At 63.3% G+C, this 102,151-nt stretch carries 93 protein-coding genes, 1 tRNA gene, 1 other RNA gene and 3 pseudogenes; 43 read left to right on the top strand and 55 right to left on the bottom strand.

Features of this window, described 5'->3' with window-relative positions; all coding sequences use genetic code 11:
* The 10 genes and pseudogenes from NKI49_RS20720 to rimP form a co-directional block, all read right to left on the bottom strand.
* Positions 1-143 (bottom strand): annotated as a pseudogene (locus NKI49_RS20720) (methyltransferase); the annotation flags it as partial.
* Between the two features lie 69 nt (positions 144-212).
* Complete coding sequence (gene pnp, locus NKI49_RS20715) at positions 213-2,360, bottom strand: polyribonucleotide nucleotidyltransferase (RefSeq protein WP_027026605.1); 2,148 nt, start codon at positions 2,358-2,360, stop codon at positions 213-215.
* Positions 2,361-2,766: 406 nt separating this feature from the next.
* Positions 2,767-3,108 carry a 30S ribosomal protein S15 gene (rpsO, locus tag NKI49_RS20710; protein ID WP_318013458.1) on the bottom strand — a complete coding sequence of 114 codons (342 nt, stop codon included), beginning with the start codon at positions 3,106-3,108 and terminating at the stop codon, positions 2,767-2,769.
* A 109-nt stretch (positions 3,109-3,217) separates the two neighbouring features.
* Positions 3,218-4,312, bottom strand: coding sequence for a magnesium/cobalt transporter CorA (corA, locus tag NKI49_RS20705; protein ID WP_352604768.1), 1,095 nt, complete (start codon positions 4,310-4,312; stop codon positions 3,218-3,220).
* A 44-nt stretch (positions 4,313-4,356) separates the two neighbouring features.
* Positions 4,357-5,376 (bottom strand): tRNA pseudouridine(55) synthase TruB, encoded by a 1,020-nt coding sequence (truB, locus tag NKI49_RS20700; RefSeq protein ID WP_352695745.1) that lies wholly within the window; start codon positions 5,374-5,376, stop codon positions 4,357-4,359.
* On the bottom strand, positions 5,348-5,758 hold the full coding sequence (rbfA, locus tag NKI49_RS20695) for a 30S ribosome-binding factor RbfA (protein ID WP_352604772.1): 411 nt from the start codon (positions 5,756-5,758) through the stop codon (positions 5,348-5,350). Before rbfA ends, truB begins: the two co-directional genes overlap by 29 nt.
* A gap of 125 nt (positions 5,759-5,883) precedes the next feature.
* On the bottom strand, positions 5,884-8,454 hold the full coding sequence (infB, locus tag NKI49_RS20690; protein ID WP_352604774.1) for a translation initiation factor IF-2: 2,571 nt from the start codon (positions 8,452-8,454) through the stop codon (positions 5,884-5,886).
* Entirely contained in the window at positions 8,451-9,101 is a 651-nt protein-coding gene (locus NKI49_RS20685) for an RNA-binding protein (protein ID WP_027026610.1), read from the bottom strand. The genes infB and NKI49_RS20685 overlap by 4 nt, the downstream gene beginning before the upstream one ends.
* Positions 9,102-9,139: 38 nt before the next feature.
* A complete protein-coding gene (nusA, locus tag NKI49_RS20680; protein ID WP_027026611.1) occupies positions 9,140-10,735 on the bottom strand; it encodes a transcription termination factor NusA in 1,596 nt (531 codons plus the stop codon).
* 48 nt (positions 10,736-10,783) lie between these two features.
* Positions 10,784-11,419 (bottom strand): ribosome maturation factor RimP, encoded by a 636-nt coding sequence (rimP, locus tag NKI49_RS20675; protein WP_352604777.1) that lies wholly within the window; start codon positions 11,417-11,419, stop codon positions 10,784-10,786.
* Between the two features lie 288 nt (positions 11,420-11,707).
* Here rimP and NKI49_RS20670 point away from each other — a divergent pair, with 288 nt between their 5' ends.
* Positions 11,708-11,872, top strand: a complete 165-nt coding sequence (locus NKI49_RS20670) for a hypothetical protein (RefSeq protein ID WP_352604779.1) — start codon at positions 11,708-11,710, stop codon at positions 11,870-11,872.
* A 63-nt stretch (positions 11,873-11,935) separates the two neighbouring features.
* Here the strand turns inward: NKI49_RS20670 and trmB are convergent, their stop codons facing one another.
* The 18 genes from trmB to NKI49_RS20580 form a co-directional block, all read right to left on the bottom strand.
* Positions 11,936-12,637 carry a tRNA (guanine(46)-N(7))-methyltransferase TrmB gene (gene trmB / locus NKI49_RS20665; RefSeq protein WP_352604781.1) on the bottom strand — a complete coding sequence of 234 codons (702 nt, stop codon included), beginning with the start codon at positions 12,635-12,637 and terminating at the stop codon, positions 11,936-11,938.
* Positions 12,638-12,664: 27 nt separating this feature from the next.
* Complete coding sequence (gene metK, locus NKI49_RS20660) at positions 12,665-13,930, bottom strand: methionine adenosyltransferase (protein WP_352604783.1); 1,266 nt, start codon at positions 13,928-13,930, stop codon at positions 12,665-12,667.
* A 169-nt stretch (positions 13,931-14,099) separates the two neighbouring features.
* Positions 14,100-14,519: a helix-turn-helix domain-containing protein gene (locus NKI49_RS20655; protein ID WP_352604785.1), complete on the bottom strand. Its 420-nt coding sequence runs from the start codon at positions 14,517-14,519 to the stop codon at positions 14,100-14,102.
* Between the two features lie 138 nt (positions 14,520-14,657).
* Entirely contained in the window at positions 14,658-16,250 is a 1,593-nt protein-coding gene (lnt, locus tag NKI49_RS20650) for an apolipoprotein N-acyltransferase (protein WP_352604787.1), read from the bottom strand.
* A 93-nt stretch (positions 16,251-16,343) separates the two neighbouring features.
* A complete protein-coding gene (locus NKI49_RS20645) occupies positions 16,344-16,814 on the bottom strand; it encodes a VOC family protein (RefSeq protein WP_352604789.1) in 471 nt (156 codons plus the stop codon).
* A 16-nt stretch (positions 16,815-16,830) separates the two neighbouring features.
* Entirely contained in the window at positions 16,831-17,907 is a 1,077-nt protein-coding gene (locus tag NKI49_RS20640; protein ID WP_352604791.1) for a hemolysin family protein, read from the bottom strand.
* A gap of 28 nt (positions 17,908-17,935) precedes the next feature.
* Positions 17,936-18,442 carry an rRNA maturation RNase YbeY gene (gene ybeY / locus NKI49_RS20635; RefSeq protein WP_352604793.1) on the bottom strand — a complete coding sequence of 169 codons (507 nt, stop codon included), beginning with the start codon at positions 18,440-18,442 and terminating at the stop codon, positions 17,936-17,938.
* A gap of 18 nt (positions 18,443-18,460) precedes the next feature.
* Entirely contained in the window at positions 18,461-19,453 is a 993-nt protein-coding gene (locus NKI49_RS20630; protein WP_027026620.1) for a PhoH family protein, read from the bottom strand.
* 83 nt (positions 19,454-19,536) lie between these two features.
* Positions 19,537-20,946 (bottom strand): tRNA (N6-isopentenyl adenosine(37)-C2)-methylthiotransferase MiaB, encoded by a 1,410-nt coding sequence (gene miaB, locus NKI49_RS20625; RefSeq protein WP_352604795.1) that lies wholly within the window; start codon positions 20,944-20,946, stop codon positions 19,537-19,539.
* An 85-nt stretch (positions 20,947-21,031) separates the two neighbouring features.
* Positions 21,032-21,832 carry a lyso-ornithine lipid O-acyltransferase gene (gene olsA, locus NKI49_RS20620; protein ID WP_352604797.1) on the bottom strand — a complete coding sequence of 267 codons (801 nt, stop codon included), beginning with the start codon at positions 21,830-21,832 and terminating at the stop codon, positions 21,032-21,034.
* 26 nt (positions 21,833-21,858) lie between these two features.
* Positions 21,859-22,353, bottom strand: a complete 495-nt coding sequence (rimI, locus tag NKI49_RS20615; RefSeq protein WP_352604799.1) for a ribosomal protein S18-alanine N-acetyltransferase — start codon at positions 22,351-22,353, stop codon at positions 21,859-21,861.
* 58 nt (positions 22,354-22,411) lie between these two features.
* On the bottom strand, positions 22,412-23,089 hold the full coding sequence (tsaB, locus tag NKI49_RS20610; protein WP_352604801.1) for a tRNA (adenosine(37)-N6)-threonylcarbamoyltransferase complex dimerization subunit type 1 TsaB: 678 nt from the start codon (positions 23,087-23,089) through the stop codon (positions 22,412-22,414).
* A 101-nt stretch (positions 23,090-23,190) separates the two neighbouring features.
* Positions 23,191-24,297, bottom strand: a complete 1,107-nt coding sequence (locus tag NKI49_RS20605) for a DUF1513 domain-containing protein (RefSeq protein ID WP_352604803.1) — start codon at positions 24,295-24,297, stop codon at positions 23,191-23,193.
* Positions 24,298-24,556: 259 nt separating this feature from the next.
* A complete protein-coding gene (locus tag NKI49_RS20600) occupies positions 24,557-25,636 on the bottom strand; it encodes an imelysin family protein (protein WP_352695743.1) in 1,080 nt (359 codons plus the stop codon).
* Positions 25,636-27,231, bottom strand: coding sequence for a di-heme oxidoreductase family protein (locus NKI49_RS20595; protein WP_352604807.1), 1,596 nt, complete (start codon positions 27,229-27,231; stop codon positions 25,636-25,638). The genes NKI49_RS20600 and NKI49_RS20595 overlap by 1 nt, the downstream gene beginning before the upstream one ends.
* A gap of 12 nt (positions 27,232-27,243) precedes the next feature.
* Entirely contained in the window at positions 27,244-27,729 is a 486-nt protein-coding gene (bfr, locus tag NKI49_RS20590; RefSeq protein WP_352604809.1) for a bacterioferritin, read from the bottom strand.
* On the bottom strand, positions 27,695-28,006 hold the full coding sequence (locus tag NKI49_RS20585) for a (2Fe-2S)-binding protein (protein ID WP_352604811.1): 312 nt from the start codon (positions 28,004-28,006) through the stop codon (positions 27,695-27,697). The genes bfr and NKI49_RS20585 overlap by 35 nt, the downstream gene beginning before the upstream one ends.
* A 112-nt stretch (positions 28,007-28,118) precedes the next feature.
* A complete protein-coding gene (locus NKI49_RS20580) occupies positions 28,119-29,408 on the bottom strand; it encodes an imelysin family protein (RefSeq protein WP_352604813.1) in 1,290 nt (429 codons plus the stop codon).
* A gap of 435 nt (positions 29,409-29,843) precedes the next feature.
* Between NKI49_RS20580 and NKI49_RS20575 the strand changes: the two genes are divergently transcribed.
* The 3 genes from NKI49_RS20575 to NKI49_RS20565 are packed head-to-tail and all read left to right on the top strand — an operon-like array spanning position 29,844 to position 31,697.
* On the top strand, positions 29,844-31,097 hold the full coding sequence (locus tag NKI49_RS20575) for an NAD(P)/FAD-dependent oxidoreductase (RefSeq protein WP_352604815.1): 1,254 nt from the start codon (positions 29,844-29,846) through the stop codon (positions 31,095-31,097).
* Between the two features lie 37 nt (positions 31,098-31,134).
* Positions 31,135-31,365 (top strand): type II toxin-antitoxin system ParD family antitoxin, encoded by a 231-nt coding sequence (locus NKI49_RS20570; protein WP_027026631.1) that lies wholly within the window; start codon positions 31,135-31,137, stop codon positions 31,363-31,365.
* An 11-nt stretch (positions 31,366-31,376) separates the two neighbouring features.
* Complete coding sequence (locus NKI49_RS20565) at positions 31,377-31,697, top strand: type II toxin-antitoxin system RelE/ParE family toxin (RefSeq protein ID WP_352604894.1); 321 nt, start codon at positions 31,377-31,379, stop codon at positions 31,695-31,697.
* A 54-nt stretch (positions 31,698-31,751) separates the two neighbouring features.
* Here NKI49_RS20565 and NKI49_RS20560 read toward each other — a convergent pair whose 3' ends face one another.
* The gene (locus NKI49_RS20560) at positions 31,752-33,029 is read right to left on the bottom strand and encodes a 4-aminobutyrate--2-oxoglutarate transaminase (RefSeq protein ID WP_352604817.1); all 1,278 of its coding nucleotides are present in this window, start codon (positions 33,027-33,029) and stop codon (positions 31,752-31,754) included.
* 451 nt (positions 33,030-33,480) lie between these two features.
* Here NKI49_RS20560 and NKI49_RS20555 point away from each other — a divergent pair, with 451 nt between their 5' ends.
* The 3 genes from NKI49_RS20555 to NKI49_RS20545 are packed head-to-tail and all read left to right on the top strand — an operon-like array spanning position 33,481 to position 38,788.
* Positions 33,481-34,620 carry an efflux RND transporter periplasmic adaptor subunit gene (locus tag NKI49_RS20555; RefSeq protein WP_352604819.1) on the top strand — a complete coding sequence of 380 codons (1,140 nt, stop codon included), beginning with the start codon at positions 33,481-33,483 and terminating at the stop codon, positions 34,618-34,620.
* On the top strand, positions 34,617-35,696 hold the full coding sequence (locus tag NKI49_RS20550; RefSeq protein WP_352604821.1) for an efflux RND transporter periplasmic adaptor subunit: 1,080 nt from the start codon (positions 34,617-34,619) through the stop codon (positions 35,694-35,696). The genes NKI49_RS20555 and NKI49_RS20550 overlap by 4 nt, the downstream gene beginning before the upstream one ends.
* Positions 35,693-38,788: an efflux RND transporter permease subunit gene (locus NKI49_RS20545; protein WP_352695741.1), complete on the top strand. Its 3,096-nt coding sequence runs from the start codon at positions 35,693-35,695 to the stop codon at positions 38,786-38,788. The genes NKI49_RS20550 and NKI49_RS20545 overlap by 4 nt, the downstream gene beginning before the upstream one ends.
* 32 nt (positions 38,789-38,820) lie before the next feature.
* Here NKI49_RS20545 and NKI49_RS20540 read toward each other — a convergent pair whose 3' ends face one another.
* The 12 genes from NKI49_RS20540 to ffs form a co-directional block, all read right to left on the bottom strand.
* Positions 38,821-39,567: an ABC transporter ATP-binding protein gene (locus tag NKI49_RS20540; protein ID WP_352604825.1), complete on the bottom strand. Its 747-nt coding sequence runs from the start codon at positions 39,565-39,567 to the stop codon at positions 38,821-38,823.
* Positions 39,564-40,397: an ABC transporter ATP-binding protein gene (locus NKI49_RS20535; protein WP_352604827.1), complete on the bottom strand. Its 834-nt coding sequence runs from the start codon at positions 40,395-40,397 to the stop codon at positions 39,564-39,566. The genes NKI49_RS20540 and NKI49_RS20535 overlap by 4 nt, the downstream gene beginning before the upstream one ends.
* Positions 40,394-41,320 (bottom strand): nickel transporter permease, encoded by a 927-nt coding sequence (gene nikC, locus NKI49_RS20530; protein WP_352604829.1) that lies wholly within the window; start codon positions 41,318-41,320, stop codon positions 40,394-40,396. The genes NKI49_RS20535 and nikC overlap by 4 nt, the downstream gene beginning before the upstream one ends.
* Before the next feature lie 124 nt (positions 41,321-41,444).
* On the bottom strand, positions 41,445-42,512 hold the full coding sequence (locus NKI49_RS20525; RefSeq protein ID WP_352604831.1) for an ABC transporter permease: 1,068 nt from the start codon (positions 42,510-42,512) through the stop codon (positions 41,445-41,447).
* Positions 42,513-42,530: 18 nt separating this feature from the next.
* Entirely contained in the window at positions 42,531-44,174 is a 1,644-nt protein-coding gene (locus NKI49_RS20520) for an ABC transporter substrate-binding protein (protein WP_352604833.1), read from the bottom strand.
* 227 nt (positions 44,175-44,401) lie between these two features.
* Complete coding sequence (locus NKI49_RS20515; RefSeq protein ID WP_352604835.1) at positions 44,402-45,679, bottom strand: lytic murein transglycosylase; 1,278 nt, start codon at positions 45,677-45,679, stop codon at positions 44,402-44,404.
* A 180-nt stretch (positions 45,680-45,859) separates the two neighbouring features.
* The gene (gene recR / locus NKI49_RS20510; protein ID WP_352604837.1) at positions 45,860-46,465 is read right to left on the bottom strand and encodes a recombination mediator RecR; all 606 of its coding nucleotides are present in this window, start codon (positions 46,463-46,465) and stop codon (positions 45,860-45,862) included.
* Positions 46,466-46,569: 104 nt separating this feature from the next.
* Positions 46,570-47,562, bottom strand: coding sequence for a cell wall hydrolase (locus tag NKI49_RS20505; protein WP_352604839.1), 993 nt, complete (start codon positions 47,560-47,562; stop codon positions 46,570-46,572).
* A gap of 134 nt (positions 47,563-47,696) precedes the next feature.
* Positions 47,697-48,104 (bottom strand): hypothetical protein, encoded by a 408-nt coding sequence (locus NKI49_RS20500; RefSeq protein ID WP_352604841.1) that lies wholly within the window; start codon positions 48,102-48,104, stop codon positions 47,697-47,699.
* 14 nt (positions 48,105-48,118) lie between these two features.
* A complete protein-coding gene (locus tag NKI49_RS20495) occupies positions 48,119-48,442 on the bottom strand; it encodes a YbaB/EbfC family nucleoid-associated protein (protein WP_352604843.1) in 324 nt (107 codons plus the stop codon).
* A 31-nt stretch (positions 48,443-48,473) separates the two neighbouring features.
* On the bottom strand, positions 48,474-50,291 hold the full coding sequence (locus tag NKI49_RS20490; RefSeq protein WP_352604844.1) for a DNA polymerase III subunit gamma/tau: 1,818 nt from the start codon (positions 50,289-50,291) through the stop codon (positions 48,474-48,476).
* A gap of 105 nt (positions 50,292-50,396) precedes the next feature.
* Positions 50,397-50,493, bottom strand: an RNA gene (gene ffs, locus NKI49_RS20485) — signal recognition particle sRNA small type.
* A gap of 145 nt (positions 50,494-50,638) precedes the next feature.
* Here ffs and NKI49_RS20480 point away from each other — a divergent pair.
* The 5 genes and pseudogenes from NKI49_RS20480 (at position 50,639) to NKI49_RS20460 (ending at position 53,180) form a co-directional block, all read left to right on the top strand.
* Positions 50,639-51,058, top strand: a complete 420-nt coding sequence (locus NKI49_RS20480) for an HIT domain-containing protein (protein WP_027026650.1) — start codon at positions 50,639-50,641, stop codon at positions 51,056-51,058.
* A 37-nt stretch (positions 51,059-51,095) separates the two neighbouring features.
* Positions 51,096-52,040 (top strand): NAD(+) diphosphatase, encoded by a 945-nt coding sequence (gene nudC / locus NKI49_RS20475; protein WP_352604846.1) that lies wholly within the window; start codon positions 51,096-51,098, stop codon positions 52,038-52,040.
* Between the two features lie 31 nt (positions 52,041-52,071).
* Positions 52,072-52,377 (top strand): Dabb family protein, encoded by a 306-nt coding sequence (locus NKI49_RS20470; protein ID WP_352604848.1) that lies wholly within the window; start codon positions 52,072-52,074, stop codon positions 52,375-52,377.
* Positions 52,378-52,496: 119 nt separating this feature from the next.
* On the top strand, positions 52,497-52,751 hold the full coding sequence (locus tag NKI49_RS20465) for a type II toxin-antitoxin system Phd/YefM family antitoxin (protein ID WP_352604850.1): 255 nt from the start codon (positions 52,497-52,499) through the stop codon (positions 52,749-52,751).
* Positions 52,751-53,180 (top strand): annotated as a pseudogene (locus NKI49_RS20460) (type II toxin-antitoxin system VapC family toxin). The gene NKI49_RS20465 and the pseudogene NKI49_RS20460 overlap by 1 nt, the downstream one beginning before the upstream one ends.
* A 59-nt stretch (positions 53,181-53,239) precedes the next feature.
* On the opposite strand, the gene NKI49_RS20455 reads toward NKI49_RS20460, so the two are convergent.
* Together NKI49_RS20455 and NKI49_RS20450 are read right to left on the bottom strand one after the other, a co-directional pair.
* Positions 53,240-54,103 carry a prephenate dehydratase gene (locus NKI49_RS20455; RefSeq protein WP_032919796.1) on the bottom strand — a complete coding sequence of 288 codons (864 nt, stop codon included), beginning with the start codon at positions 54,101-54,103 and terminating at the stop codon, positions 53,240-53,242.
* Positions 54,104-54,139: 36 nt separating this feature from the next.
* Positions 54,140-54,868: a 3-deoxy-manno-octulosonate cytidylyltransferase gene (locus NKI49_RS20450; protein WP_352604852.1), complete on the bottom strand. Its 729-nt coding sequence runs from the start codon at positions 54,866-54,868 to the stop codon at positions 54,140-54,142.
* A gap of 193 nt (positions 54,869-55,061) precedes the next feature.
* On the opposite strand from NKI49_RS20450, the gene NKI49_RS20445 reads away from it, so the two are divergent.
* The 10 genes from NKI49_RS20445 to NKI49_RS20400 all read left to right on the top strand — a co-directional run bounded on the left by NKI49_RS20445 (position 55,062) and on the right by NKI49_RS20400 (position 66,758).
* Positions 55,062-55,739 carry a c-type cytochrome gene (locus tag NKI49_RS20445; protein ID WP_352604854.1) on the top strand — a complete coding sequence of 226 codons (678 nt, stop codon included), beginning with the start codon at positions 55,062-55,064 and terminating at the stop codon, positions 55,737-55,739.
* A gap of 204 nt (positions 55,740-55,943) precedes the next feature.
* The gene (locus NKI49_RS20440; protein WP_352604855.1) at positions 55,944-56,975 is read left to right on the top strand and encodes a hypothetical protein; all 1,032 of its coding nucleotides are present in this window, start codon (positions 55,944-55,946) and stop codon (positions 56,973-56,975) included.
* Between the two features lie 277 nt (positions 56,976-57,252).
* On the top strand, positions 57,253-59,130 hold the full coding sequence (locus NKI49_RS20435) for an extracellular solute-binding protein (RefSeq protein ID WP_352604857.1): 1,878 nt from the start codon (positions 57,253-57,255) through the stop codon (positions 59,128-59,130).
* Positions 59,130-60,998: an extracellular solute-binding protein gene (locus tag NKI49_RS20430; protein ID WP_352604859.1), complete on the top strand. Its 1,869-nt coding sequence runs from the start codon at positions 59,130-59,132 to the stop codon at positions 60,996-60,998. The genes NKI49_RS20435 and NKI49_RS20430 overlap by 1 nt, the downstream gene beginning before the upstream one ends.
* Before the next feature lie 30 nt (positions 60,999-61,028).
* Entirely contained in the window at positions 61,029-62,126 is a 1,098-nt protein-coding gene (locus NKI49_RS20425; protein WP_352604861.1) for a microcin C ABC transporter permease YejB, read from the top strand.
* Positions 62,126-63,271, top strand: coding sequence for an ABC transporter permease (locus NKI49_RS20420; RefSeq protein ID WP_352604863.1), 1,146 nt, complete (start codon positions 62,126-62,128; stop codon positions 63,269-63,271). Before NKI49_RS20425 ends, NKI49_RS20420 begins: the two co-directional genes overlap by 1 nt.
* 157 nt (positions 63,272-63,428) lie before the next feature.
* Positions 63,429-63,662, top strand: coding sequence for a hypothetical protein (locus NKI49_RS20415; RefSeq protein WP_352604865.1), 234 nt, complete (start codon positions 63,429-63,431; stop codon positions 63,660-63,662).
* Positions 63,662-64,162 (top strand): type II toxin-antitoxin system VapC family toxin, encoded by a 501-nt coding sequence (locus NKI49_RS20410; protein ID WP_352604867.1) that lies wholly within the window; start codon positions 63,662-63,664, stop codon positions 64,160-64,162. The genes NKI49_RS20415 and NKI49_RS20410 overlap by 1 nt, the downstream gene beginning before the upstream one ends.
* The gene (locus NKI49_RS20405) at positions 64,159-65,787 is read left to right on the top strand and encodes an ABC transporter ATP-binding protein (protein ID WP_352604869.1); all 1,629 of its coding nucleotides are present in this window, start codon (positions 64,159-64,161) and stop codon (positions 65,785-65,787) included. Before NKI49_RS20410 ends, NKI49_RS20405 begins: the two co-directional genes overlap by 4 nt.
* A 29-nt stretch (positions 65,788-65,816) precedes the next feature.
* Positions 65,817-66,758: a 2-hydroxyacid dehydrogenase gene (locus NKI49_RS20400; RefSeq protein WP_352604871.1), complete on the top strand. Its 942-nt coding sequence runs from the start codon at positions 65,817-65,819 to the stop codon at positions 66,756-66,758.
* A gap of 271 nt (positions 66,759-67,029) precedes the next feature.
* Here NKI49_RS20400 and NKI49_RS20395 read toward each other — a convergent pair whose 3' ends face one another.
* On the bottom strand, positions 67,030-67,389 hold the full coding sequence (locus tag NKI49_RS20395; protein WP_352604873.1) for a hypothetical protein: 360 nt from the start codon (positions 67,387-67,389) through the stop codon (positions 67,030-67,032).
* Positions 67,390-67,507: 118 nt separating this feature from the next.
* Positions 67,508-68,425, bottom strand: coding sequence for a class I SAM-dependent DNA methyltransferase (locus tag NKI49_RS20390; protein WP_352695739.1), 918 nt, complete (start codon positions 68,423-68,425; stop codon positions 67,508-67,510).
* Between the two features lie 105 nt (positions 68,426-68,530).
* On the opposite strand from NKI49_RS20390, the gene NKI49_RS20385 reads away from it, so the two are divergent.
* Both NKI49_RS20385 and NKI49_RS20380 read left to right on the top strand, forming a co-directional pair.
* Positions 68,531-69,541, top strand: coding sequence for a ligase-associated DNA damage response exonuclease (locus NKI49_RS20385; protein WP_352604877.1), 1,011 nt, complete (start codon positions 68,531-68,533; stop codon positions 69,539-69,541).
* A 40-nt stretch (positions 69,542-69,581) separates the two neighbouring features.
* Positions 69,582-71,183, top strand: coding sequence for a cisplatin damage response ATP-dependent DNA ligase (locus tag NKI49_RS20380; RefSeq protein ID WP_352604878.1), 1,602 nt, complete (start codon positions 69,582-69,584; stop codon positions 71,181-71,183).
* Between the two features lie 73 nt (positions 71,184-71,256).
* Here the strand turns inward: NKI49_RS20380 and NKI49_RS20375 are convergent, their stop codons facing one another.
* The gene (locus NKI49_RS20375; protein ID WP_352604880.1) at positions 71,257-72,399 is read right to left on the bottom strand and encodes a hypothetical protein; all 1,143 of its coding nucleotides are present in this window, start codon (positions 72,397-72,399) and stop codon (positions 71,257-71,259) included.
* Positions 72,400-72,732: 333 nt separating this feature from the next.
* On the opposite strand from NKI49_RS20375, the gene NKI49_RS20370 reads away from it, so the two are divergent.
* Positions 72,733-72,808, top strand: a tRNA-Thr gene (locus tag NKI49_RS20370).
* A gap of 10 nt (positions 72,809-72,818) precedes the next feature.
* Here NKI49_RS20370 and NKI49_RS20365 read toward each other — a convergent pair.
* Positions 72,819-73,559 carry a hypothetical protein gene (locus NKI49_RS20365; protein ID WP_352604882.1) on the bottom strand — a complete coding sequence of 247 codons (741 nt, stop codon included), beginning with the start codon at positions 73,557-73,559 and terminating at the stop codon, positions 72,819-72,821.
* Complete coding sequence (locus tag NKI49_RS20360; RefSeq protein ID WP_352604884.1) at positions 73,556-74,104, bottom strand: hypothetical protein; 549 nt, start codon at positions 74,102-74,104, stop codon at positions 73,556-73,558. Before NKI49_RS20360 ends, NKI49_RS20365 begins: the two co-directional genes overlap by 4 nt.
* 443 nt (positions 74,105-74,547) lie before the next feature.
* Here NKI49_RS20360 and NKI49_RS20355 point away from each other — a divergent pair, with 443 nt between their 5' ends.
* Entirely contained in the window at positions 74,548-74,736 is a 189-nt protein-coding gene (locus NKI49_RS20355) for a YodC family protein (protein ID WP_352604886.1), read from the top strand.
* Between the two features lie 106 nt (positions 74,737-74,842).
* On the opposite strand, the gene NKI49_RS20350 is transcribed toward NKI49_RS20355, so the two are convergent.
* The 5 genes from NKI49_RS20350 to NKI49_RS20330 form a co-directional block, all read right to left on the bottom strand.
* Entirely contained in the window at positions 74,843-76,423 is a 1,581-nt protein-coding gene (locus tag NKI49_RS20350) for an indolepyruvate oxidoreductase subunit beta family protein (protein ID WP_352604888.1), read from the bottom strand.
* Positions 76,416-78,569, bottom strand: a complete 2,154-nt coding sequence (locus NKI49_RS20345; RefSeq protein ID WP_352604890.1) for a thiamine pyrophosphate-dependent enzyme — start codon at positions 78,567-78,569, stop codon at positions 76,416-76,418. Before NKI49_RS20345 ends, NKI49_RS20350 begins: the two co-directional genes overlap by 8 nt.
* A gap of 60 nt (positions 78,570-78,629) precedes the next feature.
* Positions 78,630-79,112: a MarR family winged helix-turn-helix transcriptional regulator gene (locus tag NKI49_RS20340; protein WP_352604892.1), complete on the bottom strand. Its 483-nt coding sequence runs from the start codon at positions 79,110-79,112 to the stop codon at positions 78,630-78,632.
* Entirely contained in the window at positions 79,112-80,683 is a 1,572-nt protein-coding gene (locus NKI49_RS20335) for a phytoene desaturase family protein (protein WP_352604896.1), read from the bottom strand. The genes NKI49_RS20340 and NKI49_RS20335 overlap by 1 nt, the downstream gene beginning before the upstream one ends.
* 302 nt (positions 80,684-80,985) lie before the next feature.
* Positions 80,986-81,777: a cyclase family protein gene (locus NKI49_RS20330; protein ID WP_352607885.1), complete on the bottom strand. Its 792-nt coding sequence runs from the start codon at positions 81,775-81,777 to the stop codon at positions 80,986-80,988.
* 118 nt (positions 81,778-81,895) lie between these two features.
* Here NKI49_RS20330 and NKI49_RS20325 point away from each other — a divergent pair, with 118 nt between their 5' ends.
* From NKI49_RS20325 to NKI49_RS20265, 13 genes are all read left to right on the top strand, one after another.
* Positions 81,896-83,470: a phytoene desaturase family protein gene (locus tag NKI49_RS20325; RefSeq protein WP_352607883.1), complete on the top strand. Its 1,575-nt coding sequence runs from the start codon at positions 81,896-81,898 to the stop codon at positions 83,468-83,470.
* Positions 83,471-83,581: 111 nt separating this feature from the next.
* Positions 83,582-85,111 carry an ABC transporter substrate-binding protein gene (locus tag NKI49_RS20320; RefSeq protein WP_352607881.1) on the top strand — a complete coding sequence of 510 codons (1,530 nt, stop codon included), beginning with the start codon at positions 83,582-83,584 and terminating at the stop codon, positions 85,109-85,111.
* Positions 85,112-85,200: 89 nt separating this feature from the next.
* Positions 85,201-86,208, top strand: a complete 1,008-nt coding sequence (locus tag NKI49_RS20315) for an ABC transporter permease (RefSeq protein WP_352607879.1) — start codon at positions 85,201-85,203, stop codon at positions 86,206-86,208.
* Positions 86,201-87,043, top strand: a complete 843-nt coding sequence (locus tag NKI49_RS20310) for an ABC transporter permease (RefSeq protein ID WP_352607877.1) — start codon at positions 86,201-86,203, stop codon at positions 87,041-87,043. Before NKI49_RS20315 ends, NKI49_RS20310 begins: the two co-directional genes overlap by 8 nt.
* On the top strand, positions 87,040-87,918 hold the full coding sequence (locus NKI49_RS20305) for an ABC transporter ATP-binding protein (RefSeq protein WP_352607875.1): 879 nt from the start codon (positions 87,040-87,042) through the stop codon (positions 87,916-87,918). The genes NKI49_RS20310 and NKI49_RS20305 overlap by 4 nt, the downstream gene beginning before the upstream one ends.
* Positions 87,911-88,747 (top strand): ATP-binding cassette domain-containing protein, encoded by an 837-nt coding sequence (locus NKI49_RS20300; protein WP_352607872.1) that lies wholly within the window; start codon positions 87,911-87,913, stop codon positions 88,745-88,747. The genes NKI49_RS20305 and NKI49_RS20300 overlap by 8 nt, the downstream gene beginning before the upstream one ends.
* A 78-nt stretch (positions 88,748-88,825) precedes the next feature.
* Positions 88,826-89,425, top strand: a complete 600-nt coding sequence (locus NKI49_RS20295) for a VOC family protein (RefSeq protein WP_352607869.1) — start codon at positions 88,826-88,828, stop codon at positions 89,423-89,425.
* Between the two features lie 144 nt (positions 89,426-89,569).
* Entirely contained in the window at positions 89,570-91,864 is a 2,295-nt protein-coding gene (locus NKI49_RS20290) for a bifunctional salicylyl-CoA 5-hydroxylase/oxidoreductase (RefSeq protein ID WP_352607867.1), read from the top strand.
* On the top strand, positions 91,861-92,634 hold the full coding sequence (locus tag NKI49_RS20285) for an SDR family NAD(P)-dependent oxidoreductase (RefSeq protein WP_352607865.1): 774 nt from the start codon (positions 91,861-91,863) through the stop codon (positions 92,632-92,634). The genes NKI49_RS20290 and NKI49_RS20285 overlap by 4 nt, the downstream gene beginning before the upstream one ends.
* Entirely contained in the window at positions 92,628-93,098 is a 471-nt protein-coding gene (locus NKI49_RS20280) for a MarR family winged helix-turn-helix transcriptional regulator (RefSeq protein WP_352607862.1), read from the top strand. The genes NKI49_RS20285 and NKI49_RS20280 overlap by 7 nt, the downstream gene beginning before the upstream one ends.
* Entirely contained in the window at positions 93,095-93,907 is an 813-nt protein-coding gene (locus tag NKI49_RS20275; protein WP_352607860.1) for an enoyl-CoA hydratase family protein, read from the top strand. Before NKI49_RS20280 ends, NKI49_RS20275 begins: the two co-directional genes overlap by 4 nt.
* Positions 93,908-94,222: 315 nt before the next feature.
* Positions 94,223-95,371, top strand: coding sequence for an acyl-CoA dehydrogenase family protein (locus NKI49_RS20270; protein ID WP_352607857.1), 1,149 nt, complete (start codon positions 94,223-94,225; stop codon positions 95,369-95,371).
* A 60-nt stretch (positions 95,372-95,431) separates the two neighbouring features.
* Complete coding sequence (locus NKI49_RS20265) at positions 95,432-95,827, top strand: RidA family protein (protein WP_352607854.1); 396 nt, start codon at positions 95,432-95,434, stop codon at positions 95,825-95,827.
* Positions 95,828-96,178: 351 nt separating this feature from the next.
* Here NKI49_RS20265 and NKI49_RS20260 read toward each other — a convergent pair whose 3' ends face one another.
* On the bottom strand, positions 96,179-97,270 hold the full coding sequence (locus NKI49_RS20260) for an LLM class flavin-dependent oxidoreductase (protein ID WP_352607852.1): 1,092 nt from the start codon (positions 97,268-97,270) through the stop codon (positions 96,179-96,181).
* 123 nt (positions 97,271-97,393) lie between these two features.
* On the opposite strand from NKI49_RS20260, the gene NKI49_RS20255 reads away from it, so the two are divergent.
* From NKI49_RS20255 to NKI49_RS20240, 4 genes are all read left to right on the top strand, one after another.
* Positions 97,394-98,170 (top strand): HpcH/HpaI aldolase family protein, encoded by a 777-nt coding sequence (locus NKI49_RS20255; protein WP_352607849.1) that lies wholly within the window; start codon positions 97,394-97,396, stop codon positions 98,168-98,170.
* A gap of 433 nt (positions 98,171-98,603) precedes the next feature.
* On the top strand, positions 98,604-99,401 hold the full coding sequence (locus NKI49_RS20250; protein ID WP_352607846.1) for an ABC transporter substrate-binding protein: 798 nt from the start codon (positions 98,604-98,606) through the stop codon (positions 99,399-99,401).
* A 152-nt stretch (positions 99,402-99,553) separates the two neighbouring features.
* On the top strand, positions 99,554-100,228 hold the full coding sequence (locus NKI49_RS20245; RefSeq protein WP_352607843.1) for an amino acid ABC transporter permease: 675 nt from the start codon (positions 99,554-99,556) through the stop codon (positions 100,226-100,228).
* Between the two features lie 41 nt (positions 100,229-100,269).
* Positions 100,270-101,538, top strand: a complete 1,269-nt coding sequence (locus tag NKI49_RS20240; RefSeq protein WP_352607840.1) for a cysteine desulfurase-like protein — start codon at positions 100,270-100,272, stop codon at positions 101,536-101,538.
* A 232-nt stretch (positions 101,539-101,770) separates the two neighbouring features.
* On the opposite strand, the pseudogene NKI49_RS20235 reads toward NKI49_RS20240, so the two are convergent.
* A pseudogene (locus NKI49_RS20235) lies at positions 101,771-102,151 on the bottom strand (IS4 family transposase); the annotation flags it as partial.

Raw genomic sequence — 102,151 nt, 5'->3', positions numbered from 1 at the left:
AGATGCAGCGTCGCCTCGAAATCGTGCGATGAGCGCAGGCCGGGCTCGGCACCGAGGAAAAGGATGCGCTCACCCTTTCGCGGCAGAGGAAGAGCCTCGGCCTCGAATGGATGGAAAAGCGTCTTCATCGCCTCGGCGGACATGCTTGTGCTCCATAAACGAAAGCGGGCGCGACATAAGCCGCGCCCGCTTCGATTTTTCTATCTGGTCGCTCAGGCGGCGTCTTCTTCGCCTTCAGCCTTCTTATCGCGAACGATCTCCTTGCCGGTGGCCTGGTCGACGACCTTCATCGACAGGCGGACCTTGCCGCGCTCGTCGAAGCCCATCAGCTTGACCCAGACCTTGTCGCCTTCCTTGACGACGTCCGAGGTCTTGGCGACCCGGTCGTTGGCAAGCTGCGAGATGTGGACGAGGCCGTCGCGCGGGCCGAAGAAGTTGACGAAAGCGCCGAAGTCGGCGGTCTTGACGACCGTGCCCTCGTAGATCTCGCCGACTTCCGGCTCGGCAACGATGGTGTGGATCCACTTCTTCGCCGCCTCGATCTCCTTGGCGTTCGACGAAGCGATCTTGACCGTGCCGTCGTCCTCGATGTTGATCTTGGCGCCGGTCTTCTCGACGATTTCGCGGATGACCTTGCCGCCAGAACCGATGACGTCGCGAATCTTGTCGGTCGGGATGTGCATGACCTCGATGCGCGGCGCGAATTCGCCGAGCTCGGCACGCGCGCCGGTGAGCGCGTGGGCCATTTCGCCGAGAATATGCTGACGACCGTCCTTGGCCTGGTCGAGAGCGATCTTCATGATCTCCTCGGTGATGCCCTCGATCTTGATGTCCATCTGCAGGGAGGTGATGCCATTGGCGGTGCCGGCGACCTTGAAGTCCATGTCGCCGAGGTGATCCTCGTCGCCAAGGATGTCGGAGAGCACGGCGAAGCGCTCACCTTCCTTGATCAGGCCCATGGCGATGCCGGCCACGGGCTTGGCCAGCGGCACGCCGGCATCCATCAGCGCCAGCGAGGTGCCGCAGACGGTGGCCATCGACGAAGAGCCGTTGGACTCGGTGATCTCCGAGACGACGCGCAGCGTGTAGGGGAACTGGTCAGATGTCGGCAGCATCGGACGGATGGCGCGCCAGGCGAGCTTGCCGTGGCCGATTTCGCGGCGACCCGGCGAACCCATGCGGCCGGTCTCACCGACGGAGTAGGGAGGGAAGTTGTAGTGAAGGAGGAACTTCTCCTTGTACATGCCGGTCAGCGAATCGACATACTGCTCGTCCTCGCCGGTGCCGAGCGTGGCGACGACCAGCGCCTGCGTCTCGCCGCGGGTGAACAGCGCCGAACCGTGGGTGCGCGGCAGGACGCCGACTTCGGAAACGATCTTGCGGACCGTCTTCAGGTCGCGGCCATCGATGCGCGAGCCGGTATCGAGAATGTTCCAGCGCACGACCTTGGCCTGGAGCTCCTTGAACACGCTGCCGATCTGCTCAGACGTATACTTGGCCTCTTCGCCTTCGGCCGGAGCGAATGCGGCCTTGACCTTCGCCTTGACGGCGTCGACGGCACCATAGCGCTTCTGCTTGTCGGTGATCTTGTAGGCTTCGCGAAGTTCGTCGCCGACGATCTTCAGCATCTCGCCTTCGAGCGCCGAATAGTCCGGCGCGGTGAAATCGCGCGGGTCCTTGGCGGCGACCTCGGCCAGCTTGATGATCGCCTCGATCACCGGCTGGAAGCCCCTGTGGCCGAACATGACGGCGCCGAGCATCAGGTCTTCGCCAAGCTCCTTGGCTTCGGACTCGACCATCAGCACGGCGTCGGTGGTGCCGGCGACGATGAGGTCGAGCTTGGATTCCTGCATCTCGTCGACATGCGGGTTGAGCACATATTCGCCGTTGATGTAGCCGACGCGTGCGCCGCCGATCGGGCCCATGAAGGGAACGCCCGACAGCGTCAGGGCAGCCGAAGTGGCGACGATCGACAGGATGTCGGGATCATTCTCGAGATCGTGCTGGACGACGGTGACGACGATCTGCGTGTCATTCTTGTAGCCGTCGGCGAAGAGCGGACGGATCGGGCGGTCGATGAGGCGGGAAACCAGTGTTTCCTTTTCGCTCGGACGGCCCTCACGCTTGAAGTAGCCGCCCGGGATCTTGCCGGCGGCATAGGTCTTTTCCTGATAGTTGACGGTCAGCGGAAAGAAATCGAGGCCGGGCTTGGGCTCCTTCATCGAGACGACGGTGGCGAGAACCTTGGTTTCGCCATAGGTCGCGAGCACCGCGCCGTCGGCCTGGCGCGCGATCTTGCCGGTTTCGAGGATGAGCGGACGACCGCCCCATTCGATTTCCACTTTGTGGTGATTGAACATGTCTTATCCTTTGTATGAGGAAGGGCCGCGCCGTTTCAGCGTGCGCGGGTGCCCTTTCCTCTGGCTTCCTTTCTCGGGCAGCCACGGGCAAGACAACGGGAAGCTCGGGTTCCATCGGCACTGTGGCCTGCGAGCGTCCTGCAATCCTGCCCCATGACCGTCCATGGGTGGCTTCGAGTGGCCCTCTGCACGCTCGAAGCCGGTATGGCCAGTCGATCGACTGGCCTGCGCATGACCCCGAAAACCACGGCTTGCGGAACGCATCATGCGCAAATTCAACTTTTGGAGCGTCCGTCCGGCATCCAGATGGGTGCGCGGCGCTCCAGTCCTGCATTCGAGATCGGGTTAATCCGGTGCTCGAATGCGCGACCGGCGGACTCCCTGAGAGAGCCCGCCGGTCAATTCGTCAACGGCGCAGACCGAGCTTCTCGATCAGTGTCTGATAGCGCGCGTCGTCCTTGCGCTTGAGATAATCAAGCAGGCTGCGGCGCTGGGAGACGAGAGCGAGCAGACCACGGCGGGAATGGTTATCCTTCTTGTGGTCCTTGAAATGGTCGGTCAGGTTCTTGATGCGCTCGGAAAGGATGGCCACCTGGACTTCCGGAGACCCGGTATCGCCCTTGGCGGTTGCGAATTCACCCATCAATTCCTGTTTGCGTTCGGCAGTAATCGACATCGTGTTTTTCCTTATCTGTTCGAGGAAACGGGTCGCCCACAGCCGGGATGTCGTCCAGCAGGGGCCGTGCAAGCAAAGCGTCGTAGCGCTAAGCTGCGGCGCATATAGTGCAATTCCCGACAAAACACCAGCCCAATTCACAAGCCGGCTTTTGAGGCCGAAATGGCAAGTTTTGCCCCTGTCAAAGCCATTTCTTCCATTTGAAGAACGCAATCAACCCGACCGCGACGACACCCATGAACAGGAGCGACAAGGGATAGCCGTAGTAGGCTTTCAACTCGGGCATGTTCCATGGCGACGACCCGGGATCGAAATTCATGCCCCAGACACCGACCAGAAAGGTAAGCGGCATGAAGATGACCGAGACGATGGTGAGATAGCTGATGACGTCGTTGGTGCGCGCCTGGCTCAGCGACAGATGCATTTCGATCAGGCCGGTCAGCATGTCGCGCTGGGTCTCTACGAGCTCGATGAGCCTGAGCGAATGATCGAGTGTGTCGTTGAGGAAGACCTTGGTCTCGGCCCTCACATAGGAGACGTCGTTGCGGATAAGCGTCGCCAGCGCATCGCGCATCGGCCACAGCACCCCCTTGAGCACATTGGCATCACGCCGCAATTCGTGCAGTTGCCGCATCTGGTGCTTGTGCGGCGAATACAGCATCTGGTCCTCGATACTGTCGACCACCTCGCCCGCCGCCTCGATCGGCGGAAAATAGCTGTCGACGATCGCGTCGATCAGCGCGTAGGCGAGATAGTCGGCGCCGCGAGCCCGCAACCGGTTGGGCGCCGAGCTCTCGATGCGCTTGCGCACGGGATCGAATGGATCGCCTTCACGCTCCTGGAAAGTGACGACGAAGTTCTCGCCCAGGAAGAGCGCGATCTGTTCGTAGCGATGCGACGTGACATCGTCGATCATGCGCAGGACGACGAAGGCATGATCCTCGAAGAAATCCACCTTCGGACGCTGACCCGTATTGACGACGTCCTCCAGCGCCAGCGGATGCAGGCTGAAGATGCGGCCGATCTCCTCGATCAGCGAAATGTTGGCGAGGCCGGTGCAATCGAGCCAGATCACCGGCCATTTTCCGCAATTGGCCATGACATCGTCGATGCTTGCATTTTCGACGGTCTTGAATTTCTGCGGCGAGATCAGGGTCAGCCGCAGTTCCGAGCGCCGCGCCGCCGGGTCGGCGATCAACGTGCCGGGCGACGCACCGACCGGCGGCCGCCGCGTTTTCAACGGCGCCCGCTTCTTGATCGTCTCAGCCTTTGCCATGCAGCCCTCTGATGCGACGTCCGACAGACATTAGATGAGAGGCATCATCCGGCAAAGACCCGCTTGGGCTTGAACATACCTTGCTCGATCGCGCCGATGGCCACCAGCTTGCCGCGGGCCGTGGCACAGGCCTCTTCGGCTTCGACAGGCGCATCCCGGCCACGGATGATCACCGGATTGCCGAGGCGGATCTTCGTCGCCGCGTCATCGCTGATGGCGATCTGCGGCAGGCAATCGAGCGCCGCCGATGTATCGACCAGAAGCGCATCGATGGCACCGAAGTCGATCGGCACTTCTATCGCGTCGGCGTCGGCCGTTTCCGGCTTGTCTTCACTTTCCGGCCTATCTTCACCTTGCACGCCGAAGCGGGCGGCTTCCAGTTCGGCGATGGTGACGAAATCTTCGGGCGTGAACGGCTCGACCTCGACCCGGCGCAGGTCGGAAACATGGCCGAAGCACCCGAGGTCGCGGCCCATGTCGCGGGCCAGCGAGCGCACATAGGTGCCCTTGCCGCATTCGACCTCGAAAACGGTGTGGTCGACGCTGTGCTCGACGATATCGAGGCGGCCGATCTCGACCTCGCGCGCCGGAATGTCGACCGTCGCGCCGTCACGGGCGAGATCATAGGCGCGCTCGCCGGCGATTTTGATAGCCGAGAATTGCGGCGGCGTCTGCATGATGACGCCGGTGTATTTCGGCAGCAGCGCCTCGACCTCGGCCTGCGACGGACGCTTGTCGGAGGTCTTCGTCACCGGGCCCTCGAGATCGTCGGTCGAGCGCTCCTGCCCCCAGGCCACGGTGAAGCGATAGATCTTGGCGCCGTCCTGCACATAGGGCACGGTCTTGGTGGCTTCGCCGAGCGCGATTGGCAACATGCCGGAAGCCAGCGGGTCCAGCGTGCCGGCATGCCCCGCCTTTTCCGCCTGGAACAGCCATTTGATCTTGGATACGGCCTCGGTGGAACCCATGCCGACCGGCTTGTCCAGCACCACCCAACCGGAGACCGGCCGGCCCTTCTTCTTGCGCGACGCGCCATTATTCGCTGTCCTTCTCGTCGTCCGCATCGAGGTCACGCGCTACTTCGGGCGACTTCAGGAGATCGTTTATCCTGGCGAAATTGTCGAAGGAGGTATCCAGCCGGAAGCGGAATTCCGGCATATACTTCATCTGCCGCAACGCACCGGAGACGCGCCCGCGGATGAATTTCGCATGCTTGTTCAGAGCCTCCACCACCGCGCCGGCATCACTGGCGCCGAGCGGCGAGACGAAGGCGGTGGCGATCTTCAGGTCGGGCGACATGCGCACTTCCGAGACCGACACGACGGCATTCTCGATCAGCGGATCGATGATCTCGCCGCGCTGCAAGGTCTCGGAGAGCGCATGGCGCACCTGCTCGCCGACGCGCAGCATGCGCTGGGATGGGCTCGATGTCGTGGAACGGGGCATTTTTCTCAATCCTGAAAGCGTGAGGCGCGGGATAGGACCGTGCCGCATGTCTCAACGGGTCATTCTCAATAGCACGGGGGCGGCGGCCTTTCGACCGCCGCCCGATACGGTCGGAATACTCGAACTCAGAGCGTCCGGGTCACCATCTCGACGCGGAAGCACTCGATGACGTCGCCGACGCGCATGTCCTCGTAGTTCTGGAAGGCCATGCCGCACTCCTGGCCGCCCGGGACCTCCGAAACCTCATCCTTGAAGCGCTTCAGCGTCTTCAGCGTGCCTTCGTGGATGACGACGTTGTCGCGGATCAGGCGAACACCGGCGCCGCGCTCGACCTTGCCTTCGGTGACACGGCAGCCGGCGATCTTGCCGACCTTGGTGATGTCGAAGATCTCGAGGATCTGGGCATTGCCGATGAAGGTCTCGCGACGCTCCGGCGAAAGCAGCCCGGAGAGCGCCGCCTTCACGTCATCCACGAGGTTGTAGATGATCGAGTAGTAGCGGATCTCGATGCCCGCGGCCGCGGCCGCGGCACGTGCCTGCACGTTGGCGCGGACGTTGAACCCGATGATCGCCGCGCCGGAAGTTTCCGCCAGCGAGACATCGCTTTCGGTGATGGCGCCGGCGCCGGCATGAACGATGCGCGCACGCACTTCGTCGGTGCCGAGCTTGTCGAGAGCGGCATTGATGGCCTCGATCGAACCTTGCACGTCGCCCTTGATGACCAGCGGGAATTCCTTCAGCCCGCTCGTCTGCAATTGCGACATCATCTGTTCGAGCGAACCGCGCTGGCCGGCATGCCTGGCGACTGCCTTCTCACGCGCCAGACGCTGGCGATACTCGGTGATCTCGCGGGCGCGGGCCTCGTTGTTGACGACGGCGAAGCGGTCGCCGGCCTGCGGCGTGCCCTGAAGGCCGAGCACCTCGACCGGCATGGCCGGCGGCGCTTCCTTGATCTGCTCGCCACGATCATTGACTAGCGCGCGCACCCGGCCCCATTCGTTGCCGGCGACGAGAATGTCGCCCGGCATCAGCGTGCCGGTCTGGACCAGCACGGTGGCGACGGGGCCACGGCCCTTGTCGAGCTGCGCCTCGATGACGACACCCTCGGCGGTACGATCCGGATTTGCCTTGAGGTCGAGGATTTCGGCCTGCAGAAGGATCGCCTCGAGCAGCTTGTCGAGATTGGTGCCCTTGGTCGCCGACACTTCGACGTCCAGCACCTCACCGCCCATGGATTCGACGAAGACCTCATGGCGCAGCAGCTCGGAGCGCACCTTCTGCGGATCGGCATCATGCTTGTCGATCTTGTTGATCGCAACGATGATGGGGACGCCGGCAGCCTTGGCGTGGCTGATCGATTCGATCGTCTGCGGCATGACGCTGTCGTCGGCCGCCACCACCAGAATGGCGATGTCGGTGGCCTGAGCGCCGCGAGCGCGCATCGCCGTGAAGGCGGCGTGGCCGGGCGTATCGATGAAGGTGATCTTCTGACCATTCTTCTCGACCTGGTAGGCACCGATATGCTGGGTGATGCCGCCGGCTTCGCCGGAGACGACATTGGCATTGCGGATCGCATCGAGCAGCGAGGTCTTGCCGTGGTCGACATGGCCCATGATGGTCACCACGGGCGGACGCGACACCAGGTCTTCCGGACGGTCGGCGATGTTGAACAGGCCTTCCTCGATGTCGGACTCGGCGACGCGGCGGACCGTGTGGCCGAATTCGGTGGCCACCAGTTCGGCCGTATCGGCGTCGATGACGTCGCCCGGCTTCAGGATCTGGCCCTGCTTCATGAAGAACTTGACCACATCGACCGCACGCTCGGACATGCGCTGCGCCAGTTCCTGGATGGTGATGGTCTCGGGCAGGATCACTTCACGCATGACCTTCTCGCGCGGCTCATTGTGCATCGCGCGCTTGAATTTCTCCTGGCGGCGACGCATCGACGACAGCGAACGGGCCCGCGCATCCTCGTCGGAAAGCGCGGAATTCAGCGTCAGCTTGCCACGGCGACGATCTTCCTCGCCCTTGGTCGGCTTGGCCGGGCGCGCCACTTCGGGCGTGACCGGACGACGCACCGGCGCACCGGCGCCAGCCCGCTTCGGCTTGGCCTCTTCTTCCTCATCGGCAGTCGCCAGTTCCGCGGCCTGCGGCGCGCGGCGGCGTGCCTCTTCCTCGGCGCGGCGGCGGGATTCGGCCTCGGTCTGCAACCGCGCCTCTTCCTCTGCCTGGCGGCGCGCGGATTCCTCGCGCTCGCGCTTGCGGCGCTCTTCATCCTCGGCGCGGCGCTTGGCCTCTTCGGCGGCGCGCTGGCGGTCCTCGACCTCGCGAACTTTGGAGCCTTCGAGCGCCCTGCGGCGCGCCTCCATTTCGCTGCGCGACAGTTCGTTCAGCACCATGCCGCTGCGCTCGACCGGGGGCGGCGGAGGCGGAGGCGGCGCCTTGGGCGCTTCCTGCACGACGGGTGCCGCGACGACAGCCGGCTTCGGGGTGAATACCGGCGCGGCCGCCGGCTCCGGCTTGTCGCCGGGCAGCGAGAACTTGCGCTTCTTGGTCTCGACCACGACCGACTTGGTACGGCCATGCGAGAAGTTCTGGCGCACGGTGCCCTGTTCCATGCCGGGGCGCTTCAGCGTCAAGGTCTTCTTCGGCGTAACACTCAACGTCTTGTCGTCGCCCGATTTCGTATCGCTCATTCCATATCCTCTGCGGACTCATCTTCGTCAGCAACGGCCGCAAGCATTGCCAAATCGTCCGGGGTACCGCCCCGATACCGGTCGAGCGCAACCATGCGCTTCTGGACCGCCTTACCCGCGTCTCCCGCGAGGACGGCAGCATGTATCACATTTGTACCCCCCAATGCCAAGCTCAACTCGGCCTCGGGGAAAAGTTTGTAGGCAAGGATGGAAGGGCCGCCAATATGGACGGTCGCCCGCCGCGCCTGGCTGATCTTGCGCACACCATCGTCGGACGCTTCTATCGCGTGGAGCACGAAAAGTGCCAGTCCGCCACGCACCGCACTCTCGACCTTGGTGGCACCCAGCGCGATCGCGCCGGCCTTGCGGGCAAGACCCAGCATGCCCAGCGCGGATCGGGAAAGCAGTCCGTCGACCATGCCGCCAAGATCGGGCGGCACGACCACCTGTGCCTTGAAGGCGCGGGCAAAAAGGTTTTTGGCCGCCGCCTTGTCGATATGTAGGCGGTCGGCACTCACCCAGCAACCGCGGCCAGGCAGATTTCTCTTGAGATCGGGAACGACGGCCGAATCCGGACCGACGACGAACCGGATCAGTTCATCCGGTTCGGCCTGTCTGCGGGTGACGATGCAGGTGCGATCGTTCATCTCGTCCAAGGGCGGGTTCTGTGCGATGCGGTTTCACCTCACGCACCAACGGCTTCGTCGGCCGATGCTTCTTCGGCTGCAAGCTCGTCTTCGGTGATCCAGCCAGCTTTGAGGCGGGCAGCCAGAACCATCTGCTCGGCATCGGCGCGCGTCACGCCATGGCTGGCGAGAACACCCGGATACACCTTGGTCTCGCCGTCCTTGCGTTCCTTCCAGCCGGTGAGGTCGTCGGCCGCGTAGCCGGCGAAATCCTCGATCGTCTTGACGCCGTCCTCGCCGAGCGTCACCAGCATGGCGGTGGTGATGCCGGGGATTTCGCGCAATTCGTCCTTGACGCCCAGCGCCTTGCGCTTCTCGTCGTGCTCGGCCTCGATCTTCTCCAGATATTCGCGGGCGCGGGTCTGGATCTCGGAAGCGGTGTCCTCGTCGAAGCCGTCGATCGAGGCGATCTCGCCGGAATCGACGTAAGCGACTTCCTCGACGCTGGTGAAGCCTTCCGAGGCCAGCACCTGGCCGACCATTTCGTCGACGTCGAGAGCTTCCATGAACAGCGACGAGCGCTCGACGAATTCCTTCTGGCGGCGTTCGGATTCCTCGGCCTCGGTCAGGATGTCGATATCCCAGCCGGTGAGCTGCGAGGCAAGCCGCACGTTCTGGCCGCGGCGGCCGATGGCCAGCGACAGCTGATCGTCGGGAACCACCACCTCGATGCGCTCGGCATCCTCGTCGAGCACCACCTTGGCGACTTCGGCCGGCTGCAGCGCGTTGACGATGAAGGATGCGGCCGAGGGCGACCAGGGAATGATATCGATCTTCTCGCCCTGCAACTCTCCTACGACCGCCTGGACGCGGCTGCCGCGCATACCGACGCAGGCGCCGACCGGATCGATCGAACTGTCACGCGAGATGACGGCGATCTTGGCGCGCGAGCCGGGGTCGCGGGCGACCGACTTGATTTCGATGATGCCGTCATAGATTTCCGGCACTTCCATGGTGAAGAGCTTGGCCATGAACTGCGGATGGGTACGCGACAGGAATATCTGCGGGCCGCGCTGCTCGCGGCGCACGTCGTAGACATAGGCACGGACGCGGTCGCCATATTTGTAGTTCTCGCGCGGGATCAGCTCGTCGCGGCGGATGATCGCCTCGCCACGGCCGAGATCGACGATGACGTTGCCATATTCGACGCGCTTGACGGTGCCGTTGACGATCTCGCCGATGCGGTCCTTGTATTCGTCATACTGGCGGTCGCGCTCGGCCTCGCGCACCTTCTGCACGATGACCTGCTTGGCCGACTGGGCGGCGATGCGGCCGAAATCCATCGGCGGCAGCTGTTCGGCGATGAAGTCGCCGAGCTGGGCGTCGGGATTGCGCTCGCGCGCCGAGGAGATGGCGATCTGGGTGGCGTAGTCGTCGACCTTCTCGACCACTTCCATCAGCCGCTGCAGCTTCATCTCACCGGTGTTCGGGTTGATGTCGGCGCGAATGTTGGTCTCCTGGCCGTAACGCGAGCGCGCCGCCTTTTGGATCGCGTCGGCCATGGCGGCGATGACGATCGACTTGTCGATCGACTTTTCGCGCGCGACCGCGTCGGCAATCTGCAGCAGTTCAAGTCTGTTGGCGCTTACAACCATGTTTTTTCTCCCGAGCCTGTTTGCCGGACTTTGCGCCCGGCAGCTCAATCAACTTTCCTGTTCGCGTTCTTCCGTGGCGTCCTCGGACATCTCGTCCTCCGGTTCGCCGCGGCGTTTTTTGGCTTCCTTGCGCGCCCTGTTGTCCTTCGACAACGCGTCGCGGATGAGATCGTCGGTCAGGACCAGGCGCGCCTCGGAGATCGCATCGTAAGGCACGCGCACCGTCGGCTCCTCGCCATAGGCCGCCTTGTCGCGCTCGATCAGCACGTCATTTTCACCGGCTTCGGCGATCTTGCCCTTGAACCGCTTGCGGTCGGCGACGATGATCGACGTTTCGATCTTCACCAGATGACCCGTCCAGGTCACGAAATCCGACTTGCGGACCAGCGGCCGGTCGATGCCGGCCGACGAGACTTCAAGATGATACGCCTTTTCGATCGGATCATCGACATCGAGCGCCGGCGACACGGCACGGCTTACCTCTTCGCAATCCTCGACGGTCATGGTGCCGTCCTCGCGCTCGGCCATGATCTGCAGCGTCAGCCCGTTCTGGCCGGACAGATGCACCCGCACAAGGCGAAAACCGATGCCGCGCAGAACCGGTTGGACGATCAGCGCGATACGCGCATCGATGCCGCTTTCGCGGATGATGCGGTCGTCGCCTTCGCTTGCCGTTGCCGTCATTTAATCCCTGTCGCTCTATCCGAAGCTATCGGCAGGTAATAAAAAAGAGCGGGACCGGGTGGACCCACTCTTCGTCATACCGACCAAGAATTTGAGGCTGATATAGACGAACACGGCCGGTGTTTCAAGCCCGCCGTGTTCAACCGGACAAAAGCGGCGCGCGTCGGGGTTGCGCCGGATGCATGGCGCCCATGCGGCGGCCGCCCTTGTTGGCGCCCGCAGAGCGCGCCATCTATGTTGCGCTGCACAAAGACGATAGCGCGTCACCGCACGCGAAAGGACACGACAATGACCAGCCGCAAGGTTTTTTCCGCCATAGGCGATCTCTTCACCACGTTCGGCAGCGCGGTTGCCGCATCTCGGGCCGTGGAAGCCGGCCGCAAGCCGCGCGCGCACGACCTGCGCAAGCTCGGCATGGATCCGGCTGTCTTCGACAAGATCGGCCGCTTCTAAAACCAGCGGGCGGATGACGCTCGATCCGGCTCCGGCAGCCGCCGGAGACGGAGCAATGGCCGCTTACGTCCTGACGAAGGTAAGATAGGCCGGCCGCCGGCCTTCGCGAATGGCCTTCGCCTCGTAGCGGGTGCCTGGCCAGCCCTCGTAAGGGCGGTGCCAGTCGGCAGCCTCGGTGGCTTGCCACGCAAAGGCGCCATGCGCCCGGCAATGCAGCAAGGTCCAGTTCACATAGGTGTCGATATCGGACGCGAAGCGGAATTTTGACCCCGGCTTCAGGACGCGCGCGAAGCGGTCGAGATTGACCGGGCTGACGAAACGCCGCTTCCAATGCTTCTTTTTCGGCCAGGGGTCCGGATAGAGAAGATCGATGCCATCGAGCGAGGCCGGCGGCAGCCAGTCGAGCAATTGGGTGGCGTCGTCGTCATAGACCCTCAGATTGGGCAGCGGTCTCTGCCGTACCGCCATCATCATCTTGGCCATGCCGTTGACGAAGGGTTCGACGCCGATAAAGCCGACCACTGGCGCCTCGGTGGCGCGATGCAGAAGATGCTCGCCGCCGCCAAAGCCGATCTCGAGGCGAACAGCCGAAACCTCTGTTTCGAACAGGGTGCGCAGATCCGACGGCGCTTCAGCCGACAGGTCGAGCCGGTAGGCGCCGAGACCGCTTTCCAGCGCCGCGGCCTGCTGTGGGCGAACGGGCTTGCCGCGCCGACGGCCGAAGAAGGCTTCGGTCGCACGGCTTGGCCTGTCGGCGGAGCTCATCTGAAGACGCAGGTGCTGTCGCCGCCTTCAGGCCGCGACAGCATCCTTGAGCGCCTTGGCGAGATCGGTCTTTTCCCAGGAGAAAGACCCGTCACGGCCAGCCTTGCGGCCGAAATGGCCGTAGGACGATGTCTTGGCGTAGATCGGCTTGTTGAGATCGAGATGCCGCCGGATGCCGGACGGCGACAAATCCATCACGGTGCGCAACGCGTCCTCGAGCTTTGCTTCATCGACCTTGCCGGTGCCGTGCAGGTCGACATAGACGGACAGCGGCTGGGCGACGCCGATGGCGTAGGAAAGCTGGATGGTGCAACGGTCGGCGAGTTTCGCCGCCACGACGTTCTTGGCCAGATAGCGCGCCGCATAGGCGGCCGAACGATCGACCTTGGTGGTGTCCTTGCCCGAGAAAGCACCGCCACCATGGGGCGCCGCGCCGCCATAGGTGTCGACGATGATCTTGCGGCCGGTCAGCCCGGCGTCGCCATCGGGCCCGCCGATGACGAACTTGCCGGTCGGATTGATGTACCACATGCAGTCGTCTGCGATCTTGAGGTCGCCAAGCGCCTCGCGGATGTAGGGTTCGACGACCTTGCGGACCTTCTTCGAATCCCAGCTCGCATCGAGATGCTGTGTCGACAGCACGATCTGCGTCGCCTCGGCGGCCTTGCCGTCGATGTAGCGAACGGTGACCTGGCTCTTGGCGTCAGGCCCGAGCTTGCTCGCCTCGCCATTGCCTTCGTGGCGGGCGGTAGCCAGGAGTTCGAGGATCTTATGGCTGTAATAGATCGGCGCCGGCATCAGGTCCGGCGTCTCGCGGCAGGCATAGCCGAACATGATGCCCTGGTCGCCGGCACCTTCCTCGCCCTGGCGGTCGGCGGCATTGTCGACGCCCTGGCCGATATCGGGCGACTGGCCGTGCAACAGCACTTCGATCTTGGCCGTCTTCCAGTGGAAGCCCGCCTGTTCGTAGCCGATCTCGCGGATCGCCTTGCGGGCGACGGATTTGAACTTCGCCGGGTTGACGACAGAGTGCCCGGCAGCGTCCTTGAGGACGTTGCCGGCCTTGTCCTTCTTCAGCAAGGTATCGGGCACGCGCACCTCGCCAGCGATGACGACGCGGTTGGTGGTCGCGAGCGTCTCGCAGGCGACACGGACCTTCCACGGGTCCATGCCGGTCTTCTTGGCTTCGCGATAGACCAGATCCACGATCTCGTCGGAAATCCGGTCACAAACTTTGTCGGGATGGCCCTCGGCAACGGATTCCGAGGTAAAGAAGTAGTTCTGCCGCGTCACGGGTGTCCCCTCTTGAAAAACGATCGGCAGGCTGCCGATTTGGCGCGCCACGTGTTAGCGGGGCAAAGCGCCGCTCGTCAAGCGTTGCCGCCATTCTGGCATGAACGTCGATACTGATATCTTGTGCCACCAGCGGCCGGGCACCGCTGGGTTGAAGCGAACCGTGGGATCAGTCCACGTCCTCGGCGGCGAGCGATTTCACCAGGTCGATGATTCGCCGCCGCACTTTGATGTCGGCGATCTTGACAAAGGCCCGGTTGAGCTGAAGGCCTTCGGGACTGCCGCAGAATTCGACGGCAAAAGCCATCGACGCATCCTCCGAGAAGCCACGGTTGGCCGCCATCTCCTGGCCAGGCGCATCCTCGAAAAAGAAGGCGACAGGCACGCCGAGTATGGAAGCTATAGCCTGCAGGCGGCTGGCACCGACGCGATTGGTGCCCTTTTCATATTTCTGGATCTGCTGAAATGTAATACCGAGATTCTCACCAAGCTTTTCCTGGCTCATTCCCAACATGTTGCGGCGAAGCCGGATGCGACTGCCAACATGAATGTCGATCGGATTCGGTTTCTTCTTGTTGTCTTCTGCCATTTTTTCCTCGCCGAATTTTTTCGGCTTTGTGATTTTTTTCCTGCCCAAAACAAGCCGGAGGCGACTGCCCCAACAGAACGATTCACCGGCTTCGAGAAATTTCGGGCGGTACAGTATGAGTTTCTAATGTGTCGACTGTCAATTCACCCGTAGCCTTTGCCTTACGGTAAGCACGGCCGCGGTCAAGGCAAACAGCAACATGATCAGCATTCCGTTAATGCGCCGCTGGGCGGCGGAAACGACCGCCTGCGCGGCGATCGGCACTTTTGCGTCGATGGCTCCGCGTGCATCGATCGCCAGCGCGTCGACGATGCGTCCGCGCGGGTCGACGACGGCCGAGATGCCGTTGTTGGCGGCACGCAACAATGGCAATCCATTCTCCACCGCCCGGATCTGAGCCTGCCTGAAATGCTGATACGGACCCGGCGTATCGCCGAACCACGCATCATTGGTGACGTTCACAATAAGCTGCGCTGACGTTGCGTCAACTGCCACAAGATCGGGAAAGATCACCTCATAACAGATAAATGGCAGGGCGCGGACGCCGCCGGGCAGCGTGATGGCGTGGCGCTCGTTGCCGGCCGTGAAGGTCATGGGTCCAGCGACGAGTTGTTCGATGCCGAAACGGCCGAGCAGATCGGCAAAAGGCAGGTATTCGCCGAACGGCACCAGATGGACCTTGTCGACGGCGTCGGTGATTTCGCCTTTGTCGTCGATCGCCACCACCGAGTTGTAGTAGCGGCTGTCGGCGCCTGCCGCGGACCCGCCCTCCTCGCGAACGACGCCGGCGATCAGCATCTGGCCAGCGCCCAGCATATCGCCCAGCGCCGTCAATGCATCCGGCCGCTCGGCGAAGAGGAACGGCACCGAGGTCTCCGGCCAAAGGATCAGTTGCGGCTTTTCGTGACCGGGCTCCGGCGCCTTGGCGGACAAGCCCAGCAGGACCGCGAAGATGCGGTCGCGCACCGAGGCGTCCCATTTTTCCGTCAGATCCACGGCCGGTTGGACGATGCGGACATTCAGGCTTTGCGCCGCCGTGTTTTCCGGGGCGGTGAGCCTGGCATAACCGAACCCGACATGGGCGGCGGCGAGAACGACAAGCAGTGCTGCGCCCAGGCGAAGATGCCGGCGCGCCGCCAGCAGCGCCGGCAGCGCGAAGACAAACACCGCCAGCGCGTTCATGCCGGCCATGCCGGTCACCGAGACGCTCTGCATCAGAAGGGGCACGGGCATCGCCGCGTAACCGATCGCATTCCAGGGAAAGCCAGTGAACAGCACACCGCGCAGCCACTCGGCCAGGCCGAAGCCGAACGCCAGGGCAGCGATGCGGCCTATGTCGTTGCTCCATAGCGATCGGGCGATTACCGCGGCAAAGCCGTAGAAAAACGCGAGCGCGAAGGGAATGCCGACCACGGCCAAGGGAAGCGCCCAGGCAAAGCTGTCGGCCTCGACCAGCAGCGCCGAGCCAATCCACCACAGGCCGGCGAGGAAATAGCCGAAGCCGAACCACCAACCGACGGCGAAGGCAGGACGCAGGCGACGCAACAGGTTGCCGGAGGCCTCGCCGGTGGCGCCGTCGAGCAACCAGACCAGCAGCGGAAACGAGATGAAGCAGGCGGCGAAGAAATCGTACGGCGCCTGGCCAAGCACCGCCAGCGCCCCGGCCAGGAATGCCACGAGCGCACGTTGCCAACCCCAAAGCAGAATTATCCGGCCGCCAAGGCGCTCCATGCAGACTTCCAAGTCGTGCGAATCAGGATGCAAGATTTATCAGGCTGCGGCTTGCGTTCCAAACGCCGGATGATCAGCATCTCAGGCACGCAGCTACCGGTGCCAACCTTCGATGCGCAGATCGCCCAATTGTTCGGCTTCCTCGCGGGAAACCGAGCGGATGGTCTGCGTGAAGGTCCAGATATGGCCTTCGGGATCGCGCGCCCGATACTGACGTTCGCCGTAGAACTGGTCCGCCGGCTCCTGGATTATGGTGGCACCGGCCGCCCGCGCCCGTTCGCAATGTGCATCCAGGCCGTGCTTCAGCCTGATATAGACCGACTGCGTGTTCTTGCCGGCGACCGAAGCCGGGCTGGCGATGTAGTCCGCCCATTCGGAATCGACGATGATGTAGCTGTCGCCGAACCGCATCTCGGAGTGGACGAGCTTTCCCTCGGCATCGCTGACCACCATGCTACGCTCGAAGCCGAAGGCAGCTTCAAGCCAATCAAGCGCGGCACGAGCATCCCTGTAGAAGACGCCGGAGCCGAGGCTCGAATGCTTGAACGGGTCATCGACCGTCATCGGGCGAGCGGGACGCTCAGGCCTGTTCGGTCCGGGCGGTGGCGCGCCGGCGTCGCTCGCCCTTCTGGCTCTGCACGATGCGCACACGCTTGACGCGGCGCGGATCGGCGTCGAGGACATGGAATTCGAAGCCGGGAATGGCCTGCACCACCTCGCCGCGCGCCGGAACGCGCCCAAGCGTATTGAAGATCATGCCGCCGATCGTGTCGACATATTCGCCATGTTCGCCGGCGGCGAAGTCCCCGCCGATCATCTTGGCGACGTCGTCGATTTCGGCCTTGCCATCGACGACGAAGACACCGTCGCCGGCCTGGGTGATCATCGGCTCGTCGTCGTCGTGCTCGTCCTCGATGTCGCCGACCACCATCTCGACAATGTCCTCGAGCGAGACAAGCCCATCCGTGCCGCCATATTCATCGATGACGAGCGCCATCTGCGTGCGCGTCGTCTGCATGCGCCCCATCAGGTCGGAGGCAAGCATCGACGGCGGCACGAACAGCACCGGGCGAATCAGACTCAGGTCGCCAATCGTGCGCGTCAGATCCACCTGAGCAAGGTCGAGAAGCGTGGCAGCGAGTATCTTCCTGGTCGTGCGGCCCTTCTTGACGCGCGCGATCTTGGTTATGTGGGCCAGCACGTCGCGAATGTGGACCATGCCGCGAGGATCGTCGAGCGTCTCGGAATAGACCGGCATGCGGGAATGGCCGGACTGTTCGAACGTGCCCAGGAGGTCGCCGAGCGTCGTCGTGATCTCGACCGCCTGGACGTCGGCGCGCGGCACCATGACGTCCTCGACGCGCACTTCGCGTAGGCGCAAGATGTTGTTGAGCATGGCGCGTTCGCCAGGCGAGAAGGACTCGGCATCGCTTGCCGTCTCGGCAAGCGCGCCGGCGATTTCCTCGCGCAGGCTGGTTCCGTTGCGTTGCCTGAACAGGCCAAGCACGCGGTCGAACAGGGAAGGGCCGGCAGGCGAAGGCTCGCTGGCAACGCTGCCGGTAACGGTACTGGGACTAGACCCCTCTTCCGACGTATCGGAAGCCTTGGCGGCACTGCCGGCGTCGGGGCGGGCGGCAGTCTCTGGTTTGTCGTTCATCGTCGTCCGGTCAATTGGTCAGAAGTAGTTACGCGTAGGGATCGGGAATGGCAAGCCTTGCGAGCGCTGCGCGCTCGACGGACTCCATCTCCTCCGCATCCGCGTCGGTCTCGTGATCGTAGCCCAGCAAATGCAGCAGGCCATGGATGACGAGATGGGTGATATGGTTGTCCAAGGGCTTTTCTTCCAGTGCCGCTTCGCGCGCCACGGTTTCGGCGGCGAGCACGATGTCGCCGAGCATCGGCGGCAGCGGACCGCCCTTGGGGAAGGGAAAGGCCGGGAAAGACAGGACATTGGTCGGCTTGTCCTTGCCGCGCCAACCGGCATTGAGCGTGCGGATATGGGCGTCGTCGGAAAAAACGATGCTCAGCTCGGAATGCCCCTGCGCAGCCGTCTCGGCAAAAGCAGCAGCGGCGGCCCCCTCGACAAGCCGCGAAAGTGCCGCTTCGTCCGGCCAGGTTCCCGCTTCGACCATGAGGTCGATGTCGACAGGCGGCGGCAAACCCGCCCCGCTCGGCCTTTGCGACTCAGTCATGGGCCCGCACGGTCAAAATCAGCCTTCGGTCCCCAGACCACGCGCAAGCTTGCCGTCACGGTCATAGGCCTTGACGATCTCGGCAACCAGCGGGTGCCTGACGACGTCGCCCTCGTTGAACCGAACGGTCACCATGCCGGTCACGCCGTCGAGGATCCTGAGCGCCTCGACCAGTCCGGACTTGGTGTTCTGCGGCAAGTCGATCTGGGTCGGATCGCCGGTGACGATCATGCGCGAGTTTTCGCCGAGACGGGTCAGGAACATCTTCATCTGCATCGGCGTGGTGTTCTGCGCCTCGTCGAGGATGACCGCGGCATGCGCCAGCGTGCGGCCGCGCATGAAGGCGAGCGGCGCGATCTCGATCACCTCGGCGGCAATCGCACGTTCAACCTTGTCGGCCGGCATCATGTCGTAGAGCGCATCGTAGAGCGGCCGCAGATAGGGATCGACCTTCTCCTTCATGTCGCCGGGCAGGAAGCCCAGCCGCTCGCCGGCCTCGACGGCAGGCCGCGACAGCACGATGCGCTCGACCATGCCGCGTTCGAGCAGCATCGCCGCATGCGCCACCGCCAGATAGGTCTTGCCGGTGCCGGCTGGACCGATGCCGAACACCAACTCCGACCGCTCCAGCGCCCGCATATAGGCGTCCTGGGTGAGCGAGCGGGCATAGATCGTCTTCTTGCGGGTAGCGATCTGCGCGGCTGAGACCTTGCCCTTGCGCTCCAGCGTCGGCAACGTCAGCTGATCATCGGCGGCGACCGCCATGCGCACGGCGCCGTCGACGTCGGACTGGCCGATATCGACGCCTTTCTGGAGAATACCATAGAGGTTGTCCAGCGCCCGGCGTGCTTGTTCGGCGGCCGAAGCGGACCCCTTGATGGTCAGCTGATTGCCGCGCGAACGGATATCGACGCCGAGTTTCTGCTCGAGCCGGGCGAGATTTTCGTCAAACTGGCCATACAGGGCGCTGGCAAGCTTATTGTTGTCGAACGTCAGAACGATATGCGCCATGTCAGAAGCCCCAGATGCCGGTACCGGGGGCAGATTCTTCAGCTCCGCTGCGCTCAACCGTCTCTCCTCATCTGCCGAGACCATCAGGCCAATTCGGCGAACAGGCTATTGTAGCCCGTCTTCGTGATTCGCACCTTGATAATGTCACCGATTTCGCCGGCGTTTTCATCAACAATAACTGGTTGCAGCCAAGGCGAGCGGCCGACCTTCTGGCCGGCCTGGCGGCCGGGCTTCTCGATCAGCGTATCGATGGTGCTGCCGACCAGGCTGGAACCAAAATCCTGCTGCTGCTTCAGGAGCAGCGCCTGCAGCCGCTGGAGGCGTTCGTCCTTGACCGTTTCCGGCACATGGTCGGGCATGTCGGCGCCCGGCGTTCCGGGACGCGGCGAATATTTGAACGAAAAGGCCGAGGCGTAGTTCACCTGGCGCACCAGCTCCATGGTCGCCTCGAAATCCGCTTCGGTCTCCCCGGGGAAGCCGACGATGAAATCGCCGGAAAGCGCGATATCCGGACGCGCAGTGCGGATGCGGCCGAGCAGTTTGAGATAATCCTTCGCGGTGTGCCTGCGGTTCATGGCCTTCAAGATGCGATCGGAGCCGGATTGCACCGGCAGATGCAAATAAGGCATCAGCGACGGCAGGTCGCGATGGGCCGCGATCAGTTCATCATCCATGTCACGCGGGTGGCTGGTGGTGTAGCGCAGCCGCGCCAGGCCGGGAATCTCGGCCAGCCTGAACAGCAGCCGTCCAAGGCCCCACTCCTCGCCATTCTCGCCCTGGCCATGCCAGGCATTGACGTTCTGGCCGAGCAGCGTGACCTCGCGCACGCCTGCTTGCGCCAGACGCTCGGCCTCCGCGACGATCTGCGCCACCGGCCGCGACACTTCCGAGCCCCTGGTGTAGGGCACGACGCAGAAGGTGCAGAACTTGTCGCAACCTTCCTGCACGGTCAGGAACGCGGTGACGCCGCGCTTGATGAGCTCGGCGCGCCTGGGCTGCGGCAAATGCTCGAATTTGTCCTCGACGGCGTAGTCGGTCTCGACGATCTTCTCGCCGCCGCGCACCCTGGCCAGCACGTCGGGCAGGCGGTGATAGGTCTGCGGACCGATGACCAGATCGACGGCCGGCGAACGGCGAATGATCTCGGCGCCTTCGGCCTGGGCGACGCAACCGGCGACGCCGACCAGCATCCCACGGCCGGCTCCGGCGCGTTCTGCCTTCATATCGCGGATGCGGCCGAGTTCGGAATAGACCTTTTCGGCCGCCTTTTCCCTGATGTGGCAGGTGTTGAGCAGCACCAGATCGGCCTCGCCGATGGCATCGGTGGCGGTATAGCCGTCGGCGGCCAGCGCATCGCTCATGCGCTGTGAATCATAGACGTTCATCTGGCAGCCATAGGTCTTGATAAAGACCTTCCTGGTCGCCCCGGCCGGCACGGCCACTCCTTTACCGGCAGCGTCGATGTCGTCGCGTTCTATCGTGTTCAAGTCCATCTGGCGGCTTCTAACGCCTTTCCGTGACAAAAAACAGACGATTCTCCAATGCGGCCATCGTCCGTACGGTTGGCGCTCAGCCCGCTTACCGGCTCGGACGTGGATCGGCGAGCGCCGCCTGCATCATTTCGCGCACCCGGCTTTCCATCAGCTTGGCCGTTTCCTTGCGGCTGGAGCCCCTGGAAAATGCGATCGGCTCGCCGAAATGCACTTCAACATCGAGCCCGCCTTGCGCCATCAGCACCTTGAGATGCGGCATCAGGTCCTCGTCGCCGATCCATGCCGCGATCGGCCGATGTCGGCGGCCCATGGGCACGCCATGCAGACGCGTATAGGCGATCGCCACCGGCTGGATGAACACCTGTTCGGCGGCTCCTTCCGAAATCGCCATCGAGGCAGCGCCGAACAGCGTGCTCTTGAACGGCAGCATGATGTTGCCGTCGCCGGTCGAGCCTTCGGCGAACAGCACCATGGCGTCACCCTTGGCCATGCGGCTGCCGATCTCGCTGGCCTGGTCGCCCGAGGAGCGCTTGCGCTCGCGCTCGATGAAGACGGTGCGCTGCAATTTCGACAGCATGCCGATCAGCGGCCACCCTTCCATATCCGCCCTGGCGATGAATTTCACGTCGACCATCGAGCCGAGCACCATGATGTCGGTCCAGGAGATATGATTGGCCGCCACCAGCAACGGGCGTCCGGTCGACAGCGCGCCCTTGACGTGGATGCGCATGCCGAGCGCCCTGATGATCATCCTGTGCCAGATCTTGAGGATGAAGGTTTCCGGCCACCAACCGGTCTTCATCGACAGGATCTGCAATGGCACCAGCACCAGCGAGCCGGCGACGACGAGGCCCAGCGCCAGGAAAATCCTGATTTTTCCGATCATGCTGTCCTAGCCCTACCCGCCTCTGGCTAGCGAAGATCGCGGCGCATGACAAGCGCGCCGGTCGGCCCGCGATCGGGCGACTTGTAGTAGTCCGGACGCTTGCCGACTTCGCGGAACCCCAGCCGCCGGTAAAGCGCGATCGCGGCGACGTTGGTCTCGTCGACTTCCAGGAACAGCGCTTCGGCGCGTTGCGCGTGCAGTTCGCGCAGCACCGCATCCATCAACTGCCAGCCCAGCCCCTGCCGGCGATGGGATCGCGCCACTGCGACGGTCAGGATCTCGCCCTCGCCGGCCGCCAGCCTGGCCAGGATGAAGCCGACCGGCGGCTTGGCGCCCTGGCCGGTCTCACGCGCGGCGTAGCCGAACACGGTGTCCTGTTCGAGCAAGGCTGCGAACTCACCGTCGGTCCAGGGCCGGACAAAATCCTCGCGGTGCAGCAGCGAGACCGCCGGACTGTCGGTAGTCTTCAGCGGCTCCAGGGCATAGTCCCGGCGGCGTGTTTGGAGAAAAGGTATGCGCATTATTTTTCGTTTTCTTGTTTGACCATATTTTCGGAAAACCGGCTTCCACCTTTCGGGATCATGATCTCAGCCTTGAAAGCATGAACCCGGCCTGCGGCTTGGCGTCGGCGCCGCGCAGATAGAGCGGTTTCGGCCTCTCGCCCTCGCCCTTGGCGGCTGCCAGGCGGGCATAGGTGACGATGTCGGCGGTGGCCGTCTCGGGACCGGTTTCGAAGGCGCGCCCGGCCGAGATGGCGATCTGCGTCGCAGCGGTTCCGGCCAGCACTGAAGAATTTTCCGTCGCCATGGCGACGGCGTCGTTCAATGTAATAACCGCTGGACCGTAAGTCAAAGACGACATTTCATCGTACAGGGCGGCGTGGATTTCCTCGCGCCCGGCATCCAGCGCCGCAAGCACGGCACGGTCGGGAAATGCAGCGGCGGCCTCGGCGGCCAGCGCCTCGAGCGTCGTTACCCCGATCGCTGGAATTTTCAACGCCAGCGCAAGGCCGCGCGCGGTCGAGACACCGACGCGCAGACCGGTGAAGGAACCGGGGCCGACGGAAACGGCGATGGCGCCCAGATCGCCATATTGGATTGCGCTTGCCTTCAGCGCTTCAGCGATGACGGCCATCAGGTGCTCGGCGTGGCCCTTGCCGAGATCGAGCACCTGACGGCCAAGCTCCCGCTTCGCCGCCGCGTCATAGACGCAGGCGGCGCAGAGGTTGGCGGCACAGTCGATGGCAAGCAATCTCATGAAACGACCGGTTCGAAAAACAATTCCCTGTGCCCGCCACGGCGCGCCACCGCAAGGGGATAGTGCGTAATTTGTTAAGCGGCTTCGCTTCGGCCCGTTGTCTACACCGCCGTCTCGATGCGCAGCATGTGGTTGTCCCAGACATAGTCCGGCTCGGATCGTGTCGCACCGCTGCCCTCGACGATTTCGCCGGTGCCCGTGGTGGCCATGAAACCCGCTCCGTCGGGCGCCAGTCCGCAGACCTCGACCAGTGCGTTCGACGAGACGACCCGCCCGCTCGGCGCATCGATCACGACCAGCGAATTGCCTTCCGGCGACGAGACCGCGACGGTGCCGGCAACCGGGTTGGCGGCGACCGAGCCGATATAGTTGCGGAAGCCGGACAAGGTATCCTGCGGCATGTCGAGGAGCTGCAAATCCTTGCCGCGCGCCGCGCGGCCGACGAGCAGCGGGCGATCGGTGCCGGGTCCCCTGTACTGGCAACCGAACCAGACGGTGCCTGTCTGGTCGGCGTCCATGTGGCGGATCGACAGCTGGTGCAGCACCGCCGGTAATTCGTGCTTCTCGATGAGGTCGCCGGTGACGCGGTCGATGAGCACATAGGACGGCTTCATGGTGGCGATGTTGAGTTCGGCGCGGCCATAGTCGGGATGGGTCTCGATGCCGCCATTGGCAACGGCAATCGTCCTGCCATCGCCCAGGAGCAAGAGTTCATGCGGCCCCATGCCGTAGGTCGGGAATTCCCCGACGCGGCTGAATTTCGCCCGCGCGTCATAGACGCCGACGACGCCGGCCGCGTTGTCGAAATCGTTCTCGGTGGCATAGAGCAAGGCGCCGTCGGGTGAGAATACGCCGTGGCCGAAGAAATGCCGGCCGGCGATGCTGGCGATGGTTAGCGGTTCGTCGCGGCCCGAATAGTCGAAAACGACGGCAAAAGTCCCGGGCTGGCGGGCGAAGACCACCGAACGCTTCGATATTGGATCGAAGGTGACGTCGTGGCCGCGATCGGGCAGGTCGATCGCATGCAGCACCTTGCCGGCCTCGGACAGGACGGCGGCGCCATAGCTGCCGTCACGCTTGACGAAGGCGGTGGCGAAGACGGCATCCGCCGCGAGCGTGTCCGCCCAGGCCGGAGGCGCCATTGCGGCAGCAAAACCGAGGCCTGCGGCCTTGAGGAAATCGCGACGGTCGACGAGAGAGGTTTTCATCAGACGCTCCCGGAGAATACAGGCCGAGGCATCTCAGATTTCGTCATCCTTGGGCGGAGCAGGAGCGCAGCTCCGTCGCGGAGACCCAAGGATCCATGCCGTGCCTTTGGCCGAGGAATGCAGCCGAGTAGAATTCTGAACCGTTGCAACGCGTTGCGGTCGCGGCATGGATCCTGGGGTCTGCGCCGCGTCGCTTCGCTCCTTGCTTCGCCCCAGAATGACGAAGCTGTGGGCGTTTCGGCCAATCTCAAGGTCACCCTCAGTCCCCATCCAGCGAGGAGAACCCCGCGGTCAGGCCGAATTCGGCGGTCAGCCTGGTGCCGATCAAGGTCGACAGGCTGGAGGTGATCAGCGCGAAATGATCGAGTTTTTCACGCAGCGCCGGATCGGCGAGAGCCTTGTCGATCGGGCCGTTGATGGCCTTGGCGGTGGCGACACCGTTGACCAGCTGGATATGGATCGATTCGGCCATCCAGCGCGCGTCGGGCGGCAGCGCGTCGCCAAGCTTAGATGCCTGGAACAGCGTATCGATGCCGGAAAGATTGCCGGCAAGCGAATTGGTGGTGTTTTGCGAGCGCCAGTAGATCGCTTGCTTCGGCTTGTCGGCGTCCGGCCTGGCGCCGAAAAACCCTTTCAGGCGCACGTCGCGAACCATTTCCAGCTCGTTGATGAAGACGCCGACCAGCTCGGTCACCGCCTCGTTGCCGTCGCGGTATAACGCGTTCTGCGGCCCCGGATTGGCCCAAAGGGCCGCAAAGCCGTCCGGCCTGTTCCAGGCCGCGCTGACATCGGAAGCCATCGTTTCAATGTTGCCGGCGACAGCCGCGCCATAGGCGCAACGATAGGCATCGCCCTTGCCGGTCAGCGCATCGGCGCCATCGCCGAAAAGCACGAATTCCAGCGCGCCCAGCCCTTGCATGGCAACGCTCTTGCCGGCCAGTTGAGCCGGGTCGGTGGCGGTCGCGTCCTTGGCCGAAAGCGCTGCCTGAACCTGTTTCAGGCCGATGCTCTTGCGATCGGGCCAGAACAGCATGCGCTCCAGCCGGTTGTTCTCCTTGATCGGCCCGAAGCCGCTGATTTCGGCTGACGACCAGGCTTCGACCGTGGCCGAAAACCCGGCGCGCGCCGCATCGAGATGCTTTTGCGAGGGTGCCTGGCAAAGCGCGTGCATCGCCTCGGTCAGACGACCGGCATGGTCATGCAGGCTGGCATAGGCCGGGCGGACAAAGCCGTCGATCGCGCGCTGGATGATTTCGGAGGCTTTCACCGCTGCCGGTGCCGGCGCGGCGCCCAAGAGAACAAACGGAAGAACGAGAAACAGCGCGCAACGCTTCAGCATCAAAGTGACTCCAGGAATTTGACCAGCGCGGCCCGATCGCTTGCGTCTGCCGCGGCAAAGCGGTCGCGCGCCTTTTGCGCCTCGCCGCCATGCCAGAGGATCGCCTCGGTCAGGCTGCATGCACGTCCATCGTGCAGAAAGAACGAGTTGCCGTTGACCGTTTTCGTCAAGCCAATACCCCATAGTGGCGGGGTGCGCCACTCGCCGCCCGTCGCGTCACCCACGGCCTGGCCGTCGGCCAAATCAGGTCCCATGTCGTGCAGCAGGAAGTCGGAATAGGGCCAGACCAGCTGGAAGGCCTGCGCCTTGTTGGGCGCATCGCGGCGGGTGACGAATTTCGGCGTGTGGCAGGAAACGCAGCCGATCTCGTAAAACAGTTTCTTGCCGGCGAGCACAGCCGGCGCATCGAGGTCGCGGCGCGCCGGCACGGCCAGGTTCTGCGAATAGAAGGTGACGAGGTCCATCACCGGGAGCGGCGCCTCGACCGGGCCAAGGCGCTCCTGCACGCCGTTGGGCATGGCGAGGCATTTTGCTTGTGCGGCGGTGCAGTCACCCCAGTGCTTGGGCGTTTCGGGCGTCGAGATGCCGATGTCGCCGGCAAAGGCATCCGCCGCCTGCTGGCGGATCGACGCCGTCTGCGCCTTCCAGCCGAACCGGCCAAGCGTCAGCTCGCCGCTCAGGCCGTCGCGCACGATGTTGGGCTTGCCGGAAATGCCGTCGCCATCGCGATCGCCGGGGTCGGCATGGCGAAGAATATCCGCCGGCGCGATCAGCTCTATCAGGCCGAGGCCGATCATCGGCGGCGTCAGGCGCGGCGACAGCGTGGTGCGCGGATCGAGCGGCCCGTCGCCAAGATCGGTGACCGAATAGCTGGGCTTGCGCAAGGAAATCACGCTGCCGTCCGCCAGCGTCATCTTCCGTTCCTGGTAATCGACATGCATGCTGCCTTCGCCGCGCAGGCCGGCCACGGCCAGCTCCTGCAATTGGCTGCCGTAGACCGGGTCGGGGAAGTTGAGCGCCTTGTGGTCGGCAAGCTGGGCTTTCTCCTCCTCGGTGCTCGCCTCGCGTGCCAGCCGCAGGAACATCGAGGTGGTACCAACATCACCTTGCGGCGGCCGGCCACGGCCATCCTTCAAATGGCAGTTCTGGCAGGCGCGTTCGTTGAACAGCGGGCCGAGCCCGTCCGACGCCTGCGTCGATGACGGCGACGACACCCAGTTCTTGCGGAACAGGGCGTTGCCGAGCTTGAAGCTGCCCTCTTCCTCGAAAGTGATGTTGGCCGAGGACTGCGAAAAAGCATCCCGATTGACGTCCTTTCTGGACGTCCCGGCGCCACCTTGCATCAGTTCGAACTGCTCGGGCCTGGAAAAATCCGACGTCGGCCGGGTGACGGCGGTGACGCGGGCCTGATCCTTCGCATTCAGGTCGGTGCGGCTGGTGGCGAGACCGGAAAGCTCGCCGGCCATCGCCGACGAGGCGAGCGCCACGGCGACGAAGACGCAGCGCCCACGAGCCAGTCCGGCCGGTGTTTTCTGAAGGGGCGGCGAGCCTTGGGCCCGCCGCAAGCGGCGCGAGAACTCTAAGGGGCGCCGCATTCCAGCATGCCCTTACTCCGCCTCGTCCGCCGATGCGGCGTTGAGCTGGCCGTATTTTTCCTCGCCGATCGAGGCAAGCAGATCGAGTTGCGTTTCGAGGAAATCGATGTGGCCTTCCTCGTCGGCAAGCAGTTCCTCGAACAGTTTCATGGACACGTAGTCGCCCGCTTCATTGCAGATCTCGCGCGAGCGCTTGTAGGCGGTACGCGCGTCATATTCGCCGGCGAGATCGGATTCGAGCACTTCCTTGACATTCTGCCCGATGCGCAGCGGCGCCACGGATTGCAGGTTCGGATGGCCCTCCAGGAAGATGATGCGGGCCACGAGCCGGTCGGCATGGTGCATCTCCTCGATGGATTCCGCCCGCTCCTTCTTGGCCAGCTTGGCGTATCCCCAATCTTCCAGCAGGCGGAAATGCACCCAGTACTGATTGACCGCTCCGAGCTCCAGAAAAAGCGCCTCGTTAAGCCGCTCGATGATCCGCGGATCGCCTTTCATGAATTCTGCTCCCGTATTGGACGCGCAGGCCTCTGACGCGATCCAGGTGTGAAACGATGTCCACGCCGCTCGCCTCCGAGCGGGCGTGGTAATTTTCGGTGACCCGAATAATCGTTTCGACCACATTTGGGAAGCAGCCGCAACAGCGACCACGCTTTTGCATGGCGTGGTAAACCTTCGCCGGAACAATGAGCTGCCAGGGATCCTGGTCCAGCAGACCGATGATCGTCTGCTCTATCTCCCTTTCGGTGATGATGTTGCAATGGCAGATCAGCATTGTGGTACTCGGATGGCTGACGGCGCCCTCCGCGCCGTGTGGCTTGATTTCTTACCGGCACCTGTCGCGAAGCCGATTGTCCGGCTCCGGATCAGGTGCCGTTTCTCGCGGCTTACTTGAACACCTTGTCGGGCGCGTCGAGGCTGTCCGAGCCCTCGAAGGCGATGGCATTGAGTTTCAGGGAGCCGACCGCACGTTCGATCGACTTGGTCTGGTCGACCAGCGCGTCGATCGCCGCCTGCACGGTGGCGTTGCCTTCCGCATTGCCCTCGGCGATCTGCTGGTCATAGGCCTCGCCGGCCAGCGCCCGCGCCTTGATCGCCTCCATTTTGGCGACGGTGACATCGAGCTTGTCCGACAATTCCTTGTCAATGGCCGGATCGACAGCCTTCACCATGTCGGCCACCGACGGTCCCGAAACGACGGTGCCGTCGAGCCTGACGTAGCTGGCGTGATAGGCGGCGCGGATGCCGATGGCGTCGTAGAGATGCGAGTTGTAGGTGTTGTCGGAAAAGCAGTCATGCTCTTCTTCCGGATCGTGCAGCAGCAGGCCGAGCTTCATGCGCTCGCCAGCCAGTTCGCCGTAGGACAGCGAACCCATGCCGGTGAAGATCGTCGAGATGGCGGTGTTCGGCTCGCCGTCGACGAGGGCCTTGCGAGCGGCACCATTTTCCTCCCAATTGCCGACCATCTCCTGAAGGTCGGAAACCAGAAGATCGCTGGCCGACTTCAGATACTGGGCACGACGGTCGCAATTGCCGCCGGTGCAATTCTTGAGGTCGTAGTCTGTGTACGGACGCTCGCCGGCGCCCGGGCCGGTGCCGTGCAGATCCTGGCCCCAGAGCAGGAATTCGATGGCGTGATAGCCGGTGGCGACATTGGCCTCGATGCCGCCAGCCCCCTGCAGCGTGCCGGAAAGGAATTCCGGCGAAAGCTTCGAAGCATCGACCTTCTTGCCGTTGATCTCGATCTCCTTATTGGCGATCACATTGGCCGTGTAGAGCGAATTCGCGTCCGATTCGGTGCCGTAGCTCTTGGCTACATAATCGATCAGGCCCTCGTCCAGCGGCCAGGAATTCACCTTGCCTTCCCAGTCGTCGACGATCTTGTTGCCGAAGCGGTAGACTTCGGTCTGCTGATAGGGAGCGCGCGATGCCTTCCAAGCCTCGCGGGCGGCGTTGAGCGTGTCCGCCGACGGCGTGGCAAGCAGGGCGTCGACCGCCTTGTCGAGGGCCTGCGCCGTGGTCAGCGAATCCTCATATTTGGCCAGCGCGATGTCGGAATAGGCCTTGATCACCGCCTTGGGGTCGGTTTCCGCCTTGGCAGGCAGCACGAACACCGCCGCCGTCAGCAGGGCCGTGGCACCGATCGCCGCAAGCCTGCCGCCATATCGTGCTGTCATTATCGTTCTCCAGTTTCTCGGAAATTCCGTAAAAGGCGCGCGCGGCAACCGGCGCAGGGCCATGTGCATGCCACGGGGCACAAAGGATGCCGCACCGTCGCGCGGTTCGCGGAAGAAAGACATCGAAATGCCTCCAATCGAAAGGGTTCAAGGCCCAGACATCAAAGGGGTGCGCTGACGCGCGAGCGTCCATAAAGCTGCGACGCCGCTGGAAGTCAACGAAAATCGACAGGAAAAACCAATCGAAACAACAGTTTAGAATTATTCTAAACTGAGATAGTCAACTTTAGACCCTGCCCTGCACCGACTTCTCCGCCGTACTGTGCGATTGACAGCCGGCCATTCCGGGTGCGACCCGCAAAAGCCGTCTTGCGGCGGCGCCAGACAATCGCCACTTGGCGAAGCGTCCTAAAATCGAATCGGGATCGGAATGCGATGAAGAACGGCGTGGTCATTGTCGGTGCGGGTCATGCGGGCGTGCAGGCGGCCGCCAGTCTGCGCGAGGACGGCTATGATGGGCCGGTAATCCTGCTCGGCGACGAGAACGAGCTGCCCTACCACAAACCGCCGCTGTCGAAGACCTTCATCAAGGATGCCGAGGCAAAGCCGCAACCGCTGCGTGGCGAGGCCTTCTACACCGGCAGCGCCATCGACTACCGGCCGGGCATCCGGATCGACCGCATCGATGCCGGCCGCCGCAGCCTGGAGATATCAGGCGGCGGCGCGCTTGCCTTCGACCACCTGGTCCTGGCGACGGGATCGCGCCCGCGCGTCCTGCCGCTGCCAGGATCGGACCTGTCCGGCGTTTTGTCGCTGCGCTCGCTGGCCGACGCGCGGCTGATCCGGGAATTGAGCGCGCGGAGCGAAGAGGTCGTGATCCTTGGCGGCGGCTTCATTGGGCTGGAGATCGCGGCGACGCTGCGGGCGGCCGGCCGCACGGTGACGGTGGTCGAAGCGGTGGACCGGCTGCTCGGCCGCGCCGTGGCGCCTGTCGTGGCGAGCCATGTCCGCCAAAGGCTGGAAGCGATCGGCGTGCGCATCCTCACCGGCACCTCGATTGCCCGGCTCGAAGGCGAAAACGGTCAGGTCACGGCCGCGGTCACTTCGACCGGCGAAAGGCTGTCGGCGCACATGATCATCGTCGGCATCGGTGCCGTGCCCAATGTCGAACTGGCGCAGGACGCCGGCCTCAGCATCGCCAACGGCATTCGAGTCGATCACCAGATGCGCACTTCAGTGCCGGAAATCCTCGCCATCGGCGACGCCGCTTCGTATCGGCACTGGTTCACCGGCGGCGACGTACGCCTGGAATCGGTGCAGAACGCCACCGACCAGGCGCGCCTTGCCGCGCGTACGATCACCGGCCATGCCAACGTCTATTCGGCGGTGCCATGGTTCTGGTCAGACATCGGCGACATGAAATTGCAGATGGTTGGACTGACCGCCGGCGGCGACAGCCATGTCGTGCTGGGCGACCTGCCCGACAACAAATTCTCGATCTACCATTTTGCCGGCGACCGGCTGCTCGGCATCGAATCCGTCAACCGGCCCGGCGACCACATGCTTGGCCGCAAGATGCTGGGCGCCGGTTTCTCGCCGACGCCGCAGATGGTGGCTACAGGCCCCGAAGGGCTGAAAGCGGCGCTAGCCGCGTTTCAAAACATGGAGTCAGCCGAGGCCGGTGCCTAGGATTGCCAAATTTTGCCATAAGCTATAAAATGCCTGAATGAGCACCATGAACGTCTCCCTGCCGGAAAGCCTGAAGCATTTTGTCGATCAGCAAGTGACGGATCGAGGCTATGGTACGAGCAGCGAGTATGTGCGTGAATTGATCCGCCATGATCAGGATCGTCAACTTCTGCGCGGTTTGCTCCTTGAGGGCGCATCATCCGCCCCGGGCGCTCCCGTTGACGACGGTTATTTCGCCATGCTGCGGAAACGGGCCCAGGGCCAATAGCTTAAGTGCCTATAAAGGCAATCATTCCTCGAAAACTGGCCCTTCGCGATATCGAGGATGCTGTCGATTACCATGCGCGCGAAGTTGGTTCGAATGCGGCATTGGGCTACATCGAGGAGCTTCAAAACGCCTACGAACTGATAGCCAGCCATCCGGCATCGGGCTCTCTGAGATACGGCTACGAACTTGGATTGCCTGGTCTACGCAGCGTGCAAGTCAGGCGCTACCCATACCTGATTTTCTATCTTGAACGAACCGACCATATCGATGTTTGGCGGGTGCTGCACGCCAAGATGAACATTCCAGCTTGGTTGCAGAATCCGAGCTCCTGACGGCACGTTCACCGGGTTCAGTGTAGGCCGTCAGGAGAGATGGGCGCCGCCTGTTCAGGCAGCGCAGACTTCGCGGATCGAGCTTTCCAGAATGTCGAGTGCTTCGTTCATGACGCCGTCCTGGATGGTGATCGGCGCCAGGAAGCGGATGACGTTGCCATGGACGCCGCAGGTCAGGAGGATCAGCCCCTTGTCGAGCGCCTTCAGCCTGATCGCGTTGGCGATCTCGGCCGACGGCAGGCCCTTCTTGACGTCGTTGAACTCGACCGCGTTCATGAAGCCGAGACCTCTGATATCGACGATCTCGGGCACGTCGTCGCGGATCGACTGCAGCCGCTGCTTCAGTCTTGCACCCAGCGTGTTGGCGCGGTCGCACAGCTTCTCCTCGTCGATCACGTCGAGCACGGCATGAGCGGCGGCGACGCCTATCGGGCTGCCGCCATAAGTGCCGCCGAGCCCGCCGGGCCCGGGCGCATCCATGATCTCAGCGCGGCCGGTGACCGCCGACAACGGGAAGCCGCCGGCCAGGCTCTTGGCCATGGTGGTGATGTCGGCCGCCACCTCATGATGATCCATCGCGAACATCTTGCCGGTACGGGCAAAGCCGGTCTGCACCTCGTCGGCGATCAGAAGCATGCCATGCTGATCGCAGAGCTTGCGCAGCGCCGTCAGGAACTCACGCGGCGCCTCATAGAAGCCGCCCTCGCCCTGGACCGGCTCGATGATGATGGCGGCGACACGGGCCGGATCGACATCGGCCTTGAACAGCCGGTCGAGCGCTGCCAGCGAATCGGCCACCGACACGCCGTGCAGCGGCACCGGGAACGGCGCGTGGTAGACGTCGCCCGGCATGGCACCGAAGCCGACCTTGTAGGGAACGACCTTGCCGGTCAGCGCCATGCCCATGAAGGTGCGGCCATGAAAGCCGCCGGCGAAGGCGATGACGGCCGGACGCCCGGTAGCGTTGCGGGCGATCTTGATGGCGTTCTCGACCGCCTCGGCGCCGGTGGTGACGAAGATCGTCTTTTTCTCGAACTTGCCGGGCAGCATGCCGTTCAGCCGTTCGGCCAGCCGCACATAGCTCTCATAAGGCACCACCTGGTGGCAGGTGTGGGTGAAGCGGTCGAGCTGGGCCTTGACCGCCTCGATCACCTTGGGGTGACGGTGGCCGGTGTTGACGACCGCGATGCCCGACGAGAAGTCGATGTAGCGGCGACCTTCCACATCCCAGATTTCCGAGTTCTCGGCCCGGTCGGCGTAAATCTGCGTGGTCATGCCGACGCCGCGCGAGATCGACTGGTTCTTGCGTTCGGAAATGGCTGCGTTTTTCATGATGTCCCTCATCGAGCCGGCGCCCGTTCTTGTTTGATCAGATGTCTTCTGACCTTATTTCAGGTTTTCCTCAAGTCGGCACCGCCGACGGGCAATTGGGCCTGCGGCCGGACGGATCGCCCCTGAGCAGCCGCGTTAACGGGTTCCTTCGGAGTCTTCGCCGGCGCGCTGTCGATGGAGCGTTGAACGGAAAAACCGCCCGTGCGGCGGTCGCTGGCGCAACTCAACACCATGAGTGAATATCTACCATAGCTGCACTCACCTGTCAAGAAAAAATTCCTATCTTGAAAGGCTGCCGGCACAGCGGGACTGTCCGTCGTCGGGTCTTGTCGACCGAGTTCGGAGCCCTGGTATGCATGCGAGGCCGGTTTCCTTTTTCAGGGGATCGACTATCCTGCCGGGGTCCGCGAGGCATACCGATCGGCGAGCGGCCCCGCGACTGAGGGAGCACATGAGCAGGAACGCGACATCGTCCGTCTCGCCGCCATCGGTCAAAACTTCCAATCTTTTGTCTTCTCCAACCGGCGTAGCGCTTTTCGCCTGCACGGCAGCCCTGCTTTTGGCCGGCTGCCAGAAACAGGAGGCGGCAGATAAGAAGCTGCCGGTCATGGTGCGTACCGAGACCGTGGCAATGGCCGACTATGCGCCGAGAACGTCGCTGACCGGGGTGATCGCGGCGCGTACGCTGAACAATCTGTCGTTCCGGGTCGGCGGCCGCGTCGCCGAGCGGCTTGTCGATGTCGGCCAACACGTCGATCAAGGTACCGTGCTTGCCCGCATCGACCCGCAGGAGCAGGAGTCCGATTTGCGCTCGGCCCAGGCCGATCTCAACGCCGCGCAGGCGCAGTTGACGCAGGCCGCCGCCGCCTTCGAGCGGCAGAAGACGCTGCTTGCACAAGGTTTCACTACCAGGCGCGACTATGACCTGGCCGACCAGGCGCTGAAGGTGGCGCAAGGCAGCGTCGATGCCGCGCGGAGCGCACTGGCCAACGCCCAGCAAAACCTGTCCTTCACCGAGCTCAAGGCAGGTGCCGGCGGCGTCATCACCGCCCGCCAGGTCGAAACCGGCCAGGTGGTGCAAGCGGCGCAAACCGTCTTCATCGTTGCCGAAGACGGCGACCGCGACGCGGTGTTCAACGTGCAGGAAACGCTGGTCGCCAGGACGCCGGCCTCTCCGGCGGTGACGATCACGCTGTTGTCCGATCCGCAGGTCAGGACGACAGGCAAGGTGCGTGAAATCTCGCCGGCGGTTGACCCGGCTTCGGGCTCGGTCCGCGTGAAGGTAGGCATTCCCGACACGCCCACCGGCATGCCGTTGGGGGCGGCCGTCATTGGTTCGGTCAGCGCCAAACCGGCCAAGGCGATCCTGCTGCCCTGGGAGGCGCTGACGTCCAGCGCCGGCAAGCCGGCGGTCTGGGTCGTCGACCCCTCGACCAAGGCGGTGACGACGGTGCCGGTCGACGTGCTGGCTTTCAATTCGGGCACGGTCGTGATCGCCAAGGGGCTGGACGAAGGGCAAAGCGTCGTTACATCGGGTGGTCAGCTTCTCAGTCCCGGACAGACGGTCGAGATATCGGGAGCGGGCCAATGAGCCGGCTGCCGCACGTGCTGCTTGGGCTGTTTGCACTTGGCACGCTCGCTGCCTGCTCGAAGTCGGATGAAAAGCCCCCGGAGATCATCCGGCCGGTTTTGTCGGTCATGATCGAACCGCGCACCACGCAGACCTTCGGCTTCGCCGGCTCGGTCGAGCCGCAGTTCAGCGCCGATCTTGCCTTTCGCCTGCTCGGCCGGGTCGTCTCGCGCGACGTCAAGGTCGGCGACATCGTCGGCAAGGGCACGACGATCGCCACGCTCGACCCGACCGCGCTGGAGCTCGCCGTCCAGGCGGCCAAGGCTGAACTCTCCAACGCGGAGGCGCAGTTCGCCAACGCCGCCGCCAGCGAGGAACGCCAGCGCCAGCTGCTCGCCGCCGCCAACACCTCGCAGGCCGTGTTCGATGCCGCGCAGCAGGCAAGAAAGGCGGCTGAAGCCAACGTCGAACGGGCCAGAGCCTCGCTTGCCAAGTCGCAGGAGCAGCTCGGCTATGCCAGGCTGTTCTCCGATTTCGACGGCGTCGTCACCGCCGTTGGGGCCGAGGTCGGACAGACGGTGTCGCCCGGCCAGACGGTCGTTACCGTGGCACGCTCGGACCTGCGCGAAGCCGTGGTCGATATTCCCGACCAACTGACCGGCGATCTCGCGGCCGGCACGCCGTTCCAGGTCATCCTGCAATCGCTGCCGACGATCCAGACCGAGGCCAAGCTGCGCGAGATCGCGCCGCAGGCCGAGGGCTCGACCCGCACCCGCCGCGTCCGGCTGGCGCTGACCGATCCGCCGCAGGCATTCCGGCTCGGTTCGACGGTAACGGCGACCCGCATGACCAAGGTGGCGCCGACGATCGAACTGCCGCTGTCGGCGCTGCTCCAAAAGAATGGTTCCGATAGAGTGTGGATCGTCGATCCGCGGACATCGAGCGTGAGCACGCGCGAAATCAGGATTGCCTCGAAGAGCGGCGGAACCTTCACGGTCACGGAGGGCCTGGAGGCCGGCATGCGCGTCGTCACCGCCGGCGTACATAGCCTGACGGAAGGTCAGAAGGTCAAGCTGCCCGCGGGAGGGGCCTCATGAAGGGCTTCAACCTCTCCGACTGGGCGCTCGGCCACCGCTCGCTGGTGTGGTACTTCATGCTGGTCTTTGTCGTGGCAGGCATTTTCGCCTATCTCAATCTCGGCCGCGAGGAAGACCCCGCCTTCACCATCAAGACCATGGTGATCCAGGCCAATTGGCCGGGCGCATCGGTCAACGAGACGGTGCGGCAGGTTACCGACCGGATCGAAAAGAAGCTCGAGGAGCTGGACAGCCTCGACTTTACGAAATCCGTCACCACCGCCGGCAAGACCGTCATCTTCGTCAACCTGAAGCCGACCACCAAGGCGCGCGACGTCGTGCCGACCTGGCTGCAGGTGCGAAACATGGTCAACGACACCTGGTCGCAATTTCCGCAAGGCGTGGTCGGCCCGTTCTTCAACGACCGCTTCGGCGACGTCTACGGCAACATTTACGCGTTCACGTCGGACGGGCTGACGCCGCGCCAGCTACGCGACTATGTCGAGGATGTCCGCACCAAGATCCTGACCGTGCCCAATGCCGGCAAGGTCGACCTGGTCGGTGCTCAGGACGAAGCGATCTATCTCGAATTCTCGACCCGCCAGATCGCGGCGCTTGGCCTCAACCAACAGGCGATCGTGGCCAGCCTCCAGGCGCAGAACGCGATCACCCCATCGGGCGTCATCCAGTCCGGACCGGAACGCATCAGCGTGCGCGTCGGCGGTCAGTTCACCTCGCAGGAGAGCCTTCGCGCCATCAACCTGCGCGTCAACGACCGCTTCTTCCGCCTGAGCGACGTGGCGACGATCACGCGGGGCTATGCCGATCCCCCGGACGCGTTGTTCCGATTCAACGGCCAGGACGCCATCGGGCTCGCCATCGGCATGAAGCCCAACGCCAATCTGCTGCAATTCGGCGAGGCGCTGCACGAGGCGATGAACAAGGTGCTGGCCGACCTGCCTGTGGGCGTCGGCGTGCACCTTGTCGCCGATCAGCCCGTCATCGTCGAGGAGGCCGTCTCCGGTTTCACGCGCGCCTTGTTCGAGGCCGTCGCCATCGTGCTCGCGGTGTCGTTCATCAGCCTCGGCATGCGCGCTGGCTTCGTGGTGGCGCTGTCGATCCCGCTGGTGCTGGCCATCACCTTCACCGTCATGGCCTATCTCGGCATTTCCTTGCAGCGCATTTCGCTGGGGGCGCTGATCATCGCGCTCGGCCTGCTGGTCGACGATGCGATGATCGCGGTCGAGATGATGGTGGCGCGGCTTGAACTCGGCGACAATCTGCGCAAGGCGGCGACCTATGTCTACACCTCGACCGCCTTCCCGATGCTGACAGGCACGCTGGTGACGGTCGCAGGCTTCATCCCGATCGGCCTCAACAACAGCGCCGCTGGCGAATACACCTTCACGCTGTTCGTCGTCATCGCCGTGTCGCTTCTTGTGTCATGGATCGTGGCGGTGCTGTTCGCGCCGCTGCTTGGCGTCACCATCCTGCCGGCGACGATGAAGACCAAGCATCACGACCAGCCGGGGCGCTTCACCTCACTGTTCCGGCGCGTGCTTGTCGGCTCGGTGCGCCATCACTGGCTGACCATCCTCGCCACGGCGCTGTTGTTTGCGGCTTCGCTGGCCGGCTTCGGCCTTGTCCAGCAACAGTTTTTCCCGCCGTCAGACCGTCCTGAACTGATCGTAGACTGGAACCTGCCGCAGAATTCGTCGATCGCCGAGACCCGGGACCAGATGGAGAGGTTCGAACAGCGGGCGCTGGCCGGCAACCCCGATATCGACCATTTCAGCTCCTATATCGGCCAGGGCGCGGTGCGCTTCGTGCTGACCTTTGACGTGCAGCCGTCCAATCCCTATTTCGGCCAGACCGTCATCGTCACCAAGAGCATCGAGGCGCGCAACAGGGTGAAGCCGGCGCTGGAGAAGCTGTTGCGCGAGGAGTTCGTCGGCACCGACGCCTTCGTCAAGCCGCTCGAGCTTGGACCGCCGGTCGGCCGTCCGGTGCAGTACCGCGTGGGCGGTCCCGATATCCAGACGGTGCGCGAGCTGGCACAGCAATTCGCCGGAATCATTTCCGCCAATGCCATGCTTGCCGCGCCGACCTTCGACTGGAACGAACCGCAGCGCGTGCTGAGGGTCGATGTGCTGCAAGACAAGGCGCGCCAGCTCGGCATCACCTCTTCCGATATCGCCAGCGCGCTGAACAGCACGGTCGGCGGCGCCACCATCACGCAGGTGCGCGACGCCACCTATCTGATCGATGTCGTGGCGCGCTCCCGCGAGGCTGAACGCGGCTCGATCGAGACGCTGCAGAACATGCAGCTGCCGACCGGAACCGGCGAAGCGATCCCGCTCGCGGCGGTGGCCAACTTCCACTACGACCTCGAACAGCCGACGGTTTGGCGGCGCGACCGCATTCCAACCATCACCGTGGGCGCCGGGCTGGTCGGCGACGTATTGCCGGCCACGGTCGTCAACGAGCTGAAGCCATCGGTCGACGCCTTCATCGCCAAGCTGCCGCCCGGCTATTCGGTCGAGACCGCCGGCTCAGTCGAGGAAAGCGCCAAAAGCCAGGGTCCGATCGCAGCCGTGGTGCCGCTGATGCTGTTCGTGATGGCGACGATCCTGATGGTGCAGTTGCAAAGCTTCCAGCGCCTGTTCCTGGTGGTGGCGGTGGCGCCACTCGGGCTGATCGGCGTGGTGGCTGCCCTGGTGCCGAGCGGCGCGCCGCTTGGTTTCGTCGCCATTCTCGGCGTGCTGGCGCTGATCGGCATCCTGATCCGCAACTCGGTCATCCTGATCGTGCAGATCGAGGATCTCGTCACCGAGGGCAGGGATCGCTGGGCCGCCGTCATCGAAGCAACCGAGCACCGCATGCGGCCGATCGCCCTGACGGCGGCAGCTGCCAGCCTGGCGCTGATCCCGATCGCGCGCGAAGTGTTCTGGGGGCCGATGGCCTACGCCATGATGGGCGGCATCATCGCCGGCACGGCCATCACGCTGCTGTTCCTGCCGGCGCTTTACGTGACGTGGTTCCGGATCAAGGAGCCGAAAAGTGCTGAACCGACAGGTGATGCGATTGCCGAAGGCAACGCGGCCCGAAGTTAGGTTCGCGACAGAACTCGACGTGGGAAATTCAGCTACGTCCTCACAAACCCGTCGCTCGCCCTGAGCAGATTGCGCGTGTAATCCTTGGCAACACGGCGCTCGACAAGGTCGCTCGCCGCCAAATTCTCCACCGCCTCGCCGCTTTGCATCACCATCAGCCGCTCGCACATATGGGTGATGATGGCGAGGTCATGGCTGACCATCAGGAAGGTCAGCTTGCGCCGCCGGCGGACCTCCTCAAGCAGGTTGAGCACCTCGGCCTGCACCGAGGCGTCGAGCGCCGAGGTCGGCTCGTCGAGCAGCAGGACCGACGGTTCGAGGATGAGCGCACGCGCGATCGCCACGCGCTGGCGCTGGCCACCCGACAATTGGTGCGCGTAGCGGAAGCGGAAACCATTGCCGAGACCGACTTCGTCGAGCGCCCGCTGGATGCGCTTTTCACCGTCGGCAAAACCATGGATGGCAAGCGGCTCCTGCAGCAGTCGATCGACGGTCTGGCGCGGATGCAGCGAGCCGTACGGATCCTGGAAGACCATCTGCACTTCGCGGTAGAACGCCTTGTCGCGGCGTGCGCCAAGCGCCTTGCCGTTGACGGTGATGCTGCCCGAGGCGACCGGCGCAAGGCCGGCGATCGCGCGCAGCAGCGTCGATTTGCCGGAGCCGCTCTCGCCGACAAGGCCGAAGGATTCGCCAGGCTGCACGTCCAGGCTGACGCCCTTCAGCGCGCGAAAGCGGTCGAAGATCACCTCCAGCCGGTCGACGGCAATCGCGGAAGTCATACTGCCCACTCCGGCTTGCGGTCGAGCACCGGCAGGGGGTGCCGGTCGGCGCCGATCTTGGGCATGCAGTTGAGCAGGCCGCGCGTGTAGGGATGCTGGGCCCGGCCGAGTTCGGAGGCCTTGAGCTGCTCGACCACCTTGCCGGCATACATGACGATGACGCGGTCGCAGAAGGACGAGACCAGGCGCAGGTCGTGCGAGATGAAGATCAGCCCCATGCCGCGCTCGCCGACCAGCCTGTCGAGAATGCCGAGCACGTCGAGCTGCACGGTGACGTCGAGCGCCGAGGTCGGCTCGTCGGCGATCATCATTTCCGGTCCGGCGATGAGCATCATGGCGATCATGGCGCGCTGGCCCATGCCGCCCGACACCTCGTGCGGATGCAGGTCGAAGACGCGCCGGGGATCGCGGATCTGCACCGCCTCCAGCATGGCCAGCGCGCGATCGCGGGCCTCGGCCTTGGAGACCTTCTCATGCGTGCGCAGCGTTTCGACGATCTGCCGGCCGATGCTCATCACCGGGTCGAGCGAGTATTTCGGATCCTGCAGGATCATCGCTATGCGGTTCCCCCGCAACGCCCGGCGTTGGCGTGGCGAGATGCTGAGCAGGTCGAGGCCGTCGAAGGCCAATTTGTTCGCCGATATCCGCGCCTGCGGCGGCGTCAGCCCCATGATGGCGCGGCCGGTCTGCGATTTGCCGGATCCGGATTCGCCGACGATACCCAGTCGTTCGCGGCCAAGCGAGAACGAGACGCCGCGCACTGCCTGGACCAGGCCGGTGCGGGTCGGAAAATCGACGCGCAGGTCGTCGACCTCGAGAAGCGTGCTCATTGATCACCGCTCCTCGGATCGAGCGCGTCGCGCAGGCCGTCGCCAAGCAGGTTGAAACCGAGGCTGACGATCAGGATGGCGAAGCCCGGCGCGCCGGCCACCCACCATTGGTCGAGCACGAAGCGGCGGCCCGAGGCGATCATGGTGCCCCATTCGGGCAGCGGCGGTTGCGCGCCGAGGCCAAGAAAGCCGAGACCGGCGGCGGTCAGGATGATGCCGGCCATGTCGAGCGTCACCCTTACGATCAGCGAGGATATGCACAATGGCATGATGTGGCGCAGCACGATGCGGAAAGGCGAAGCGCCCATCAGCTGCACCGCCTTGATGTAATCGGAATTGCGCACGGTCAGCGTTTCGGCGCGCGCAATTCGGGCATAGGGCGGCCAGGAGGTGATGGCGATGGCCAGCACCGCGTTCTCGATGCCGGGACCGAGAGCGGCGACAAAGGCCAGCGCCAGGATCAGCTTGGGGAAGGCGAGAAAGATGTCGGTGATGCGCATCAGGATGGCGTCGGTCCAGCCACCGGCATAGCCGGCGACGGTGCCGACCAGGAGACCGATGGGTGCTGCGATGATGGCAACCAGAATGACCACGTAAAGGGTCCAGCGTGAGCCGTAGAGGATGCGCGACAGGATATCGCGGCCGAGATCGTCGGCGCCGAACCAGTGCTCGGCGCTTGGCGCCAGCAGCCGCGCGTTCTTCAGGTCGCCGATGGTCGGTGAATAGGGTGCCAGCACGCCGGCAAGGGCAGCGATCACCAGCAGCGCGATGATGATCAGCAGGCCGACAAAAGCCAGCCTGTTGGCCGAAAAGCGCCGCCAGGCGATATAGGCGCGGCCGAGCCTGGCTTGCATACGCGATGCCGGCCGCTCCGACAGCAACCATTCGCGACGGGAGAGGGGGCCGGCGTCGGAGGCGGTCATGTCGATGCCTCTTGAAGCCGTCGACCCCCACTCCGGTTTGCTTCGCGGACCACCTCGCCCCCGTTCGTCGCAGGAGAGTGGGGGTGACTGGCCGCAGCCAAGCCCGAAGGTGCGATACCTCTGTTCATCGAACCTTGGTCCTCGGATCGAGCACCCGATACAGCAGGTCTGACATGAGATTGATGGCGATGAACACCGAGCCGATGACGATGGTGCCGCCGAGCACCGCGTTCATGTCGGCGTTCTGCAACGAATTGGTGATGTAGAGGCCGATGCCCGGCCAGGAAAAGACGGTCTCGGTCAGCACCGAACCCTCGAGCAGCCCGGCATAGGAGAGCGCGATCACCGTCACCATCGGCACGGCCGCGTTGCGCAGCGCGTGGGCCCAGATGATGCGGCGCTCCGACAGACCCTTGGCGCGCGCGGCGACGATATATTCCTGGGCCAGTTCGTTGAGCATGAACGAGCGCGTCATGCGGCTGATATAGGCGAGCGAGAAATAGCCGAGCAGCGAGGCCGGCAGGATGATGTGACGGAAGGCGTCGTAAAAGACATCCCATTGCCCCTGCATGGCAGCGTCGAGAAGATAGAAGCCGGTGATCGGCGTGAAAGTGTATTCGTAGACGACGTCCAGCCGAGCCGGGAACGCCACCCATTGCAGCTTGGCATAGAACAGGACCAGCCCAAGCAGGCCGAGCCAGAAGATCGGCACGGAATAGCCGATCAGGCCGATGACGCGCACGATCTGGTCGATGATGCTGCCGCGCCGGACCGCGGCCAGCACACCAAGCGGAACGCCAAACAGCGCACCGATCAGTGTCCCCAGCGTCGCCAGTTCCGTCGTTGCCGGGAGGGCGCGGCGGATGTCGGTCATGACGGGATTGGTGGTCAGCACGGAAATGCCGAAATCGCCGCTCAGCGCATGCTTCAGATAGATATAGAACTGCTCGATCAGCGGCAGGTCGAGACCCATTTCGCGGCGCGTTCGTTCGACGACATTGGCGGGCGCCCGGTCGCCGAGCACGGCCAGGACCGGGTCGATCGGGATGACGCGGCCGATGAAGAAAGTAACCGCGAGAAGACCAAGATAGGTCGTCACCGCGATGACCAGGAAACGGCCGATCGACGAGAAAATGGCAACGGCGCGGGCGCTGCCGCGCCCGGCCATCATTTGGCTTTCAACCGCGCTCATGCGGCGTGTCCGCGGGCACTATTCCTTGGAAACCGGCCCGACGAAGTTGGTATCGAAGCTCGGGCCGAGCGCGAAGCCCTTGAGGTTCTTGCGCAGGCCGGCCACTTCGAGCTGCTGGTGGATGACGACGAACGGGCTGGTGTCGAGAATCTTCTTCTCGAGGTCCTGATAGGTCGCGGCGCGCTTGGCCGCGTCCTTTTCGAGCAGAGCCGCTTCCGTCTGCTTGGTCAGATCCGGAATGTCCCAGGCATTGCGCCAGGCCAGCGTCTTGGTCTTGCCGTCGTCCGAATTGTCCGGGTTGGAGGCAAAGGTCTGCGCATTGGAGTTGGGATCGAAATAGTCCTGGCCCCATTGGCCGATATAGATGTCGTGATTGCGCGCGCGGTATTTGGTCAGCGTCTGCTTGCCGTCGCCCGGAATGATCTCCAGCTTGATGCCGGCCTGTCCCAGCGTCTGCTGGATCGATTCCGCCATGCCGGTGGTCGGCTGGCCGGTGCGGACGTCCATGGTTACGCTGAAGCCGTCGGCCAAGCCGGCCTTGGCCAGCAGTTCCTTGGCCTTGGCGACGTCGAGCTTGAACGGATTCTCGTCCAGCTCGCCGAGCACGCCCTTGGGCAGGAAGGTCTGGTGGATCTCGCCGATGCCCTTGAGAATGGTCGAGCTCAGCGCGTCGTAGTCGACCAGATACTTGAACGCCTGGCGCACCTCGGGCTTGGCGAGATTCGGGTTCTTCTGGTTGAGGCTGATGTAGTAGACCGTGCCCTTGGGGGCGCTGGTGGACGTCAGATCGGCATTCTTGGCGATGGCGTCGAGGTCGTTCGGCTCGAGGTTGCGGGCAACGTCGATGTCGCCGGCCTCGAGCGCCAGGCGCTGGGCCGAGCTTTCCTTCATGTTGCGGTAGATGACCCGGGCAAGCTTGGCTTTCTCGCCATTGTAGTTGTCGTTGCGCTCGAGCACGACGGCCTCATTGGCGCGCCACTCACGCAGCTTGAAGGCGCCTGAACCGGCGTAACCGGTCTTCAGCCAGGCATTGCCGAAGTCGTTGTCCCATTTGTAGTCGGCGCTCGGCGTTACCGGGGCGACATGTTCCTTGACCAGCTTGGCGTCCACCACCGAAGCGACCGTGGCCGACAGGCAATTCAGCACGAAGCTCGGCGCGTAGGCCTTGTCGACGGTGAACTGGAAGGTGGTGTCGTCGACGGCCTTGGCCTTCTCGGCGGCATTGTCCCCGGTGAGGCCGAACTGATTGATGATGAAAGCCGGCGGCTTGTCGAGCTTGACGGCGCGCTCGAATGAATAGGCGACGTCGGACGCGGTAATCGGGTTGCCGGAGGCGAATTTCAGGCCCGGCTTGAGCTTGAACGTGTAGGTGAGGCCGTCGTCCGAGATCGTCCAGCTTTCGGCGAGATCGGGCTTGACCTTGGACGTGTCGCTGAGGTCGAGACGGACCAGCAGGTCATAGGTGTTGCCGGTGACCTCGGCGGTCGACAATTCGAACGCCTCGCCCGGGTCCATGGAGATGATGTCGTCGATCGCGAAGCCTTCGACCAGCGTGTCCGCCGGCGTGACCGCGAAAGCCGGTGCGATGCCGATGAGCAGCGCGGAGACCGCCGCCCCCGCAAGCAAGCTACGAGAGCGAAGAGCAAGTTTTTCCATCATCATCGTGATCGTTCCCTGTTTTGTTGGTTACCTGAGTTCCCGGCTCAGGGTGGAGCATTCTTTGGGGTCAGCAACATGGACCCGCAACTGCTTACCGTCGTGGTTTTTGTCCAGTTGGTCAACACCCTATCCGGCAGCCTGCCAACCGGCAACGAGCATTTGCACGGCAGCGTATTGGGCCAGAATGAGCCGTGATGCTCGATGCATACGCCGGCTAATTGAATCGCCAGCTACTTGAGCGCGGCGACCAGACCCGCATCGGGGAAGCAGGTAGCGGCCTCGCCATTCTTGGCCTGCCATTTGCCGATCGAGCGGCGCGTCTTGAAGCCGGGCAGGCCATCGGCGCTGCCGACATCGTAGCCCTCGGCCTCAAGGGCCCGCTGCAGGGCGGCTATATCGGAGCGGTGGAGCCCGCCGACCGCGCCCCAACTGCCGGCAAAATTCGAGTCGCCGTGGGCGATGCGATCGGCGCCGTGGCCGATGAACAGCGCGTAAAGGTCGCTGGTGTTGTATTGCTTCAGCACGTAGAAATTGGGCGTGGCGATGAAGGCCGGGCCGCTGCGCCCGGCAGGCATCAGCAGAAACCCTTCGGCTTTCAACTCGCTCGCCGGAAACGCCTTTCCGCCGACGCGCCTGATGCCCATATCGGCCCATTGCGAAATTGACTTGCCCTGGTCCGGGCCTTCAAGCGAACAGGAGACGCTCGCAGGCACGGTGACCTCGAAACCCCAGCCCCGTCCCTTCACCCAGCCATAGTGGACGAGGTAATTGGCGATCGAGGCCAGAACGTCCGGCGTCGAGTTCCAGATGTCGACGCGGCCGTCGCCATCAAAATCCACCGCATGTTTCAGGAACGAGGTCGGCATGAACTGCGGCTGGCCGAGCGCGCCGGCCCAGGACGATTTCATGGCATTGACCGGAGCCAGTCCGCGCTCGGCGATCTCGAGCGCCGCCAGAAGCTCGGTGCGGAAGAAATCCTTCCTGGTCGACATGAATGCCTTGGTGCCGAGCACCTCGAAGGCATCGTAAGGCATCTTCGCCGCGCCGAAGCCGGTCTCGCGGCCCCAGATCGCCAACAGGATCTCGCCCGGCACGCCATAACGCTTTTCTATCGCGGCAATGGTCCTGGCATTGACGGCTTCGCGCGTCCGCCCGCCCGATGTCACCGCACGAATCGTCTTCTCGGCGAAATAGGCGCCGGGCGAGCCGAATTCGGCCTGGTGCTGCTTCTGCGGCGTCGTCGCTTTCTCGCCGGGCATGAGCAGGTCGGGCAGCTTCAAATTGGGGTTGATGCCGTCGAAGGCGGCGGCGAAGGTGTTTTTGGAGATGCCTTTGGCCTTGGCGTCGGGCCAGAGATCGGTTTGGAGCCAGGTGCGGAACTGGTCGTCGATCTTGGCGGCTGAGGCGGGGGTGATGAGGAGGAGAGCGAGAAGTGCCGCCAGGAAGACGACGATGCTCAATCCGAAAGGTTTGCGTTCCTTTGCGCCCCCCTCTGTCCTGCCGGACATCTCCCCCACGAGGGGGGAGATTGAATGTCGCATCGGCCTTCGCCAATCGCCAGCGTCGAAAAGAAAATGCCATCCGCGAAGCTGCCAATCTCCCCCCTCGTGGGGGAGATGTCCGGCAGGACAGAGGGGGGCGCGAAGGAACACAGTCATCTCAGGACCATCTCCCTCCCCCCAACCCCGTCAAAACACCGTCCGCGAGCGCAGTGCCGCGGCCAGCGTGCCTTCGTCGAGATAGTCGAGCTCGCCGCCGACCGGCACGCCATGCGCCAGCCGTGTTATCTTCACCTCGAAACCGGACAGTTGATCGGTGAGGTAATGCGCGGTCGTCTGGCCCTCGACCGTGGCGTTGACGGCAAGGATGATCTCCTTGACCTCGCCGCCGGCGACGCGGTCGACCAGTGAGCGGATGTTGAGCTGGTCGGGACCGATGCCGTCGAGCGGCGACAGCGTGCCGCCGAGCACGTGGTAGCGGACATTCATCGCCGCTGCCCGCTCCAGCGCCCAGAGATCGGACACGTCCTCGACGACGATCAGCGTGGCGGCGTCGCGGCGCGGGTCGGTACAGATCATGCAGGGGTCGGACGTATCGACATTGCCGCAGGTGGAGCAGATACGCACCTTGTCGGCGGCCTCGCCCATGGCGACGGCGAGCGGCGACAGCAACTGCTCCTTCTTTTTGATCAGATGAAGTGCGGCGCGCCTGGCGGAGCGGGGCCCAAGCCCCGGCACCTTGGCCAGGAGCTGGATCAGGCGTTCGATCTCGGGACCGGCGATTCGCTTGGACATCGCTCTGATCTAGGATTTTTCAGAGCGCTTTGGAACATGCCCCGTCCGCACGACCCGTCATATCGGGCCGGCGGAGCATTGGGCGGACCATTAGAGTGCGGAGATCAGTTGGTTTCCAGCGGCCGGCCCTGGCTGACGATCATCGCGCCGATGGCGTCGGTGTTCTCAGGCGTCGACTGGAAACTCATTGACGCCTCTTGCGGCGCGTCTTGGACAGAACTGATGACCCGGCTGTTCAAGATTCCGCCAAAACGGGCGGCATCCGGTTCCTCCATAGGCTCCTGCATCGCGACCATTGTCGGTTTCACCGAGACACGCCCGGACTTCGCCGTCGGCGCCACGGCGGCTGTCACATAGGTCAGTTGGGTAGGGACGATCTTGGATGAGCGCACCGGTTCCGCCGCGGCAGTCACATAGGCCTGTTGTTGTGCCGGAGCAGTGCGGACAAGCTTATTGTCCGAACGCGCCGGCTCCGCCGAAGCAACCATCGTTACTGAAGTGGCCGGCTTCACCGTTTCGGGCGTCGCCGAAGCAATAGCGACCGTCGGCTCATCCGGCAGCGGCTGCCAGTTGCGGCCGCGCTTCTCGTAGAAGGCATTGCCGCCGGCAACCATGGTGTAGTGCATGTTGTTGTAAGGGAAGCGCAGCCCGGCGGTGTGGAAATACATCGTGTTCTTGAGCTTGGCCTTGCGCTCGCCCTTGAGCACGGCGTCGGCGGCTTCCTCGACATCGGGCATCGCCCGCGAATTCATCGGCCTGGTCATGACGCCCGGCGCGAACTGCCCGCGCTCACCCACCACTTCGCAAATGGTGCTGCCGTGATTTCCGGAGCGCAGCCGGTTCATCACCACCGTGCCGACGGCGATCATGCCGTCGCGGCTCGACCGGTTGGACTCGAAGAACATCGCCCTTTCCAGGCACTCCTTGTCCTTCGGCGTGTGGCTGTAAGCTCGCGAGCTGAGGAAACTGGGCGTGATGGCGTCAGTCAGACTGGCGACGGACATGCCGTGCGAAGTGGTCTGACTGCAAGCGGCCAAAAACAAGGGAGACGTAACGACGCCGAGCAACAGCGGCGTCTTCCATCGCGTGGCAATCAACAGGTAACCCTCTCACTTCCAGTGCCCGCCCCCAGGCTGCGGCAAGAATGAGACACTTTCAGGCGAAATGATGGCTAAAACGTTATTAATGGCCCACTGTTGCCGATTTGGCACAGATAGATGGCGTTTTCCGGTTACCGCAAAGCCGCAATCGTGGCCGGCTGACCAGGCTCGACCTCTTCGATCTTCTCCGAAAACAGGCCGCGACCAAGAAACAGCGCCCGCGCCTCCCGGGCCACCGGCGCAATCTTTGCCGGCCAGTCGCTGTCGATGAACTCGGCCCTGGTGAAATCGGGATTTGTTTCGCTGGCCGCCTCCAGCAATTCAGCGATCTCGAGCACGATCGCTCGTTCGCGCCTCGAAAGCGCCGACGTGCCGGCCTCGATGGAGGAGCGATGCACGAAGTCCTCGAACAGATAGAAGTAGCCCTTGATGCCGACGAGATCGACGCCGGCGTCGCAATCGGCGAGGATCTCCAGAATCTCGTAGATCCTGTTGCGGATGCGTTGCTCGATCAGTCTTTCGGACGGCTCCTCGGGCATGGACGCACCGAACGCTAGAAGGGCAATTTCATTCCCGGCGGGATCGGCAGCCCGGCGGTCAGCGCCTTGGTCTTTTCCTGCATGATCTGCTCTACCTTGACCTTGGCGTCATTGTGCGCTGCCAGAAGCAGGTCCTCGAGGACCTCGACATCGTCCTCCTTGAACAGCGACGGGTCGATCTTCAGCGACTTCATCTCGAATTTTCCGGTCAGCGTGACGCTGACAAGGCCGCCGCCGGCCTGGCCGGACGCTTCCAGCGTCGCGATCTCGTCCTGCATGGCCTGGAACTTGGCCTGCATTTCCTTCGCCTTGCCCATCAGGCCGAGAAGATCTTTCATGGTCGGGGTCCTTTGCGGGTTCGTGGCTGGATCAGGTCTCGTCGTCGTCCGCCGGCGGCTCGACCGGCACTTCGGCTTCGTCGGCGTCGGCTTCCGGGGCATCGGGTATGCGAACGTCGATGATCTTGGCGCCGGGAAAGCGGGCCAGGATAGCGGCCACGGTCGGATCGCTTTTGGCATCGAGAAAAGCGTTCTCGCGCTTGGTCGATTCCATCTCGGCCAGCGTTTGGCCGCCCTCCTCCTTCGACAGCGACACCAGCCAGCTGCGCCCGGTCCAGGCGCGCAGTTTCGTCGTCAGATCGTTGAGCAGCAGCTTGGGCGCATCCTCCGTCAGGCTGACGTCGATACGGCCGGGCTCGATGCGCACGAGACGGATGCAGCGCTTGACCAGCACCTTGAAGGCGATGTCGCGCTGGGCGTCGGCAAGGGCAATGATGTCGGCCAGCGATTTCAACGGCACCGGCTGCGCCTCCGGCACCGGTTGCGGGGGAGCAACGAAGGCGACGGGAGCAGGCGTGGCTTCGACCAGCCGCATCGTCTGCGCACCGCCCGATCCGCCGGGCATGCGCGTCTGCGTCACGGCGCTGGCGCCACCGCCATTGCCGGGAGCCGCGGGAGCCCCGTTCGGGCGCGAAGCGCCGTTTTGAACAGGTGCTGTGCCTTCCAATGATCGCAGCGCCTCGTCCAGCGTCGGCAGGTTGGCGGCGTGCGCCAGCCGGATCAGCACCATCTCGGCGGCGCTGACCGGCCGATTGGAGGACTGCACCTCGGGAATGCCCTTGAGCAGCATCTGCCACGTCCGCGACAGCACCCGGACCGACAGCGCCCTGGCGAAATCCGCGCCGCGCTGGCGCTCGTCCTGCGACAGCGCCGCGTCGTCGACGGCGGTCGGCACGAAACGCAACCGGGTAACGAGGTGGTTGAACTCGGCAAGGTCGGTCAGCACGGCGGCCGGGTCGGCGCCGGTGTCGTATTGCGCGCGGAATTCGGCCAGGGCCGCCGCCACGTCGCCCTTCATGACGTGTTCGAATAGGTCGACGATGCGGGCGCGGTCGGCCAGGCCCAGCATCGCCCGGACCGCGTCGGCGCTGACGGAGCCGGCGCCATGCGCGATCGCCTGATCGAGGATGGAGAGCGAATCACGGGCCGAGCCCTCGGCTGCGCGCGCAATCATCGCCAGCGCGTCGTCGTCGACCGAAATGCCTTCCTTGGCCGAGATCGAGGAGAGATGCGCGACCAGTGCGCCGGCGTCGATGCGCCGCAGGTCGAAGCGCTGGCAGCGCGACAGGACGGTGATCGGAACCTTGCGGATTTCGGTGGTGGCGAAGATGAATTTCACATGCGGAGGTGGTTCCTCCAGCGTCTTCAGCAGGCCGTTGAAGGCCTGCGTCGACAGCATGTGCACTTCGTCGATGATATAGACCTTGTAGCGGGCCGAGACCGGCGCGTAACGCACGCGCTCGATGATGTCCCTGATGTCGTCGATGCCGGTGTGGGAGGCGGCGTCCATCTCGATGACGTCGACATGGCGGCCTTCCATGATCGCCTGGCAATGCTCGCCAAGCACGGCAAGGTCGACCGAAGGCTGGTCCGATGTGGCGGTCTTGTAGTTCAGCGCCCGCGCCAGGATGCGCGCGGTCGTGGTCTTGCCGACGCCGCGCACGCCTGTAAGCATCCAGGCCTGGGCGATGCGGCCGGTGGCGAAGGCATTGGTGAGCGTACGCACCATCGGCTCCTGGCCGACCAGCTCGGAGAAGTTCGAAGGACGGTATTTGCGCGCCAGCACGCGATAGGCGCCGGCCTTGCCATTCTCCAGGCTATTCGGCCCCGAATTTCCGGCTTCGCTCATTCGCCCGTAAAGCTCCAAAAGGCCGCGTTCGAAAGCGGCCGATTCCTGCGCATAGTCTCGCCCGCGCTGCGATGCGTCGTCAATGTCGCGAGAGGGTCCGATGAGGTGGGAGGCTGGAACAATGACCCGTTCCGGGCTCGTTAGGGCTGCTTCCTTCCGGACCTGACCCGGTTGGCGAGTGGATCGTCCACCACCAACCTCCCGCTGTCCATATCGGCAATTCGGAGATGAAATGCAAGAGCACAGGCAAATAGGCACCACGGACCACGAGATTCGCTTGCGGCCCCGGTGCAGCCGCTCTAGCGTTCATGAGTTTGAGAAAAACACGATCAGCAAGGGAAACGCCTATGTTGCCGGGCCTGAAGGCCGGATTCACGCTGGACGCCCGGCTGGAGGCGGACAGCGAGCAGTTGATGTGGCTTGGGCTGTGCGAATTGCGGGTCATGAACGATCGCCGCTGGCCATGGCTGCTTTTGGTGCCGCAGCGGCCGGGCGTGGAGGAAATCCACGACATGACCCCGCTCGACCAGACGATGCTGACCTTCGAGACCAATATGGTGGCGCAGGCGCTGAAGAAGGTGACCGGCTGCACCAAGATCAACACCGGCGCGCTCGGCAACATCGTGCGCCAGCTGCATGTCCACGTCGTCGCCCGTTCGGAACACGACGCCGGCTGGCCCGGCCCGGTGTGGGGACACGGGTTGCGCGAGCCCTATGAGCGTTCCGAATTGCGCCGGTTTGCCCAAACGATAAAGGCGGCGCTATAAGCCTTGCTCCTGTCCATCCCAACACATCATGGTCCACATGAGCTTCCACCTGTTTGACGCGCCCTTGCGCGAGCCGAGCCAGTTCGTCGGCTTTGCCGGCAATACGATCGACCGGCAATCGGAGAACCGCGCCGACGATTCGGTCGACAAGGCGCTCGCCGATCCGACGACGCGGCTGCTCCTGATGAGTAGCGGCCGGCTCTATCTGAAGCTCGGCGATGGCGTCGGTCTCGATCCCTGGTTCGGCATCGCCGAGAGTGAGCCGTTCCTGCCCTTCCTCGCCCGAGGCGTCCTGCTCGGCTTTTCCGAACGAGGACCCGTGCTGGCTGTTCCGGCCGGTCTCGACGCCGAACAACTGCCCGAAACCGTCAAGGCTATCGATTACCGCTCGGTGTACATGCAAGGGCTGATCGACGAGGCGGCGGCCGGCGCGATGGCGCAAGGGGCTGCCCTGCTTGCCTGGCATGCAAGCCATGGTTTCTGCAGCAAATGCGGTACAGAATCGCAGATGCGGGCCGGCGGTTACAAACGCCATTGCTCGAATTGCGCCACAGAACATTTTCCGCGCACCGATCCGGTGGCGATCATGCTGACGGCGACGCGGGAGAAATGCCTGCTCGGGCGCGGCCGGCATTTCGCGCCGGGCATGTATTCGGCCCTTGCTGGCTTCATCGAGCCGGGCGAGACGATCGAGGCCGCGGTGCGCCGCGAAACGCTGGAGGAGGCCGGGATCCGGCTCGGTCGCGTCGTCTACCATGCCAGCCAGCCCTGGCCGTTCCCCTATTCGCTGATGATCGGCTGCTTCGGCGAGCCACTCAACGAGGATATCCAGGCCGACCTCGACGAACTGGAAGACTGCCGCTGGTTTGCCCGCGACGAGGTCAGCCTGATGCTGGCCAGGGAACACCCCGGCAATCTGATCACGCCGCCGAAAGGCGCCATCGCGCATCACCTCATCCGCGCCTGGGTCGACAGCGAATAGCCAACACTGAAAGTCATTGCAGGAGAGACAAATGATCCGTCACACCGTCGTCTTCACGCTGAAACATCCGCCGCACTCGCTGGAGGAAAAGCGATTCCTCGTCGACGCCAAGAAAATCCTCACCGGGATCCGGGGCGTCACGCATTTCGAGCAATTGCGGCAGGTCAGCCCCAAGAACGACTATCAGTTCGGCTTCTCGATGGAGTTCGCCGACCAGGCCGCCTATACCAGGTACAACGACCATCCCGATCACGTCGCTTTCGTGCGCGACCGCTGGGTGCCGGAAGTCGAGACCTTCATGGAGATCGACTATGTGCCGCTTGGCGCGGTGATTTAGAAGCGCACGACATCCAGTCCCGGTCGTGGTCGACAGTTGCCACTCGAGGTCCGAACCTTGCAATTCCTGCTCAAGCGGATTGAATGTAGTTACGCAACTACATTTTTTGCGAGGCTGATATGATCGTCACCACGCTTTCGGGCCGCGAGCTCAATCAGGACCTTGGCCGTGCAAAACGCGCCGCCAAGGAAGGACCCGTGATCATCACCGACAGAGGGCGGCCAGTGCATGTCCTCTTATCGTTCGAGGAGTACAAACGGCTCACCGGCAAAACGCGATCGCTCGGCGACATGCTAGCTGCGCCGGAAGCTGGAGGCCTTGATTTGCCGCTCCCGCCCCGCACAGAACATGCCAAGCCAATAGACTTGTCCTGATGCTGTTGCTCGATACCAATGTCGTGTACGAACTGCGAAAGGTAGCGAGCGGCAGGGCGCATCCCAATGTCGTGCTATGGAACGAGACCGTCGATCCTGCCGAACCTTTATCTCCTCCGTGGTCCTGCACGAACTGGAGATTGGTGTACGACTGGTGGAATGGAATATCATGATGCCATTGCGGGCAAAGTGCTGCGCAATTGGTTGGAAAACGCGGTTCTCACAACATTTTCCGGTCGAATCCTGTCTCTGGACGAGGCGGCGGCCGTTCAGGCGGCCCAATGGCATGTGCCCAATCCCAAACCGATCAATGACGCCTATATCGCAGCCATGGCCTTCACCCGGCGCATGACGCTGGTGACGCGCAACATCGGGGATTTCGAGGGAACTGGAGTGGCACTCGTAAACCCGCGGGACTTCCAGGGATAGGTCCAAGTCATTGCATGTCGTCGTCCCCAAAACCGCTGCGCAGTTTTGGGCGACACACCCTAATCCGCCACCTTCCACTGCTCGCGCGACTCGCTGGCCGGATAGACGCCGAGGATGCGCACCTCGCGCGAGAAGAAGCGCAGTTCGTCCAAGGCCAGCTTTACCAGCGGATCGTCGGGATGGCCCTCGATGTCGGCGTAGAACAGCGTCGCGGTGAAAGCGCCCAGCTGGTAGCTCTCCAGCTTGGTCATGTTGATTCCGTTGGTGGCGAAGCCGCCCATCGCCTTGTAGAGCGCGGCCGGCACGTTGCGGACGCGGAAGATGAAGGTGGTCATCATCTTGACGTCCGGCGACGGGCGCTCGGCCCATTGCTTGTTCTTGGTCAGGACGACGAAGCGGGTGACGTTGGAATCTGTGTCCTCGACATTTTCCTCGATGATATCGAGCCCGTAGAGCGCTGCTGCCAGTCTCGGCGACAGCGCGGCCATGGTACGGTCCTTGACCTCGGAAACCATCTTGGCCGCACCCGCCGTGTCGCCGGCGACGATCGCCTTCCAGCCATTCTTGCGGATGTATTTGCGGCACTGGCCAAGCGCGTGGATGTGGCTGTGCACGGTCTTGATCTCGTCGCGCTTGACGCCGGGCAGCACCATCAGCTGGAAATGGATCGGCAGGAAGTATTCGCCGATGATGTGCAGCTTCGATTCCGGCAGCAGATGATGGATGTCGGCGACGCGCCCGGCAATAGTGTTCTCGATCGGGATCATGGCGAGGTCGGCCTTGCCGGTCTCGACGGCGTTGAACGCATCCTCGAAGGTCGGGCACGGCAACGGCTCCATCGAGGGATAGACGTTGCGGCTGGCAGTGTCGGAATTGGCGCCCGGCTCGCCCTGGAAGGATATTCTGTTGGTCTTTTCAGGCATGCCGATACTCGATCCAAAGGCTCTGTTCGAAGAGATTCAGTTTGAAAGGATGGTTCTGGCGCGTTCCAGGTCTTCCGGCGTATCGACGCCGAGCGGCAGCGACTGGACGATTTCGGCGTCGATGCGCATGCCGGCTTCCAGCGCCCGCAGCTGCTCCAGCCGCTCGCGGCGCTCCAGCGGCGACGGCTTCAGCGCGACGAAGCGTTCCAGCGCGGCGCGACGATAGGCATAGAGGCCGACATGGTGGTAGAGCGGCCCCTCGCCCCACGGCGCGGTGGCGCGGGTGAAATAAAGCGCCCTCAGCCTGGTGTCGGACAGCGGCGAACCGACGATCTTGACGACGTTGGGATTGGTCTTTTCCTCGTCGCGGACGATCTCGACCCCGAGCGTAGCGATATCGACCGCCTCGTCCTCGAACGGCCTGAGCGAGGCGGTAATGATCCCGGGATCGATGGTCGGCAGGTCGCCCTGCACGTTGACGATGGTTTCGACCTTGCGCCGCGGGTCGAGCGCGAGCAGCGCCTCGTGGATGCGGTCGGAACCCGATTCATGGTCCATGCGCGTCATCACGGCTTCGAAACCATGCGCGCGCACCGCTTCCGCCACGCCTTGCGTGTCTGTCGCCACCACCACCCGGCCAAGGCCGGCCTCGGCCGCGCGGCGGGCAACATGCACGATCATCGGCGCGCCCGCGATGTCGGCCAGCGGCTTGCCCGGCAGGCGGGTCGAGGCCATGCGGGCCGGGATCAGGATCAAGGTGGACATCGGTATGGCGAGGCGTCCGAAAAGAGGAGGGGGAAAGTGGCAAAAGGTCTCACTGGAAGCGCCCTTATAGGTGTTGCAACGCCCAAGCAAAAGACCTAGTTTCCGCGCGATTTGACCGGCTCTGGAGGGCAGGTCTCGATACCGACGGACGGAGTGGACGGTTCGGTCCGCCGGAAAAGGGAGCAAGGGGCGTATGGATTCCAACGAAGTCAACAAGCTGCTCGCCGGATTGCTCGGAACCGTTTTCGTCGTCTTCTCGGTCGGTATCGTGTCCGACGCGCTGTTTGCCTCGCCCGCTCCGGAAAAGCCCGGCTTCGCCATCGAAGCCGCGGAGCCCGCCGAAGGCGGCCCGGCCGCTCCGGCAGCAGCCGAAAAGCCGATCGCCGATCTTCTGGCCAACGCGAGTGTCGAACAGGGCGCGGCCATCTTCAAGAAATGCCAAGCCTGCCATTCCGGCGAAAAGGGCGGTCCGAACAAGGTCGGCCCCGATCTGTGGGACGTCGTCGACCGTCCGGTCGCCTCTCACGAGGGCTTCGCCTATTCGGCGGGCATGAAGGAATATTCCAAGGGCGGCACCGAGAAGTGGACCTACGATAACCTCAACCACTTCATCACGTCGCCCAAGAAAGACGTGAAAGGCACGGCGATGGGCTTCGCCGGCCTGCCGAAGGAAGAAGACCGCGCCAACGTGATCGCCTATCTGCGCACGCTGTCGGACAATCCCAAGCCGTTGCCGGCGCCGGGGGCGGCGGCCGATGCGACCGCGCCCGCGGATGGCGCCGCCCCGGCGAAACCGCCTGAGGGTGCCGCACCGGCCAAGCCAGCAGAGCCCGCTGCTCCGGCCGCACCGGCTCCGGCGCCCGCCCAATAGGCTGATATCATCGCGATGACCTTGAAAAAGCCGGGTTCAGCCCGGCTTTTTCGTGAGTCGATCAATAGCTGCCCTCGTCGCTATTCTGCCCTGCCACCCGTTGTGTATCGGCGGCGACGTTGGCGCGCGATCTACACAGAAATCGTAGGGCGGAGTAGTCGCCAAGTTGTAGATTAGTGCTCTTCACGAGCCTATTGTGACTCCATGTCGACTCAACCACCATTCTTGCCGCAGGAGATCGCTGACCTAACCGAAATTTGCGGCAATTGCGGAACGGTTGTGCGGCCCGATTTATGGACACGTCACGAGGAGCCTTTTATCCCTATTTATCCGGATGGGACGCAAGGTGAAAAGGGCGCTTGGTTCCAACAAACTACAGAGCAAAAATGTTCCTGTGGCTCAAAGATCAGCTTTAATTTGAATCCAAAACCTTTTGAGCATCGCGTTTTTTTCTACGGCGACGACGCAGAAAGACAGGTCGGGCCATATGATCAACACGCTTATTCATTCATTGGCGCGACCTCTGGCCCGCTGCAGGACATCGATCGTGAATTGGCAGCGCTAAAGGTCAGATATGTTCCCGATCTGGATCCGAAGGAATGGAGAATACACGCGACAGAGATGATGGACCCGAAGAAGAGGATTCTGAAATCTCCTTACAAGCACTTTGGATATTCAGATATCATGGACTTTTTTCACTCCTGCGCCGACATACTTCGCGCAAGAGAACCGTACTTGTGGAATGCTCACATTTTTGGATTTTTTAAAACGCCAAGTGACAGGAAATTCAGAGGTAAGGTTTTGAAAGAGGCAAAAATAACCTCTCACGTTGCGATTCTCTCTAATTTAATTTATGTAACAACCTCCCAATCTCTTCTTCCAGTATTTGCGATGGATGCTAGTAAACCTGTGACACGTTACCCCCACATCGAGGGTTGGTCTCACGATAGTTTTCTCGGGTCGAAGAATTTTTTAGCCCACGCCTTCCTCGCGCATGGTCAAGACATTCCTATCCCCTCGTTTTTACCGCCAGGAAGTCACCCTTGCCTCGAATTGGCTGATGTCCATGCGTTCTTTGCAGCACGAGCCGCTTTCTGCCGGGCTTTAGGGAAAGCGCCCGAATTACCCTTAGAGAAGTTTGGAAAATTCACTTATTTGGCAATGATCGATGGCAATCGAGTCGAGCCGGCTGGTCAGACAGGAATTGCCGATCGTTACATCCCGAAAATATCGTGAGTCACGATGCAGGCGCAACTTAGCGCCTTCTCGAAGGCTGTGTGATCCTAGGCCGCCGCCCCTGCATCTTCAAAGTGCGGCTTTCCGTATTGGATGGTGGCTCAAAAGATGGATAGCAACGGACACTGCTTGACATATTTTCGTCGGGTTCAGCCCGGCTTTTGTCAGGGAAACGCATATGCGGCGACAAAGCCGCGCATGGCGGTTTTCACGGGCGCCAAATCATCTAGATTGCCTTTCTGGATTGATCTGGCACGTATCGCGAAGAGGACAGTGCATGATGGTTGGCCGAACGCTTCTCAAGCCGTTGCTGGCGGCAGCGCTTCTGGTGGCGGGATTGCAGGTGACCAATGCCGACGAATGGCGCACCACCTCATCGCTGATCGGCAAGTCCAAATACGGCGACAATTTCCAGCACTATGATTACGTCAATCCAAACGCGCCCAAGGGCGGCACGCTGAATTCGGTGGTTCTCGGCACGTTCGACAGCTTCAACCCTTACATCGTGCAGGGTTCGCCTGCCGCGGGCCTCGTCGGGTTCGGCGGCGGCCTGCTCTACGACACGCTGATGGAGCAAGCGACCGACGAAGGCAGTACCAGCCACCCGCTGGTCGCAGACGCATACAAATATCCGGCCGACTATTCCTCTGCCACCTACCGGCTCGATCCTCGCGCGAAATGGCATGACGGCCAGCCGATCACCGTCGACGATGTGATCTGGTCCTTCCAGGTGCTGAAGGCGAACAGCCCGATGTACAGCCGCTATTTCGAGAACGTCACGGATGCCGTGGCCGTCTCCAATCGTGAAGTCGAGTTTCATTTCAGCCAGAAAGGCAATCGCGAGCTGCCGAAGATCCTCGGCGACCTCGCCGTGCTGCCGAAACATTGGTGGGAAGGCACCGACGCCAATGGCAAGAAGCGTGACGTCACCCGACCCACGCTGGAGCCGCCGCTGGGCTCCGCCGCCTACAAGATCGCCAGCTTCAAGCCCGGTTCGGAAATCGTCTGGCAGCGCGTGCCGGACTATTGGGGCGCCAAGCTGCCGGTGAAGATCGGCCGCGAGAATTTCGACACAGAGCGTTTCACTTACATCCTTGATGACAATGCCGCCTGGCAGGCCTTCACCAAGGGCGGGCTTGACGACATCAAGCCGGAAAACAGCTCGAAGCGCTGGAAGACATTCTATGATTTCCCGGCAGTGAAGGCCGGCGATGTCATCAAGCAGGAATTCAAGACCACCTCGCCGGAGCCGATGCAGGCTTTCATGCTCAACCAGAGGCGCCCACAGTTCCAGGACCGCCTGGTGCGCGCCGCGCTGCTCTATCCCTTCGACTTCGAGACAATGAACCGGACGCTGTTCTACGGCTTCAACACCCGCACCAGCAGCTATTTCCAAGGCACTGAACTGGCCTCCAGCGGTTTGCCGCAAGGCAAGGAGCTGGAAATTCTGGAACAGTATCGCGACAAGCTGCCGCCCGAGCTGTTCACCCAGGAATTCAAGCTGCCGGTCTACGATTCGCCGCAGGCCGAACGCAAATATTTGAAGCAAGCCGTTGATCTGTTCGCCAAGGCCGGGTGGGTGATCAAGGGCGGCAAGATGGTCAACGCCAAGAACGGCGAGCCGTTCAAACTCGAGATCCTCGGTTGGAACGACACCGACCAGGTCATCTCCAGCCCTTATATCGCCAATCTGCGCAAGATCGGCGTCGACGCCACGTTGCGCATCATCGACCAGACCCAATATGTCAACCGGGTCAACAACTTCGACTACGACGTCATTATCGGGCAGCTCGGCCAGTCGGAATCGCCGGGGAATGAGCAGCGCGACTTCTGGAGCTCCAAGGCCGCCGACAGGCCGGGGTCGCGCAACTACGCCGGCATCAAGAATCCGGTCGTCGATGCCCTGGTCGACCGCATCATCTTCGCAACCGACCGTGAGGATCTGGTTGCCGCCACCCATGCGCTCGACCGGGTGCTGTTGTGGAATTACTACGTCGTGCCACAGTATTATCGAGCCGTGGTCTGGCTGGCTTACTGGAACAAATTCGGCATTCCGGCCAAACAACCGAGCTATATCGGCGCCGACCAGAATTCCTGGTGGATCGATCCGGAAAAGGAAAAGGCGCTCGCCGCGAAGTACAAGGGCAGCAATTGATGGCGGCCCTGCCCCGCCGCGATTTCCTGGCCCTGGGCGCCGCCGCCGCGGCGGCCGCCTTGCTGCCGGGCAAGGCCTTCGCGGAGATCCCAGCCGGCACCAAGTTGCACGGCCTGTCGGCCTTCGGCGATCTCAAATACAGAGCGGACTTCGCGCATTTCGACTATGTCAATGTCGATGCCCCGATTGGCGGGATTTTCAATTTCTCGCCGCCTAACTGGGGCTACAACCAGGATACGCAGACCTTCAACACGCTGAATTCCTTCACCGACAAGGGCGATGCGCCGCCGCGCATGGAGATGTGTTTCGACGCACTGATGGTGCGTGCGCTCGATGAGCCCGACGCCGTCTATGGGCAGATCGCCGATGGCGTAACGTTGTCGGATGACCGCAACAGCTTCACCTTCTCGCTTCGCCCCGAAGCCCGTTTCCATGACGGTTCGCCGCTGACGGCGCAGGACGCGGCCTTCACCTTCAAACTCTACAAGGAGAAGGGTCACCCCGACCTGTCGCTGTCGCTGACGCATCTGGTCGATGCCGTCGCCGAAGACGATCGCACGCTGCGGCTTACCTTCTCCGGCAAGCAATCCGCCCGCACCGTGCTCAATGTCGTGGTGTTCCCGATCCTGTCGAAGGCCTTCTACATGGCCAATCCATTCGACTCTTCGCAGTTGAACCCGCCGCTCGGCTCCGCTGCCTACAAGGTCGGGCGCTTCTCGGCCGGTGCATGGATCGAATATGACCGCGTCGCCGACTATTGGGGCCGTGATCTTCCGGTCAATCGCGGCCAGAACAATTTCGACCGTATCCGCATCGAGTTTTACCAGAACCGCATGGCCGGCTTCGAATCCTTCAAGAAGGGAGAAATCACTTACCGAGAGGAGTTCACTTCGCGCGTCTGGGCAACCGCCTACGACTTTCCCGCTTTTACCACCGGCAAGGTGGTCAAGCACGAATTCCCGGCCGAGAAGCAGCCGACCATGCAGGGAACGGCGGTCAACCAGCGACGCGAGCAGTTTCGCGACGCGCGCGTGCGCCAAGCGATCGCGCTCTGCTTCGACTTCGAATGGACGCGGCGCAATTTCTTCTATGGCTCCTACGAACGTTCGCATTCCTGCTTCGAAAAGTCGGACTTTCTCGCCGAAGGACTGCCGTCGCCGCAAGAACTGGCCCTGCTGGAGCCGCTGCGAAGCCAGCTTCCGGCGGAGGTCTTCGGCGAAGCCGTAACCCAGCCCGCATCGGACGGCTCCGGACGCGACCGCAAGCTGCTTGGCCAGGCGGCGAAGCTTCTCAACGCAGCCGGCTGGAAACGCTCGGGCGATTTTGTCGTCAACGACAAGGGCGGCAGGCTTTCAGCCGAGTTCATGGTCGACGACGACACCTTCGTGCAGGTTTATTCGCCCTGGGTCGCCAACATGAAGGCGATCGGTATCGACGCCACGATCCGGCTGGTCGATCCGGCGCAATACCAGTCCAGGCAGGCGACGTTCGATTTCGATCTGCTGTCGGCCGCTTTCTCGTTCAGCGCGACGCCGACGCGGGACGATCTCGAAGTCTTCTTCCATTCCGGAACCGCCAAGCTCTCCGGCTCGCGCAATTTGCCGGGCATTTCGAGCCCGGCGATCGACGCGCTGATCGACGCCGTGGGTGCCGCAAAGGATCGCGAAACCTTGACCGTGGCGATGCGTGCGCTCGACCGGGTCTTGCGTGCGCGGCGCGATTGGATTCCAAGTTGGTTCCTGGCGAATCACCGAAGCGCCTATTGGGACATGTTCGGCTTCCCCGAACAAAAACCCGATTTCGGCTTTCCGGTCGAGGCGCTGTGGTGGTTCGAGAAGGGCAAGGCGGCAAAAATTGGCAAAGGCTAAGATGTTCGCCCAACGAGGGCAGAAAGCCTGATGGGCGCCTACATCCTGCGCCGCATCCTTCTGATGATCCCGACGCTGTTCGGAATCATGGCGATATCGTTCGCGGTCATCCAGTTCGCGCCGGGCGGCCCGGTCGAGCAGGTCATCGCCAAGCTGACCAACCAGGGCGGCAGCGATCGCCTCGGTGGCGGCGGCGGTGGCGACGCGGGGGGTTCCAATCTCGATGTCGCCGGTGACGTCGGCTCGAAATATCGCGGCGCGCAAGGGCTCGATCCGGAATTCATCAAGAAGCTGGAGAAGCAGTTCGGCTTCGACAAGCCGCCGCTGGAGCGCTTCGGCCTCATGCTGTGGAATTATATCCGGTTCGATTTCGGCGACAGCTATTTCCGCGACATTTCGGTGCTCAACCTGATCCTGGAAAAGATGCCGGTGTCGATCTCGATCGGCCTGTGGATCACGCTTCTGTCATACCTGATCTCGATCCCGCTCGGCATCCGCAAGGCGGTGAAGGACGGCAGCCCCTTCGACATCTGGACCAGCGGCGTCGTCATCGTTGGCTATGCCATTCCGGGTTTCCTGTTCGGCATCATGCTGATGGTGCTGTTTGCCGGCGGCTCGTTCTGGGACTGGTTTCCGCTGCGCGGCATCGTCTCGGACAATTGGGACCAGTTGTCATGGCCGGCCAAGATCGCGGACTATCTCTGGCACATGACCTTGCCGCTGACGGCGCTGGTGCTGTCGGCCTTCGCCACGACGACGCTGCTGACCAAGAATTCCTTCCTAGAGGAAATCCGCAAGCAGTATGTGGTGACGGCGCGCGCCAAGGGCCTCTCGGAACGGCAGGTGCTCTATGGCCATGTCTTCCGCAACGCCATGCTGATCGTCATCGCCGGTTTCCCCGGCGCCTTCATCTCGGCCTTCTTCACGGGTTCGTTGCTGATCGAAAACATTTTCTCGCTCGATGGGCTCGGCCTGCTCGGCTTCCGCTCGGTGGTCGAACGCGACTATCCCGTGGTGTTCGCCAACCTCTACATCTTCTCGCTTCTCGGCCTGTTCGTCGGTTTGCTGTCCGACCTCATCTACACCTGGGTCGATCCGCGCATCGATTTCGAGCGGAGAGACGTCTGATGTCGGAGGCAAGTGTTACCGCCGGGGTTGTGCCGGAGCGGATGCCGCGGCCGTTTCTGTCGCCGCTCAACAAGCGCCGGCTGCAGAACTTCAGAGCGAACCGGCGCGGCTACTGGTCGCTGTGCATCTTCCTTGTGCTGTTCGTGCTGTCGCTGTTCGCCGAATTCATCGCCAACGACAAGCCGATCATCGCCTCCTACAAGGGCGAGATCCTGTTTCCGGTGCTGGTCGCCTACCCTGAGGAAAAGTTCGGCGGCTTCTACGCCGTCACCGAGTATCGCGACCCGGTCATCCAGGACGAGATCAACGCCAATGGCTGGATGATCTGGCCGCCGGTGCGCTACTCCTACCAGACAGTCAACAACGCCATCCCGGAAGCCGCACCCGCCAAGCCGTCATGGCAGTATGACGCCAAGACGCGCTGCAACCAGTATCCGCAAGGGGCTGATGATCCGGCCTGCAATGTCGGCAACTGGAATTGGCTCGGCACCGACGACCAGGCGCGCGACGTGCTCGCGCGCGTCATCTACGGCTTCCGAATTTCGGTGCTGTTCGGCTTGATTCTCACGGCCGGCTCAGCATTGATCGGCGTCGCTGCCGGCGCCGTGCAGGGCTATTTCGGCGGCTGGACCGATCTCCTGTTCCAGCGCTTCATCGAGATCTGGTCGGCGATCCCGGTGCTCTATCTCCTGCTCATCATCGCCGCCATCCTGCCGCCGGGCTTCTTCATCCTGCTCGGCCTGATGCTTCTGTTTTCCTGGGTGGCGCTGGTCGGCGTGGTGCGGGCCGAATTCCTGCGCGCCCGCAACTTCGAATATGTCAACGCGGCCCGGGCGCTCGGCGTGCCCAACCGCACCATCATGTTCCGGCACCTCCTGCCCAACGCCATGGTGGCGACATTGACCTTCATGCCCTTCCTGCTCAGCGGCTCGATCTCGACGCTGACGTCGCTCGACTATCTCGGCTTTGGACTGCCGCCCGGCTCCGCCTCGCTCGGCGAACTGCTCAAGCAGGCGCAGCGCAACCTCAACGCGCCTTGGCTCGGCATTTCCGGCTTCATCGTCATCTCGCTGATGCTGTCGCTGCTGGTCTTCGTCGGCGAGGCGACGCGCGACGCCTTCGACCCGCGCAAGACGTTCAGATGACAACGATGCGGACCGGCATTCAGCATGATATATTCCCAGTGCGGCAGCTTGAGCGAAATGAGCGTGCGAATAAATTGTCGAAACGACTGATGGCCGCGGTCAGTGACGGGTCACAAACGGCAGTTCCGCATGTCGTACCCCACGGAAGGACAGAGTTGTGAATAAGGTCATCCTTGAGCATTACCCTGCATCCAAACTCCCGGATGAACTGCGAGAGGGTATTGCTTTAACTGCCTCGGTTAAGGTGACGGTGGAAGAGGAAGCCAAGCGGCCTCTCGGCCACAAACAATTGCTTGAACTTATGCGGAATGCGCAGGCCAACGCGTCGGGAACAAGTCTCGAAGAGGCTGTTGCGCGTGTTCGTGCCCTCCGCGATGAGTGGGAGGATTGATGGCCGCCTTCCGGCTCTACGTCGATACGAACATTTTCATCTACGCTTTCGAAAACAACGATGCTCTGGCAAAAAAACTGCTTCAGCTCATTTCACTGAACGAGGGCAGAAAGCAGCCTTTCCTCGCGACAAGCGAACTCGTGCTGGCAGAGTTGATGGTTGACCCTCTGAAAAAGAGCAATGAGCCGCTTGTTGAGCTCTATGACAATATCTCGATTGGTAATGCGTTTGTCTCGATTGGAACGGTAACTCGCGAAGTTCTCTGGCACGCAGCACAGCTTCGCTCGCAATTCATTTCTCTTAGGCTGCCGGATGCTATTCATCTTTCGACGGCGATGCATTTCGGATGCACACAATTTCTGACTGCCGATATCAGACTGAAGGATGCCTATTCTGTCACGCCAAATCGGCTTGTCCCTCCCCAACTGACAGCGCAAATTTCGATCATACGACCGGAGATTTCTGCCCTTGATAAAGTCATAGCGGAAGTTGATACATGACTGCTTCTTTGCTCTCCGTTGGCGACCTCAGCGTCGCTTTTGCGCAAGGCGGACAGCAGTCGCTGGCCGTCGATCACATCTCCTTCGACATCGCCAAGGGCGAGACGGTGGCGCTGGTCGGCGAATCCGGCTCCGGCAAATCCGTCTCGGCGCTGTCTGTGCTGAAGCTCCTGCCTTATCCCAGCGCCAGCCACCCCTCGGGAAAGATCCTGTTCCAGGGCGCCGACCTGCTGGCCATGAGCGAGAGGCAATTGCGCCAGGTGCGCGGCAACAAGATCACCATGATCTTCCAGGAGCCGATGACCTCGCTCAATCCGCTGCATACGATCGAGCAGCAGATCGTCGAAATCCTGAAGCTGCATCAAGGCATGGCCGACCGCCCGGCCAAGGCGCGCACTTTGGCCCTGCTCAACGAGGTCGGCATCCGCGATCCGCAGAAGCGCCTCGATGCCTATCCGCATCAGCTCTCCGGCGGTCAGCGCCAGCGGGTCATGATCGCCATGGCGCTGGCCAACGAACCGGAACTCCTGATCGCGGACGAGCCGACGACGGCGCTCGACGTCACGGTGCAAGCGCAGATCCTCGAACTGCTCGCCGGCCTGAAGAGCCGCAAGGGCATGTCGATGCTGTTCATCACCCACGACCTCGGCATCGTGCGCAAGATCGCCGACAGGGTCTGCGTGATGACCAAGGGCCAGATCGTCGAGACCGGACCGACCAAGGACATTTTCGCCAACCCGCAGCACGCCTATACGCGGCACCTGCTGGCCGCCGAACCGAAAGGCAAGCCACCCGCCGCCAACGCCGCGGCCAAGCCGGTCATGACCGGCAAGGACATAAAGGTCTGGTTTCCGATCAAGCAGGGGTTCTTCCGCCGCACCGTCGACAATGTGAAGGCGGTCGACGGCATCGATGTCACCGTGCGCGCCGGCCAGACGCTTGGCGTCGTCGGCGAATCCGGTTCGGGCAAGACGACGCTCGGCCTGGCGCTGGCGCGCATGATTTCGTCGACCGGAGCCATCCAGTTCAACGGGCGCGACATCAACCAGCTGTCCTTCAACGCCATGCGGCCGCTGCGGCGTGAATTGCAGATCGTCTTCCAGGATCCGTTCGGCTCGCTCAGCCCGCGCATGTCGATCGCCGAGATCATCGAGGAGGGCCTGAAGATCCACGAACCGAAGCTGTCGCCCGACCAGCGCGACGACAAGGTGGCCGCCGTGCTGAAGGAGGTCGGCCTCGATCCGGCGACACGCAACCGCTACCCGCACGAGTTTTCCGGCGGTCAGCGCCAGCGCGTCGCCATTGCGCGCGCCATGGTGCTCAATCCGCGCTTCGTCATGCTGGACGAGCCGACATCGGCGCTCGACATGAGCGTGCAGGCGCAGGTCGTCGACCTCCTGCGCAGCTTGCAGGCCAAACACGACCTCGCCTATCTCTTCATCAGCCACGACCTCAAGGTCATCCGGGCGCTTGCCAACGACGTCATCGTCATGCGCAACGGCCAAATCGTCGAATCCGGGCCTTCCCAGCAAATTTTTGAAAATCCGCAAACCGACTATACTCGCGCACTGATCTCGGCCGCCTTCAAGATCGAGACGGCGCCGGTCGGCATCGTCAGCGAGTGACTTGCACCAAGGGACTTGAAAATACCGCGATGGAAAAAGGCCGTATCCTGCTTGCCGTCACCGGCTTTCATCCGCAGCGCTGGCGCGACCTGTTGTCGGTCGAGCGCGAGGTGGTGCTGGAGCCGGACGGCGCCACGGATCCGTCGATCACCTATGCCGTGGTGTGGAAGCAGAAGCCGAACCTGTTGTCGTCGCTGCCAAATCTGCGCGCCATCTTCTCGATCGGCGCCGGCGTCGACCATATCTTCGCCGACCCCGGTCTGCCGGACGTCCCGATCGTCAAGGTCGTCGCCGAAAACCTCACGCAGTACATGACGGAATACGTCGTCTGGCGGGTGCTCGACCACCATCGCCAAGGCATGCTCTACCGGTCGCAACAGGCGAAGAAAACCTGGCACGACCCGCCGCAAAGGCCGGCAGGCGACATCTCGGTCGGCATTATGGGCCTCGGCAATCTCGGCCGCGCCGCCGCCTCGGTGCTTTTGTCGCTCGGCTTCGCCGTCAATGGCTGGTCGCGCAGCGAGCGGCCGATGGACGGGGTTGCGACCTATTCAGGCGAGGCCGGGCTGATCCCGTTCCTCAATGCCACCGATATACTGGTGGTGCTTCTGCCGCTGACGCCGGACACCCGAGGCATCGTCAACTACAGCGTGCTGAAGGAATTGAGGAAGCGCAACGGTCTCGGCGGCTCGGTGCTGATCAATGCCGGCCGCGGCCGGCTGCAGAAGGACGCCGACATCGTGCGGGCGCTGGACGACGGCACGCTGAAGGAAGCGAGCCTCGACGTGTTCGAGGTCGAGCCGCTGCCGAAGACCAGCCGGCTGTGGAGCCATCCAAAAGTGTTCGTGACGCCGCACGCCGCGGCGACCTCCGATCCTGTGCACCTGGCGCCGATCATGCTGCGCCAGATGGACGCTTTCGAGCGCGGCGAAAAGCTCGACAATCTGGTGGACCGGAAGGCGGAATATTAGCTCGGGCAAGTCTCCCTTACGTGCGTTTCGACGCGCGCCGCGTATAGTATAGGACTGCCATTCTGAACCGCTGCATCCTTCGTCTGATGTCGCGGCATGGATCCTAGGGTCTGCGCCGCGACGCCTGCCGGAGAATGCAGCGGATGGTCGGCGCTGCGGTAGGTTGAGGCGTGTCTACATGACCGCGAGCCAGAAACGCGGCACTATCTCATAAAATGCAATGCTCCGAGATGCCACGATCCCTCAGAGTTGATGACGACGCACCCGGTCTTCAGCCAGGCAGCGCCAGTTTTTTCTGCTTGTCCGGCTTGCCGCAATCGCGGCGCTCGATCGACCGGTTCATGGCATCGATCTCGCCGGTTGCCTTGTCGCTGTCGCGCTTGGCCTTGGAACGCAGGTCGGGCGTGAACGGGCCGAAGCCCATCGCGGGATTGGAGAAGGTCGGCTTTGCGGTCGTCGGAAGGCTGTATTGCTGCGCCATCCCGTTGCGTTGCGCCAGCAACTGATCGCATGGCACGCTGTCATATTGCAGGGAGGATTCTATGTTGGCGTCCTGCCGCTCGGACATCGAATTGCCCACGCAGCCGGCGGTTGCCAGGCAAGATGCCAAGATCATCATATTCCAGCGCATCCGATATGCTCCTCCTGATATCCCGCCCTGCCGCGACCAGATCGCAAATATCAGTCGCGCACGCAAATCGGACTTTTTCAAAGCACGGATTTCGGTCGGACCGAAGAAGATCGACGCCTCAAGCCGCCGGCAGCTTGATCGCCACGACGGCCAGCCCTTTGACGGGCTCTCGGCGATCGAGCCGGATTGTCGTCGGCTCCAACGACAGGATCGAAAGGCCATTGACCGCAAGAACGCGCCGGACATAGGACCGCGAATGAGCGTAGCGCCGTGACGGCTGCAACGCGAACTCGCCGCCATCCGCCAGGCTCTCGACGGAGAAGGCAAACAGGCCACCATCGGCTAGCATGCCGGCCACCGTCCCCATCAGGCCTTCGAGCGCGCCGACATAGATGACGACATCGGCGGCGGTCACCAGATCGGCCTTGCCGCCTGAATAGGACAATTCCTGCAAATCCACCTTGGTGAGCGCGTCATAGACGCCTTTTGCCCGCGCTTTCTTCAACATCCCAGTGGAGATATCGAACCCCTCCAGCCGATCGACGATCGGCCGCAACCTCTCGCCCATCAGCCCGGTGCCGCAGCCGAGATCGAGCGCCAGGCCGAAGCGGCCCGGCCTTGCCTTGCGGATGGCCTGTTCAAGAGCTTCGGGCAACCGGTAGTCGAGCTTGCCGACCAGCGCCGCATCGAATGTTTCGGCATAATGGTCGAACAGGGCTTCGACAAAAGCACCGGGTGGCGCCGAGGCGGCCGGTCCCTTGCCGATCAACTGCAACTTGAGTGCGGCGCCCTGACGGTCCGATGGATCGAGCTTCAGCGACATCGTCCAGGCCTGTGCCGCGAGATCGAGCCTGCAGGCCGTTTCCTGCATCTCGCCAAGGCGAAACCAGCCCATGGCCCATTGCGGCGCCAGTTCCAGCGCACCGAGCAACAGTTCGGCCGCTTGCGCATGGTCGCCGGACGCATGAAGCATCTCGGCATAATCGGCGCGCCGATCGGCGTTCAAATCGCCCGCAGAGGTCTGGAGCGGTTTCATGGCGATGGATCCCGCCTGCAACTGAAGCCGGCGCGCGTATATGCTGGAGTCAGCAGTGACTTACAACAGGCTTCCCGCGACGGAATTATATCTTATCTTGGGGCGATGCGCGCCCGCGACCTGCTTCACCCCCGGCCCGAGGGCCTTTACTGCCCGCCGGGCGATTTCTTCATCGATCCAGTGCGGCCGGTGAACCGGGCGCTGATCACGCACGGCCATTCCGACCATGCGCGCTCCGGCCACCGCTCGGTGCTGGCGACGCAGCAGACGCTCGACATCATGGGGCTGCGTTATGGCGAGGGTTTCGCCGATACAACGCAAGCGGCCGGGCTCGGCGAGACGATTGCCCTCGACGGCGTCACCGTCAGCTTCCATCCGGCCGGGCATGTGCTGGGCTCGGCGCAGATCGCCGTCGAGCACCAGGGTACACGGATCGTCGCCTCCGGCGACTACAAGCGGCAGAAGGATGCGACCTGCGCGCCGTTCGAGCCGATTCGCTGCGACGTGTTCATCACCGAAGCGACGTTCGGCCTGCCGGTATTTCGCCACCCACCCGACACGGAAGAGATCGCACGCTTGCTGAAATCGGCGGCGCAGTTTCCCGAACGCTCGCATCTGGTTGGCGCCTATGCGCTGGGCAAGGCGCAACGGGTGATGCGGCTGCTGCGCGACGCCGGCCATGACCGGCCGATCTACATCCATGGCGCTCTGGCCAAGCTCAGCGAGTATTACCAGAGCCAGGGCATCGACCTGGGCATGCTCGAACCGGCGACGGTGGAGGGCGGCGGCAAGGACGATTTCGCAGGCGCCATCGTCATCGGCCCGCCATCGGCCTTCGCGGACCGCTGGGCGCGGCGTTTTCCCGATCCGATCTCGTGCTTCGCGTCAGGCTGGATGCGCATCCGCCAGCGCGCCAAGCAAGGCGGCGTCGAACTGCCGCTGATCATCTCGGACCACGCCGACTGGGACGAACTGACCGCCACCATCAAGGAGACCGGAGCCGAGGAGATCTGGGTAACGCACGGCCGCGAGGAAGCACTGGTGCGCTGGTGCGAACTGGAAGGCATTGCCGCGCGCCCGCTGCATCTGGTGGGGTATGAGGACGAGGGCGATTGATGGCACGCAAACCTCTATTGTTGGCGAGCCGCATCCTATCATGAACCGCTTCGCCGAACTTCTCGACCGCTTGGTGCTGACGCCGTCGCGCAACGGCAAACTGACCTTGCTGACCGACTATTTCCGCAGCGTCGAGGATCCCGATCGCGGGCTGGCGCTGGCGGCCATTACCGGGGATCTCAACATAGCCGCGGTCAAGCCGGCGATGCTGCGCATCCTGGTCACCGAGCGCATGGATCCGGTGCTGTTCGGCTATTCCTACGATTATGTCGGCGATCTCGCCGAGACGGTGTCGCTGGTCTGGCCGCAGGAACCGGGAAATATCCCGAACCGCGAGCCGACGCTGGCCGAGGTGGTGGCGAAGCTGCAGGCGGCGAGCCGCTCCGACGGGCCAAAGGTGCTGGCGCGATTGCTCGACAGCGCCAGCATCTCGGCGCGTTTCGCCATCATCAAGCTGGTGACCGGCGGCTTGCGCATCGGCGTCTCGGCGCGGCTGGCCAAGCAGGCGCTGGCCGATCTCGGCAAGGTGGACGTCACCGAGATCGAGGAACTGTGGCACGGGCTGACGCCGCCCTATACGGCGCTGTTCGCCTGGCTGGAAGGCAAGGCGGGCAAGCCGGAGCGCACGGCGCTGGCGCTGTTCCGGCCGGTTATGCTGTCCAACCCGGTCGGCGACAACGACCTCGAAAAACTCGACCCGGCCGATTATGCGGCCGAATGGAAATGGGACGGCATCCGCGTCCAGGCGGTGTCGGAAGGCGGCGTCCGCCGGCTCTATTCGCGCACCGGCGACGACGTTTCCGGTGCTTTTCCCGATCTCGCCGAGGCGATGGATTTTTCCGCGACGCTGGACGGCGAACTGCTGGTCGGCGATCCCCGCGAGGCCACGGGAACCTTCTCGGACCTGCAGCAGCGTCTGAACCGCAAGACGGTGACACTGAGGATGCAGCAGCAATTCCCGGCCTTCATGCGCTGCTACGATTTGCTGCAGATCGGCAACGAGGATTTGCGCGCGCTGCCGTTTCGCGAGCGGCGCGGCCGTCTCGAAATCTTCGTGCAGACGCTCGACCCGAGCCGCTTCGATCTGTCGCCGTTCGTCGACTTCACGGATTGGCAGGCGCTGGAGGATCTGCGCCGGGCGCCGCCGCACCCGATCATCGAAGGCGTGATGCTGAAGCGCTGGGATTCGCCCTATGTCGCCGGCCGGCCGAAAGGCCCGTGGTTCAAATGGAAACGCGACCCGCACACGGTGGATGCGGTGCTGATGTATGCGCAGCGCGGCCACGGCAAGCGCTCCAGCTTCTACTCGGATTATACGTTCGGCGTCTGGTCCGGCGCGGTGGGCGAGGAGGAGCTGGTGCCGGTCGGCAAGGCCTATTTCGGCTTCACCGACGAGGAGTTGAGGCAGATCGACAAATATGTCCGCGACAACACGATCGAGCGCTTCGGACCGGTGCGCTCGGTGCGCGCCGACCGCGACAACGGCCTGGTGCTGGAAGTCGCCTTCGAGGGGCTCAACCGTTCGACCCGGCACAAATCCGGCGTCGCCATGCGCTTTCCCCGCATCTCGCGGCTGCGCTGGGACAAGCCCGCCAATGAGGCCGACCGCATCGAAACGCTGCAGGCACTGCTCGATCGCTGATCATGTCGCCCGGATTCGTTCCGGAACAACGTCATGCAAGAGACAAGGTCACCTTGCCCCACGCCGGATATTTTTACGGCTCGATCGAGACGCGGATTTCGTAGATGTCGACGGCCTTGCCTTGCTTGTCGAAATCGGAATTGACGGCGATCGTTCCGGCCGAGCCCGGACGCTTGCCGGGAAATTTCACGTCGAACAGATATTCGTTGCGCTGCTGGCCGACCGCGTAGCGCTTGCGGCCGCAGTCGCCAAGCTCGCCGAAATTGCAGTCGACGGAAATCTGCGTGTCCTTGCCGTCCTCGGCGCGGGCGACGATGTCGAACACGGCGTGCTTGCCGGCGAGCTTCTCCAGCACGCCTTGTCCGACGTCGAAACTGATCGCCGAACCGGAAGCGCCCGAGCGAATGCGCAGGAACGGCCCGGTGTCATCCTTCATCGCCTCGGCCTTGGCATCCGACGGAGCGCTGACATGCGTCGGGTCGGTCGGTGAAAAGACATTGATCCAGTCGCGCGACTGCTCCTCCGCCCCGGGCTTGACCGGCGCGTTGGCTCCGTCAGCCGGCGTGAAATCATCATCCTCGACGGTCGGCGGCGCTTGCGGCGGAGCGGTATCGAGCTGCGCCGCCGTCTTGAACACGCCGGTCTGCATGGCGAAGAACAGGCCGATGCCGACTGCCGCGAGCAACGTCACGGTCAGGAAGATGGTCGTCAGCGGCAGACGGCGTCCTCGAATGCGACGCTCATCGCGATCCGGCGCCACTTCCGCCGCGGCGGACGAATCGGGAGCGGAGACGTCGATAGCCGGCCCGCCAGGAAGGGCAGCGTCCGGCATGATGTCGGGAACGACCGGCAGAATGCGCGAACGCGGCGCATCGGCGGCGGATTGCACGGGCCCATCGACAGCGACGGCGGGCGATGGCACCTTCGTGCCGATCTCGACGGCGGGCGCTGCATCAGCCGCGGGTTCGGCCGCCGGTACGTCGACCCGGGGGCCGGCGTCGGCCACCGCCGGCAGGAACTCGGATTCGATTTCAGTGATCTTGGCCTGTATGGCCTTGCGCCGCTTGATGGCGACTTCCACGGTCACCCCGGGATTGGCCTGGAGCGCACGGTCGAGCGCGGCGAAAGCCGATCGATAGACCTTCTCGCGGAACGGACGGTCCTCGGCGTTGCCTCTTTCCAAGGCGTTCCGGATCGCTTTTTCGATCGCGTCCAAGCGGGATCCCTCTTTGCGTTGCTCCAAGCTTGCCACGATGGTTAGCCGCAGGCGACCGATCAATCAACGGGCGACGGTCAGCATTTTGCCTTGTCCAGGTGTCGAAAGTCCATTCCGGCGATGTACGGCAGGCAAAAGCGGCAGTTTCGCCTGTCGTCACCTGCGAGCAGGCGCATGTCGGCCCAGGCGCCGCCCTCACGACCGAGCGGCGACGGATACCGCGGCCGATTTCCACGACGGGAGGAGCCGCCGCACGATTTGCCAAGTCGCATCTTGAATTCGCGGCCGGTTGCGTCTATCACCCAGCCCATCTTGGAGGCCTTGGCCTTCCTGGCCGCTTTAGCTCAGTTGGTAGAGCACCGCATTCGTAATGCGGGGGTCGCGTGTTCGAGTCACGCAAGCGGCACCACTTTCCCCGTTCACAGCCCTCCATTGTTGACCGCGAAGGGCTTGAAACCATCTGCGCTCATCTGCGCCTGCCACAAGGGCAATCCACTTTCCGCAGCGAAATCTGCATCCTCCGCGTAGATTGGCTCGCCTCTTCTCACCAACCGTCGAAGCAAATCCGCATCTTCGTTGGCATGATATCGAAAGGCATTTCGGATGTCGTATCCATGCCCGGCCTGGGACAGGGAAAACCCGCTGACTACAACAGGGGCGAAACCGGCGAAACGCGCCAGCACGATCGCGAAGGCTCCGGTGGAGATTTTCCGGTGCCAGCCGCGGGACACATGATATTTGCCGCTAAGCCGCCAGACGATGTTGGCAAGCTGCCATTTGGTAAGCGCCTGCAAGGTGTCATAACGGTAATTGAAGGTGCGACAACCGGCTTTCAGCTTGTCCTCGACGTCCGGCCAAACCGGGACGATCAGATGCTTTGCCTGCCGCCCTTTTAACAAATCACGCTTGTAGAAGTCCTGCTCGCTCCTGCCGACTAAAATGCCGCGGCGGATCAGGGCGATATCAGGAACGGAGAGGCCGAAGGTTTCCGCCAAAAGCTGAGAAGCATTGACGGTCACAAGTGCCCAATCGGCATCATGTCCCTGCGGGAGGCGAAAATTCGGCGCCGATCCCATCACCAGGGCGGGGCCCGTGCCCCTGGGCAAGCGAAGAATTGGCTTTGGGAAGGTTGGCAAAAGATCCGAAAGCGCAGTTTTCATCCCGGAATCTGAACCGCCTGTTCCTCAAACGAGCGCAGAATGCTCTCTTCCCGGCTCCACAATTCGTCCCATTGCGTGGCGCCGGACCAGCCCGCAAACCAAGGACCGCCGAGCGTGTAGTGCGCCAGCGAGACATCGGCGGGGTCGAGTTCGGAAGCCGATGCCCCTACGAGGTAGTTCCATGCCAGCGGCAATTCCCCGATCTCATGGTCCTCAAGCCATTTGAACGCATGGAGGTCACGTCCGGGCCACGTATTAAGCATCTCGTTGGTCAGCCGTTTGTTGGCGGGATGATCCAGATTCCACAAAACGACCGACGACCAGTTTTTGCGGCGATAGAACGTCTGCGTTTGCCCGTCCATCTTGACCGCTTCGGATTCGCGCTGCTGGTGCTTGACCGCCATGATCGCGTAGGCGGGATCGAGCAGGTCGAGCAGCTTGGCTGGATCCTTCAGAAACAGGACGTCACAATCGCAGAACATGGCCCAGCCGCCTTGCCTCATGAACGGAACGGCAAAGCGCGATATGGCAAACTCGGTTGCCATCGGCGCCTCGGAAATCGGGCACCAGAGCTTGCCATCACGGACCTCAATCGGGCGGGTCATGATTCCTTGGGCGACAAGGTCTTTGAGCACGAGTGGCTGTATCTGCAACGGCGTGCTTGTCCGCCGGTAGGCGCTCCATCGCGCTACGTCTAGAACTCGGGATTCGCGCGGATCATACCCAATATAGATTGGTATCATGTGACAAATCTATAATCTGATGTGAATCCCTTTGAATTTAGCATGGCAGCACAGCAAGCGGAAGACCGGAAGTACATTGAACCAATTGAATGCCCGCAAGCGGCACCACTTCCTTCCGTTCCCACTATGGTTCCGGAATCCAAAGCGCTGCCTGGTACTGCGATCGCGATGCTGGCCGAGTGCATCCCCATTGTCGAGACGCTGGTTTGGTGGGAAACTCATTCTCGTCAGCATGGGAGGTCGAAATGCCCAACAGTTTCAACACCGGAGACGTCGTCAAGCTGAAGTCCGGAGGCCCGAAAATGACAGTGAGCGACGGTGCCGCCTCCGGCACGTATATGTGCCATTGGTTCAATCGCGAAGGCGATGTCTGGACCCCGCAGCATGCCGGCTTCAAGCCGGACCAGCTGATGGTGGCTGACCAATCGACGTAATTCCAACTCTTCGGCTGAGGATTTCGAACAGGACGCAAGCAGCGCCGGGGCGCTTCGTCGCGGCATGCGCGGCTCGTTGCGTGACGACTGAGCGTCACAAGGTCCGTCAGTCGGTTGCGTTCTCGTTGAGCGTCGCCACGGTCTTCAGCGCGCCGTCGAGCATATCGCCTTTCTCGTCCATCAGGGCCATCTCGCGCAAGCGGCGGAGCCATTCGGCGGCATCTTCGCGGCCCTTGAGCATGTCGAGTGCCGACAGAACCCGGTCGAATTTCGACTGGGCGCGGACGTGGGTGTCGCTGTAGCCCTTGATCAGCCGGCGGCAGTTGAGGATCTCGACAGCCAGCGCATAGTCCGCCGTCACATGGCTGAATGCCAACGCGTACCAGCGATCGAGATGGGCGACCTCGACCTCGTGGCGCAGCAGACGGCGACGCCAGCGGCGCAGGCCACCGATGAACCACAAGGCGGCAAAGCCGGCAAAGCTGTCGGTGCGGATGCGGCGGCCATGGTTGATGCGGCGGTCGAGAAAGGCGGCGAGCTTCGGCCGGTTCTCGATGTAACTGCCCAACCCTGCTGGCAAAGTCCCGCAGAATTCCTCGATGCGTGGGTGGAAATATTCGGTCACCTGCAGGATCGAGCCGTCCCTGACGCCAACCTCGCGGCGCACGCGCCTGTCGCGCGTCGAACGCGTCTTGAGATCGGCAACACGGATCATGTCGTCGTAGCACATGGCATTGGCCAGGTGCTTGGCGGCAGCGATCGACAGCGCATATCCACGATCCGCTCCGTCCAGCGCGACGGCCCTATCGAGCCGGTCGAGATATTCGCGCCCGTAGGCGATGTCCTGATAGTCGACGACTTTTTTCAGGCCCCTAAGCGCCATGTCGCGCACTGCCGCCGGCATCACATCGATGCGGGCGGCCAGGGCCTGCCAGCCTTGCAGCAGGGTTTGCGGGCCACTCACCTGTCCGGCGCCCAAGGCGGAGCCCACGATCGCGGGTTCAGCCGCCTTTGGCGCAGGTGTCGCGGTGCCGCGCGCGCGATCGTAGGCGGCGCCGAAGGCAGCGAGGCTGGCCTTCACGCCCCGGCCGCCGGCACCGATCGCCTGCTCGTAGCTTGCGCGGGTGAACGGCAGCGCGTCGGACCCGGCCAGCGCACCAAGCAGGCTGGCCGAGATCATCGAGCCATTGTCGGCGGCGATCTTTTCCATGTCGAAAGCGATGAAGCGCTTCGAGGCCGCTTCAGCCGTCGCGTGCACCTTGGACGACGAGGCCCTGCCGTCGCCAGGCTCGATCTTTTCCGACACGGCGGCGATGCGGTGGGACGAGGCGATCAGCGTCGTGCGCTCGGGGGTGACGAAGCCCCGGATAATGGCGCGGCCGGCTTCCATCAGTTCCGCCGCGATCAGGATGTCGACATCACCCTGCGAAGGCGACAGCGCGAAGACCGGCAGCCGGCCGGTGTCGCGGGCCATCTCGACATAGTAGATGGTGGCGCCGGTGCGCTGGGCGACGCCGGCGACAGAGGTCGATTGCGCGACAAAGCCATTGCGCTCGGCGACATCGGTGATCCAGTCGGCCAGCACGCCGCCGCCCTGGCCGCCGACCGCCAGCACGGCAAGCTTGATGACGCGTTCGTCATCCTGGGCGCCGGGGCGGGCGCGGAATGGCGGGACAGCGTCAAGCATCGGCGAAGATCAGGCGGCGGCTTTCGCGGCGACGCTGCAACAGGCCGATCGTGGCGCGGCGTGTCGTTTCGAGAAAGCGGTCCCAGCGGCTCGGATTGTGCACGACGTCGGCGCGATAGAAGGACGGGCACAGCACCGCCGCATCGGCGACCTCGCCGCAATTGCCGCAGCCGACGCAGCTCTGGTCGATACTCGCGACCGGATCGTCGCGCAGCGGATCGTCGAGCGACTTCACCGACAGCGACGGGCAACCGGACAGCCGCATGCAGGCATGGTCGCCGGTACAGATATCCTCATCGACGCCGAACTTCGGTTTGACCACGCGGGTCCCACCCTTGATCGCCTTGTCGACCAGCGGCTTTTCGCGGCGCTGGCGGTTGAGCATGCATTCGGACGAGGCGACGATGACCTTCGGACCCTTTTCCTCGGTCGTCAGCGCCTCGCGCAGCGTGTCCTGCATCTTGCCGACATCATAGGTGCGGTCGACATGGCGCAGCCATTTGACGCCCATGCCTTTCACCGCCTCGGTGATCGGGTGCTTCGTCGATTTGGTCTTGTTGCCCGCGCGCGACGACAGAATGTCCTGTCCGCCGGTGGCGGCCGAATAGAAATTGTCGACGATGACGATGACGCCGTCATTCTTGTTGAACACCGCATTGCCGATCGAGGAGGTCAGGCCGTTGTGCCAGAAGCCGCCATCGCCGACGAAGGAGATCGAGCGGCGCTTGGCGTCGGGCGAATTGAAGGCCGAGGCCGAGGCCGGGCCGAGCCCGTAGCCCATCGTGGTGGCGCCGAGCTCGAAGGGCGGCATGATCGAGAACAGATGGCAGCCTATGTCGGAGGCGATGTGGTGCTTGCCGAGTTCCTGTTCGACCAGTTTTGTCGCGGCAAAGATCGGCCGCTCCGGGCAGCCGATGCAGAAACCGGGCGGTCGTCCTGGAACGACATTGATCAGGTCGGCGGTGTCGACACCGTCGCCGACCTTGTTCGGCGCGCGCACCTCGCCGGGCAAGAGATGCGGCGCCTCTGCCCGCAGGAAGGCGCCGATGCCGTCGAGCATGACCTGGCCGGTGTATTCGCCGGCCATCGGCAGGTGCTCCTTGCCGACCAGCCTGGTGCCGCGGCCTGCCTTGTGCAGCATCGCGGCAAAGGCCTGCTCGATGTAGTTGGGCTGGCCTTCCTCGACCACGAGCACCGATTGCTTGCCCTCGCAGAAGGACAGGAATTCATCATCGATCAGAGGATAGACGGCGTTGAGCACATAGAGCGGTACATCCGTCTCGCCATAGGTATCGGCAAGGCCGAGCCGCTGCAGCGCGCGGATAACCGAATTGTACATGCCGCCCTGCATGACGATGCCGACCGAGCCGTGATCGGAACCGAAGATCTCGTTGATCTTGCGGCTCTTGATGAAATCCACCGCCGCCGGCCAGCGCTTCGCGACCTTCTCCTTCTCATGCAGGAAGGAGGCGGGCGGCAGCACGATGCGGCCGGTGTCGCGGCGCGGCGCCTCCAGCGCATCGGCCACCGTCATCGGCGGCCGCTTGTTGTCCTTGGCGATGAAATGTCCGTGCACGTGGCAGCAGCGGATGCGGACCTGCAGCATGACAGGCGTGTTGGAGGCCTCGGACAGCTCGAAACCATCCTCCACCGCCTTGACGATCGACGGCAGATTGGGGCGCGGGTCGAGCAGCCAGACCTGGCTCTTCATGGCGAAGGCATGGCTGCGCTCCTGCATGATCGAGGAGCCTTCGCCGTAATCCTCGCCGACGATGATCAGCGCGCCGCCGGTGACGCCGCCGGATGCCAGATTGGCAAGCGCGTCGGAGGCGACGTTGGTGCCGACCGTCGACTTGAAGGTTGCCGCACCGCGGATCGGGTAATGCACGGAGGCCGCCAGCATCGCGGTGGCGGTGGCTTCGGAAGCGCTGGCCTCGAAATGCACGCCGAGCTCACCCAGAATGTCCTGCGCGTCGGCCAGCACATCCATCAGATGGCTGATCGGCGCGCCCTGGTAGCCGCCGACATAGCCGACGCCGCATTGCAGCAGCGCCTTGGTGATGGCCAGGATGCCTTCGCCGGCAAACTCCTCGCCGGCGCCGAGCCTGAGCTTTTCGACTTCCTTGGCAAAAGACCGTTCGGCCATTTCTGGGTTCCTTCCGTTGCCGCCTGGCCCGTTATCGCCTGGCATTGGCGGCGCGTACGTCTAGATGTCGTGCTTGCGAATGTTCTTCAGCATCTTCAAAAGCGTAGCGATGAGTGCGGAATATTCGGCATCGTCGATATCGTCGAACATCGCCTCGAACGCGTCATGCATCGCCGGCCAGGCGCGCGCGAATTCGGCGCGGCCGTCGTCGGTCAGGAACACATGGCGGATACGGCTGTCGGTGACCCCTTGCTCGCGCCGGACGAGGCCCTGCCCTTCCAGCGTGTCGAGCGTGCGGCTCAGGGTCGACTGCTCGATCACCGTATAGACCGAGAGATCGTTGACGGTAATGCCGTCGCTGACCGACAGCACCGCCAGTGTGCGCACCTGCGGAATGGTCAGGCCCTGCTTGCGGAAATCGTCGCGCAAGGTGGCGTTGTAGCGGCCCATGATGCGGTTCATCAAATAGGGCGCGAATTGCTGCAGGCCGATCTGGCCTAGGGTCGAAATGCGCTGACGCTTTTGCCCGACCTTCTGTTCCATCACAGCCTCCCCGCCAGGAGAAAGCCGGAGCCGCCGCCGAGACCAGCCCCAGGGTGGGTCGAGGCGCCGATATGGTAGAGGCCTTTGATGGCCGTCTGATGATTGCGGCTGGTCTTGAACGGCCGCCACAGGAAGGACTGGTCGATGGTCGAGGACCCGCCATAGGGATCGCCACCGACCAGGTTGATGTTGATCGCTTCGAGATCGGCCGGCGAATAGGCGCGGCGCGCGATCACGCTGTCCTTGAAGCCGTCGACATGGCTGGCGAGGATCGCTTCGGCACGATCGGCATAGGCTTCGCGCAATGCGTCGCGCCATTGTCCGTCGGCCGGTGCCTTGAGCTTGCCGGCGGCATCGCCCTTGATGTGACGGGGCGCCTCGGGCAGTTGCAGCCACAGGATCGCCTTGCCCTGCGGGCAGCGCGACGGGTCGAGCGCATGCGGCTGGCCGACGCAGATGGTCGGCACCTCCGGCAGCATGCCACGCGCCGCCTCGTTGCAGGCCTTGGACACGCCATCCAGTCCAGGCGTCAGGTGCAGCAGTGCAATTTTGTCCAGTCCCTCGCCGCGCCATGAAGGCGGCTTGTCGAGGGCATAGTGGATCTGGAAATTGCCTTTGCCGTGGCGGTATTTCCGCGTCGCCTCGACATCGGCTTTGGGCGCATCCGCGCCGAGCAGCCGGCCGTAGAGCTGCGTCGGCGTGACCGAGCAGATGACGCTCTTCTTCGCATGCACCATTTCGCCCGAGGCCAGCCGCACGCCGGTGGCGCGGCCTCCTGCCTGGATGATGGAGGCAACGTCGGACTCGGTTGAGATGACGCCGCCGCGCTCGGTGATGAGTGCCTCGAAGGCCGACAGCAGGTTCTGCGCCCCGCCCTTGACGATCGGCGCGCCGGCCGCTTCCAGCGCGAAAGCGATGACCTTGGCTATCTGGCCGGAGAAAGCATCTTCCGGCCCAAGCCCGGCATGCAACACCCAGGGCGCCCACAGGGCGCGAACGGTTTCGGACTGGTAGGTGCTTTCCAGCCAGCTACGCGCCGGCACCAGCGCATCGCCAAGAAAGGCGGCAAGACCACGAGGGCCACGCCGCCAGGCATCACCGGCCAGCAGCCTGGCTGTCGGATAGGACCACAGGCTGCCGCCGAGCAGGCCGAACAGCAGCCCGGCGTTGCGCTCGATGCTGCCGACATCGTCCGCGTGACGGTCGCCGTCGCCTGCCGCGATCGCATTGAGGGCGGCGACGTTTGCGGCGCGATCGGTGCGCAGAACGGCATGGCTGCCGTCCGGGCGCAGCACGCCGGTCGGGGTGCCAGTGTGGCAGAACTCCAGCCCGTGCCGGGCAAGATCCTTGCCCAGCGCAGCAAAGGCGGGCGAGGTGATGAACAGCACGAAGGTCGTGGCCATCACGTCATGGATGAAGCCGGGCGCGGTGATCTCCTCGGTACGCATGCAGCCGCCGATACGGTCGTTGCGTTCGAGGACGAGCACCTTCTCGCCCTTGCCGCCGAGCATAGCGGCGCATACGAGCGCGTTGATGCCGCTGCCGACGATGATGTGGTCGGGGGCGTTCATGGGTGGTGGCTCTTCGTCGGCGGGTGGGTTTCAATCGCGTGGGATAGCGCTCTACGGCGCCCCCCTCTGCCCTGCCGGGCATCTCCCCCTCTTGGGGGGAGATTGGCCGTCACGACCGCTTTCGCCAATCTCCAGCGTTGCAGGAATGAGCGGACCGCTGAAGCTGCCAATCTCCCCCCTTGAGGGGGAGATGTCCGGCAGGACAGAGGGGGGCGCCGTAAAGCTCCAGCGTTGCTCCGCTCCCACCTCATCACTGCGATTTCGCCTGCAAGCATGATCTTCTCCCGAAGACCCGACCTCACCTATTGCTTCGATACCAGCGCCAGCGCGCGGATCGGACTGCCGGTGCCGTGTTCGATCTTGAGCGGCGCCGCGATCAGGATCGCTCCCTTCGGCGGCAGCTGGTCGAGATTGCACAGGCTGGCAAGGCCGTAGCGATTGGCCTTGTGCATCAGCGTGTGTGCCGGGAATGGCGGCTCCATTCCCCCTGCTTTGCCGGCATCGGTGCCGATCGTCTCGCTGCCCCAGCCCTTGATGTTCTTGCCGATCAGGAACTGGATCGCTTCGGCCGTCGGGCCGGGCGTGTGCGGGCCGGTCTCGTCGGCGTTGAGGAACTCGGCTTCAGAGCCGTTGCGCTTGTACCAGTCGGTGCGCATCACCACCCACTCGCCGGCGTTGATGGCGCCATGCTTGGCTTCCCATGCCTTGATATGATCGACGGTGAGCAGGAAGTCATGGTCGGCGGCGGCTTCCTTCGAGCAATCGATGACATTGACCGGGCCGACGAAATTCTGCGCCGGAATGGTGTCGGTGGCGCCGTCGGCATAATCCTTGCCGGAGATCCAGTGCTGCGGCGCATCGAAATGCGTGCCCGAATGCTCGCCTAGCTTCAGCCAGTTCCACGCCCACCAGGGGCCGTTCTTGTCATAGCGGGAGATCGAATGAATTTCGACTTTCGGCGTGTCGACGGCGAGTTCCGGCGGCAGCTTGATCAGCGGCGTATCGGGCCCAAGCGGCGCCGAAAGGTCGACCACCTTGATGGCGCCGGAAAGCAGCTGGCCGGCGACTTCGCCGAGGAGTTCTTGCGTGTCCATGTCTCTGTTCCCTCTTTCTTGTCGATGCTGAAGGCTCGTTTCGGCCCTTAATATCCTACTAGACGAAAACATATGCATCTGCAATTATCTTTAAGCATAAAGGAAATGGGAACGGGGCGTGAGCGAGTTCGACGCCATCTTTGTCGGGGCGGGCCACAACAGTCTGGCATGCGCCGCGCATCTGGCGCTCAAGGGCTGGAAAACCGCGATTTTCGAGCGCAACGCGACAATCGGCGGCGCCGTCCAGACCCGGGAATTCACCCTTCCCGGCTTCCGCCACGATTTCGGCGCGATGAATCTGAGCCTGTTTGCCGGCTCCGCCTTCCACCGGAAATATGCAAATGAATTGAAAGCGCAGGGCCTGGTGTTCGCGCCGGTCGCCGACTGCTTCGCCAGCGCCTTCCCGGACGGACGCTGGTTCGGCGTCAGCAACGATCTGGAAAAGACGGCCGCGCACATGGCTGCCTTCTCCGCAACCGATGCCGCCACCTGGCGCAAGCTGGTCGCCGCTTTCCCGACGGAGGCGGAACATCTGTTCCGGCTGCTGGGTTCGCCTATGAGCGCCCGCGCCCTTGCCGGCACGGCATGGAACCTTTGGCGCAAGAAGGGCATGTCCGGTGCGCTCGACACGGGCCGGCTGTTGCTGTCGTCGCCACGCGCCTGGCTGGAGGAGACTTTCGAGTCGCCGCACGTACGGGCGACGCTCGCCACCTGGGGCATGCATCTCGACTTCGCGCCCGACGTCGCCGGCGGTGCCGTGTTCCCCTATCTGGAATCGATGGCCAATCAGAGCTTCGGCATGGTGCTGGGCAAGGGTGGCGCCGACACCATCATCCGCGCCTTGTCGGGCATGGTCACGGCGGCTGGCGGCAAGATCTTCACCGGCGCCGAGATAGCCGAAATCACGGTTTCGGCCGGCAAGGCGACCGGTGTGCGGCTCGCTTCCGGTGAGACGCATAGCGCCACCAAGGCAGTCATCGCCGGCGTCGCGCCCAAGGCGCTGTCCGGCAAGTTGCTACCCAACGGTTCCGGCGACGCCGGCTTCGACACGGCGATGCAGAAATTCCGCCACGCGCCGGGTTCGATGATGATCCATCTGGCGCTGGACGACCTGCCGGACTGGCGCGCGGGGGCCGAGCTACGGCAATTCGCCTATGTGCATCTGTCGCCGTCGCTCGACGCCATGTCGCGGACCTATCAGCAGGCGATGGCGGGGCTGCTGCCGGACGAGCCGGTGCTGGTCGTCGGCCAGCCGACCGCGATCGACCCGTCGCGCGCGCCTCAAGGCAAGCACGTTCTGTGGGTGCAGGTGCGCATGCTGCCGGCGGAGATAGCAGGCGATGCCGCCGGTAAGATCGCGCCCATGCATTGGGATCAGGTCAAGGATCGTTATGCCGAGCGCGTGCTCGACATCATCGAGAGCTACGCGCCCGGCCTGCGAAAGAAAATCCTCGGTCGCTCCGTGTTCTCGCCCATCGACCTCGAGCGCGAGAACCCGAACCTCGTCGGTGGCGACCAAGTCTGCGGCAGCCATCACCTGGCGCAGAACTTCCTGTTTCGCCCGGCACCCGGCTACGCCGGCTGGAACACGCCGGTGGCCAATCTGCATCTCACCGGTGCCGCGACATGGCCGGGCGCCGGCACGGGTGCCGCCTCGGGCTTCATGCTCGCGCAACAGCTTGGCGGGAGGTAGGGGCCGAAAGGCATTGGGGTGAAGCAAGGCAAGGCGCGGTTGCCCAGGGAACCCACTGATCAGACAATGAAGCCGCGCGCACAAAACAGAAAACCAACAAGGGGAACGACCATGACAATCAACAGACGCGAATTGCTTGGATACAGTGCCGCCGCACTCGGGGCCACGGCCATCGGCCTGCCGAAGATCGCCAAGGCGGCGGCCGGCGAACTGACCATCGCCTACAATGTCAACCTGCCGTCCTGGGATCCGACCACCGGACCTTCGGCGGTCAACCCGACCATCCAGGGCCTCTACCAGTCGGTGTTCGACCAGTTCATCCCGCAGAAGCCGGACCTTTCCTTCGCGCCGGGCCTGCTCACCGAATGGGGCTGGAACGACGACCGGACGAAAATCATGATGACGGTGCGCGAAGGCGTAACCTGGCATGACGGCTCGCCGTTCACGCCCGAAGACGTGGTCTGGTCGTTGCAGCGGGCCGGCGACGAAAAGACCGGCAACCCCATCCAGTTCGTGTGGAAGAACGTCAACAACTTCAAGATCGACGGCAACAAGATCACGGGCGATGTCGTGCAGTTCGACCCGGTTTATTTCAAATGGATGTCGTTCCTGACCGGCTACATCCTGCCCAAGGCTTATTACGAGAAGGTCGGCGCCGAAGGCTTCGAGAAGGCTCCGATCGGCACCGGCCCCTACATGGTCGAGAAGTTCGAACGCAACGCCTTCCTGCGGCTGAAGGCTAATCCGAAATACTGGGGCGGCAAGCCGGCATTCGAGAACGTGACGATCAAATTCGTCACCGACGCTGCAAGCCGCGTCGCCGAGATCGAGTCCGGCTCCTCGCAGGTGACGCTCGAGATCCCCTATGAGGAGTATGACCGCCTGATCGCCAAGGACGGTCTGGCCGGCTCGATCAAGAATGTTTCCGACATCGGCATGATCTTCTTCAACGATATAGAGGCGATGCTGGACAAGAATGTCCGCCAGGCGGCCGTCATGGCGGTCGACAAGGAGCTTTTGGTCAAGCGGCTGCTGCACGGTTACGGCCAGCCGATCGACACACTTGAGACGCCGGAATACGCGGCCTACGATGCCTCGATCAAGGTCGGGCACGATCCGGAAAAGGCCAAGGAATTGCTCGCCGCTTCCGGCTATTCGCCGGAAAAGCCGGTCAAGTTCACTATCCAGACGACCAAGGGCTTCAAGCCCAAGGACTATGAGATGATCCAGGCGATCGTCGGCATGTGGCGCAAGGTCGGCATCGAGGCGACGATCGAGGTCTACGAGATCGCCAAGCACTATGAGTTACGCGCCGCCGACAAGCTGGCGCCGGCGGCCTTCTACAATTGGGGCAACGCCATCGGCGATCCGACCACGTCGACCGGCTTTGCCATGTATGGCCCGAGCCCGCATTCGGTGTGGGACAGCCAGGACCTGATCGACATGATCAACCCGCTGTGGGGCGAGAAGGACGAGGCCAAGCGCATCGCCGGCTGGAAGGCCGTCGACAAATACATCGCCGAGCAGGCCTATGTGCTGCCGCTGATGCAGTACGCGCAGCCGATCGTGCATGCCAAGGGCGTCAACGTCGTCCAGCATGTGTCCGGCGCGCTGCTGCCGGCCCTGATGACCCCGGCCTGATATCGGCCTGGGCTTGCAGCGCGCCGTCCGCAGCGACGGCGCGCATCTTTTATCGGCATACGAGTCTCCGGGCTCCGGCAAAGATTTACATGCTCCTGCAACGATTCCTGATCCGTCTTTTGACGATGCTGATCACGCTGTTCGGCGTGGCCGTCGTCGTCTTTGTCGTGATCCGCGTCGCGCCCGGCGACCCGATCGCCATGATGCTGCCGCCCGGCGCGACGGATGCCGACATCGCCCGGCTGCGGGCGCTCTATGGACTCGACAAGACGATCCTCGAGCAGTTCTTCATCTGGCTGTCCGGCGTCGTCAGGGGCGATTTCGGCACCTCGATCTCGCTGCGTCAGGATGTGCTGGGACTGGTCTTCAACCGGCTGCCGGCGACGCTGGAACTTGCCATCGTAGCGCTTGTCATGGCGGTGGCGCTCGGCGGCACGACGGCGATCCTCGGCGCCCGCGAGCGAGGCACGGCGGTGGAAGCCGGCATCGACGTCGCCAGCGGTGCCGCGCTTTCCATTCCCGATTTTCTCTGGGGCCTGGTGCTGATCCTTTTGTTCGGCGTGCTGGTGCCGGTCTTCGACATTTCCGGCCGCGTGTCGCCGCAGCTCGACCTGCCCTTCGCCAGCCAGTTCTATCTGTTCGAGAGCATTTTGCGGCTGCGCCTCGACCTCACCTGGGATCTGCTGAAGCACATGCTGATGCCGGCGGTGGCGCTGGCACTGCCGCTGGCGGCGATCATCTCGCAGCTGTTGAAACAGTCGCTGAAGGAAGTGCTCGACCTCGACTATGTCGTGCTGGCGCGGGTGAAGGGTTTTTCGGAAACGCAGGTCATCCTGCGCGAGGCGTTGAAGAACGCCGCTTTGCCGACGCTGACCCTGGTCGGCGTGCAGTTCACCTTCCTGATCGGCGGCACGGTCATCGTCGAACGGCTGTTTTCCTATGAAGGCCTCGGCAACATGGCGATCGATGCCGTCATCAACCGCGACCTGCCGCTGATCCAGGGCATCGTGCTGGTCTTCGCGCTGCTCTTCGTGCTGATCAACCTCACCGTCGATATGATGTACGCGCTGCTCAATCCGAGGCTGCGCCATGGATAAGGCATCGAGACGCGGACTGAGCCCCAGGCTGTGGCTCGCCGGCGGTTGGCTGCTGCTGGCACTGCTGGCGGCGATCTTCGCGCCGCTGGTCGCGCCGCAGGATCCGTTGGCGCAGGACCTGATGCTGGAGCGCCTGCCGCCATTCTGGCTCGATGGCGCCGAGCCCGGCTATTGGCTGGGCACCGACAGCCTCGGGCGGGATCTGTTGTCCCGTCTGATCTTTGGCGGCCGCATCGCCTTCATCGTCGCCTTCGCCGCCGCCATTGCGGCGTGCCTCGTCGGCTCGACGCTGGGCTTGATATCAGGCTATTTCGGCGGTTGGGCCGACCGCATCATCTCGCGTATCGTCGATATCTGGATGGCATTCCCGCCTGTTCTGTTCGCCATCCTGCTGGTCGCGGTGCTGGGCACCGGCCTGAGCTCCGTCATCCTTGCCATCGCCATCATCGACTGGACGCGCTTCTGCCGGGTGATCCGGGCCGAGGCGATGGGGCAGTCGCGCATGGATTATGTCGAGAATGCCCGCATCGCCGGCTATGGCCGCATCGGCATCATGCTGCGCGAAGTGCTGCCCAATGTCGTGCCGTCGATCGTGGCGCTGCTGTCGCTGGAAATGGGCATCGCCGTCATCGTCGAGGCGATCCTGTCCTTCGTCAATCTGTCAATCTCGACCGACGATCCGACCTGGGGCGGCATCATCGCCGAGGGCCGGCTGTCGATCCACCAGGCCTGGTGGGTGCTGGTGTTCCCGCTGATTATGCTGATCCTCACCGTGCTGTCGTTCAGCCAGTTCGGCGAGGCGCTGAAGACGCGTTTCGACCCGGTGCTGCGATGAGCGCCTGTCTCGATATCAGGGAGTTGAGCTCCGTGCTGCCGAACGGCCAGCGTGTGCTGCGCTCGGTGTCGCTTTCCGTGCAGCCCGGCGAAGTCCGCGCGCTGGTCGGTGAAAGCGGCGCCGGCAAGACGATGATCGGCAAGGCGGTACTCGGTGTGTTGCCGTCGAGCGTGCGCATCGTCGAAGGCGACATGCTGCTTGAGGGTGAAGACCTCGGCAAGCTCCAGCCCAAGGCACGGCGCACGCTGATCGGCGCGCGCACGGCGCTGATCCCGCAGGATCCGCTGACCGCCCTCAACCCGTCGCGCCGCATCGGCCCGCAGATGACCGACCGGCTGGTGCGCATCCTCGGCTGGAGCGGCGAGAGGGCCGATACCCGAATTCGCCAGTTGCTGGACGAGGTGCAGATCCGCGATCCCGACCGCGTGCTGAAAAGCTATCCGCACGAGCTCTCCGGCGGCATGCGCCAGCGCGTGCTGATCGCCGCCGCCTTTGCCGCCGAGCCCCGGCTGATCGTCGCTGACGAGCCGACCACGGCGCTCGACGTCACCGTGCAGAAGCAGATCTTGCGGCTGATCGCTGCGTTGCAGCGCGAGCACGGCACGGCGATCCTGTTCGTCACCCACGACCTCGGGGTGGTCGCCAAGATCAGCCAGAAAGTGTCGGTGCTCTATGCCGGCAAGGTGGTGGAAGAGGCCGAAACGGCAAATCTGTTCGCCGCCCCGCAGCACCCCTATACGCGGGCGCTGATGGCGGCGACGCCGCGCTACACCGATCCCTTCGCTTCGCTGAAGCCGGTGGACGAGGCGGTGCTGGCCGGGCTTGCCGCCGAAATCACTGCCGCCGACCAGGCCTGGAGGCGCCCGCATGGTTGAGCCGCTGTTTTCCGTGCGCGGCCTGAAGGTCGCCTTGCCCGACATGACGCGCAAGCCGCTGATCGGCCGGGCGCCGCTGGCCGAGATTCTGAAAGGCCTGGACTTCGACTTTCCCAGGGGATCGGTGACCGGCATCGTCGGCGAATCCGGTTCGGGCAAGTCGACGCTTGGCCGCGCATTGGTGCGCCTGCTGGAACCGAGCGCCGGCAGCATCACCTTCGACGGCCTGGATGTCACCCATCTGCCGGAAGGGGAGCTGCGGCCATTGCGCCGCAATCTGCAGATGATCTTCCAGGATCCGATGTCGTCGCTCAATCCGCGCCGCACCATTGCCAGCATCATCGCCGCGCCGCTCAAGCAGAACGGCCTTGGCGACAATCTGAAAGCCCGTGTCGCGGAGGCCCTGCAGCGCGTCGGCCTGCCGCAGAGCTTCGCCGGCCGCTACCGCCACGAACTGTCCGGCGGCCAGCGCCAGCGCGTCGGCATTGCGCGCGCGCTGGCGCTGTCGCCGAAATTCGTGCTGGCCGACGAGATCGTCTCCGGCCTCGACGTGTCGACGCAGGCGCAGATCCTCACCCTGCTGGAGAAGTTGGCGGCGGACATGGGCCTGACGGTCGCCTTCATCAGCCACGATCTGTCGGTCATCCGACGCCTGTGCCAGCAGGTGATCGTCATGCGCGAAGGCATAATCGTCGAGGCAAGCGCCACCGACGCCTTGTTCGACAAACCGAGGCAGGCCTACACGCGCGACCTCATCGCAGCCATTCCACTGCCCGAAATCGATCCGGGCTGGCTGGACATTCCGGCCGCCGCGAAGGCCCCGACATGAAATGCATACGCGCGCCGAAAAGCGGGCCTCGGACGCGCGACGGCAAATGACGAAGTCCCGCCAATGGAGAGGACCGACATGAAGACGACATTTCGAAATGCGACGCTGGCAGCCGCGCTGCTGGGCAGCGCCGGCATCGCCACTGCCAGCTCGATCCCCGGCATGCGCGGGCACGACCACACCGGCATCACGGTTCCCGACATGAAGCAGGCGGTCGACTTCTTCACCGAGGTGGTCGGCTGCAAGAAGGCGATGTCGTTCGGGCCCTTCGCCGACGACAAGGGCACCTTCATGCAGGATCTTCTTGGTGTCGATCCGAAGGCTGTCATCGAGCAGGTCACCATGGTCCGCTGCGGCACAGGATCGAACATCGAACTGTTCAAATACACCGCGCCGGACCAGAAGGATTTGACGCCGAAGAACAGCGACATTGGCGGCTTTCACATCGCCTTCTATGTCGATGACGTCGCCGCCGCCAAAGCCTATCTCGACGCCAAGGGCGTCAAGACCAGATTAGGGCCGCTGCCGGTCAAGGAAGGGCCCGCCGCCGGCCAGACCATCCTCTACTTCCAGGCGCCATGGGGATTGCAACTGGAAGCGATCAGCTATCCCAACGGCATGGCCTACGAGAAGGGTGCCGAAACGGTCTTGTGGAGCCCAAAGAACCCGGAAAAGTAACCCTCCGAAGGCGCGCTTGCGGGACAACACGCAAGCGCGCTGCCGCCAGATCGGGATAAACGTTTCGACAAGAAACTTTAAGCTTGAAATAATTTTCGGCCGGCGCGATACTCAAGACCAGCAAGCGAAGAGGAGATCGCACGGATGAAAGTTGCGGTTCTCGGCGGCGGACCAGCCGGCCTCTATTTTGCCATCTCGATGAAGCTCAGGGACGCCGCGCATGATGTGACGGTGTTCGAGCGCAACCGCGCCGACGACACGTTCGGCTGGGGCGTCGTTCTGTCAGCCGAAACGCTCGACAATCTCGCCAGGAACGATCCGGTCAGCGCCGTCTGGATCAAGAAGCACTTTGCCTACTGGGACGACATCGCCGTGGTCCATGATGGCGTGCGCACTGTATCCTCAGGCCACGGTTTCTGCGGCATCGGCCGCAAGCGGCTGCTGATCCTGTTGCAGCGGCGGGCGCGCGAGCTCGGCGTCAAGCTGATGTTCGAGACCGACATTGCCGACCCCCGGCCCCATATGGAGACGCATGATCTTGTCGTCGCCGCCGATGGGTTGAATTCCCGGGCGCGCACCACCTTCGTCGACATCTTCAAGCCTGACATCGACACGCGCAAATGCAAGTTCGTGTGGCTCGGCACCCGCCAGAAATTCGACGACGCGTTTACTTTCATCTTCGAGAAGACCGAGCATGGCTGGGTGTGGGCGCACGCCTACCAGTTCGACAGCGACACCGCGACCTTCATTGTCGAGTGCAGCGAACAGACTTGGGCTGCTTTCGGCTTCGGTGCGATGTCGCAGCAGGAATCCATCTCCGTCTGCGAGCGCATTTTTGCCAAGCATCTTGGCGGCCACGCGCTGATGACCAATGCCAACCACATCCGTGGCTCGGCCTGGATAAACTTCCCGCGCGTGCTGTGCGAACGCTGGTCCTACAAAAACCTGGCGCTGATGGGCGACGCGGCGGCATCGGCGCATTTCTCGATCGGCTCGGGCACCAAGCTGGCACTGGAAAGCGCGGTGGCTCTGGCCGACTATGTCGAAACCGAACCGGACCTCGACGCCGCCTTCCGCAAATATGAGGATACGCGCCGCACCGAAGTGCTGAAGCTGCAATCGGCGGCGCGCAATTCGCTCGAATGGTTCGAGGAGGTCGAGCGCTATCTCGGCCTCGACCCGGTGCAGTTCAACTATTCGCTGCTGACCCGCTCGCAGCGCATCAGCCACGAGAACCTGCGGCTACGCGACGCCGAATGGCTTGAAAGCGCGGAGGAATGGTTCCAGCGCCAGGCCGGTGCCGGCGGCAACAGCCTGCGTCGCGCGCCGATGTTCGCGCCGTTCAAGTTGCGCGACATGCGGCTCAGCAACCGTGTCGTCGTCTCGCCGATGGCGCAGTACAAGGCCGTCGACGGCTGCCCGACCGACTGGCATTTCACCCATTACGCCGAGCGGGCCAAGGGCGGCGCCGGGCTCCTCTATATCGAGATGACCTGCGTCAGCCCGGAAGGGCGCATCACGCCCGGCTGTCCGGGCTTTTACGCGCCTGAACATGAGGTGGCATGGAAGCGGCTGGTCGATTTCGTTCACACCGAGACCGAAGCCAAGCTCTGCGCCCAGATCGGCCATTCCGGCGCCAAGGGTTCGACCCGGCTCGGCTGGGAAGGAACCGACGTGCCGCTGGCCTCCGGCAACTGGCCTGTCATGGCGGCCTCGGCGGTCGCGTGGTCGCCGCAGAATCAGGTGCCGAAGGCAATGGACCGCGCCGACATGGACAGAGTGCGCGACGAATTCGTGGCGTCGGCTGAGATGGCCGACCGCTGCGGCTTCGACATGCTGGAGATCCACGCCGCGCACGGCTATCTGCTGTCGTCCTTCATTACGCCGGTCACCAACCGGCGTACGGATGCGTATGGCGGTTCGCTGGAAAACCGCATGCACTATCCCCTGGAAATCTTCCGAGCAGTGCGCGCAGCCTGGCCGGCGCAGAAGCCGATCTCGATGCGCATTTCGGCCAATGACTGGGTCGGCATCGAAGGCGTGACGCCCGCCGATGCGGTCGAGATCGCGAGGCTGTTGCATGAAGCCGGCGTCGACATCTGCGACGTCTCGGCCGGCCAGACTTCGGCGCTGGCAAAGCCGGTGTACGGCCGCATGTTCCAGACGCCGTTTTCCGACCGCATCCGCAACGAGGTCGGCATGGCGACGATGGCGGTCGGCAACATCTATGAGCCGGACCATGTCAATTCGATCCTGATGGCAGGCCGCGCCGACCTGGTGGCGCTGGCACGGCCGCATCTCGCCGATCCTTACTGGACGCTGCATGCGGCGGTGACGCTCGGCGATCGTGGCGTCAAATGGCCGGATCCCTATCTGCCCGGCCGTGACCAGATCTACCGGCTGGCCGAACGCGACGCTGCGGCGGGGCTGAAAGTATGACGGCCGCAACCGCAATCCCCGGCAAGCATGCGCTGGTCACCGGCGGCGGTTCTGGTGTCGGCCGCGCCATCGCGCTGGCGTTGGCGAGTGCTGGCATCAACGTCACCATTTGCGGCCGGCGCGAGGCGGAGCTGGCCAAAGTGGCCGGCGAAAGCGACCGCATTTTCGCCATCACTGCCGATGTCACCGATGAGGCGGCGATGGCGACGCTTTACGAGACGGCGGAGGCCGCGCGTGGGCCGTTCGACATCGTCGTCGCCAATGCCGGGATGGCGGGCAGCACGCCGGCGCACAAGACGACGCTCGCCGATTGGCAGCGCACGCTCGACGTCAACCTGACCGGCGCCTTCCTGACCGTGAAGCCGGCGCTCGCCGGCATGGCCGAGCGGAAGGCCGGACGGATCGTCTTTATTGCCTCAACGGCTGGGCTGAAGGGCTACGCCTATGTCGCGCCTTACGTGGCGGCCAAGCATGGCGTCGTCGGCTTGATGCGAGCGCTGGCGGTGGAGACGGCGAAATCCGGCGTCACCGTCAACGCGGTGTGCCCGGGCTTCGTCGAGACAGAGATGCTGGAAGAATCCATCCAGCGCATCATCGAAAAGACCGGCCGCTCGGCCGAGCAGGCACGATCGAGCCTTGCCTCGACCAACCCGCAAGGCCGCTTGATCCAGCCGCAAGAAATTGCCGCCGCCGTGCTTTGGCTCTGCGGCGATGCGGCAGCGTCGATCACCGGCCAGGCGATTTCGATTTCAGGAGGCGAAACATGGTAGCCGGCCCCCTGCCCGCACCGTCGGGACCCGGCAAGGACCGGCTGCGTCTGTGGATCAGGCTGCTGCGCGCCTCGCGCACGATCGAAGCCGAACTGCGCGAGCGCCTGAAGAAGGAGTTCAATACAACGCTGCCACGCTTCGACGTTATGGCCGCGCTCTACCGCGTGCCGGAAGGCATGCTGATGAGCGACCTGTCACGCTTCCTGCTGGTTTCCAACGGCAATGTCACCGGCATCGTCGACCGGCTGGTTTCGGAAGGACTGGTCGCCCGCGCCCGCCGCAACGGCGACCGCCGGACCTCGATGGTGCGGTTGACCGAGGAGGGCTCGAAATCCTTCGCCATCATCGCCGCAGCGCATGAGGGCTGGATCGGTGAATTGTTGGGCAAGGTGAGCGAGGACGACGCGCGCCGGTTGACCAGCATGCTGACCTCGTTCCGCAGCAACTGGGAGGGACGCGAATGACCGCGATGGCCGGCCGCAAGCCGAAGCATTTCCTCTGGGAGGTCGAGGGCAGGATCGCCAAGGTCCGGCTCGACCGGCCGGAGCGCAAGAACCCGCTGACCTTCGACAGCTATGCCGAGCTGCGCGATACGTTCCGCGACCTCGTCTATGCCGACGATGTCGACGCCGTGGTGTTCCTCTCCAATGGTGGGAATTTCTGCTCCGGCGGCGATGTCCACGACATTATCGGCCCGCTGGTCAAGATGGACATGAAGCAGCTCCTGGCCTTCACCCGCATGACCGGGGATTTCGTCAAGGCGATGCTGAATTGCGGCAAGCCGATCATCGCGGCTGTCGACGGTGTCGCGGTCGGCGCCGGCGCCATCATCGCCATGAGCTCCGACATCCGCATCGCGACGCCGGAAGCCAAGACCGCGTTCCTGTTCACGCGCGTCGGCCTCGCCGGCTGCGACATGGGCGCCTGCGCGATCCTGCCGCGCATCATCGGCCAGGGCCGCGCCGCCGAACTGCTCTACACCGGCCGCACCATGACGGCTGCCGAAGGCGAGCGCTGGGGGTTTTACAACAGGCTTGTAGAGGCGGCTTCCTTGGAAGCGGACGCGCTCGACATGGCGGCGCGCATCGTTTCCGGCCCGACCTTCGCCCACGGCATGACCAAGACGCAGCTCAACCAGGAATGGTCGATGGGCCTCGACCAGGCGATAGAGGCGGAAGCCCAGGCGCAAGCGATCTGCATGCAGACGGGCGATTTCGAGCGGGCGTACAAGGCGTTCGTAGCCAAGGAAAAGCCGGTGTTCGGGGGGGATTGAGGATGATGCTCTCCGTGGAAAAGTCGGCGGGACAGCGCCCCCCTCTGTCCTGCCCGTCCTCCGCAGCTGCAGCGCAGCTGCTGCGGAGGGTGGACCGGACATCTCCCCCTCTAGGGGGGAGATTGGCAGCGTCGGCGTCGGCGCCGTTCCTGCAACGTTGGAGATTGGCGAAAGCGTGCGTGACAGCTGATCTCCCCCCTAGAGGGGGAGATGTCCGGTCCACCCTCCGCAGCAGCTGCGCTGCAGCTGCGGAGGACGGGCAGGACAGAGGGGGGCGCCATAGAGCGCAACGCTCGAAGCACTGCGGAGGCAGAAATGCCTGACCGCTCCTTCCTCTCCTGGCCCTTCTTCGAAGACCGCCATCGCGAACTGGCCCAGCAGCTCGACGCCTGGTGCACAAAAAACCTTCCCGTCGATCATCATGACGTCGACGCCGCTTGCCGCGAGCTGGTCGCGAAGCTCGGCCGGGACGGCTGGCTGAAACCGACCGCTCTCGATACCGACAATCCCGGTCCCCTCGATGTGCGCACCTTGTGCATCGCGCGCGAGACGCTGGCGCGGCATGACGGGCTGGCCGATTTCGCCTTTGCCATGCAGGGGCTTGGCACCGGCGCGCTCAGCCTGTTCGGCACGCCGGAACAGCAGCAGTGGCTTTCGAAGACACGCGCCGGCAAGGCGATTTCGGCCTTTGCTTTGTCGGAACCGCGCTCAGGCTCGGACGTCGCCAACACCGAAATGACGGCGACCCGCGATGGCGACAGTTATGTCCTGTCGGGCGAGAAGACCTGGATCTCCAATGGCGGCATCGCCGATCTCTATGTCGTCTTTGCCCGCACCGGCGAGGCGCCGGGCGCCAAGGGGCTCTCCGCCTTTCTCGTGCCGGGCGACGCCAACGGTCTTGGCATTGCGGAACGTCTCGAAGTGATCGCACCGCATCCGCTGGCGCGGCTCTCTTTCGACAAGGTCCGCTTGCCGGCCGCCGCACTGATCGGCAAGCCCGGTGAGGGCTTCCGCATCGCCATGTCGGTGCTCGACGTGTTCCGCTCGACCGTCGGCGCCGCGGCACTCGGCTTTGCCCGCCGCGCGCTCGATGAAAGCATCAAGCGGGTGGCCGAGCGCAAACTGTTCGGCGCGCCAATGGCCGAGTTGCAGATGGTGCAGGGCCATATCGCCGACATGGCGCTCGACGTCGACGCGGCGGCGCTTCTTGTCTACCGCGCCGCCTGGACCAAGGACATGGGTGCCGCCCGGGTGACACGGGAGGCGGCGATGGCCAAGCTGTTCGCCACCGACAAGGCACAAGACGTAATCGACAAGGCCGTGCAGCTGCATGGCGGCGACGGCGTCCGCAAAGGCCATATCGTCGAGAGACTGTATCGCGAGATCCGCGCGCTACGCATTTATGAGGGCGCTTCCGACGTGCAGAAGGTGGTGATCGCCAGGCAAGTGATGGGCGCGGCCTGACGGCAGAATTGACGGCATTCGTTTTTGGGAATTGGTTTTTGGACTACCGGGAGGTTTTGAATGCACGAGATCCTGCAGCCGGAAGGCTGGGCGAAACCTGTCGGCTATGCCAATGGCGTCGCCGCGCGCGGCAGGCTCGTCTTCGTCGGCGGCCAAGTCGGCTGGAACGGGCAATGCCAGTTCGAAACCGACGACTTTGTCGGCCAGGTGCGGCAGACGCTCGAGAACATCGTGGCGGTGCTGGCCGAGGCTAGTGCGGAACCCCAGCATATCACCTCGATGACCTGGTATTTCACCGACAAGGCCGAATATCTCGCCAATCTCAGGGGCATCGGCGAGGCCTATCGCGAGGTGATCGGCCGGCATTTTCCAGCGATGGCCGCCATGCAGGTGATGGCGCTGGTCGAGGACCGCGCCAAGGTGGAGATCCAGGCGACCGCCGTTATTCCGGAGTAAACTACGACCATTCCGAAATGAGCCGCATGCTTTGACAATTAGCGCAAAACGCCCATCGCTTCGTCATCCTGGGGCGGAGCAAGGAGCATAGCGACGCGGCGCAGACCCCAGGATCCATGCCGCGACTTCAGAGCGCTGCTGCGGTGCGGAAATTCTGCTCCGCTGCATTCCTCGGCCAAGGTCACGGGATGGATCCTCGGGTCTCCGCGACGGAGCTTCGCTCCTGCTTCGCCCGTGGATGACGAAGTTGGGGCTTCGGCCAATCCCGAAATGTTTGTTATGGTTTGCCGAAACGAATGATGAAAGCTTGGCTGACAACAGACCAACCGATCAAGTCGCTTTGTACCACTACTATTCGCGAAGGCCAACCTGCCTCAGCAGCGGCAGCACGTGGTCGCAGAAATAAGGCAATTCCCTGGTGTAGTTGACGAACGACAGCGCGATGCCATGGTAGCCGTGCCCGGCAATGGCGGCCATGTCGGCGGCAATCGTTTCGGGCGTTCCAATCAGCGGGAAGGTGCCGGCGCCGCCGGCGAAACGCTGCCGGTAGCGGTCATAGGCATGCGGGTCATGCGACTGCGAGAATTCCTTCTTGCCGGCCATATGAGCATCGACGGCATCGTGGTCGGCCAGATCGACGGCATAGCTGACATAATAGGCCTGCGCCTCTTCCATGGTCGGACGGCAGACGACATGCGCCACAGTGTAGACGCCGACATCGCGACCCGCCTTGTCGGCCCGCTCGCTGATGTCGGCGACATGCTTGCCGGCATCGCTCATTTCGGAAAAGGTCGTGAATAGATAATCACACCGGGCGGCGGCGAAATCGCGGCCCGGACCGCCGAAAGCGGCGTTCATGGTCACCGGCCGTGGCACCTGAAGGCTGGCCGGCCGGCTGACGGCTTCCTTGAGCCGATAATAGGTGCCTTCATAATCCAGCGGCTCGGCCGAAGCATACAGCTTTTCGAGGATTTCGATCCATTCGGCCGCCTGGTCGTAGCCCTTCTCGACCAGCGGCGTGCCGAACATGCCGAATTCCTTCGGGTTCCAGCCGCAGACGATGTTGAGGCCGGCGCGGCCCTGGCTGATGTGGTCGACCGTCGCCAGCGCCTTTGCGGCATAGAGCGGATGCACGAGCGGCACATGCACGGTCATGAACAGCCCGATCCGGTCGGTGGCAACACTGAGGGCCGCCGCCCAGGTGAAGGTTTCGAACGACCATTCGCGCACCTTGTTGCGGCCGCCAAAGCCGCGCCAGCGGGCGATCGGCAGCATGAATTCCAGCCCGGCACGGTCGGCGATCTGCGCCGCCGTCAGATTGTCCTGCCAGCTTGCCGTCCAGCGCTCCGGAACGTCGGTGATGGCCAGCCCGCCATCGGCATTGGCCGAAAAGACGCCAAGTTTCAATCTGTTCGGGCCGTGCAGGGGATGTGGTTTGTTCATAGTCTGGAACTCGCGGCGGGAGACCACACGCTAGGCCCGCGCGAAAATATTTCAAGCCTGAAATAGCTTCGCCTGAGCGCCGCTTACGGATATGGATTTGGGCCGGATAAGAAGGGGATGGCTATGAGCGAATTCCGCCAGAAATGCATCGGCAAGACCAACCTCGTCGGTTCCTTTGCCGCCATTCCCCATCCCGTCGCCGTCGAAGTGATGGCGCAGTCCGGCCTCGATTTCCTCTGTATCGATTGGGAGCATGCCCAGATCTCGCGCGACATGATCGAGACGATGGTGAGGGCGGCCGACGTCCATCGCGTGCCGGCCCTGGTGCGCGTTCCCGGCCATGCGCCGGAAGCCATCCAGGCGGCGCTGGACAGCGGTGCGCAAGGCGTGCTGATCCCGCGCATATCCACCGCGGCCCAGGCTGCCATGGCCGTCAGGGCCTCGCGCTATCCACCTTGGGGCGAGCGCGGCGTCGGACCTGGCCGGGCCGCCGGCTATGGCTACCGCATTCCCGAATATCTTGCCGGCGCCAATGACAGGATCGTCGTCGCGGTGCAGGTCGAAACCGCCGAGGGGCTGGCCAGCATCGAAGCGATCGCGGCGGTGGACGGCGTCGACGTGATCTTCGTCGGCCCCGGCGATCTCTCGGTTTCGATCGATGCAATCGGACCGAAGGGCGCCGACAAACTTGCCGATGCGATCCAAGGGACTATCGGCGTCGCGGTTGCACGAGGCAAAACCGCCGGCATTTTCTGTGCAACGCCGCAGGATGTCGCCCGTTGGGCGGCTATCGGCGCCAGCTTCTTCGTGCTGGCCAGCGATACGATGTTTCTCGGCGCAGGTGCGGCTGCCGGAAAAGCCTCGGCGAGCGCCGAATTGGCGGAAAACGTGCGCCGCTGACCCGCTTGAAATGCGTCGCGACAACAAAGCGACGCGAATTTTTAAGCTTAAAACTTTTATCTTGAAAACCACCGCGCTTTGGATAAGCATTCCAGCATAGAAGGCTACCGCCCTGCCGGACGGGCTTGCCCGCCAGTCCGTCGCAGTGCTGGGGTGAGGAGATCTGAGTCCTTGTTGTTTGTGCTGCCCCGGTCATCGTCCAGCGCGCTTCACGCGTGCGGCGGTGTGCGCACTCAAATCCGTGATCTGCATACAGACAATATCGCCAACCCTGCCGTGCGGGCACGTGAACTCGGCGATGTAATAGCGACCGTGCCCGATCGCACGGTCGCTGCCATGAATTGACGTTGCGCTGGGAGGCGGGGCGGCAAGAAAGCGTGCGGGGCTAGCCCCGCCCGATCGACACCAGAGGGAACACCCCAGAGGGAACAAAATGAGCCTGACCCGTCGCAATCTCATCCTGCTCGCCGCCGCCATCGGCATCGCCGCCGGCCCTGCGAGTGCCTATGCCGCCGATGTACTGAATGTCGGCGCCTACCCGACCAATCCGCCCTTCGAGTACAAGAACGAGGGCGGCACCTTCGAGGGTTTCGAAGTCGATATCGTCAACGAAGCGGCAAAGCGCGTCGGCATGACCACCGACATTGCCGACCTCGGCTTCCAGGCGCTGTTCGCGGCCACCACGTCGAAGCGCATCGATGTCGCCATCTCCTCGATCACCATCACGGCGGAACGGTTGAAGTCGCAATCCTTCACGCAGCCCTATTATGATTCCGACATGGGCATCGCCACCAAGACAGACAGCCCGATCAACGCCGAGGCCGATCTCAAGGGCAAGATCGTCGGCGTGCTGTCCGGCTCGACCGGCGAGACCTGGGTCAAGGCGCATCAGGAAGCCGACGGGTTCAGCGACGTGAAGGGCTACGACACGCAGCAGAACCTTTTGCTCGACCTCAGCGCCGGCCGCATCGATGCGGCTGTCAGCGACATTCCAGGCATGCAGTATTCCTTCACCAAGATGAAGGACCTGACGGTCAAGCAGCGCATCAAGACCGGCGAACAGTACAGCCTGATGCTGACCAAGGACCACCCGCTGCTCGGCAAGCTCAACGACGCGCTGACCGCGATGAAGAAGGACGGCACGCTGGCCACCATCCACAAGAAGTGGTTCGGCAGCGATGCCCCGGCCGATTCCTCGACCGTCAAGGAAATGCCGCTGCCGAAGGCCTGAGCGGCAACGCACTGAAATCGTGCCGGCTTTGCAGGCCGGCACGATTCATTTCGCGCGCTGGCGCCGGCTGCCGCGCAGGCCGTCTCGCCGCCGGCGAGGTCGATTGGTTTTAACTTTGAGCACCCTTTGCTCTGGGGTTCGGGAACGCTCCCATGTCGCTGCTGGACACCTTCTTCAACCCCGATGTCATCATGTCCAGCCTGCCGACGCTGCTGCGCGGTTTCCTGAACACGCTGCTGCTCGGACTGCTCAGCATCGGCATCGGCATCCCCATCGGCCTGGTGATCAGCCTGCTGCGGCTTTATGCAACGAAGCCGCTGCGTTGGCTCGCGGTCGGCTACACCGATATCTTCCGCGCCCTGCCGGTGTTGGTGGTGCTGATCCTGATCTATTATGCGCTGCCCTTCCTCGGCATACGCCTGTCGTCCTGGGCCTCGGCGGTGAGCGCGTTCGCCATCATCATGTCGGCCTATTCGGCCGAAGTGTTCCGCTCCGGCATCGAGAGCATTCCGCGCGGCCAGTTCGAGGCGGCGCAGGCGCTTGGCCTGCCGTTCCTGCTGACCTTACGCAAGGTGGTGCTGCCGCAGGCGGTCCGCGTGGTCATTCCGCCGATGACCAGCAATTGCGTGTCGATGTTCAAGGATACGTCGCTCGCCTCGACCGTGGCGCTGCCGGAACTCTTGAAGGAAGCGACCAACGCGCAGTCGCTTTACGCCAACCCCTCGCCGCTGATCGGCGCCGCACTCGTCTATCTCATCTTCCTCTGGCCGATGGTCCGCCTCGTCAGCCTGCTTGAACGCCGCTTCAAGACCGAGAAGACGCGCTGATCATCCAACCATCTGCAAAAACACTTCGCAGGAGACGACCCTTGAGCAATTCCCAGGCCACCGCCCCAGGCGGCTTCCCCGTCGACGCCATCCGCGCCATGTTCCCCGCCTTGCAGCGGGCCGGCGATTTCATCTTCCTGGACAACGCCGCCGGCGCGCAGATTCCCCAAAGCGTGCTCGATGCGGTGACCAACCATTTGGTTTCGCACAATGTGCAGCGCGGCGGCCGCTATGGCCGCAGCGTCACCGTCGACCAGTCGGTCGCCGACGCCCGCGAGAGCGTGGCGCTGCTGATCAATGCTTACAGTCCGTCCGAAATCTGCTTCGGCATGAACGCCACCTCGTTCATCCGCCTGGTCAGCCTCGGCATCGGCCAGATGCTCGGGGAGCGCGACGAGATCGTCGTCACCGACATGGACCACGACGCCAACATCGCGACATGGCTGGCGCTGGAGTCCGCCGGCGCCAAGTTTCAGTGGTGGCGCATGCGCGAGGACGGCAATCTGCATGTCGACGATCTACGCCCGCTTGTTTCCGATCGCACCCGTCTCGTCGCCTGCACGGTGACGGCGCATTCGATCGGCTCGATCGTGGACGTCGCCTCGGTAGCCAAGATCGCACATGCCGCCGGCGCCGAAGTGTTCCTCGACTGCGTGCATTACGGGCCGCACGGACTGATCGACGTGCAGGCCTGGGGTTGCGATTATCTCGTCTGTTCCGGCTACAAGAATTTCTCGCCGCATATGGGCTTCCTGTGGGGCCGCTTCGAAACGCTGAAGCGGCTGCCGACCTTCCGCGAGGATTTCATCCCCGACGAGCCGCCCTACAAGGTCGAGGCCGGCACCTTCATCTACGAGAACGTGTCGGGCATGGATGCGGCGGTGCAGTACCTGGAACTCATCGGCCGCAACCTTGCTCCGTCCAACAACCGCTCGCGGCGCGACAACATCGTTGCCGGCATGGGCGCGATCCGCGATTACGAGCTGCTGCTGGCGCGCGAGATGCTGGCCGTGCTGAAAGGGTGTGGCGCGACAATCTACGGCGTCGCCGATGAGGCCCGCATCAACGAGCGCGTGCCGACTTTCTGTTTCAATGTCGGCAAATTGTCGCCGCAGCGGGTCGTCGAGGAGATGGCAAACATGCAGATCGGCATCCGCGACGGCCACATGTACGCGCCCCGGCTGATGAAGCGCCTCAATTTGTCCATGGACAGCGGCGCCATTCGGGCCTCGCTGGTGCACTACAACACGGTCGATGAAGTGCACCGCTTCGGCGAGGCGCTGCAGGCCGTTATCGCGAAGCTGTCTTGAGCCATTTGGCTAGGGATGTATTGAGATTCAGGTAAAGCCGATTCCAAGGCAATTGGTGAAACGCATCAATGCCGAAGTGAGCGCTGCCCCTCATTGCCCTGCCGGGCATTTCTCCCCGTATAGAGACGGGGAGAAAGAGGCTGCCGCAATCTCGGCGCCATTCCTGCAACGCTGGAGATTGGCGAAACCAGCGATGAGAGCGTCCCTCTCCCCGTCGCTATACCTATCGGATTCACACATATTGCAGTCCGAGGTTGGCGCCGTATTTGATGGCGTGGAATTCGGCGAGGCCGATGCGCATGACCTTGGGGCCTGGCTTGCCGTAGTAGCCGGTCCAGCCGCCCAGGCGAGCGATGACCCAGGCTGCGAAGGCCAGGGAGCCTTTGGGATGGGGATTGCGTTGTCGCTCGGTCTTGCCCTCGAGCTTGGCTGAAACGGCTTCGAGAATGGGTCGGTCGTCCGGTTCGAAAGCATCGCTGAGGCGCTGATCGGTATTGCCGTCGCGAGCCAGCACGAGTTGCTTGATGGTGACGGCGGCGATCGTCGCAGCGGCGACGAAGTTGATCATGGCGTGCGGATCGCCGATGTCGGCGGCCTCGATATCGAAGCCTGC

The organism is Mesorhizobium sp. M0587, assembly GCF_040320945.1.
GTDB lineage: Bacteria > Pseudomonadota > Alphaproteobacteria > Rhizobiales > Rhizobiaceae > Mesorhizobium.
Note: the sequence above shows the minus strand (reverse complement) of the source record. Positions and strands in the feature narration are given on the sequence as shown.

Bases quoted from the DNA above. Each gene is read 5' to 3' on its own strand.
- NKI49_RS20320 (WP_352607881.1), top strand. From the start codon at position 83,582: ATGACAATCAACAGACGCGAATTGCTTGGATACAGTGCCGCCGCACTC.
- NKI49_RS20685 (WP_027026610.1), bottom strand. From the start codon at position 9,101: ATGAACGATCGCACCTGCATCGTCACCCGCAGACAGGCCGAACCGGAT.
- NKI49_RS20305 (WP_352607875.1), top strand. From the start codon at position 87,040: ATGAGCGCCTGTCTCGATATCAGGGAGTTGAGCTCCGTGCTGCCGAAC.
- NKI49_RS20295 (WP_352607869.1), top strand. From the start codon at position 88,826: ATGAAGACGACATTTCGAAATGCGACGCTGGCAGCCGCGCTGCTGGGC.
- NKI49_RS20500 (WP_352604841.1), bottom strand. From the start codon at position 48,104: ATGCCCGAGGAGCCGTCCGAAAGACTGATCGAGCAACGCATCCGCAAC.
- lnt (WP_352604787.1), bottom strand. From the start codon at position 16,250: ATGGAGCGCCTTGGCGGCCGGATAATTCTGCTTTGGGGTTGGCAACGT.
- NKI49_RS20480 (WP_027026650.1), top strand. From the start codon at position 50,639: ATGTTGCCGGGCCTGAAGGCCGGATTCACGCTGGACGCCCGGCTGGAG.
- nudC (WP_352604846.1), top strand. From the start codon at position 51,096: ATGAGCTTCCACCTGTTTGACGCGCCCTTGCGCGAGCCGAGCCAGTTC.
- NKI49_RS20525 (WP_352604831.1), bottom strand. From the start codon at position 42,512: ATGAGCGCGGTTGAAAGCCAAATGATGGCCGGGCGCGGCAGCGCCCGC.
- NKI49_RS20345 (WP_352604890.1), bottom strand. From the start codon at position 78,569: ATGGCCGAACGGTCTTTTGCCAAGGAAGTCGAAAAGCTCAGGCTCGGC.
- NKI49_RS20255 (WP_352607849.1), top strand. From the start codon at position 97,394: ATGAGCGAATTCCGCCAGAAATGCATCGGCAAGACCAACCTCGTCGGT.
- NKI49_RS20640 (WP_352604791.1), bottom strand. From the start codon at position 17,907: ATGAACGACAAACCAGAGACTGCCGCCCGCCCCGACGCCGGCAGTGCC.
- NKI49_RS20395 (WP_352604873.1), bottom strand. From the start codon at position 67,389: ATGCGCTGGAATATGATGATCTTGGCATCTTGCCTGGCAACCGCCGGC.
- NKI49_RS20270 (WP_352607857.1), top strand. From the start codon at position 94,223: ATGCCTGACCGCTCCTTCCTCTCCTGGCCCTTCTTCGAAGACCGCCAT.
- miaB (WP_352604795.1), bottom strand. From the start codon at position 20,946: ATGGACTTGAACACGATAGAACGCGACGACATCGACGCTGCCGGTAAA.
- NKI49_RS20585 (WP_352604811.1), bottom strand. From the start codon at position 28,006: ATGCTGATCTGCCATTGCAACATCATCACCGAAAGGGAGATAGAGCAG.
- NKI49_RS20335 (WP_352604896.1), bottom strand. From the start codon at position 80,683: ATGAACGCCCCCGACCACATCATCGTCGGCAGCGGCATCAACGCGCTC.
- NKI49_RS20555 (WP_352604819.1), top strand. From the start codon at position 33,481: ATGAGCAGGAACGCGACATCGTCCGTCTCGCCGCCATCGGTCAAAACT.
- NKI49_RS20330 (WP_352607885.1), bottom strand. From the start codon at position 81,777: ATGGACACGCAAGAACTCCTCGGCGAAGTCGCCGGCCAGCTGCTTTCC.
- NKI49_RS20400 (WP_352604871.1), top strand. From the start codon at position 65,817: ATGGAAAAAGGCCGTATCCTGCTTGCCGTCACCGGCTTTCATCCGCAG.
- NKI49_RS20245 (WP_352607843.1), top strand. From the start codon at position 99,554: ATGTCGCTGCTGGACACCTTCTTCAACCCCGATGTCATCATGTCCAGC.
- NKI49_RS20285 (WP_352607865.1), top strand. From the start codon at position 91,861: ATGACGGCCGCAACCGCAATCCCCGGCAAGCATGCGCTGGTCACCGGC.
- NKI49_RS20350 (WP_352604888.1), bottom strand. From the start codon at position 76,423: ATGCTTGACGCTGTCCCGCCATTCCGCGCCCGCCCCGGCGCCCAGGAT.
- NKI49_RS20490 (WP_352604844.1), bottom strand. From the start codon at position 50,291: ATGAGCGAAGCCGGAAATTCGGGGCCGAATAGCCTGGAGAATGGCAAG.
- NKI49_RS20580 (WP_352604813.1), bottom strand. From the start codon at position 29,408: ATGACAGCACGATATGGCGGCAGGCTTGCGGCGATCGGTGCCACGGCC.
- NKI49_RS20605 (WP_352604803.1), bottom strand. From the start codon at position 24,297: ATGAAAACCTCTCTCGTCGACCGTCGCGATTTCCTCAAGGCCGCAGGC.
- NKI49_RS20435 (WP_352604857.1), top strand. From the start codon at position 57,253: ATGATGGTTGGCCGAACGCTTCTCAAGCCGTTGCTGGCGGCAGCGCTT.
- NKI49_RS20470 (WP_352604848.1), top strand. From the start codon at position 52,072: ATGATCCGTCACACCGTCGTCTTCACGCTGAAACATCCGCCGCACTCG.
- NKI49_RS20385 (WP_352604877.1), top strand. From the start codon at position 68,531: ATGCGCGCCCGCGACCTGCTTCACCCCCGGCCCGAGGGCCTTTACTGC.
- truB (WP_352695745.1), bottom strand. From the start codon at position 5,376: ATGCGGACGACGAGAAGGACAGCGAATAATGGCGCGTCGCGCAAGAAG.
- NKI49_RS20600 (WP_352695743.1), bottom strand. From the start codon at position 25,636: ATGCTGAAGCGTTGCGCGCTGTTTCTCGTTCTTCCGTTTGTTCTCTTG.
- NKI49_RS20360 (WP_352604884.1), bottom strand. From the start codon at position 74,104: ATGGCAACCGAGTTTGCCATATCGCGCTTTGCCGTTCCGTTCATGAGG.
- NKI49_RS20380 (WP_352604878.1), top strand. From the start codon at position 69,582: ATGAACCGCTTCGCCGAACTTCTCGACCGCTTGGTGCTGACGCCGTCG.
- NKI49_RS20595 (WP_352604807.1), bottom strand. From the start codon at position 27,231: ATGCGGCGCCCCTTAGAGTTCTCGCGCCGCTTGCGGCGGGCCCAAGGC.
- rimP (WP_352604777.1), bottom strand. From the start codon at position 11,419: ATGACGGCAACGGCAAGCGAAGGCGACGACCGCATCATCCGCGAAAGC.
- NKI49_RS20405 (WP_352604869.1), top strand. From the start codon at position 64,159: ATGACTGCTTCTTTGCTCTCCGTTGGCGACCTCAGCGTCGCTTTTGCG.
- NKI49_RS20545 (WP_352695741.1), top strand. From the start codon at position 35,693: ATGAAGGGCTTCAACCTCTCCGACTGGGCGCTCGGCCACCGCTCGCTG.
- NKI49_RS20520 (WP_352604833.1), bottom strand. From the start codon at position 44,174: ATGATGATGGAAAAACTTGCTCTTCGCTCTCGTAGCTTGCTTGCGGGG.
- pnp (WP_027026605.1), bottom strand. From the start codon at position 2,360: ATGTTCAATCACCACAAAGTGGAAATCGAATGGGGCGGTCGTCCGCTC.
- NKI49_RS20550 (WP_352604821.1), top strand. From the start codon at position 34,617: ATGAGCCGGCTGCCGCACGTGCTGCTTGGGCTGTTTGCACTTGGCACG.
- NKI49_RS20315 (WP_352607879.1), top strand. From the start codon at position 85,201: ATGCTCCTGCAACGATTCCTGATCCGTCTTTTGACGATGCTGATCACG.
- nikC (WP_352604829.1), bottom strand. From the start codon at position 41,320: ATGACCGCCTCCGACGCCGGCCCCCTCTCCCGTCGCGAATGGTTGCTG.
- NKI49_RS20290 (WP_352607867.1), top strand. From the start codon at position 89,570: ATGAAAGTTGCGGTTCTCGGCGGCGGACCAGCCGGCCTCTATTTTGCC.
- NKI49_RS20445 (WP_352604854.1), top strand. From the start codon at position 55,062: ATGGATTCCAACGAAGTCAACAAGCTGCTCGCCGGATTGCTCGGAACC.
- NKI49_RS20390 (WP_352695739.1), bottom strand. From the start codon at position 68,425: ATGAAACCGCTCCAGACCTCTGCGGGCGATTTGAACGCCGATCGGCGC.
- NKI49_RS20575 (WP_352604815.1), top strand. From the start codon at position 29,844: ATGAAGAACGGCGTGGTCATTGTCGGTGCGGGTCATGCGGGCGTGCAG.
- corA (WP_352604768.1), bottom strand. From the start codon at position 4,312: ATGGCAAAGGCTGAGACGATCAAGAAGCGGGCGCCGTTGAAAACGCGG.
- NKI49_RS20560 (WP_352604817.1), bottom strand. From the start codon at position 33,029: ATGAAAAACGCAGCCATTTCCGAACGCAAGAACCAGTCGATCTCGCGC.
- NKI49_RS20250 (WP_352607846.1), top strand. From the start codon at position 98,604: ATGAGCCTGACCCGTCGCAATCTCATCCTGCTCGCCGCCGCCATCGGC.
- NKI49_RS20410 (WP_352604867.1), top strand. From the start codon at position 63,662: ATGGCCGCCTTCCGGCTCTACGTCGATACGAACATTTTCATCTACGCT.
- NKI49_RS20655 (WP_352604785.1), bottom strand. From the start codon at position 14,519: ATGGCAGAAGACAACAAGAAGAAACCGAATCCGATCGACATTCATGTT.
- NKI49_RS20355 (WP_352604886.1), top strand. From the start codon at position 74,548: ATGCCCAACAGTTTCAACACCGGAGACGTCGTCAAGCTGAAGTCCGGA.
- NKI49_RS20280 (WP_352607862.1), top strand. From the start codon at position 92,628: ATGGTAGCCGGCCCCCTGCCCGCACCGTCGGGACCCGGCAAGGACCGG.
- NKI49_RS20455 (WP_032919796.1), bottom strand. From the start codon at position 54,103: ATGCCTGAAAAGACCAACAGAATATCCTTCCAGGGCGAGCCGGGCGCC.
- NKI49_RS20430 (WP_352604859.1), top strand. From the start codon at position 59,130: ATGGCGGCCCTGCCCCGCCGCGATTTCCTGGCCCTGGGCGCCGCCGCC.
- NKI49_RS20440 (WP_352604855.1), top strand. From the start codon at position 55,944: ATGTCGACTCAACCACCATTCTTGCCGCAGGAGATCGCTGACCTAACC.
- NKI49_RS20645 (WP_352604789.1), bottom strand. From the start codon at position 16,814: ATGACGGTCGATGACCCGTTCAAGCATTCGAGCCTCGGCTCCGGCGTC.
- NKI49_RS20630 (WP_027026620.1), bottom strand. From the start codon at position 19,453: ATGGCGCATATCGTTCTGACGTTCGACAACAATAAGCTTGCCAGCGCC.
- NKI49_RS20570 (WP_027026631.1), top strand. From the start codon at position 31,135: ATGAGCACCATGAACGTCTCCCTGCCGGAAAGCCTGAAGCATTTTGTC.
- nusA (WP_027026611.1), bottom strand. From the start codon at position 10,735: ATGGTTGTAAGCGCCAACAGACTTGAACTGCTGCAGATTGCCGACGCG.
- infB (WP_352604774.1), bottom strand. From the start codon at position 8,454: ATGAGCGATACGAAATCGGGCGACGACAAGACGTTGAGTGTTACGCCG.
- bfr (WP_352604809.1), bottom strand. From the start codon at position 27,729: ATGAAAGGCGATCCGCGGATCATCGAGCGGCTTAACGAGGCGCTTTTT.
- NKI49_RS20365 (WP_352604882.1), bottom strand. From the start codon at position 73,559: ATGAAAACTGCGCTTTCGGATCTTTTGCCAACCTTCCCAAAGCCAATT.
- ybeY (WP_352604793.1), bottom strand. From the start codon at position 18,442: ATGACTGAGTCGCAAAGGCCGAGCGGGGCGGGTTTGCCGCCGCCTGTC.
- rbfA (WP_352604772.1), bottom strand. From the start codon at position 5,758: ATGCCCCGTTCCACGACATCGAGCCCATCCCAGCGCATGCTGCGCGTC.
- NKI49_RS20540 (WP_352604825.1), bottom strand. From the start codon at position 39,567: ATGACTTCCGCGATTGCCGTCGACCGGCTGGAGGTGATCTTCGACCGC.
- NKI49_RS20265 (WP_352607854.1), top strand. From the start codon at position 95,432: ATGCACGAGATCCTGCAGCCGGAAGGCTGGGCGAAACCTGTCGGCTAT.
- rimI (WP_352604799.1), bottom strand. From the start codon at position 22,353: ATGCGCATACCTTTTCTCCAAACACGCCGCCGGGACTATGCCCTGGAG.
- tsaB (WP_352604801.1), bottom strand. From the start codon at position 23,089: ATGAGATTGCTTGCCATCGACTGTGCCGCCAACCTCTGCGCCGCCTGC.
- NKI49_RS20515 (WP_352604835.1), bottom strand. From the start codon at position 45,679: ATGTCCGGCAGGACAGAGGGGGGCGCAAAGGAACGCAAACCTTTCGGA.
- trmB (WP_352604781.1), bottom strand. From the start codon at position 12,637: ATGAGCTCCGCCGACAGGCCAAGCCGTGCGACCGAAGCCTTCTTCGGC.
- NKI49_RS20300 (WP_352607872.1), top strand. From the start codon at position 87,911: ATGGTTGAGCCGCTGTTTTCCGTGCGCGGCCTGAAGGTCGCCTTGCCC.
- olsA (WP_352604797.1), bottom strand. From the start codon at position 21,832: ATGATCGGAAAAATCAGGATTTTCCTGGCGCTGGGCCTCGTCGTCGCC.
- NKI49_RS20260 (WP_352607852.1), bottom strand. From the start codon at position 97,270: ATGAACAAACCACATCCCCTGCACGGCCCGAACAGATTGAAACTTGGC.
- NKI49_RS20420 (WP_352604863.1), top strand. From the start codon at position 62,126: ATGTCGGAGGCAAGTGTTACCGCCGGGGTTGTGCCGGAGCGGATGCCG.
- NKI49_RS20450 (WP_352604852.1), bottom strand. From the start codon at position 54,868: ATGTCCACCTTGATCCTGATCCCGGCCCGCATGGCCTCGACCCGCCTG.
- NKI49_RS20425 (WP_352604861.1), top strand. From the start codon at position 61,029: ATGGGCGCCTACATCCTGCGCCGCATCCTTCTGATGATCCCGACGCTG.
- NKI49_RS20465 (WP_352604850.1), top strand. From the start codon at position 52,497: ATGATCGTCACCACGCTTTCGGGCCGCGAGCTCAATCAGGACCTTGGC.
- NKI49_RS20535 (WP_352604827.1), bottom strand. From the start codon at position 40,397: ATGAGCACGCTTCTCGAGGTCGACGACCTGCGCGTCGATTTTCCGACC.
- NKI49_RS20275 (WP_352607860.1), top strand. From the start codon at position 93,095: ATGACCGCGATGGCCGGCCGCAAGCCGAAGCATTTCCTCTGGGAGGTC.
- NKI49_RS20495 (WP_352604843.1), bottom strand. From the start codon at position 48,442: ATGAAAGATCTTCTCGGCCTGATGGGCAAGGCGAAGGAAATGCAGGCC.
- NKI49_RS20670 (WP_352604779.1), top strand. From the start codon at position 11,708: ATGACCAGCCGCAAGGTTTTTTCCGCCATAGGCGATCTCTTCACCACG.
- NKI49_RS20340 (WP_352604892.1), bottom strand. From the start codon at position 79,112: ATGGAACAGAAGGTCGGGCAAAAGCGTCAGCGCATTTCGACCCTAGGC.
- recR (WP_352604837.1), bottom strand. From the start codon at position 46,465: ATGTCCAAGCGAATCGCCGGTCCCGAGATCGAACGCCTGATCCAGCTC.
- NKI49_RS20310 (WP_352607877.1), top strand. From the start codon at position 86,201: ATGGATAAGGCATCGAGACGCGGACTGAGCCCCAGGCTGTGGCTCGCC.